The sequence below is a fragment of the Neptuniibacter sp. 1_MG-2023 genome (assembly GCF_030547185.1).
GTDB lineage: Bacteria > Pseudomonadota > Gammaproteobacteria > Pseudomonadales > Balneatricaceae > Neptuniibacter.
Genome location: NZ_JAUOQR010000012.1, coordinates 1 through 104684, shown reverse-complemented (window position 1 = coordinate 104684; position 104684 = coordinate 1). Strand labels below are relative to the sequence as shown.

Below are 104684 nucleotides of genomic sequence, written 5' to 3'. Positions count from 1 at the left end.
AGAGTAGGTCATCGCCAAGCATTTATTTAGAGAAACCCCGGTTACTACGTAGCCGGGGTTTTTTGCGTCTGGGGCTTGGGGTTCAGGCCTTTGGACGTACCGCTACCTTTTAGCGGTTGCGTTATTGACGGCTAAGAGGAGTGTTATCTTGGTTTCTGTTATTCTTGTTGTACGCGAGTTTATTTATAATGTGACTAATAAATAATGGTGCTTAAGCATTCTGGTTTTTGTTTAAGTCTGGTCATTGTATTTGCCTATCCTAAGTGGTTTCTGTTTTATGTCTGAAGAATATATCTATCTTTTAATAATTTTATTATCAGTTATCTGCTTGTTTTTAATTGTGTTTATTAGACATAAATATCAGCAGATTAAGGCAGCTCAATCTGCGGTAAAAGAACAGGAGGAAAAGGTTGCCGAGCGATATGAGGAGCAGCGTGCTTATCTTATTGAGAGCATAAAGATACTTGCTAGGGCGTATGGGAATGATGAGCGGTTAACCTGCACAGAGGCATGTATGCGGCTATGTGCTCTGTTATCTTCATTATCACCTCCACTTTTAGAGAAACCTGAGTTAGTAGTGATTAGGGAGGTTCACCGTAAAACGGAACATATACCGATTAAAGACAAATGGAAAGCACTGTCAAAACAAGAGCGTTGGGGTTTTAGTAAAGAGATGGCTAAGGTGGAAGCGGAGCATGAGAGTGATCTCTTACTGGCTGTTGAGTATCTTGTTAATTATGACTTTAATTTAATCGTTAACTGATTGTGATAGAGTTTATTCTTGTTTTTTTTATTAGTCTGTTGGTCTTATTAGGTGTAGCACTGGCGCTTGCATTTGGTAAAGCGCCGACATACAGGCCCAGTCGGCAAGAAATTTTAAGCCTGCTTGTGGATGTAATGGAGAAAAGTGCTTCTACTGAGCGTTGGGAAATGTTTCTCTCTTTACCTATTAATCATGACCCTGAGCTAGAAAACGTAAGGAAAGAGTGTTTGTTGCTTGTTTTTAATAGAGAGGGTGAACTAACAGAAGGCATCAATGGAGCATTATTGAATAAAGCTACGATGGCTGAGCTTAGGGCTATCGCCGCCCGTTTGAACCGTATTGTAAAAGCTGAGCCTATATCTAAACTGTTTTAATGACTTGGCTCCTCATGTTTAATAATGCGCTTAATTTGCCATAAAGCTTTCCATATATCTCTATATTTATTCTTATGCAAAGCATCATGTAATCTATGGCCTGCTGCTTCCAATTCCGGTATTTCATATAGTCCTGCAAGGCCTAACAGTTGATGGCAGTGGCTCTTCATTAATTTCAAATTATTGCTTTGGAATCCAGACATTAGTCTTTCTATTTGTTTGTTTAGTTCCTCTGTTAGAAGCGCATTATCTATATTGTATTTTTCTAATTCTAAGGACTTTTCCGCAGGTGTTGTAGGCTGGGGTGGTAAGCTCTTAGAGGCAAGGAATTTTTCGATGGTGTGACAGAGTTCATGATCATTAATAGGTTTGAGTAATACATGGTTAACACCCGCATTCATTAATTTCTGGTGTTCGCTAGTAATGACGTTTGCTGTCAGCGCGACAATAGGGACGGTGTTATTGACTAAACGTATCTGTCTTGTTGCTTCTATGCCATCCATGACCGGCATATGTACATCCATTAATATGAGGTCAGGATTGTATTTTGTTGTTTGCTGAATAGCTTGCTCACCGGTTATGGCTTCAATTACATTGACCTTTGATTGCTCTAATATTTTACGTACAAGCAAACGGTTAAAGTCATTATCTTCAGCAACCAATATAGTGCACTCATCTTGGACGCATAGTTCTTGGTTTTTCTCTTGCTCTAGTAATTTATGTGGTTCAGGGAAGAGCGCATTCAGTAGTAGCTGGGTTCTCGGGGGCTTTCTAAGTTGTATCACTTTATGTGAGAGTGAAAGCGGGAGTGGATGACCACAGAGCAGTATTAACCTGCCATTAAAAGACTGTAGCAATGTTTGGATATTATCTAGACTCGCTTTTGAGACTTCTTTTGTATTTAGTCCCCAAATAATAGTGTCTTTATCCGATAGGTTGCGCAGTTTAAGAAGCTCTTCCTCACAAGTCACTTCTGTTATATCGGCATTTAATTGAGCGAGTTGTTGTTGAACTCCGCGTCTTACTAATGGCATTCTGTCGAAAAGTATAACTCTGCCTAGTTGATATGCGGGTGCATCTTGTTGATGAGGGCTGATCGTGAATGGGATAGTTAACCGGATGCTGGTACCTTTGCCCTCTTGGCTAGATAGCGTGATGTTACCTTTCATTAATTCCGTGAGTCGTTTTGAGATGACTAAGCCAAGACCAGACCCACCAAAACGTCTTGTAATAGATGTATCTGCCTGGCTAAAAGCTTGAAATAAACCATCAATACAATCGTTAGGTATGCCTACCCCGGTATCTTCAACTGTTATTTTAAGCTCTGTTTTAATGGTGTTGTTTTTGTTTTGCTCGACATGAATACATATATAGCCGCTGTCCGTGAATTTGACCGCGTTACTGACAAGGTTCGATATGATTTGTTTTAGTCTTACTGGATCGCCGATAAGGAGTTTGGGTGTTTCTGGAGCTATATCAATGACGAGTTCAAGCCCTTTTTCATGGGCTGCTGCTGTTTGCATCTCTAAGACGTCAAGTATGCACGCTTCGAAATCAAAGGCTATTTGCTCTAGCTCTACGGCATTGGATTCTAGTTTGGAGTAATCCAGTATATCGTCAATTATTGATAGTAATAAACTGGATGTTAAGTTGATAATTCGAGTGTATTCTTTTTGCTCTAGGCTCAATTCGGTTTGATCTAGTAGACGCGCAAAGCCTGATACGGAAGTGAGCGGGGTTCGTAGCTCGTGACTCATACGGGCTAAAAATTCATCTTTAGCAATGTTTGCGCTGTCTGCATTTTTGCGTGCTTTATCTAGAGCTTGGTTTTGTTTTTCAAGGTGCACTAAGGTGGAACGTAGTCTTTTTGTTGCTTTATCAACCCTACTTTCTAAGGTTTGATTGGATTCCTGTACTCTTTGTGCAAGCCTGTTTATACCTTGTGCTAGGGAGCGTAGCTCCCCTGTGCTGGATAAGCTTGCTCGTGTTTCAAGGTGGCCGTGTTGTAACATTTCTATAACATGGGTAAGGCCGAGAATTGGGTTGGTTATACGCTGCCCAAATCGAGAAGCTATAAATACAGTGACTAATAAACCGATAAACGCCAGAATAATTCCTTTAATTAAAATTTCTAGCTGCCTTGCTTGTGTCGGTTTTTCGGACAGAATAATCACAACCCAGCCGATAAATTCGGGTTCTTGCTCTTCAATAAGAAAATCGGGTGTGTCAATTATATCAACCCCTGTCGCCACAACAGGGTGTAGGAAGTAGACTTGATTGTCTTTACGTAAGGGGTAACCGGCATTTTTATTTAACTGTGCGCCTTGTTTATTGCCTCTAACTAATGTTTCAAATGTAGGGGTAAGAAACACTATATCATCAACTTCATTGGTTTTAGTCGCAGATCTAATTAAGCCCTGTAATATTTCAGTGTTACCAACTAATAACCCAAATTCTGCAGATGTTGCCATCATCTGAGCCATTGTTTGGCCTTTATCAATCAAAGCACTTTGTGCGTCATCTAAGCGGGTATTGATGAAGTACCCCCCTAGTAAAAGGGTGATCATAGTTAACGGCAGAAGTGTGATAATTAAAACACGCTGCCTTATACCGAATGAATACCTTCTCATTTCTCAAGCTCTATCAATTGCTTGGTGAGTTCTTCTTCTGATGGGATCGTTAAGTGCAATGATTTCGCTGCTGTTGGATTGGTGGATACATGGAAATAGTGAGGATATGCGGGCTTTGGCAAGATACTTTTGTTGGCATTGTTATTAACTAACTCAGCGGTTTGTTTGCCTAAGTCTGCAGGTGATGAATACACAGCGGCTAAGGCCCCAGCTTCGACATATTTTTTGGAAAAGCCAATTAGAGGTACGTGTTGCTTAAAAGATATATATAAAATCCATTTCGCGGTTGTTCTATTAAAAACTGATTTATCAGGGAGCGATAAAAAGATATCAGCGCTTTTTATTAGTGGTTGTAATTTGTGTATGGGGTTATCTGTTTCTTGCAACGTTTCATATTTTAGTTCTAGCTGGTGCAAGTTGGTGGCTGCTTTTAGTAGGTCCAAGTCATTAGCTGAGTGAGGACCTAAAGCGGTTGCAATAGATTTAGCATCAGGGGTAATCAGTTTGGCTAAGGCTAATTGTCGAGAGTAGGGTTGGTCTAAGTATACGGCTGTAACCGTCCCCTTTTTTATCCGTGGGTGGTTTTTGTATTTGAGTAGTAGTGAATTGTAGGTTTGTCTTGGGATAAAGCTAATAATGAGATTCTTGTTGTCAGGAACCAGCTGAAATAGCTTATCACCGGCGTTTGCGCCTAATGCGATTACTTGTTGATAATTTTTATGGTCATAATTATTCAGTGAGAGCTCGCGTGCTGTAATCACTTTAGATGGGCTTTTTAGTTCAGATACTAGAGTATCAGCCACATCTTGATAGCTGGGAAGTTGCCGGCTTAGAACGATTAAATTATCGGCATTTGAGCAAGGGATAAAAAAAACACAAGACAAAACAAAGCCTATCAGTGGCGTGAACCATTGATGAAAGATGGGCTTTTGAGTATATCTATGGTTCATCTACAGTCCGTTGTAGTAAATAAAAAGTTATTAAAAGTCTAATTGAAGCTGGATATAGGCTCTGCGGTCAAAAATATTATATTCGTAAAAATCCTCATAAGGATCATCGAAAAGGTTTTGAACAATGAGACGTGTGTTTAACACGGCGTTTTTTAATCTAAATGAATCACTAAGTATTAAATCAGTTCGGCGATATTGCTCTCTGTGACTACCTTCAAGCCAATTTACTTTAGACATGTAGTATTGGGCCGCACTAATGGATAAGGTGTTAGTCGCTTTCCACTCCGTAAGTAGGGCTGCGGTATGCATCGGGGTTCTATCATCTAAAGAGTCTATATCTCTGCCGTAACCGCGGTCACGTTCTCCTTTTGTATTAATATAGCTATAGTTTGTTAGCACTGAGAAGTTGGGGTGAGGCTGGAGTTTGAATTGAAACTCTGCACCTATGTTTTTCCACTTTGCTGAGTTAGTTAACATTCGATAGCCATCATCAACGTCATCCACTCCTAATGCATTTATATAGTAGCTGTTAAATGCGTTATCGATCTTTTCAGTGAATACACGTATGTCTAAGAAGCTGCCGGTTTCTTTCCATTGATGGAAGTAGCCTAGTTCATAGGAAGTTAATTCTTCTGGCTCTAAATCAGGGTTGGGAATAGCAACTAGATCATAATACCCCCCACTATTATTAAGTAAGGCCGACAGGCCATTTTTTTCCAGTAAGGAGGGGGTTCTATAGGCTTTGGTGGCAGAGACACGTATGGTCGAACTGGGTGTTAGAGAATAATTTGCGGCAAGTCTGGGTGAAAAATGCGCAGCCGCAATGCTTGTTGATTCAAACATGCCTCCAGCGTTAAAGGCGAGTTGTTGAAGTGGTTTCCATTGTACATTGCCAAACAGACGCCATTTATCTTCGGTAACCGTTCCTTGATTCACGAGGAGTGTGTCACTTTTTGCTGATTCGTTTCTGTAGCCTAAGCCCCAAATAGTGGAAATATTAGAATTTGGATTGTAACGGTGCTCGAGCTCTAAGTCATAAAGGTGCATCGTGCCATGTTCTGAGCCTAGAGGTTGTATAGACGCCAATCCAAGCCCATCCGCAATTGCATCTGCAAAAGGGTATAAGTTGGTAGGGATTTGTTGGTAAAAGATTAAGGCATCACCTGAAGAAGTGAACTCTTCATTTAGGTCTAAATAGTTATGAGTGAAGCTGAGTCCTAGCTCATTTTCAGCGTCTAGAATATGATTCCAGCGTATATGTTGGAAGTTAGACTCATGTTCACGTGGTGAAAAGTTATTATCTATATTGTCGGCTTGGCCTAAATAAATAAACCCGCTACTAACACCCATATTGAAATCTATAGTATCTGCAAAAGAGGGGGTGTATGTGCCTGATAAATTAACGACACGATTGAGGAAACCATCGTCATAAATATTGTAGCCATCGTTTTCTTCAAAATGAGTCGATAGCCTATATGCGATGGAATCAGAGGTTTCACTGTGCGAAAAACCGTATTGTTGACTGTTTAGTGCACCTTGGGTTGTGCTTAGCTTGTTGTTTTGATCTGATATTGGGCTCTTAGTTACTATATTAATCGCACCTAAAAAAGCATTAGAGCCATAAGCTGGGGCATTAGAGCCACGAACGACTTCAATATAATCTATATCTTGCACGGTTATACCGATGGTTTCCCAAGCAACAGTAGATAGCAGTGGTAGATAGACAGAATGCCCATTGATCATCACTTCCATTCGGCCTGGATGGTCATCAGACATGCCGTGATAGGTTGCAGCAGAGCGGTTAGCGGTTACATTGTAACTTTGCATACCTGGTACCATGCGCAGCACATCAGTAATCTTCAGTGCACCCATCGCACGTATATCTTTTTGCGACAATATAGTAATGGAGGCGGGAGCTTCAGTTAGTTTTTGAGTTTGTCTTGTTGCAGAAAAAACTTGCGGGATATCAATGAAGATATCCTCTTCTGTAAATTCAGGAAGTGGAGTGTTTTCTTTGGCCTCAGCTCCAGCTACTAAAATGAAAACAGGTAGTATAATGCTGAGTAGGTTTTTTACTGTCCACGTTTGAGTCATTGTTATTTTCTTTTGTCCCATAGAAGCCGTTATCAGGCACTCGATGTTTCATGGTGCCTAAATGCCTGTTTTGTTTTTATATTTTTCGGCCGACATAAATAATAATTATACCCATGATGATCGCTTCAAAGATAAAACCGTTGTTTTCTAGTATCCAAGCCATATATCTAATGTCTTTGCGAAGCCTGTAGTCAGGACATATTACCGTATAATCTATCTGAGAGTAACTTCTTGAAAGTATAAGGTAGATAGGGGGTGTTTTCACTGTATTGAGTGTTATTGATGCGTTGGGAATCTAGAACTCTCTGTTTTGAACATTCCCCGTCAATGACGACTAGATAGCAATCTATATCGTCGTTAAATCGATATAAGGTTAGCGCACATTAGGCAATAATGAGCCTTTGTTTGCCTGTAAAGTATACAGACGTTGCTGTTTAGCTCACAGGTAATGCAAAGGCAAAAGAAGGCTAATCTAAGGATAATAAAGTTTGCAGCTTATCAGCAGTTGATCTCATATTGTCGATGTTTTTACGCATGGCGGCGAGACTCGTACGGGCATCAGGTGCATGTACTGCTAAACCGGCAATAACATTGTTACGTTGATCGAAAATTGGCACCGCTAATGCTACTAATCCGACAATATCTTCACCAATGTTCTCTGCATATCCCTGCTTTTTTATCTTATGACATTCGGCAAGTAGTAATTCGGGGTCGGTAATAGTTTTGGGTGTATAGGCCTCTAATGTCATATTCTGTAGAGTTGCGTTGAGTATCGATTCAGGAAGGTAAGCCAAGAGTAATTTACCAATAGCTGTGCAGTGAGACTTGACGCGACTCCCGGGATTGAGCTGTACCCGCAGAGGCCAGTCACATTCGACACGATCAATATAAATCACTTCATTTTGTTCGAGAATGCCAATGTTAACGGTTTCTTGGAAAGTGTCGCCCAGTTCTTTGAGCACCGCATGGGTTGAAAGTGATTGATTTAACGATACGATGGTCGAGATACCTAGTTGTCGCATACGGTGGCCTAAACGAAACTTTTCGGGGTGAACATCTCGCTCTAATAAACCTAAACCTTCTAGTTGTTTGATAATACGGTGAACAGATTGTTTTGGCAGGTTTACATCGCTCACGACGTCAGCTAAACGAAGGGGTTTTCTATGTTGCCCAAAACACTCTAATACAGTAAACGCACGGTCAATAGCAGAGCTCAAGTGAATACCCTCTTTATAGACATAACTTATAACAGATGAATAATAAATTGAATTAGCTGACCTGTTGCCAGTAACCCAGATATTAACATTAAAACTAAAGTGCAAAAACGGAATTGTGTTGCATTTAAACGGTTGAATAATTTCTGCCCAATATACATTCCACTAAACATGGCAATACAAAGCACGGCTAATGTTTTGATATTAAGCAAGAGTGCGGGCACTTGAGTTAACATGGGAATGAGGGCCAAGGTGCCAGCAAAAAGAAAAAACACAGACATAATTTGTCTTTTTTGACGTTTTTCTAAGGTTGTATCGGCATGGAGTACCGCTAATATAGGGGGGCCAGAAACGCCTGCTAAGCCATGCATAAAGCCGGAAATAAAACCAACGGTTACCCATTGTTTAACTGATAAAGTGGCATTAAAGGACACGCCTTTTGCGATTAAAAATAAAGCGCAAAAGATACACAGTGTCACTATAAGCTGAACCGCAATCGGGGGCGTGATGATTAAAAAAGCGACCCCTGGTAATAAACCAGTTAATGAAAAGAGTAAAAGCTTCATAGCATAATCCCACTCTTTCTTCGTCAGGTTAGAAAATGCAATGGGTATAGCGCTAGCTGTTTGAAACAACATAGTTATAGCAACTGCGCTAACGGGTTCTAAAAAAAACGACAAAATAGGTATTGCAATCAGTGCGAATCCAAATCCCGTTGCCGTTCTGACGACTGAGGCAAGAAAGATAGTCGCGGCTAATAGAATGACCAGACTGTCAAACATGTTGATCTTTCGTTTCTGCTTGCGTCGCAGTAATACACGGAAGGAGCTGTGCAGCGGCGGCTAACAATTGCTGGTCTTGGCCTCTTTTGGCAATGAGCTGTACGTTTGTTGGGAAGCCTTGCTCAAAACCAATAGGTAAGTTAATTGCAGGCATACCGAGTAGCGTCCAAAGCCGTTGGGTATCACGGGAACCTGTACCATCGCCTAACTTGGGAGGTAGGCCGGTTACCGACGGGAACACAATAATGTCATGATCGTTTAGCCACGTATCAACTAGCGTTTCCATCTGTGTCCGTGCCTTTAAACTTTGTTGATAGGCTTGTTTTGTAATGCCTTTTCCTTTTGTTAAAAAGCTTTGCAGGTATTCGCTAGTATCCTTGTTATTGAGCAGCGTATCTCCCCAATGCTGATACATTTCGTAGCATAAAATAGAGTGGGTCACTTGTTCCTCTTGTGAAGTAATGGATTGGTCAAGGGAGACTTCGCAGTACTCTATAGCTTGGCTTTTTAGTTGTTTTTTGATGTGTGTTATACGTGCTTGCCAGGCATATTCATCGTCCATAGCAAACCAAGGTTTTAAAAGTAGCACTTTAAAGGGCAGTGCTTTTTTGTCGGTGAATGTGTTGGGGTAAAGCTGATTCAGAGTGGTAGTTAAACGATCTAGTGAGTCGGCAAAATAACCGAGATGATCAAGGGTCGTACTAAGGTTGAGAACGCCAGTTAATGAACCAATACTCTTGCTGGGCTTAAAACCAACGGCACCACAGTAAGCCGCTGGGCGGATAATAGAACCAATGGTTTGCGTACCTAAAGCGAAGGGGACTAGTCCCGCGCCTACGGCTGCTGCTGAGCCACTGGATGAGCCGCCGGGTGTATGGCCACTGTGCCATGGGTTAACGGTACTGGTTTCTTTGGCGATGGCCATTTCAGTTGAACGGGTAATACCAACTAATTGTGCACCGAGTTGCTGTAGTTGTTGCACAATGTCAGCATCGTGCATGGGGACGCGTCCGGTAAATGCCTGACAACCTAAGTTACACACATAGCCTTGCGCGTCGATAACTTCTTTTACCGCAAAGCACATACCTTTTAAGGGTAATGTGGAGAGCGCATTATGAGTGGGTGCTTCACTTAATGCGACAGGTTGGGTTTCGATGGTTGAAAATGCATCGATAGAAGATGACTGGATTCGGTTAATAGCCGCTTGAGTGTACTGTTTAATACCTATTTCTGAATCATTGTTTACTTCTAATGGTTGGCAAGTCGCAGATGACGCATCATTCGGATTAAATAAATGATTATTAGTATGTGACATAGTGAATTAATCCGCCGTAAGTGATTTTGGTTTAGCACCGTAATTTTTAGCTATTTCGTCGGTGAGTTGACTTAAAATTTGAGCTTCTAACTCTCTAAACTCTAATGACTTTTTATCTCGCGGATACGGCAGCTTAATCTCAATATCTAATTTTATTTTTCCCGGACGGTTAGTGATAACTACAATACGGTTAGCTAGAACTAAGGCTTCTTGGACTGAGTGGGTAATTAAGACGACGGTTTTTTCGTATTCTTTCCATATAGCTAATAGCTCGTCTTGCAGCATGCTTCGTGTTAATGCATCTAGCGCGCCAAAGGGCTCATCCATTAAAATAATAGAGGGGTTAGTGCAAAATACGCGAGCTAAAGCGACGCGCTGCTTCATGCCGCCCGATAACGCCATAATGCTGGCATTGGCAAATTCCTGTAGACCGACTAATTCTAAAAAAGAGTGAACAATTTTTTTGCGCTCTTCGGCAGGAACTTGCATTTGTTTTAAGCCGAACTCAACATTTTCACTCACGCTCAACCAAGGGAAAAGCGCATATTGCTGGAAGACCATGCCGCGATCGATACTGGGTTGGGTGATTTTCTCGCCGTCAACCCAAACACTGCCAGCGGTTGCGCTTTCAAAGCCTGCAATAATATTGAGTAGGGTGCTTTTACCGCAGCCTGATGGGCCGATAACCGCAACAAACTCGCCTGCTTTAATATCTAAGTTAACGGGTTTTAGTGCCTCTATACCTTCACCTTCGGCGTTATAAAACATTTTGCTAACATTCTGAATTAAAATGCCTTTACTGCTGCTTTTTTGTGCGATTTGATTGTTACTCATGACTGCCCCCAGTTTACTTTTTTACCAATGAGTCGAAAGATTGAATCGATAAGTACACCTAAGACACCAATCACGACCATGCCTGCAAGGACTAAATCTGAGCGCAAAATTTCCATACCATCCGAAATCAAAAAGCCTAAGCCGTTTTGTGCGGCAACCAGTTCAGCGGCAATAATAGCGGCCCAACCTGTGCCAAATGCGATACGCATACCTACTAAAATGGTTGGCATCGCTGCGGGTAAAATAACCTTGATAAATAACTTAAACGAACTATCGCAGCCTAATATTTTCCCTGCTCGGATCATGACCGGGTCGACTGCTTTTACGCCTGATACGGTGTTCAGTAACATAGGGAAAAAGGTCGCAACAAAAATGATAAATATTTTTCCTGATTCGCCAATACCAAACCATAAAATGGCTAATGGGATCCAAGCTAACGGAGATATAGGTCGAAAGAGCTCGACGACTGGGTCAAATACTTTTTCAAAGCGTGCGTTGGTACCTTGTATAAGGCCAAGAGGAATAGCGATGAGTGCAGCTAAACACCAAGCGGATACCACACGCGATAAACTAGCGCTGATATGAATAAACAGTTCACCCGACTGAATCAGCTCCCATAAGGTATTAGCTGTTTTAAAAGGGCTGGGTAAAATCGCCGGGCTAGGTTGTAGCAGGAAAACGACTATTTGCCATACAGTAATAATAGCTAAGCCCGCGATGAAGTAGGGTAAAGCACCCTGTAATGGTTTAATGCGTTTGAGCATGGATCTTCTCCGTAAATGAATGTGCTGGCGAGAGGTCTCTAGTTACACCGTGGCGTAACCGGAGACCTAGATTGGCCATTACTTCATCGCATTCTTTGCAAAGGTTTCATTGAATTTTGGAGTATCATTTGCTTCTAAAATACCGGCGTCTTGTAAGAACGTAGTAAATTTTTCAACGGTTGATGCATCAGGGCTGATGTCTGTGCTGTAAACTGATATCTGCTGATTAATAGAAAACGAGATGACGTCTTTCGGGAAACCAATCTCTTTTTGCCAGTAGTCTATAGCGGTTTCGGGCTCGCTTTTGATCAACTCAATGGCTTGGACTATAGAGCTCATCAAGTCTTGTACTAACTCGGGGTTATTGTCGATAAAGTCTGTGCGGCCGTAAAAACCATTACCAATGTAATGATCTGATTTTAAAGGTAATATTTCTTCTGCTTTAATTAGTACTTTAGCTTCACCTGAAGCCAGAGCTTTTGATACATGCAGATCCCAAGTGATACCTGCATCTACATCCTTTTGTGTCACCAGTTGACCGACATTAGACCCTTTGGTTTTGAATAGCTCTATATCGTTAATGTCTAAGCCAGCATCGCTGAGTGCCTTGATCAAAAGAGGGAACTGCTGTGAACCCTTACCAGGGTAAGCTACTTTTTTACCTTTTAGGTCGGCAACGCTAGTAATGGTAGAATCTGAAGGAACAAGGATGGCTGTTTGCTCAAGAATGGTAATTGCCAACAATTGTGCAGGCAATCTCGCTGAGGCAATAATCGCTGGCCCCATACCGGCAGAAGCTAAGTCAATTGCGCCAGTCGCAAGTGCTTGGTTTTCAGGCGCACCATACGAAAAGCTATGAAACACAAAATTCACGTCATACTTTTCTTCGATAGGTTGTAAGTAGCCTGCAGCTTTAGCGATATAAATTGGTTGGGTAGCGGGTTGAACGCCAATGTTTACGTCGGTAGTGGCTTGAGCAACTGTTGAAGCGAATAGACTAGCAGCAACAAGTAACCCTCGGTTGTGTCTGATCATGTTTAACAACTTCATGGTAACCTCATTTTTTGGGACGTAGTGTCACTTTTTATGAATGCACGCTTTAGGCCAGTTTATATAAAAATAAATTTACTCCTTTTTTATCATTGGCTTACGTCATTGCTGGTTGTTTTTTGATCCCTTGTTTTTCGGCGTTTCTGCTTGTTGATCGGGCGGTTGTGCTCAAAAGAGCACTTTAAAAGAGCGTAGGTGCACCCTATTCGAGCTTGGATCTCATGGGGAACCACAGAAAAGAGCAAGGTAGCTGAGTGGCAAGGGTGTGTAGTTTCAGTGGCTAGACGTATACGTTTTTGAAAAGAGGGGATTGCGAACAGGTTAAACCCTTCGCTTTAAATATCTGAAAAGCAAAATTTAGATACAAAAAAGCCTCGTCATAACGTGGCTTGTAAGCAATGCCGCCAGCGGCCGGACTCGAACCGGCACGTCCTTGCGGACAAGGAATTTTGAAAGCGACTAATTGTTTGATAATAGCTGTTTTTTAGTTATATATAGTGGCAGTTTGATTAGCCTCTGAATTGCAAAGTATCGGAGTTGATAGCATTTATTGTATGACGATACACTTCGATATGGCGAAGATTTAGCCCACTAAATGAGTGGCCATTGCTTCCGTATTTTCCGCTTGAAGTGGTCAGTATTTCTTTACCCAGCCGTATCTATCTGGGTCGACTCTGAGTAAGTGTGCTTTCATTTTACCTCTACTAGCTTTGTCTGCTCGCATGAAGATGCTTCTGAGGTCGCTATCAATTGCCTTGGTGTTGGCACCTCTTTCTTCTGCCTTTGTATACCATTCCTGACCCAGCATGAGATTTCCCGTTTCCATGTGTACAGCTCCAAGAAGAGTGCAAGGTCGATAATCTTTATTCACTAGTTGGTGGGCTTGTTCGCCTAAAGTAATGGCTTCCGCTTTCATCCCTATATCTCGTTTAACGCCGCCGAGGGTAGTTAATAATGCAGCCTTGAGCTTAGGCATTTTTTGCTCGTGGATATTTATTGTATCGAATAATTGATCTGCTGACTTTGCATCATTAGATTTTCTATAGTGACTGCTAGCATTTACCAGCATCCACAAGTCCTGAGTCTTCTTGTATTGATTTGTGTAGAACTTTGCTTCGAGACTATGGAATCTAGATCGCAGTTCATCTGTGTAGTATTCATCGCCGTCAGTCGTTAACCATACAATATCCTTCTCGGATAGGCGCTGACCGTTATCTGCTCGTTTGAGGATATTCATCAATATCGGGAAATCCTCTTGTTCGATAAACCAGTCAAGGCCATACTTCGCCCTCAGATTTTGATTCTTTACCTTCGCAATGTGCTTCGGGTCTTTCTCGCGAGCGATGCGTGTGGCTTTAGCCGCTTCCTGTGTTTTTTTAATTTTCTCTTTTCTTTCTATCTCTAGTTGGCGTTGTTTTTCTTCATCAGCCTGCCTCTGTAGCTCTGCTGCTTGCTTACGCTCAGTCTGCTCATTAGTGGCTTTTGCTCGGAATTCTTCATAGCTCAGTAGGCCAGAAGCTAACTGATGGAGAGAGTGAAGCTCCTGATTGTCCAGATAGTTTAATGCTGACTTTGTAATAGATTGCTTTTTGTACAGTTGGGTGATGATGGTGTTTAGCCTTGTGGCTGGTATAAGCGCACTGGGGATGTCAGATACGTAGAAGCGATTAGCAATATCCTGTTGTGTTTGAGTTGTCATCCTTGGTGCGTCCTATGCACTGATCACGTAGTAAATCGTGAAGAATTAATCAGGAAAAATAAAAAACCGATCTTACTTTATCGTAAAAGTAATTGTAAAACAGTCTGTTGATGCATGGTGGAACTTTCCTATAGGGGAGTAACACCTACGGCACCTACTTATTTTTACCTTAAGTTTCATGGCCTTCTACAATATCGCAGCAACGTTTATATAGGCCATTAATGATGTCATGCTTTGCTTGACTGAATCCAACTACGGCTTCGAGCATATTCTGATTATCCCTGACCCATTCCCACCAAAAACAACAGTCATCCAATTTGGTAGAAATTCAAGCTTTTGATCAGGCTGGATTTTATTGACGTTCTTTAAAGGCTCCATGGATTTGAGGATTACGGGCCTGTCCGGGTTAATAGATACAGGAATTTGCTTTGGGGCGAGAGGAATAGCAGTGGTATCAGCAGAAGATGATACGCCGAGCTCAGATTTCATGAGTGAATAGAGTTCTTGATAGTCTTGATCTACTAATAGGCCTTCTTTTTGAAATAGCCTTCTATTCGCATCCTGCAGCTATAACAATAATGTTGTAGACCAAACAAGTATTTCTTGAAGCAGCGAAGAAACTTGCGGAGCAGGGGAAAGGGAGTCAGATATTGATTCAACGGCATTTTGTGCGTTTAGGACTGCTGGATGTTCCGCTTCAAAAGTAGTCCAAGGGGGTACAAAATTTAACCTAGCCTGTGTGATTTAATTCTACTTTTCTAATCTCATTGGTAACTGTATTGATTAACTTCAATTTGCAGCTCCTTTGCTGTTCCGCGTAATCCTTTTAATTAGGAATCTAATATATTCAACTATCCAGCATGATAGCTTGGCTTATATCGATAGAATACTTTCCTAGAGGTATAACACACCTATCCAAGTAAATACCTATTCAAGATGCATTATAGCCTCGTTAAGACCAGAAAGAACAACAAGTAAGGTATGCTCGATTGATATATCTGATAATGACGCTTGTCAGCATAATCAACACTTAGTTAGTCGAAACGATTGAATTTAATAGGGGGGGGCATTTATGGTGGGCAGAATCCGCACAGGGAATTTTCCTGTTATGGACTGAGGGAGAGTTTTAGACACAAAAAAAGCGGTCATCTTTCGATTCCGCTTCTCTATCAGAGCCTTTATAATGCAAAGGTTATTTCTTGTTCCTCAAATATCTGAGGGGAATGGTACCAGCGGCCGGACTCGAACCGGCACGTCCTTGCGGACAAGGGATTTTGAATCCCTCATGTCTACCAATTTCATCACGCTGGCACTAAGGAGAGGCGTATTATAGAAATCTGAGCGCTTTCGTCAATCAATACCGACGAAAAACTGAAAAAAAGTCTTCTTTCCGTTACAATCCGCGCCCTCTGGTTACATTTTAAACTTTATTGTGAAGAATTCTCCGCATGCAGGTAAAAGATTTTTATTTTGAGCTTCCTGAAGAGCTTATTGCAAGCTTTCCGCTAAAGGAACGCAGCGCTAGCCGGTTATTATCTTTAAATGGTGATAGTGGCGAGCTGAAGCACGGTGAGTTTCGAGACGTGCTGCAATTTATACAACCTGGGGATCTGATGGTCTTTAATGATACTCGTGTTATCCCCGCGCGCTTATTTGGCCAGAAAGCTTCAGGTGGACGTGTTGAGGTGCTTGTTGAACGGGTTTTAGATAGTAAGCGTGCACTTACTCATATTCGATCTAGCCGTTCGCCTAAGCCCGGCTCTCATTTGATACTTGATGGTGGTATTGAAGCCGAGATGGTTGCTCGACATGAAAACCTGTTTGAACTTCGGTTTTTGGTTGATGGCAACATTATTGATCTGTTGGAAGAGCATGGACATATGCCTTTGCCTCCCTATATGAAACGGGAAGATCAACTATCAGATAGGGAGCGTTACCAAACGGTTTATAACCGGAAGCCCGGAGCGGTTGCTGCACCTACCGCCGGTTTGCATTTTGATGATCAGCTATTGGCTGATTTGGAGGCTAAAGGTGTTAAGCAGGCTTTCGTGACGTTGCACGTTGGTGCGGGAACTTTTCAGCCGGTCAAAGTAGATAACATTGATGAGCATGTTATGCACTCTGAATATATTGAAGTGAGTGCAGAGGTTTGTGAATTAGTGCGAGAAACAAGGGCCAATGGTGGGCGTGTTATCGCAGTGGGTACAACCAGTGTACGTAGTTTAGAAAGTGCTAGCCAAAAAGGTGAGATTGAACCTTTCTTTGGAGACAGTGATATTTTTATCTTTCCGGGGTACGAGTTCAAATCAGTTGATGCAATGATCACTAACTTCCATCTTTCTGAATCGACCTTATTGATGTTAGTGAGTGCTTTCTCTGGTTATGAACATATTAAAAAGGCTTACCAAGAGGCGGTTGAGCAGCGCTACCGTTTCTTTAGTTATGGGGACGCTATGTATTTAACACGACAATCAGATTCGCAATCAGAACTGCAAAGTTAAGAGGTAATGATGACTAGACAATGTTTTATGCAGTTTGAAAAGATTGCTGAAGATGGAAAAGCGCGACGCGCCCGTTTACAGTTTCCCCGCGGAACTATTGAAACTCCTGCATTTATGCCAGTGGGTACTTATGGCACGGTAAAAGGTATGGCACCGAGGGATATTGAGGCAACAGGTGCCCAGATCATTCTAGGTAATACTTTCCATCTTATGCTTCGTCCTGGAACCGAGATTATTAAACAGCATGGCGATCTGCATGACTTTATGCAGTGGAAAGGGCCAATTTTGACTGACTCTGGCGGTTTTCAGGTCTTTAGTTTAGGTAAAATGCGAAAAATTACTGAAGAAGGTGTTACTTTTCAGTCTCCTGTCAATGGCTCAAAAGTTTTTATGGGGCCGGAAGAATCCATGCAGGTACAGCGTGATTTGGGTTCCGATATCGTTATGATATTTGACGAGTGTACGCCTTATCCTGCTACTGAATTGGAAGCCGCAGAATCAATGCGTCTCTCTATGCGTTGGGCTAAACGTTCAAAAGATGCCCATGGTGATAGCCCTTCCGCGTTGTTTGGTATTGTGCAAGGCGGTATGTATCCTAATTTACGTGACGAGTCCCTGAAGGGATTGGAAGAGATCGATTTTGATGGTTACGCTATTGGTGGTCTTTCTGTAGGTGAACCTAAAGGCGAGATGGTTAAAGTACTTGATCATCTTGCGCATAAAATGCCGGCTAACAAGCCCCGTTATTTGATGGGGGTAGGCAAGCCTGAAGATATAGTTGAAGCAGTGCGTCGCGGTGTCGATATGTTTGATTGTGTGATGCCTACGCGTAATGCGCGTAATGGCTTTCTATTCACTGATACCGGCGTAGTTAAAATAAGAAACTCAGTTCACAAAACAGATACAGGCCCCTTAGATCCTACTTGTGATTGCTATACTTGCCAAAATTTTAGTCGAGCTTATCTGCACCATTTAGATAAGTGTAAAGAAATATTAGGTGCTCAACTCAATACTATCCACAACCTGCATTATTATCAGGTACTTATGGCTGGATTGCGTCAGGCCATTGAACAAGGTAAATTGAGCGACTTTGTGGATGAATTTTATAGCAAGCGAGGCCTTGAAACTCCTCAGCTTGACTCCATATAGATTTAATAGTTTATAACGATAATATTTATATTTTACTTTTTAGGAGTAACGAATGAGCTTCTTTATCTCTCCAGCTTTTGCTGAAGGTGCTGCCGGTGCCCCAATGGAATCTGGTATGTTCAATATTTTGTTTTTAGTGGGCTTTGGTCTTATTTTTTACTTCTTTATGTGGCGCCCACAGGCTAAGCGTGCAAAAGAGCATAAAGAGCTATTGAACGGCATTAGCAAAGGTGACGAAGTGATCACTGCAGGTGGCGTCTTGGGCAAAGTAGTTAATTTGAATGATGACTATGTTGTTCTTGAAGTATGTGAAGGCACGGAATTAACGTTCCAGAAATCACATGTATCAGCGGCTCTGCCAAAAGGCACTCTTAAGAGCATTTAAGCTAATTCACAGGCACCGCTACCTAAATAGGTCGCGGTGTTTCTGTTTCTAATTGGGAAAGGGCACCCATGCTCAATCGATACCCCCTCTGGAAAAATCTTCTTATTCTATTTGTTTTGGTTTTTGGCGGTTTATATGCAGCGCCTAACCTATACCCGGATGACTATGCAGTACAGTTGACCGGTAGTAGAGATGTTTTCCAAGTTGATCAGGTTTTATTAGATAAAGTTACAGCTTCGCTTGAAAGTGAAGGTGTTGCTTTTAAATCTTCAGAACTTAGCAAAAATGCTGGTTTGATTCGTTTTGCAACGGGTGATGATCAGTTAAAGGCTAAGGACATTATCAGCAAGACAGTTGGTGATGATTATATTGTCGCTTTGAATTTGGCACCTACAACCCCCGATTGGCTAACATCTATGGGCGCAGGCCCAATGAAGTTGGGCTTGGATCTTCGTGGCGGTGTGCACTTTTTACTTGAAGTCGATTTACCTAAAGCTGTCGCTCAAAAGCTTGAGAATTATGCGTCTGAGATTAAAGGCCGTTTGCGTGAAGAGAAGCTTCGTTATCGCAAGATGGATAGCTTAGATGATGGTGGATTAGCTGTTAAATTTACGTCTGCTGAGTATCGCGATAACTCAATCGATTTATTGCGCAAGGAATATCCTGAATTTGTTGTTTCAGGTGAAGACCGTGATGGTGATTTTTACACGGTCATTAATCTGACAGAACAAGCTGTACGTGATATTGAAACTTATGCGATTAAGCAGAACTTAACAACACTTCGTAATCGTGTGAATGAGCTGGGCGTAGCGGAACCATTAGTTCAGCGTCAAGGCCGAAACCGTATTGTTGTTCAGCTTCCAGGTATTCAAGATACCGCAGCGGCGAAACGAATTATTGGTAAAACAGCGACGTTGGAATTTCGTCTAGAGGCGAAAGGCGGGGCAAGTTCTGCGCGTACAGAAGTGTATGAGTTTAGAAGTGACCTTGGCCGTAAAGCAACACTTGAAAAAGATATCATCATTAAAGGTGATAATGTTGCTAATGCGCAGTCGTCATTTGATGAAAATGGTCAGCCTCAAGTTAATATTACGTTGGATTCTAAAGGTGGTGAGCTTATGGCTCGTACCACTAAAAATGCAGTTCAACGGCGTATGGCTGTTTTATTCGTTGAGGATAAAGAGCGTACGGTTTATAAAAGTATTGAGGGTGAGCAGGTTGCTGAAACTGTTCGCTATCAAGAGAAAGGGATTATCTCTTTAGCGACGATTCAATCTGTACTGGGTAATCAGTTCAGAATCACGGGGCTTGATGGCGCTGGTGAGTCTTCTGAATTGGCGTTACTACTTCGAGCGGGTGCGCTTGCTGCGCCTATCTACTTTGTAGAGGAGCGTACAGTCGGACCTAGTTTGGGTGCGCAGAATATTGAAATGGGTGTGATGTCGGTGCAGATCGGTTTAGCGCTTGTGCTTATCTTTATGCTTATCTACTACCGAGTGTTTGGTTTACTGGCTAATATCGCTTTGGCGTTTAACTTGGTCTTATTGATTGCCATTATGTCGATGTTATCGGCAACACTGACGCTACCAGGTATTGCAGGTATTGTGCTTACAGTCGGTATGGCGGTGGATGCCAACGTGTTGATTTTTGCACGTATCAAAGAGGAGCTCGCAAACGGTTTACCACCTCAATCTGCAATTAGTTCTGGGTTTGGTCGAGCGTTTACGACTATCTTGGATGCCAATATCACCACACTACTTGCTGCGGTTATCTTATTTGCGATGGGCACAGGGCCAGTTAAAGGTTTTGCGATCACTCTGTCTGTGGGTATTTTAACCTCTATGTTTACAGCCATTTTTGTTACCCGTGCTTTGGTTAACCTTACTTATGGCAATCGTCAGCTCACTAAGCTGTCTATTTGAGGGTCTGATGATGTCTACATATAAAATATATAACTTCATGGGGCTGCGTAAAGTAGCCGTGTTTTTCTCCATTGCCATGCTGGTTGTGTCTATTGGCGCTTTAGCCGTAAATGGTCTTAAGTTTGGCTTGGACTTTACCGGCGGTAGTTTGGTTGAAATTGGTTATGAGCAGCCAGCGGATCTGAACAAAATACGTGATCAGTTAAAAGTAGTTGGTTACAACGATGCGGTTGTACAAACCTTTGGTTCACCTACCGATATACTGATTCGTTTGGGGCAGGATCATGATCCTAAACTGGGCGATAAAGTACTTGCGGCACTGCAAGATGGCGAAACGCAAACGCTAACATTACGTCGTAATGAATTTGTTGGCGCTCAGGTAGGTGAAGAGCTGCGTGAACAAGGTGGTTTAGGCATGTTGCTTGCCTTGTTTATGATCATGGTTTATGTGGCTTTTCGTTTCCAGCTTAAGTTTTCTATCGGTGCTGTTGCTGCATTAGCGCATGACGTATTGATTGTTTTGGGTTTCTTTGCCCTGTTTAAACTTGATTTTGACTTAACCGTACTGGCTGCGATTCTAGCGGTTATCGGTTATTCGCTTAACGATACTATTGTTGTCTCTGACCGCATTCGTGAAAACTTCCGCAAGATGCGTAAGGAAAGTGCAGTTGAGATAATGAATGCATCGTTGAGTCAGACGCTTGGACGTACAGTGGTGACCTCATTGACCACCTTGCTGGTGCTTGTTGCATTGGCGGTGTTTGGTGGTGAGATGATACATGGGTTTGCTGTTGCCCTACTGGTTGGTGTATTTGTGGGTACTTATTCATCTATTTATGTCGCAGCCAATGTGCTGATGGCTATGAATGTATGTAAAGAGGATCTCATGCCGCCGGAGGAGAAAGAGCAGGAGATTGATGATCGTCCTTAATCCTTTCAAAAAGCCGGCAAAAACGCCGGCTTTTTTATTTCTTCTGCTATCTTATATCCATGTTTTTGGCTTTTTATAAGGCATGGTATGCTTTCACTGATTAAGGCCTTTTTGATTATATTTGCTTTGAGAACTCTATGAGTAACGATTGGACTAAGAATGACCCCCAGGCCGCATTAGAAGCGGAAAAATATAGTAACCCCGTACCTAGTCGGGATTTTATGTTGCAGTTTATGCAAGAGAGAGGTGCGCCCGTAGGTCACGCTCAGTTGTGTGATGAGATGGGGGTTAAGGACGAGGAAAGTCGTGACGCAGTATTCTTTCGTTTAAAGGCGATGTGTCGAGATGGACAGTTGATGACCAATCGGCGCAATGAATTTGCCTTGATGGATAAAATGTCTTTTATCAAAGGGCGCGTGATTGGTCATAGAGATGGCTTTGGCTTTGTGAAACCTGAAGATGGCAGTGATGATCTGAAGTTGAGTCCTCGACAGATGCGTCAAGTCTTCGATGGGGATCAGGTCCTAGTTCAAGAAACCAATGTGGACTTCAAAGGGCGGCGCGAAGGCAAAATTATTGAGGTTATAGCGCGTAATACTCGAAAATTAGTTGGACGTTTCAGTGGGCAAGAGGGATTTGGTTATCTGCGTCCAGAGAATCAGCGTATTACTCAAGAGATAATGATTGTACCTGATCCTGAAAATCCAGCTGTTTATAAAGATGGACAGTTGGTTGTGGCTGAGCTGATCAGTCAGCCGGGGAAAAGAGATCTCCCTAAAGCTCGTGTAGTGGAGGTGTTAGGTGATCATCTTGCTCCGGGTATGGAGATTACGGTTGCCATTCATAATTATGAGATCCCAAATGAGTGGACAGATCTTGTTCGCCAAGAAATTGGTGAGCTCTCTGCTGAAGTTGAAGAAAGTGCAAAATTAAATAGAGTTGATTTGCGTGACCTACCTTTAGTCACCATTGATGGTGAAGACGCTAAAGATTTTGATGATGCGGTTTATGCAGAGAAGAAAGCATCCGGTGGTTGGCGTTTATGGGTCGCAATCGCAGATGTTTCTTGGTATGTGAAGCCAGGGACAGAGTTAGATAAGGAAGCATTCCAGCGAGCAAATTCAACGTATTTTCCTGAATTTGTTGTGCCTATGTTACCTGAACTACTTTCCAACGGTCTATGCTCGCTTAATCCTGCGGTAGACCGTTTGGCTATGGTTTGTGAGATGACCATAAGTGAGAAAGGTGTTCTGTCGGGTTATAAATTTTATGAAGCGGTTATCTGTTCTCATGCGCGTTTGACCTACACGAAAGTTGGCAAAATGCTTATGGAACCCGATGATGGTGAATCTAAGCAGTTACGAGCAGAGTACGCCAATGTAGTACCACATCTTGAAGATCTCTATAGTCTTTATTTTGCTTTGCGTAGAGCGCGTGATATTCGAGGGGCGATTGATTTCGAGACCATTGAAACTCGAATGATCTTTGGTGAGAACCGTAAGATAGAGGAGATTATCCCTGTTCATCGTAATGATGCCCATAAGCTCATTGAAGAGTGTATGTTATGCGCAAATGTGGCTACGGCACGCTTCTTAAGTAAATTGGATATCCCGGCTATCTATCGTGTGCATGAAGGCCCTAAAGAGAAAAAACTAGAGAACCTTAGGGCATATTTAGGCGAGTTAGGGCTTAATTTGGCAGGCGGAGATAAGCCAGAGCCTAAACATTACCAAGAGCTAGCAGAATGGATTGAAGAGCGGCCAGATCGACATTTAATCCAAACAATGATGCTGCGCTCAATGAGGCAAGCTGTTTATAGTCCAGATAATCAAGGACACTTCGGTTTAGCTTATCCAGCTTACACACACTTTACCTCGCCTATTCGTCGTTATCCTGACCTGCTTGTACATCGTTTGATTCGATCGGCTATTCATTCAAATAAAGAAGATAGCTCTATTCGAAGACCTGAAGGTTTTACTCCTAACCCTGAATTTGTTTGTTCTTATAGCATGGAGCAATTATTGGAGTTAGGTGAACACTGCTCTATGACTGAGCGTCGTTCAGATGATGCGACACGTGATGTAGTGGCATGGTTGAAATGTGAGTACATGCAGGAGCATGTTGGTGATGAGTATGAAGGCGTTATCGCCGCCGTTACGGGTTTCGGTGTATTTGTAGAGTTAGATGATTTATTTGTTGAAGGGCTTGTGCATATTACTGCCCTTCCGGGTGATTATTATGTGTTTGACCAAGCTAAACAGCGTTTAGTGGGTGAGCGAACACGTAAAACCTTTAAGCTGGGGGACCGCTTGAGAGTGAAAGTAGTTCGTGTTGATCTTGATGAACGCAAGATCGATTTTGAGCTTGCTCAGCAGCAGAGAGAAAAGAAAAAGACAACGAGAGAGTTGTTGGCAGAAGGCAAAATTGGCGAACCTAATAGTAAAGCCAAACTACCAGGTAATCGGCAAGAATGGGGTAACCGTCCCATGAAAAGTGGTGATGATAAATCGCACCCTCGAAAAGGTTCACAACGTGAAGCGTTGGCAAAGTCGCGTAGACAAAGTGCCTCAACCTCGACCGATGAAAATAAGCCTAAGCGGCGTATCACTGCGAATAAAGGTAAGCCTTCAGCTAAGAATGCTTTATCGCCAGCAGAGCAAGAATTAATGGCGTTTAATGCTGGTGGCAAAGGGCAGAGTAAGAAAGCTAAAAAGAGAAAAGTGACTGCAAAGCCCAAGTTGAAAGGTAAGCAAAAAGGGCTCAAGGTTAAGAAGTAAAAAAAGATCGATAAGTATTAATGATGAAATATGCCCTGCATAAGGGCTTTGTTATAATCAGCACCAATATGAGTTTCCACTGGAACCGCTTTTGATGAAAGAGATTATTCTGCTTAATATCTCGGGTGACGATAAGCCCGGGGTTACCTCTGCTATTACCAATATACTTGCTCAATTTCAGATCAATATTTTAGATATTGGTCAGGCGGTTATTCACGATACGCTTTCTTTAGGTATTTTAATTGAAGTGCCAAAGGCCGCGGAGTCATCTCCGTTGTTAAGAGATATTCTCTTTAAAGCGCATGAGCTTAATATGAATATCCGTTTTCAGCCAGTTGATGAGCATAATTATGAGGCCTGGGTTGCGGGCCAAGGTAAGTCACGTCATATCATCACCTTGTTGTCACGTAAGCTAAGTTCGGTTCAAATTGCGCGGGTCACCGAAATTGCGGCGCTCCATAGTTTGAATATCGATAATATTAGTCGTTTGTCCGGGCGTATTAGTTTAAGTGATAGCTGTGAGCAAACTAAAGCCTGTGTCGAATTTTCAGTGCGTGGTGCGCCTGCCGATGCAGCGAAATTAAGATCAGAATTTTTGACAGCGGCGAGCGATCTTGATGTGGATATCGCCTTTCAAGAGGATAATATCTATCGCCGTAACCGTCGTTTAGTTGTGTTTGATATGGACTCTACGCTGATCGAAGCTGAAGTGATTGATGAGCTAGCCAAAGAAGCAGGTGTCGGTGATCAAGTCGCTGAAATTACTGAAGCGGCAATGCGTGGAGAGATTGATTTTAATGAAAGCTTCCGCCGTCGTATGGCGCTTTTAAAGGGGCTGGATGTTTCAGTGCTGGAGCGTATTGCTGAGCGGTTACCGATGACTGAAGGGGCTGAGGAATTGGTCTCTAACTTGAAGGCGTTAGGTTTTAAAACGGCGATCTTGTCGGGCGGCTTTACCTATTTTGCATCCCGTTTACAGGATAAGCTGGGCTTTGACTATGTTTATGCGAATGAGCTTGATATTGATGAAGCGGGTAAAGTAACCGGCGAAGTTAAAGGCGTGATTGTGAATGGTGAGCGTAAAGCTGAACTGCTGCGTGAGATCGCGCAGAAAGAGGGGATTCGCCTAGAGCAGACTATTGCGGTTGGTGATGGAGCGAATGATCTGCCAATGCTCTCTATCGCAGGCCTAGGTATAGCTTTTCGTGCTAAGCCTCTAGTTCGAGAAAGCGCAAAGCAAGCAATTTCTACCTTAGGCTTAGATGGTATTCTGTACCTTATTGGTTTCCGTGACCGAGATACGTTGCAAGAGTAAGCGGTATATGGATTAAAAAAACAGCCCTATCAAGGGCTGTTTTTGTATATGGATGCTCTTAGTTTAACGAGTTATTGTTCGGCGAAAAAATCATAGTCCATTTTTTCTTTCGGGGGCTGTAAATAATTTCCCTGTACATAGTCAACACCGGCTTTCCATAGGGAGGCCATTGTTTTGGTATCTTCTACTTGTGGCGCAATAGATATCTTATCAAGACTGCCTAGCTGCTGGATTAGGCTATAGAACTGCTCATCGAGTTCCGGTGTGTTGTTTAGGTCTTGTGTATAAGATGCGTCAAGTTTGACGAAATCAGAGTGCACCATAGAGAGTATATCGTTGGCATTGAGTGCGTTGCCAAAATGCTTAATACAGACTCTGCAATGAATTTTTTGTAGTTTTTCAGTAAAAGCTTGTGCTTGGCGAGGTGAAATAGCTATATCTGATTCACTGATCTGGAAAACTAATCGTTCGGCTGGAATCTTATTTTTTCTAAGTACACCGGATAGCCAAGTAAGTAATTTTGTATCACTTAATACGTGTGCGGATATATTGATAAATAGTGTGTTTTTGATTTCTTGGTTAAGTGATCTCTTCAGCTGGATAAGGCTGTGTTCAATAACCCAGCGATCAACCTTTATTGATGCTTCGGAATCTTCAACAGTGGCCATAAAATCACAAGGTGCCAGCATGTTTTTCTCATCATCTAGTAGGCGGAGTAATACTTCATAGTACTGCTCCTTGTGGTCATCAGAGGTGAGATTCACTATAGGTTGGTAGAGTAACCTGAAATTCTTTTGGTCGATTAAAGTGCGAATATTTTCGTATTCATCATCTTTTTCTTCAATAATGGCAGCTTGAGGGATATGTAGTTTAACGCCATTCCCATTGCCTTTTTCTTTTCTAAGATCAGCAATCGCCATTTTTGCGCGATTTAAAAGTTCATCTTGAGGAGGGGTGCTGTCGTTAATAACGGTTATGCCTATAGAACAAGTTGATTGAACCTCCATGCCCGATATAGTTGAGCACGTTTTTGCGATGCATTGGCATAACTTTTCAGCAAAGGCTTCGGCTTTTTCTACATGCGGGTCTTTAAAGATGATTACAAAGGCGTTCTCTTCTGGATGTGTTAGTAAATGAGCTTTATTAACCTTTTTGTGCAGAAGGGCTGAAATATCTCGTATGAGCTGATCGCTTCCTTCATGGCCGCGTTTTTCTTTAATTTGTGCGAGCTGATCAAGCTCTATGTAGAGTAAAGAGCAATCATTGCCACCTCGTTGCGCTCTTTGGGTTATCTGTTCGAGCTGCTTATGGAGATGGTGTTTGTTAAAGAGCCCAGAGATATAGTCTAAATCTTCGTTTAATAGTCCGCCTACATGGTGATCATCGACTCGGAATAGGACTCTAATGAGCTGCTTCTGGTTACGCTCTATAATGGAGAGTTCCATGTTTGCAGTGAACTCTGTGCGGTCGCTTCTCTGAACGCTGAGCTGTAACTCTGATTCGTTCAGATGTTGCGCATCCATTTTGCTTAATTGTTCTGTGAATTTTTTCCGATCTTCAAAATTGAGGAAATCGACCAGAGGTTTGCCTTCCACTTGTTCATTGCTTTCAAAGCCCAAGAGGTCAAGAAAGCTTTCATTAATACAAACAAGCGAGCCTTGGTCGCAGCAGGCAATAGCGTTTTTCGAGCTAAGCATTAGTTGCTGAGCACGTTTTTCGGCTTCAGCTAAGGATGCTTCGGCTGCCCTTAAACGGCGACGGTTATCTAAGTGATCTAGTTCACGTCTGATGTTGATCAGAACTAATTCTTTTTCATCTAAAGGCACGACGGCTTGGATATGGTTTTTTAAGCCTTGTAGCAGTAGGTGGCTATCAGAACTGGGAATAATCTGTATGACGGGAATATCTTTATCTAAACGCTTCAAATGGCTTATGGCTTGTTTAGAGGTGAATTCACCACGATCTATAGTGCATAAAATTAGGTCCCAAGATCGCTCGCTAAGGGCGCTGAGGAACTCTGTTTCATTATTTACCTGTTTGCCGCGTGGGGATATTCTAGATGTTCGTAGCAGCGTTATAAGTGGCGCGGTCTCTTCGGCAGATAAGCCTAAGAACAGAAGTTGTACATTTCTTCTCAGGCGCTGTTTGCGGGGCTGATTGTTTTCATATTTATTCAACAACGTGCTGTCGTCAACTTCAATAACCTGAGACATGTATGTGCGAACTCCAGAATTTAATTCCTTTAAAATCTACTGCTCATTAATAATATGAGTAGTGTTAAATATATCCGGTTTATTGGTTGTTGTCAGGTTTCTAAAGAAGATTGGATAATCAAATTATGGAGGGTGTTTAGAAGGGGATAAGAAATGGCTGGGGTAGGAGGATTCGAACCTCCGCATGCTGGTATCAGAAACCAGTGCCTTACCGCTTGGCGATACCCCAACAAGGATAGAATACACAGCTTTATCTTCAGAGGTTTCAATCTATAAGGATTTAAAACCAAAGCGATTTATATGCTGAGAAAGTCTATATGTAGAAGATGGTAGTTTTAAACTAACCTAAGGTTTAAGCAGGACTAAAGTTACATAGTTTAACTAATCTTGGTTAATGCCACTTTGATTAACATGAATAGCTAATGCTTAAATAGTGGCTGGGGTAGGAGGATTCGAACCTCCGCATGACGAGATCAAAACCCGTTGCCTTACCGCTTGGCTATACCCCAGCATTATCTGAAACATGGTGGCAATAGCGGGACTCGAACCTGCGACCCTCGCATTATGAATGCGATGCTCTAACCAACTGAGCTATATTGCCAACGCTTCAGAGGCGCGCATTATTCGCTTTTTCGGTTTATCTGTCAATAGGTTATCTAGGAAAAAATCAGAAAAAAATGAATAAAAAAAACCGACAATGAGTGTCGGCTTTTTTTGGTGAATTTTTGTTCAGACGTTGAAGCGGAAATGGACAACATCGCCATCTTGAACAATATAGTCTTTACCTTCTAGGCGCCATTTCCCTGCGTCTTTTGCGCCGTTTTCGCCATTGAACTCAATAAAGTGCTCATAGCTAACAACTTCGGCGCGGATAAAGCCTTTTTCAAAGTCGGTATGGATAACACCCGCTGCTTGCGGTGCTGTTGCGCCTACTTTGACAGTCCAAGCGCGAACCTCTTTTACGCCTGCGGTAAAGTAGGTTTGTAGGCCTAGTAGGTTGTAGCCTTCGCGGATAACACGATCTAATCCAGGCTCTTCCATACCCAGGTCTTCAAGAAACTCGTTGCGTTCTTCGTCATCTAATTCTGAAATTTCAGCTTCGAGTTTGTTGCAGACAACCACAACGCCCGCTTGTTCTGTCGCGGCTAACTCTCGGACTTTGTCTAGATGAGGATTATTTTCAAAACCATCTTCATCAACATTGGCTATATACATTGTTGGTTTGACGGTTAGCATATGGAAAGTCTTTGCGATGGCCATCTCATCGTCATTCAGACCTAAAGCTCGAACAGGTAGGCCCTCTTCTAGATGCGGAATCAAGCGTTCTAGAATGGCTTTTTGTGCGACAGCCTCTTTATCGCCGCCTTTAGCTGCCTTTTGTATACGTTGTAGTTGTTTCTCTGCAGAGTCTAAATCAGCTAAAGCGAGCTCAAGGTTGATAATTTCTATGTCAGCTAGGGGATCGATGCGGTTGGCGACATGGATAACATTGTCGTCTTCAAAGCAGCGAACAACATGTGCAATGGCATCGGTTTCACGGATGTTAGCTAAAAACTTATTACCTAGACCTTCGCCTTTTGATGCACCTGCTACGAGTCCTGCAATATCCACAAATTCCATGGTTGTTGGTAGAACGCGCTCAGGATCAACGATTGCCGCTAATTTATCTAAACGAGGATCGGGCATTGCCACGGTACCGGCGTTTGGCTCGATAGTGCAAAATGGGAAATTCTCGGCGGCAATACCGTTTTTGGTTAGCGCATTAAAAAGTGTAGATTTGCCTACGTTAGGCAGGCCAACAATACCGCATTTAAAACCCATGATTGATTCCTGTTAGTTGAAACTAGCTGGCTGAAAAGCTATGTAACTGGTTCATTGCTTTGGCCCAGTCGCCGGTAATGGCTAACTCCAAATGACGTTCTGCTTCATCTATTGCTGTTAGAGTTGCATCGCGTTCTTTTGCTGGAGCTTTATTTAATACAAACCCACTTACTTGGCTGCTATGACCGGGATGGCCTATTCCAATACGTAAGCGGTAGAAATTCTTATTATTGCCAAGTTTACTAATAATATCTCGTAAACCATTATGTCCACCATGTCCGCCGCCTAATTTAAAGCGAGCAATGCCTGGGGGCAGGTCAAGTTCGTCATGCGCGACTAAAATTGATTCAGGTGGGATTTTAAAAAAGTTTGCTAATGCTGAAACGGATTGGCCGCTCAAATTCATAAAGGTTGTAGGTACAAGTAAATGTACAATTGAACCATTAATATTAGCTTTAGCGTAAAGCCCATGATATTTCTTTTCGGGCTTTAGGGGGGTGAGATGTCGAGCAGCAAGCTGCTCGACAAACTCTGCACCAGCATTGTGACGAGTTTGTGCATATTTATCGCCAGGATTACCTAGGCCAACAATTAGCTGAATCTTGTCTTTCATGCTAGTGCATTGTTACCGGTAAATTACTTGTTGCCGCGAGGCGCGTAAATGTAACCGATACCTTGATCATGATCACCGCCACGACGAAGAGATACGATCTCAACACCTGCAGGCAAAGTGATGTCTGATAAGTGAAGTACTTTGTCTGTTTCGCAATCAGATAGGTCAACTACCAAGCTTTCTGGTAGATCTGTTGCTAGGCAAATAATTTCAACTGTGTTTTTCTCAGATGCAAATTTGCAAGCAGCTTTAGATGCAGGTGATTTTTCAAAGTTGACAAATTCAACAGGAACAGTGATTTTGATCGCGCTGGATTTAGTTACACGCTGAAAGTCAGCATGTAGTACAACAGGTTTAGCAGGGTGACGCTGTAGATCTTTTAGGATCACTTGCTCATCTTTGCCATCTAGTTTTAGTGTAACAATAGATGAGTAGAAAGCATCGTCTGCTAGTAGCTTAATTAGCTCGTTATTTGGCATTGCGATGGCTGTTGGCTTTTTGCGCTTATCACCACCGTAAACAATACCAGGAACAAGACCTGTGCGACGTAGGCGGCGGCTCGCACCTTTCCCTTCATCTTCACGTGCTACTGCATTTACTTCAAAGTTAGACATTTTAATACCTTTAAATAAACAAACTGCAAAACCTTGCGACCAAGTTTTGCAGTATTTGGCCCTTATGGGCAATATGCTCGCCGCTTCGTGGCGAGCGCTGTATCAGCGATTGTTGTAAGTGTTACCTTAGCGGAACATTGCGCTGATAGATTCTTCGTTACAAACACGGCGAACGGCTTCTGCAAGCAGTGGCGCGAGTGTTAGCTGGCGAATTTTATTGCAGCCAGCGGCTGCTTCAGAAAGAGGGATTGTGTCAGTGACAACAAATTCATCTAAATCTGAGTTGGTGATATTGCTAACAGCAGGACCGGAAAGAACTGCGTGAGTCGCGTAAGCAACTACGCGTGCTGCACCGTTTGCTTTCAGCGCTTTAGCTGCTTTACACAGCGTGCCTGCGGTATCGCACATGTCATCGACAAGTACGCAGGTACGGCCTTCAACATCACCTATAATATTCATAACTTGTGATTCATTTGCACGCTCACGACGTTTGTCGATAATGGCAAGATCACAATCAAGTTGTTTAGCAACCGCTCTGGCGCGTACTACACCGCCTACGTCTGGCGAAACAACCATTATATTGTCGTATTCTTGGTCAACGATATCATCTAGTAGTACAGGTGAACCGTAAACGTTATCCACAGGAACACTAAAGAATCCCTGAATCTGGTCTGCATGGAGATCAACCGTAAGAACGCGGTCGATACCAATAGCATCCATCATGTCTGCAACCACTTTCGCTGTGATAGGTACACGAGCAGAGCGGGGGCGACGATCTTGGCGGGCGTAACCAAAGTAAGGTACAACCGCTGTAATACGTGAAGCTGATGCCCGGCGAAGAGCATCCGCAAGTACAATCAGTTCCATTAGATTGTCGTTCGTTGGCGCGCAGGTAGATTGTATAATGAAAACATCTTTACCACGGACGTTTTCTTGAATCTCAACGCTTACTTCGCCATCACTAAAACGACCAACATTTGCTTTACCCATAGGGATATCAAGGCGATCAACTACTTTTCGCGCAAGTTCCGGGTTAGCATTGCCGGTGAAGACCATCATCTTGGACACGGCGTGCACCTTTTCGATTGTAATTTGTTCGGAATCTATAGATTGGGAACCGTTCATAGGCTTTTTTGGCTGGGGTAGGAGGATTCGAACCTCCGCATACTGGTATCAGAAACCAGTGCCTTACCGCTTGGCGATACCCCAACATTTTCCTCTTGGAGGACCGGCCTCCCATTGAAAGAGGCGCAGATTATCTAGGATTGGCTTTTTAATGTCAAACCTTAGAGGCGCTTAGAGGTTAATATTCCTTATCGTTTTACTTTGGATCTTATTGTTTGATCCAGCTATTAATGATGACCGTTATTTTTAGATCATTTCTGGATAGGCTTAGCTTGTTCGGCAGCGCGGGATTTAGGTTGTTATAGCGTAGATACTGAATCTCCCATCCGTCCTGCTGTAGTGCTTTAAGACGGTTGTCTTCAAGGTGATGAGTATAAGGTTTTTCTGGTGAAGGTAAGCCACGTATCCACCAGTAAATATCGCTGATAGGCAGATCCCAACCTAGTTTCTCATATAATATTTGTTCTGGGTTGGCTCCCCTGTATTGTTTGTCACCAGATACGTTAACGGTAACAGCCCCAGGTTTTCCTTCGATTGAGGCTCCTCCTTGTCCCCAAGGGCCATGTATATCAATTTGGTAAGTTTGCGCTATCTGTAGCCATTTGAGGCTGGCTGTTTGATTGTCGTCAGCTGTGCGAATGCCAACTTTACCGCTTAGTTCCCAGTTTAAATATTGTTTCAAAAGGGTTTGATGCTCATCCCAAGATAGGTTGGGAGAGAGTGGTTGAGTTTTTTGTAAACTACAACCGGCTAAATATAAGCAGCAGAAGGCAAAGAATAAGTTTTTATACATATAGATTTTGATATCTGTCAGTTAGACAATGCAAATTATTGAGTGCCAATAGCTTGCATTGCTTCATCTAAAAAGGGATTGTCTGGGTTCTCTTTATGGGCAGACTCGAGCAGCGTTTTGGCTTTGTCTTTTTGATCGGTTGCCCAGTAAACTTGAATGAGATGGCTAGATACTTCAGGGTCTGAATATAACGCGTGAGCTTTTTCCAGATAAGGTAGCGCTTCTTGTGAACGCCCCATCTTATGTAATACCCAGCCCATAGAATCTAAAATAGCGGGGTCTTCGGGTTCTAGATTTAGCGCGGTTTGAATTAATTGATGTGCTTCTGTAAATCGATCGGTATGTAATAGTAGAGTATAGCCAAGCGCATTGAGTGCGGTCGCATTATCGGGGTCTAGGGCGAGTACTTGACGTAAATCCTTCTCCGCTTGTGGAAAGTCGGTTGATTCAATCATCATCGCACGTGTGTAGAGTAGCGTGGTGTTGTTCGGCGTTAGGCTCAAGGCATCTTCAATTAAGGTAAATGCTTCATCGCTATAGTTGTGGAGGTTTAGCCATTCGGCTTCTATGGTAAATATTTGAGTTGCTTGGCTAGGTAGTGAAGCACGTGCATCCTTAAGAATTTGTTGGACTTGTGCCTTATTTTGGTCGCTTTCTAGTAGCGCGACTGCTCGTGTTAATGCCTGTAAAACATTGGGGCCTTCTTTTACCGAAATATAGTGCTCAATCGCCTGTTTGTTATTCTTTTGAGCTTGTGCGATATGGCCCAGATAAAAGTGAGGAGAGCTATCGTTCTCTTCGATAATTAAAAGGTGTTTAAACGCTTTTTGTGCAGTTGTTAATTGTTCATTTTCAAGTAAAAGAAGCGCTAAATAATAGGTGAGCTGTTTATCTTTAATATTGTCATCTAAAAGTGATTCGGCTTGTTGAGTGGCTTCTTGGATATGGTTGGTCTGGAATAATAGCTGTGTATAGAGAATGTTAAGTTGTTTGTTTTCGGGTTGCTGCTCAAAGGCTGACTTGATCATTGTAAGTGCGCCGTCTAGATCTTTTTCTAAGCGCAGTAGTTCAGCTTTCTGTATTAATGCTTCAGGGTTTTCCGGGTTGATATCTAGTGCTTGATTAAATGAAGCAAGGGCCCGTTCTGTTTGGTTTGATGCTTTGTAAAGTAAAGCTAAAGTGAGTGCTAAATCAGAGCGAGGTTTGTGGCTCTTTTTATATGCTTCGAGCATTGAGATGTAGCCGCTGCTCGTTTGGCTGTTTATGTTTTCACTTTGGTTACGAATTAGCGCTAACGTGCGGAGAGCGTCGTAGTCTAATGCTTTTTGAATTAATGGGAGAGCGTCTTCGTATTTGCCTTCATGTAACAGCATAGAGGCTTCTATTTGGTATGGTTCTGGGTTTTCTGGTGAGATCTCACGCCATAGACGCGCACTGCTAAGAATTTTATCGCTATCTCTTAGGTACTGAGCAATACGTGTTGCTCGCTCTGCCACTGCTGGATCGCGAGTTTTTTGGGCTTGTACTGAATAGTTATCTAACGCAATTGGGAATAATCGTCGCTGCCCTGCAATTTCGGCAAGTAGAAGATCGTAAAGTGATTCCTGATTAAATTCCCCAGGAACGTAGGTTGCAGGTTCTGATGCTAATGTTTGCTTAGGTGCTGGATTGCTCTGGCAGCCTTGCAGAATAAGCAATGAGAAAGTAATAAATATAAAAGATCTATTCATTGAAAAATGCACTTAATGTCTAGGCCATCACTATGATTGTTTGATCACTATAGTTGAATCAGTAACTGCTTGTCAGCTACTTGAAGCGGTTTTACTTAGTATTAATACGCTATTTCTGACAATAAGTTCCTATAAATGTTCAGTGGTGTTTTAACCTTTGGGGCAAAGCGTTGTATCATAGCGCGCTTATTGGGGTTAGTTACCATTAGCCTGTTGTAACTGTGTATATATGGCTGTGGGTAGTAGTGGCGGAAAAAATGGCTTTATTAGCATTAGGCATCAATCATAAAACAGCACCGGTTGAGGTGCGTGAACGCGTTGCGTTTGCGCCTGAGCTATTATCGGATGCGATGCTGGCTGCTCGGGATTTTGCAAGCCTTAAAGAGATCGCTATTCTTTCAACTTGTAATCGCACTGAGTTGTATTGCTCTGCTGGTATAGAGGGAAGTCGAGCTTTATTAGAATGGCTGGGTGAATATCACAATCTTGATTCTAATGAGCTGCAGAAGTGCTCTTATGCACTCTGGGATGAAGAGGCCGCACGGCATATGATGAGAGTCGCCAGTGGGTTGGATTCTTTAGTGTTGGGTGAACCTCAAATATTGGGCCAATTGAAATCAGCTTATAGTCTTTCCCAAGAGCATGGTCATGTAGGTGCGGAACTTGGACGCTTGTTTCAACAAACGTTCTCTATTGCTAAACAAGTGCGTACTGATACAGCGATAGGTGAAAATCCCGTTTCCGTTGCTTATGCTGCTGTGAGCTTGGCGCAGCATATCTTTGCAAATCTAAATGATAGTAAAGCTTTGTTGATCGGTGCCGGAGAAACGATAGAGCTGGTGGCTCGTCACCTTTCTCAGGCGGGCGTGAAAGATATTACTGTTGCTAACCGCACCTTAAGCCGTGCCTTATCTTTAGCTGAAGAGTTTGATGGTCAGGCCATTTTACTTGGTGATATACCTGATGCCTTGGCTGAAGCGGATATAGTTATTTCGTCAACTGCGAGTCAGTTGCCTATCTTAGGTAAAGGCGCGGTTGAGGCTGCTCTTAAGCGGCGTAAACATCGACCTATCTTTATGGTTGATATTGCGGTTCCGAGAGATATTGAAACTCAAGTTTCGGAATTGGACGATGTATATTTATATACAGTCGATGATTTAAAAGAGGTTATCGAAGAAAATCAGCGTAGCCGTGAGAATGCGGCTCGCCAAGCTGAAGAGATTGTTGAAAGTGGCGCTCATGAGTTTATGCGTCAACTTCGCTCTTTAGAGGCTGTTGATCTATTAACTGCTTTTCGGAGTCAAGCGGAAGCAGTGCGTGATCAGGAATTAGAAAAAGCGCTTAAGCAACTAGCGAACGGGAAGCCGGCTGACGAAATATTGCAGATGTTAGCGCGCGGATTAACAAATAAGTTGCTCCATCATCCGACGATTCAGATGCGTAAAGCAAGTGCTGAAGGTCGTACCGATCTATTGGATCTTGTGCAGGAGCTGCATCAGATCGGTGATCCATTTAAAAACGAGAAATAATGAAAGAATCAATCGTAAGTAAGCTCGAAAAACTCAGCGATCGTTATGAAGAGCTTGCGGCTTTGCTGTCCGATGCTGAAGTTATTACTGATCAAAATAAATTTCGCGATTACTCTAAAGAGTATTCGGAGCTTGAGCCTGTGGTTCAGGGGTTTGCTGCTTATAATCAAGCCGTAGAAGATATGGGTGAAGCGGAAGCTATGATGAATGATAGCGACCCGGATATGCGTGAGATGGGGAAAGAGGAATACCCAGAGGTTAAAGCACGCATTGAAAAGTTAGAGTCTGAGCTAGAAGTACTGTTACTGCCAAAAGATCCAAACGATTCGCGTAACGTGTTTTTAGAGGTGCGAGCAGGAACCGGTGGTGACGAGGCCGCTATTTTTGCGGGTGACCTTTTTCGTATGTACTCCCGTTTTGCTGAAGTGCAAGGTTGGCGCGTTGAGGTTGTAAGTGTCAATGAGGGAGATCATGGTGGTTATAAAGAGGTTATATCGCGGATTGTTGGCACCGATGTTTATTCTAAATTGAAATTTGAATCAGGCGCGCATCGTGTGCAGAGGGTTCCTGAAACTGAATCTCAAGGTCGTGTGCATACCTCAGCTTGTACCGTTGCAGTGATGCCTGAAATGGATGAATCTGCAGAGATTGAGATCAATAAAGGTGATCTCCGTGTGGACACCTTCCGAGCCTCAGGTGCGGGTGGTCAGCACGTCAACAAAACGGACTCTGCTATACGTTTAACACATATACCGACGGGTGTAGTGGTTGAGTGTCAGGAGGAGCGTTCGCAGCATAAGAACCGTGCAAAAGCGATGTCATTATTGGCATCTCGCTTACAGGCCGCTGAAGATGAGCGTAACGCGGCAGAGATGGCGAGTACGCGTAAAGGTCTAGTGGGTAGCGGAGATCGTTCTGAACGTATCCGTACCTATAATTACCCACAAGGTCGCGTAACGGATCATCGTATTAATCTCACACTTTATAAGTTACAAGAGATTATCGGTGGTGAGTTACAGCATGTAGTTGAGCCTTTGCTGCAAGAGTATCAAGCCGAGCAGCTCGGCGCTCTGTCAGAGGAAAGTTAAATGTTAAGGGCCGTTATGGCCCTTTTCTTTATCTTAGTTTAAAAAATGTGGTTTTATGCAGATCCAACAAGCACTTGCGCTGTATTCACAATTAGAAGATAAATCAGAATCCGCAGCGTTGGATATTGAATTGATGCTCTGTTCTTTGTTAAGCAAGCCCCGTAGTTATCTTTTCACTTGGCCAGAAAAAGAGCTACCTCAAACGATCACTGCTCAGCTAGAAGTAATGATTCAGCGCCGTTGTGATGGCGAGCCGGTGGCCCATATTTTAGGCGCGCGAGGATTTTGGGATTTTGATCTTGAAGTTTCTCCTCATACATTAATTCCGCGTCCTGACACTGAGATATTAGTTGAGCAGGTATTGGCGCTTGATCTTCCTTCTTCTGCCCGTGTTGCTGATTTAGGCACAGGGACGGGGGCTATTGCATTGGCTTTAGCTTGGGAGCGACCTGAGTGGACAATTGTAGCATCGGACTATGTGGCGGAGGCGGTGGCGCTTGCTGAACGAAATAGGGATAAGCTTAAGCTGCATAATGTGAGCTTACTGCAGGGTAGCTGGTTTGAGCCCCATTCAGGGCAATATGATCTGATTGTTAGTAATCCCCCTTATATAGACCCTAATGACCCTCATTTGATGCAAGGTGATGTGCGTTTTGAGCCTTTGTCGGCACTCATTGCTGATAAAAAGGGGATGGCTGATATTGAGTTGATTAGCGATCAAGCGCGTGACTTTCTTTGTGACGGTGGTTTTTTGTTGTTTGAGCATGGTTATGATCAAGGGGAAAACTGCCGAGCGCTTCTGAATGGTTTAGGTTATGAAAAAGTGGAAACTCTTCGTGACTATGGCAATAATGAACGCGTAACTTTAGGGCAGTGGATAAAGTGCTGATACCTATAAATAAAAGCATTGTTGGAGAGCTCTAATGCTGAGTGATGAGCAGCTATTACGTTACAGTCGTCAAATAATGTTGCCTGATGTGGATATTAATGGTCAGGAAACATGGTTGAATTCAACGGTTTTGATTGTCGGTCTAGGTGGGTTGGGTAGTCCTGTTGCTATGTATCTTGCTGCCGCGGGTGTAGGGGAACTGGTTCTGCTTGATGATGATGAGGTTGAACTTTCTAATTTACAGCGCCAAGTTATTCATAACAGTAAACGGATTGGTCAGGCTAAAGTAGATTCTGCTCGTAATACGATCGCCTCTTTGAATCCTGATGTTCGAGTGAAGACCATCTACGAGCGTCTTGATGAAAGCGCGCTTCAGCGTTTAATCGCTACGGTTGATCTAGTGGTCGACTGTACTGACAATTTTACTACGCGTTTTGCTATTAATCGTGCATGCTTTCGACATAAAAAGCCGCTTGTTTCTGGAGCAGCTATCCGTATGGAAGGGCAAGTTGCTGTCTATGATCCTCTCAAGTTGGAATCACCTTGTTATCAATGCCTTTATACTGAGGGAAGTGATGAGGCGTTAACCTGCTCAGAGTCTGGTGTGCTATCACCCTTAGTAGGGATTATTGGTTCTATTCAGGCAATGGAGGCCTTGAAAGTACTTGCCTCTGTGGGTGAAAGTTTAGCGGGGCGTTTGATGTTGCTGGATGCGAAATCAATGGAATGGCGAACGCTGAAATTACGGAAAGATCCGCATTGTTCGGTGTGCTCTCCGGCAGCGATGGCGACTCATGAACCTCATCACCGTGGATAATGCTAGGCTGGCTTAAATTTTATTAGAGAAACATCCTCCTGATCTGTAGATCTTCGGCGCACTTATTAGCATATGTAAGTGTCTCCTCGTCAATCTCATCCATATCCACCTGTTTAGGTAGTACAGCCCCTGAATTAATTAGGAAGTGTATTAAGGGGCGGTCGCCCATTTTTAATGCTTTTATTACTATGGACTCTTTAATTTCGGCACCGTGCTGAATTAAGAGACTTATATGAAGCATTAGCTGTGTAGGTTGGCTGTACTCAAAACAAGCCGCTAATAGTTGATCCCTATCTTCGTTATTACCTGCGCTTAGAAGTGCGGTAAGGAGGCGAAGGCTAGCTTCTTGCTTAATGGATAATATGCCGAAAGGGTGATCATTAACGGTTTTTCCTGTTGCTGATGCGCCCTGTTCAAGTATTAATGTCAGAAGATGGGGGCGTTGTTGAATAATGCAGGCTTCAACTAATCCTGGTGTTGTATCTGATGATAATTTATCAATATCACTCGGTTTTATCTTTCTTAAATACTTGAGTAGTTTCTCCTTATCATCAGCCAAAATAGCTTTGTAAGCGTTAGCAAGTGGATCTGCTTTAAAGAGATGGCGCACGTAGATACCCTGTCTATTCCGATTAAGTCGCTTTAAATAATGGCGATTACTCTTAGGAGATAGATCCCCGCACTGAGAGTGAGTACGGACCCTAAGGTGGTCATTAAAATAATATTAGCGGCGAGTTCAGCATTACCGCCCATACTTTTCGCCATAACGAAACTGGCAGCGGCTGTAGGACATCCGAACAGTACCATCATCATTGCTAAATCTTGACCTTTAAAGCCATAAAGCCAAGCGGCGATTGTTAGTACTAAAGGGATAAAGACTAGCTTGCTGAGCGTGGCCCAAGTTGCTTGCGATGATGTGTTCCTTAAACTAGCCAAGTTAAGTGACCCGCCTATAGCTAGTAATGCCAGTGGTAGCGTTAAATTAGCGAAATAGCGTCCCGTATTTTGGGCAATTTCAGGTAGTTTGAAGCCAAAATAAGAGAAAGGTAGGGCAAGCAGTACAGCAATGATTAATGGATTCTTTATTATTTCATAAAGGGTGCTGCCTATATTAGAGGCACCGCTTCTTTGGGCGGGAATCGTCAAAGCTACAATGGATAATACGTTATACATAGGGATGACTAAGGCCAATAGCAAAGACGCTTGCGCTAGCCCTGAATCAGAAAAAAGGTTGTAACTTACCGCGAGGCCGATAATTCCATAGTTGCTACGGAATGCGCCTTGAATAAATACCCCTAAGTCCTCTGGTCGCTTAATCCAATATTTCCCTATAGCCCAGAGAGCGATAAAGGATATAAAAGTGCTAATTAGCACAAAACCAAGCTGTTGAGGATTGAAGACGGCTTGGAAATCAGTCCGAGAGATAGACATAAATACGAGGGTTGGTAGGGTGATTACAAATACCAGTTTTGAGGCTGTGTGGATAAAACCCTCATCAATCACCTTCAAGCGTTTGAGCAAATAACCAAGAAAGACGATAAAGAAAATTGGTGCAACTATATTGGCAGTAAAGCTAAGTGAGTGAAGATAAAGTTCCACTTTGGGCTACCCTATAAGTAAAAAGTGCCGCTATTTTAGCATAGGTGTTTAATGCTAAGGGATAGATGATGCTTATTTATCTAAGAGTCGTAGCATTGCCTCTATTCATTGCTTGTTATGTGTTTTTTCGGGTAATCAAACAGGGATAAGCTTGCGCAACCTTCTGCTAGCTCATGCCAGTTCTTGATACTTAAGTGTAGATGCATAACAGCCGCGGTGGGGAATTTAGTGACGCTCTCTTGGCGTAAGATCGATGCTAAGTGTTCGAGTCCAGGGTTATGGCCTACAAGCATAATGTGCTTATATGATTCGGGCATGTTTTGTAATACAAGCAAGAGTGTTTCTGCGGATGATTCGTAAAGCTCTGGAATCTCAAGTATTTGGTTTTGTGGTATAGCGAGTCGGCTGCAGATCGCTTTTGCCGTTGAGAGGGTTCGTGTAGCGCCGCTACTAAGAAGCGTATCCGGTGTTAATTGGTAATCGGCTAAGCGTTCAACCATTGCAGGGAGATCTCGCTTTCCTCTTTTATTAAGTGGACGCTCAAAATCAGTTAATTCAGGATGCTTCCAGCTGGATTTTGCATGGCGCACCAACGTGAGCTTTTTCATTTGAGGTACCCAACGATTAAATAGGAATTGGCTGTATAAAGATTAATTGATATTTGTGTAAATGCGAGTCATCAAATATTTATTTTGCTGCCTGATGCAATAAGAATTGTTTTAATACCATCCTGAAAACAGGGGTGATATAGCGTTTTCTAGCCTAAAGGTAGAACAAAGCGTGTGTTCTTATCTCGGTTCTATTAGGTTTTGTACAATGCTTTATCATTCCCTGTTTTCTGGTTTTAGGTGTGATATGGCTTGTTTACCTTCTGCACAATAGCGCTGCACACGCGTTATATAGATAAACTTAATCATTCACACCTAAGTGGATGGACTGTAGGTCGCGCTCAACTTGTGTTTTTTGTTGCCTGTTCAGGTTGTGGATATTCTGATCGGCTTAAAACATTTTTCATTAAAGAGCGCATCTGTGTCATCGAGCGACTACCGGGGTGTTCAAGATGCATTGGTTTGTCTTGAAAAAGCCTAGCATCCATTAAGCTTAGGTTGTCATCGATAAGCGGGATAAATTCCATTTGATCTAAAATATCAGTTTGGAGATCGGCCCCTGGTGCTATTTCGGTCAAGAGTAGGCCGTTTTTTGTGAGTTTGAATACAGCTCTCTCTGTGATGAATGTTACTTGTTGTTGGCATTCCATAGCGTAGTTACCATTGAATGTGATCTGCTGTACGTTCTTCTTGAATTTTTTTAGGGTGCCGTTAGTAGTAATTTTTAACGTGCCATTGATCACTTCTAGTTGTTGTTTGCCTGAGGTGAATGTACCTAAAAAATAAACATCCTGTGTATTTTGCGTTATGTTTATAAACCCGCCAGCGCCCGCTAGTTTTGTGCCAAAGCGGCTGACGTTTACATGTCCTTCTGGGCAGGTCTCAGCGAGGCCTAAGAAAGCCTGATCCAATCCACCGCCATCGTAAAAATCAAATTGAGCCGGCTGATCAATAATGGCTTGGGCGTTGCTGACCGCACCAAAGCTTAATCCACTTGCGGGTTGGCCGCCAATGCCGCCTGGCTCTACTGTTAAAGTGAAATCATCACCCTTATTTTCTTCAGCGGCTACAGTGGCGATCATCTCAGGCATGCCTATACCTAGGTTTACAATCGAATTCTTTTTTAATTCCACCAAGGCTCGGCGTGCAATGATTTTGCGGGCATCGAGAGAGGTTTTGCCTGATTGTTGGGCTGTGTTTCGTACTTGCCCTGAATACGCTGGGTTAAAGGGTTCAGCGAATGTTTGTGGGTGGTCTTCGGGTGTGGAAAGAATAATGTGGTCTACTAAGATGCCAGGGATACGGACGCGGTCGGGAGTCAGCAGGTGTTCGTCTGTTATTTGTTCTATTTGCACTAAGACGATTCCGCCGCAATTTTTTACCGCTTGGGCGATGGCTAAGGAATCGAGGGGGAGTGCTTCCCGTTCCATTGATATATTGCCATTTCTATCTGCAGTTGTTCCGCGAAGTAGTGCAATATTCAGGGGAAAGTGTTTGTAAAGCAGGCACTCTTGGCCGTTTATATCGAGTAGTTGAACAAGATCTTCTGTGGAGCGTGAATTTATTTTTCCGCCTTCAATTCTTGGATCCACAAAAGTATGTAAGCCGACTGTAGTGAGGGTTCCCGGCTTACCTGCAGCTATATCTCGAAACATATGGCAGATAACCCCTTGAGGCAAATTGTAGGCTTCAATTTGATTATCTATGGCCAGTTTGCCAAGCGTTGGAGCTAGTCCCCAGTGTCCGCCTATAACACGTTTCACCATGCCTTGATGGCCAAAATGGTTTAATCCGCGATGTTTAGTGTCACCTTGCCCTGCTGCATAGAATAAGTTGAGATTATTAGGTTCGCCCTCTTCTAGGAAGCGCTTTTCAATGGCGGTAGCTAAGGTTTCTGCGAATCCAATGCCGATAAATCCGCCTGTAACAATCATGTCATTGGATTGAATTAGTTCTGCCGCTCGTGATGCGGTAATGAGCTTGCTTGGACGTTGACTCATGGAGGACCTAATTGTCTATTATTATTTTTAGTATTACAGATGTAGCAAATGGATGGCCAATGTTTTAAACATGTTTGTAAACAAGGGGTTGCTTTTTTTGTGGGGTGAGAAATAACTAGATATGTCTTAAATGTTAGACGTTTGTTTTTTTTGGGTGTATTAATTATTGGACGCTTTGTTTAAGTGTAAGTATAAACTTGCCCTTGATATGCCAAGCATTTTCGCTGCGGCGGTTTTGTTTCCGTTACAGCTTTGAATGGCTTGTTTTATTGCGTCTATTTCTGTTTGTGCTCTTTTGCTTTTTAAATCGGTTGCTGTTGGTTGGTTTGATGTAGTGTGGGGTAAATCGTCTAATGCGCCTAGATCGTTGGCTTCTATGAATTCTCCTTCGGCCATCACGCAGCCGCGTTCAATTCTGTTTCTTAGTTCTCGAATATTTCCAGGCCAGTGATAGCTTTTAAGCCACTCATAGGCTGCTGGTGAAAGGGATAGTTCTGGTAGCTGTGATTGATGTTGGATCTGCTGCAACATATGTTGAGAGAGTTCTGGGATATCTTCTCGTCGCTCCCTTAAAGGTGGCAAATTTATGGGGAGTACATTGAGTCGGTAGTACAGATCTTCTCGGAACAGGCCCTTTTCTACTAGTTCTCGAAGATCTTTTGCTGTGGCTGCAATGATCCTGACGTCTACTTTTTCTAAGCGGTTGGAGCCTAAGGCCTCAACTTCTCTTTCTTGTAGTACTCGGAGTAGTTTTGCTTGCATAGCTAATGGCATTTCGGCTATTTCATCAAGAAAAAGTGTGCCACCATCGGCCAGTTGTACTTTGCCTATACGTCCTTTGCTATTGGCGCCAGTGTACGCACCTGGGGCGCTGCCAAATAATTCCGCTTCGGCTAGGGCTTCAGGTAATGCTCCCATGTTAATGCCCACGAAAGGGGCGCTTCTTCTGGTTGATGCGTGATGGATGCCTTGGGCTAATAATTCCTTACCCGTGCCGGTTTCGCCAAGAAGAAGGAGGGTTGTGTCTAATTGTGCGGCTCGAAGCGCTTGGCGTCGTAATAATTCTGTCGGTTGGGAGCGGCCAAGCATGTCGTCTAATGCATATCGACTAGGTCTTAGGATCTTTTCATCTTCAAATTTGCGGCGTAAGCGGGCAAATTTATCAAACAGAGGTTGTAAGCTTTCTAAGTCATCATAAAAAACAAAGCCGATCGCACCTATAGTTTGCTGATTTTCGTTTTTAATGGGTAAACGGGTGACAACGCACCAGCGATGCTTTATCTGCATAAGGTCAACAAAACTAGGTTTGCCGCTTTTTATAACGCGAGGGAGTTGGGTAGTAGGGAGGAGTTGCTCTACATGACAGCCAGTTGGGTCGACGTCGGGGGCTATATCTATAAGCTCTTTATATGCATTGCTCATCCATAGGATGTTGCAATTTTCATCTACTGCTATAGAGCCTTGGCATAAGCTCGATAGTAGATCTAATAGATTGTGATTATTGTCTTGATCTATCAGTTCGCGCAGAGAGTCCATAAGTACCGCAGTTTTATCCTGTTACTAGTTAGGATAAAACTACGCGTAGAGGCGCTCGCTGCCAAGTTATTTAGTAAAAAAATAACTCTTATGCAGCGTTTTTCTTATTCTGCTTTTGGCGTCGAGAAATGGAGCCTTTAAGTACGGTCTCCCATTCGCCTGCTGTACTCATTAGTAGAGAGCCGCATTCGCCACATTTACAGATTTGTGAATGGCCAAGGTCGCTGACGGTTTTTAATGAAGGGTGTTCTTTCCCTGTTTTTACTAGCTCAAAACAAAGTACACAATCAGTATTCACGCTTTATTCTCCTTCCCTGTATTAGGCATGAGAGGCTGCTTTGAAAGTATTTATCGGACAGCCTATCAAAATCTTTAGAATAAAATCTATAAAAAACAGAAAGTTTTTGATAAAACTTGGTGTTGTTTGTAGAGTTGTTTCATAACTGATTGATAATCATGGTTTTTATATTTTATCTGATGCACCATCCATAACGCTGCCACCTGAACCATTTTTGGCTAATTCGCCAATCTCTTTATCGATAAAGAACAATCCTTTGCCATCTTCGCCGATAATCTTGATTTTATCTAAAATGCCATTGAAGAGTTTCTCTTCTTCATGCTGTTCTGCGACATACCATTGGAGAAAGCTGAAGGTTGAGTAATCGTGGTGAGTAAAAGCGGTGTGGGCTAATTCATTGATCTTTCCAGTAATGAAGCACTCATGCTCATATACTTTTTCAAAGAGATCTTTAATTGAATTGTATTCCGCATCGGGTGCATCTATAGCACCTATCATTGCTGTTGCGCCGGTTTCATTCACATAAGTGAATAAACGTTTCATGTGTGACATCTCTTCGTCAGCATGTTTGTATAAGAATGCGGAACAACCCTCAAAGCCTTTAGATTCAGCCCATGCCCCCATCTGTAGGTAGAGGTTTGAAGAGAAAAACTCTAAGTTTATCTGCTCGTTAAGTTTTTCAAGCATTGCAGGGCTTAGCATAATAATTGGATCCTTTTAAAATAATCTTTAGCGGATTTTAAATCATTTCAGGTTTGCATAACCACTTTTTGGCGTTAGCAGAGCGTGCGCACTTTTTGCATAGATAGCAGCTGGAGCGAGTATAGCTTGCAAGTGTCTTGAACTGCTCTTCTATATCTGCCTTTTTTAATTTACATAAGGTTTTTGGTTTTGACATAGAGAACTCGGCAAGTTTTTTGTTAATGATAATCAATCTCAAACGCTATGTGAAACAATAATTGCCGAATATGGCTAAGTCTAGATAAAAACATTCTATGACCGTGAAATAGCTGGATCGACCTTAGAGCCTGAGTTTAGGCGTTAAAAAGAAGAGCGGACGCAGAGCAACGTGTTTTTAGGGCCTTTTTTGTGCTTCGCTTGATAGGTGTAGCTGATAAATTAGTTTTGAATGACGCTAGTCAATATAAGCCTTCCATTGCATTATGGTTATGATAGATGTGTAGATGGGTTTGCTATAGTGACCTATATTGTTAGTGATAATGGGAAAGAATGTTATTGCTGTGTTTGCGTTAAAGGTAGATGCTTTTTAGCTATTAAAACTCCCGACAAAAAAATAATAACTGGGCTTTAGATGAGCAAAATAACGTTTTCTTACAGTGTGGTCTTTGGTTGCTTTTTAGCATTATCTCAATGTGTATTAGCTGATCGTCTTGTTCAGTCTGCGATACAGCAGGCGGCTCCTGAAAAATCCCTTTTACTTACTATTTCACGTGCTGGTAAACGCTTGGTTGCTGGGGGTGAGCAAGGGGTGATTATCTATTCGGGAGATCGTGCGTTAACTTGGAAGCAAGCGGAAGTTCCTACCAGCACTTTAATTACAAGCTTGAACTTTTTTGATAAACAAACAGGCTGGGCTGTAGGGCATGATGGTGTCATTTTAGGGACTAAAGATGGTGGCCTGTCTTGGCAAAAGAGATTAGATGGTGCTGTGATTAATCAGTTAAGGGTAGATGCGCTTGAGACTGAATTTAATTATCAAAACAGTTTGGGCGCTGTTGATGCTGATTTATTAGAAAATCTTGGTTACCAGCTGGATGATGCAAAAATAGCTGTTGAAGAGGGTCCTAGTTCTCCACTACTTGATATTATCTTTTTAGACTCGCTAACGGGTTATGCGGTAGGTGCGTATGGGCTTTTTCTTAAAACAAATGATGGTGGTTTAAGTTGGGTTTACGAAGGGTATAAATTACCTAATCCAGACAGTTTGCATTTGAATAGAGTAATCCAAACGCAAGCGGGGCATTTGTTGATCTTAGGTGAGGCTGGGCTGTTGATTGAGAGTCTTGATAATGGGGGGAGCTGGCATAAAGTTGAGTTGCCTTACCAAGGTTCCCTTTTCTCAGCAGTTGAGGCAGATAGTCTTTATCTAATGGGGTTGAGAGGTACTGTGCTTAAGCGTACTCGAGATGAATTGGGCAGCACTGTTTGGAATAAAATTGATATAGGCTCAACTGCAACAATTAATGACGCAATAGTGGTTGATGATATTGCCTATCTTGTTGGGCAGGGGGGGGCTTTATTACAAAAGCAGGGAGAGGCTTTTGTGCCTTTCCAAAAACGTGGTCTTAGGAGTTATAGTGCTGTCGAGTCTGTAGGGCAGTATCTTATTGTAGTCGGCGAAGGTGGTGTTTCTCGAATTGATTTGAACGGAGGGACTGACTAATGAAAAGGTTGTCCTCAATACTGCTCTGGCCGATTAATACCAGTGAAAAACTAGCTGAGCGGGTACTTTTTAGTTATCGGAAATTGCTTTTAGTCGGTTTTTTGATTGCCACTTTATTCTTTACTTGGCAGGCCTCACAGATTCGTCCTGATGCTAGTTTTGTGAAAATGATCCCTGCTCAACATCCGTTTGTTGAAAACTATATGCGCTATAAAGATGATTTAGCGGGTTTAGGTAATAGTATTCGTGTTGTTGTTGCAGCAAAAAATGGCGATATATTTAGTGCTGAATTTCAGTCAACTCTCAAAAGTGTGACTGATGAGCTGTTTTTTATTCCTGGGGTTGATCGTTCCGCATTAAAGTCTATTTGGACACCTAATGTACGCTGGACTGAAGTGACTGAAGATGGTTTTGTTGGTGGTCCAGTAATACCTGCCAAATATGATGGTTCAAAAGAAAGTTTAGAGCTCGTACGCACCAATATTCTTCGCTCAGGTCAGGTGGGAATATTAGTAGGTAATGATTTTCGCTCAGCTATGGTGCAGGTGCCTCTTTTTGATAAAGATCCAGAGACAGGGGAGAAGCTTGATTATAAAGAGTTTTCCGCTCTGTTAGAAAAGCTGGTTAGAGATAAATATAGTTCTGAAAATATCAGTATTCATATCACCGGATTTGCGAAAATTGTTGGTGACCTGATTGATGGTGCGGTTGAGGTGGCTCTATTTTTTGCGATCGCTTTTGTGGTCACTATGGTGCTGCTCTATCTCTATTCCGGCAGTGTAATGGGTACGATTATTCCTTTAATCTGTTCTCTTGCAGCGGTCATATGGCAGTTAGGTGTATTGAATCTCCTTGGTTATGGAATCGACCCTTATTCGATGTTAGTGCCATTTTTGGTGTTTGCTATTGCGGTCAGCCATGGCGTTCAAATTGTAAATACAATCACACTAGAGTCTGCTACGAATGGGGCTGATAAGCTTCAAGCGGCAAAGCATGCTTTTAAAACAATCTATATTCCTGGGTTAACGGCGCTGATTTCAGATGGTATCGGCTTTATTACGTTGATGGTAATCGAGATCCAAGTTATTCAAGACCTGGCTGTAGCTGCATCTATTGGTGTTGCCGTTATTATTTTAACCAATTTAATGCTGCTCCCTTTGTTAATGAGTTATTTTGGGGTGGGTCGTAACGCTATAACTAAAGCCAAAAAAGGAATAGAGAAAAAGGATTCCCATTGGCACTTGTTAAGTGTCTTCGCTACTCAAAAAGGAGCTATAGTCGCTGTTGTGATTGCTATCTGTCTCGCGGTTTTAGGTATTTATGGGAGTAAAGGGTTACAGATTGGCGATTTGGATGTGGGTGCCCCAGAGTTGCGAGAGGATTCTCGTTATAACTTAGATAATAGTTTTATTACCGCTAATTACTCTACTTCGAGTGACGTGTTTGTTGTGATGGTTTCTACGCCAAAAGAACATTGTAGTCGCTATGAAACGTTGGCTTTAGTCGATCGTTTCCAATTTTACTTACGGAATGTTTCTGGGGTGCAATCCAGTATTTCGCTGGTGGATGTATCGGAACGTGTAACGGCAGGTTTGAATGAGGGGAGTCTGAAATGGCGTTCGGTAATACGTAATCAGTACGTGATTAATGCCTCTCTCTCTTATGTTCCAGCGGGACTGATGAACAGTAGCTGCTCTTTATTACCGGTTATTATTTTCCTTGATGATCATAAAGCAGAAACATTAAAAGCGGTGACAGTTGCTGTCGATGGTTTTGTTGCTCAATACGAGACAGATACAATCAAGTTTAATATGGCGGCAGGCAAAGCAGGCTTTGAGGCCGCAACAAACGAAGTGATTGAAATGGCCCAGTATGAGATGCTGATCTGGGTTTATTCTGTGGTGAGCTTCCTGTGCTTATTGACCTTTAGATCGCTTCGTACGGTAGTCTGCATCATCGCGCCCTTGATATTAACCTCAATCCTATGTCAGGCGTTGATGGCTAAATTAGGTATTGGCGTAAAAGTCGCTACATTACCGGTGATCGCTTTAGGTGTTGGTATAGGTGTGGATTATGGTATCTATATTTATTCAAAAATGCAGACCTATCTGCAGAAAGGTCATAGCTTGGCTGAGGCCTATCTTGAAACTTTACAAAGTACGGGTAAGTCTGTCGCATTTACTGGATTGACGTTGGCAATAGGGGTTGTTCTTTGGACTTTCTCGCCTATTAAGTTTCAAGCGGATATGGGGGTTCTACTTACCTTTATGTTTATCTGGAATATGTTGGGTGCGTTGATATTGTTACCCGCAATTGCGCGCTTGTTACATCCAAAAATCAATGAATAGAGTGCTGGCGCTTAGGTAGGCCTGTTGGTTTGTCGCAGTATTAAAGTAGGTGAGAGTGGTGGTAATGACTTTTATCTACTTTAATGCGTTCAGCATTTTTTGCATTTTTGCACCTTGTCCTAAGGTTTTCTTCTCCTTAACGAGCTTTAATTTATAGTCGCCAGCTAGATCCATTGTGCGGTTGTTAGTTGTTTTTATCTCTAATAATAAAGCGCGTAGTTGAGATTTAATGGCATCATCGGCTTCTGCTGTCATTATTTTTTCTATAGTGGCTGTGTGTATCTTTTGTAAGTCGGTTAACTCGTCCCATCTTCCTTCTTGCGCTAATACCTCCATATTGGTGGATTGTTCTAGTGCTTCTTCTGCGAGCTTTATTAAAGGGTTCATGCTTTTCTCCAAAAAATACTAATGATCAGTTTGAAGGTGCCGATAACAAAAATCAACGAGGCATTGGGCTACTTGGAAAAATGCTTAGGAAAAAAGTAAATGTTTTTTCTAAAGGGTTTTTGTCAATGGTCGATAACCTACACAAGCTTGGATTTTCAGTCTTTTTAAAGTTGGAAATTCAAAAAGAAAATATTTTTATTACGGTCGGTCAAACTCGGCTGAGTATGAGGAGAATAAACTCATGTCAATGGTAATTAATTCAAACATCATGTCGCTGAATGCTCAGCGTAACCTAACGCTTTCACAGAATGATCAGAACCAGGCAATGGAGCGTTTATCTAGTGGTAAACGTATCAACTCTGCGGCAGATGATGCAGCGGGCTTGGCAATCTCTAACCGCATGACTTCACAGGTTCGTGGTTTGGATCAAGCGGTACGAAATGCAAACGATGGTATCTCTCTAATTCAGACGGCTGAGGGTGCGTTGGATGAAACAACTAACATCCTACAGCGTATGCGTGAACTATCTATCCAGTCTGCCAACGGTACTTACGATGATGGTAACCGTGCAACATTGGATGCTGAGGTTCAGCAGTTGATTGCTGAGATCGATCGTATCTCTGAAACAACTAAATTCAACGGCCTTAATATTCTTGACGGCACTTTAGGTGAGGTTGAGCTACAAGCCGGTGCTGATGCCAATGAAACTATCGCGCTAAACATTGGTGCGACAGATACTCAATCTTTAGGTAATGGTACGGGTGCATCTATTATTGGTGCAACAGATTCGGGCAATGACCTATTGACTCAGTTGCAGACATTTGACGGCACAGAGACAATGTCTATTAACGGTATTGATATCGGCGATTTGTCTGCTGAAACTGTTCTGCAGGATGCTATTGATACAGTTAACTCCAACGTTGCCGGCGTGACAGTTGGTACATTGGCTGAAGCTACAGCGACAACATCGGGTGACGGTATCGTTGCTTCAGGTGAATACATTCAGTTTGCAGTAACTATGGCGAATGGCGATGTGCAGACGTTCCAGGTATCTGAGACGGGTTCTCTTCAGGAGTTGGCTGATAAAGCTAACGAAGTATCTAACGGTCTTATTCAGGCAGAGATTAATGATGATGGCTACCTGACTGTATCTGTAGAGGGTGCTGATAATGTTGCGCTTTCTGCAAGTGGTGCTACGTTAAATGATGCCATTGGTACATTTACGAATGCAACGTTTGAAGCTGCGCTTACCATCTCTGACGATTCTGGCGATGCTGTAACCATTGAATATAATGATGCAGCTCATGCTGATGTTGTTGGTTTAGATACTCGTTTAGAAGCGGGTACTGTAACAGGCTATCAAGCTCAAGCGCAGGGCGATGTTGATGCGGGTCAGGTTACTATAAATGGCGTAACGCTTGGTGAGTACGATTCAACTGTTGATTATGACGGTAACAGCACTGCTGGTGAAGAAAGTGATTTGGTTGCTTGGTTGAACTCTTACACAGATGAAACAGGTGTGACAGCGTCTCTAGATGGTGCTAATGGCGTAACTGATGCTTTAAAACTTACCTCCGTTGATGGTGGTGATATCTCTATCTCATACAAAGATGGTGATGAAGCTGCGATGGAGACTATCTTTGGTCTAAATGAAACCAATGCTGCAGCAGGTGCTGGTGGTAGCGTAGCAAGTATCGATATTTCGACTGCTAGTGGTGCACAGGAAGCTATAGATATTATTGACTCTGCACTTGAGCAGATTAACTCCACTCGAGGTGATTTGGGTGCGGTTAATAACCGTCTAGACTTTACAGTGAATAACTTGTCAAACGTATCTGAAAACGTTTCGGCTGCCCGTTCACGTATCGAAGATGCTGACTTTGCTTCAGAATCTGCAGCCCTATCAAGAGCTCAGGTACTACAGCAGGCAGGTACAGCAATGTTGGCTCAGGCTAACGCTGCACCACAGCAAGTACTATCTCTACTTCAGTAAATACTAGCTATACTATTAAGCTAAGTGCCTAGTAGAGTGTTGATCCCCCTGAGTCTATAACGATGATGGGGGAATTTTCACAAGGTTAAATAAGAGGATTGAGTTATGGGTATTGAATCGATGGGGGCAGCTGCTAATGTCATTCAGCCGTCACAGCAGACTCAACAAACCGTAAGTCAGGTTAAGCCTCAGCCTGTTGAAGCACCGCAGAAAAACGAGCAGTTTCAACAGACCCAAGAGGTTTCAGCAGAGAAGTTAGATGCTGCTATTGATCGTCTTAATGAGATGATGGAAAGTGGCCAGCGCTCGTTGAGTTTTTCGGTTGATAAAGCTTCAGAGCAGGTTGTTGTGGAAGTGCGTGATTTAACAACTGATAAAGTAATACGTCAGATTCCAAATGAAGAGGCGCTAGCATTTGCCGAATCATTGGATCGGATGATAGGATTCCTTTTTGATAAGAAAGCCTAACCTTTAAAGTCTTTCTTCCACCCACTTAAAAACCAGAGGCAAAAACCATGAGTGATAGCATTATTAGCTCACTGGGAGCCGGTTCTGGTATCAACACCTCCAGCATTGTTTCCCAGCTCGTAGACATTGAGAAGGCTCCTAGAGAGGAGCGTTTAAATGATACCGAAGAGAAACTGGAAGCTCAGATATCAGCATACGGAACCTTACAAAGTAGCTTGTCTGAGTTGCAAACAGTGCTTGATCCCCTTGCAGATAACGACACTTTTAATGCGCGTACGGTGTCATTCCCTGATACTGATGTGATTACACCTAATTCAGTAGACCCAGGTGCGCAAACGGGTACCTATCAAATAGAGGTTGTTGAAGTTGCTCAAGCCCAGTCTTTAGCGACAGGAGCATACTCTGATAAAGATCAAGCCTTGAATGAGGCAGGTACGCTGACTATTAGTTTTGGTACTTGGACTTATGATGAAGACGTTGATCCGGGAGCTGATGCTGATTCTGATCAGGATCCTTATTCCTTTGCGACTAATGACGAGCGGGCAGCGTTAAATATTACGGTCGAAGCTGGAGACTCTTTACAGGATATAGCCGATAAAATTAATGCTGAAGATGCGGATGTTCAAGCATCAGTTTTATTGGTTGATGGCCAGTACCAGTTGTTATTAACCGCCCCTTCCGGTGCAGATAATGCGTTGAGAGTGAGCAGTGATGATGCCACTAAAGGTGATGCAACAGGTTTAAGTGTTTTTGAATTTAATGAAACAGAATCGTCTCAAGTTATCGAAACGCAGCAAGCGAAAGATGCAGAGCTAAAAGTTAACGGCCTTACCGTCTTTCGTGAGACAAATGAAATTGATGATGTTATTCAGGGGTTTAGCTTTTCGTTAAATAAAGCTGAACCTGGTAGTAGCTTTACCTTTACTGTTAGTGAAGATACATCCATAGCCGAGCAAGCGATAAGAGATTTTGTTGAAGCTTATAATCTCTTTTATGAAACAGCGCAGAATTTAACGGGTTATAGTACGGATGAGGATAACCAGACAGTCAAAGGTGATCTAGCCACTGACGGTACAGCCAAAGCAATGCTTAACCAGATTAGATCTACGATCGGATCTTTAGTGCCAGGTATTGATGATGGTTTTACCGCGCTAACAAATGTAGGAATACGTACTGAGTTAGATGGAACGCTGTCTATTGATGAAGATGATTTCAGTCGAGCAATGGATGAAAATTTTGCATTAGTTGAGACTTTATTTGCGACTAATACAGGATCATCTAGTGATGAAGTATCAGTTTCAGTGGGGAGTTATGCGACAGGTACTGTTCCGGGTAATTATGATGTTGTTATAACCACGAATCCAGAAAAAGCATCGGTGAGCGCTAATGCGATGGCTGATGGTGGTGCTATTGGTTTTGATAGTGCTACTGATACCGTTGCTATAGCTGACGCCACTTTGTTAGACCTATCCTTTAAGGTGACTGTGGACGGGGTTGAGTCTGACACGATTACGCTGACAGGTAGTTATACAACTGCAGATGAAATTCGTGCAGACCTGCAGTCATTAATTAATGGCGATAGTAATATTAGCGGAGCTAATGTTGCTGTAGATGTGACTTATGATGAAGCCACAGATCAATTTGCTTTTACATCCAGAAGTTATGGCGTAGCCTCGAGTGTTGCTTTTGATACGGCTGATTTTGGTGCAGATATCGCTGAGCTGGGTTTTATTACACAGTCAGATAATGGTGTTGATGTAGTGGGTACCATTGATGGGGAAGCGGGTTTCGGCTCTGGTAATATTTTATTGCCAGCCATCGATTCTGATCCTTATGGCCTGAACTTTACCATAGGTGAAAATGCAGTCGCCGCAGGCACTGCTACTGTTGATTTCTCTCGTGGGTTTGCTGGTGAACTTGATAAACTTATTGCTAGTTTTCTTTCTTCATCAGGTAGTATTCAGCTTCGTGAAGACAATATTAATCAAGCGTTAGAAGATGTTGCTGATGATCGTGTTGAGCTAGAGCGTAAGATGGAAACATTTGAGTTGCGTTTGTCTGCACAGTTTTTAGCGATGGAGCAAATTGTTAGCAGCTTTCAAAGCACCGGTAGTCAGTTAGACGGTTTACTTGAACAGTTGCCATTTACATCTACGAGTAGTTAACACAGCGTTTATAGTTAGACATGAGTTTAGAATATTTTATTGGATAGGTATGTTTTATGAGCGTCAATTTAAACGCCCTAAAAGAGTATAAAAGTGTAGATCTTAGGGCGACTGTAGAAACAGCGAGTCCACATAAGCTTATTTCGATGTTATTAGAAGGGGCGTTGACCTCTTTGGCCAAAGCTAAAGGCTCTATCGAACGTAAACAGATTGAAGAAAGAACTGAACACTTAAACAAAGCTTCAGATATTATCGTCGGTTTAAAAGGTGCGTTAGATTTAGAAAAGGGCGGCGAAGTGGCGGCTAATCTGGACGAACTTTATAATTACATGATACGTCAACTAATAGTGGCTAATCGTGAAAATAATGCTGATAAAGTTCAGGAAGTGATGGGGCTTATTTTGGAGATAAGGCAGGGCTGGTCGAGTATGCCGGTAGAGCTTCAGAACGATTAGTTTTTAGTTTGTTAAATTATGTGTAGTAGTTGCCTGTGAATCAGAAAAATGATCTTGTAAAAAAGGCTCTCGCTCTTGGGATTTCAAGTTATCAGAACTCTAATTTTCCACAGGCTAAAGCACTATTTCAAAAAGTACTTCAGCTCGATGATAGTAATTTCTATGCATTGCACTTCTTCGGGATTATTCTTCTTCAAGAGCAGAATTACAAAATAGCGCAGCTTTTATTGGCAAAGGCTCTTGGTTTGAAACCAAAGGATGCCGAAGTTAATCATCACTTAGGTTTAGCATTTAAAGGCCTAGGTGATGCAAATAAAGCGAGTCAGTGTTTTATCAAAGCGGTAAAGTTGCAGCCCTCTTTAGCTGTAGCGCATCTAGGTTATGCGGATGCGCTTTCTGAATTAGGGCGATATAAGGATGCAATAGCGGCTTATAAAACGGCCTTAAAGCACGATTCAACGCTGATTAAGGCCCATAATAATTTGGGGAGTGTCTATCGTAAACGTTCAGAACTTTTAAAAGCTATTCCCTGTTATCAAGCCGCCTATGATCTAGATCCTTCCCGCCTAGATATTTTTAGTAATATATTAATGTGTATGGCGTCCGAACCCTCTGTGTCTTCAGAGGAATACCTTATTAAAGCCCAAGTTTATGGTAAAGCTGCGCGCGCAAAAGCAGAACCTTATACAGAGTGGCCGTTATTAGAAAAGATAGATAAGCCGAAAATTAGAGTAGGGCTTGTTTCTGGTGACTTAAGGAAACATTCTGTTGCTTATTTTTTGAAGAGTTGGATCGATAAACTTGATAACAGTAAAGTCGAGTTACTTGCCTATAGCAACTATTCCGACGAAGATGAAGTCACTGAAGAGCTAAAGCCCTGTTTTACTAAGTGGAGTAAAATTGCTCACCGATCAGATAGCGATATCGCACAGACGATTTATGATGATCGGGTCAATATACTAATTGACTTGTCAGGGCATACTGCGCATAACCGATTACCTTTGTTTGCTTGGAAGGCTGCACCTATTCAAATCTCGTGGATGGGTTTTTTTGCAAGCACTGGGGTCGCTGAGATCGATTATTTCATTGGTGATCAATGGAATTTCCCTGATTCTATTAAACCCTTTTATGTTGAGGCGCCTTGGCACTTAAATATATCAGGTTGCTTCTTTCCGCCAGATACTGATGTGTCTGTAGGGGATCTGCCCGCGCTTAAAAATGGGTATATAACGTTTGGCTGCTTACATAAGATTACCAAGCTGAACGATGACGTTGTTGCGCTCTGGTCGACAATTCTTAATGAGAATGTCTCTGCAAGGTTATTGATTAAAGATACTGCTTTTTGTGATGCAGCGACTACGAGAAGTATTAAAGATCGGTTTGCTTTACTTGGGGTTGATCCGGAGAGGATTGACTGCGAAATGGGAGAAGCAAGGGAGCTATACTTTGATACGTACAAGCGTATTGATATAGGTTTGGACCCTTTCCCATTTAATGGGGGAACGGTTAATTTAGAATCGCTGTGGATGGGTGTGCCTTATATCTCTTTACTGGGTAGTGATCGTATCTCTCGACGGGGGGCAGCAGTTTTATATAAGGCAGGCTTGGATCAGTTTGTTGCAGAGAATGAAGGTGAATATATTGAGATTGCCAATAAAGTTTGTGCAGATATTCATGCCTTATCAGAGGTGCGTAAAGGGTTAAGGGAGCAGGTTAGTGAATCACGGTTATACAATGGTTCCTTAATGGCACAAGATTTAGAAAGTGCTTTTAGTGATATGTGGTTCCGTTATATTGAAAAAGTATGACTCGCCTCTGAGGGCTCATCGCATGTAGTGTGTCGCCATCACCACATTAATTGTCATGTTCATGTCGATAGAAATTTCGTTTAGCATCCATACTTTTTAACGTGCCTGCCGAGCGCTGAGCAGGAATATCTTGTCTTTCTTGTTGCTCAAGCATATTAATCCTTTGCGATGAAATCGTGTCTAAATATTCTAGGCTGTTTATCGGTGTATAGTTAAGTTCTTTCATCTCGAAATAGCATATTTTCTCCACAAGTGAGATCTCATTTGACGTGAGTTCGTCTGTATACTTCGCACTGTTATTCGTTATTATGGGGCGCGACAGGTTGGACCAGCTTTCCTGTATTTGTGCATTGAGACGGGTTGTTTCGTCATTATTGAATTTGAGCATAGATGGTTGGAATTGGTGCCCTAAAAATGACAAGGTTGCAGATAAAGCTTCTTCGGGGTTGTCTATTAAATTTTCATATTTGATAAGAAATGCTTTATTTACTTTACGTAGTATATGGTAGTTACTTAGAAATCTTTGTTGGTCATAGGACCATTGTTTGGCGCCAACAATAATGCCCCCGGGATGGCTTTTATTTTTTTTCCACGATAATGCCATGTCTCTTGGGTCTCTGGTTTGGTAAATAAATTTAGCCTCTGGGAAGTTTATTAGCAGAAAAGGCAGAAATTCGTATAGATGGTTCTCTTTAATGAAAATGTTGTCTTTTCCGTCTTCAGATGCTTCCTCAATGAAAATATTTTTGAGTAAAGAAACAATGTCCCCGCAGGGTGCTAGCCCTTTCAGTTCTGACTTTTTGAACTCCTTTTTCCAAATCGAGAAGCCCGCAGATAGCAGTATATGAATGTCGTCTATTAGGGCATACCAGTTGCGTTGATTTGATAAATCGCCATATCTAAATAAGTTCCGAGCAACGGGGTTGATTAGGTGCTTAGTTGAAGGGCCGCAGATCTCTGAGTGAGCATTCAGTAGTTTGGTAATTAAATTGCTACCTGAGCGTTCGGAGCACATTAAAAATGTGAAAGACATATGCTTACCTGTACGGATAACGGAGTTGCTTTGATTGTATTATGGAGCGTCTTCAATAAACTATATTTAGTTGGTTTGAATGCTATGTTAAAAATCTTTCTAATCGTGTGTCTTTAAGGTTACTTTGGATTTTCTCAGATATTTCTTTGGGGAGCTCTTGTTTCCATGCATCATCAGATTGTTGTGCTTTGTAGACGGAGTAGGGGTCTACATTGTATTGGCCTGTGCTTTCGTTTAGAAATCTTATAGTTTGATCTGTGTAGCTTAAGTCTAGAAAGTTAAATAGTAATTTTGTTTCTTGGGTTGGGTTGGCTAAATAAGCTGAATATGTAATCAAATGGACCCTGTCTGGGTACGCTTTTTTTAAGTCGAGGAATAAGGTGCTGGCTTCTTTCCATTTTTCAAATCCATTGTATTCTTCCGGCTTATTTTGATTTTTCTTCGTAGCATATTGCCATTCATTAAGCATATTCCAGTTAAGGTCTGCCCTGAATTCTTTTGGCGCCTTCAACCATGAATTTATCACTGATAATGGGTTTCTGATGATGGTGACGAGCTTCAGATCATGCTTTTTTGCCATAAGGTTGGCTAGTATGTTGTGATACCGAACCTCCTTATAAGCGATATGTGTTATCTGCTCCTTTTGGAATACTGGCAATATCCCTTTATGTCTTTGTTCTAGCTGGCCTGTAAAGTTATCGTTGCAAGACTTTAATCTCGTGAAAAAGCTGTCAATATCTCCCTGAGTTGATGCAGGTGTTAAGAAGTCTTTGTGAGCGTATGAAAATAGCGGTTGATAGCGGTATAGGGTGTTAGGTGAGCTGTTGATTATTTCCCCAATCCACGTGGTGCCAGACCTCGGAGCTCCATGTATCGCAACAGTAATCAACGTATCTGTATTGTTGCTCAAAGTGTCATCCTTATTCTACCGTGAAATGCTGAAACAGTGTTTTTGTCTCATCTATCGTATTGAACATTAAAGCATCAATGATCGAAAGAGAAGGGATGAAATCATGATGAAACTGAGAATAGTGACACGCTAGACTACGTATAAAATGAAGATCAATACCTTGGTTTTTAAAATCTCCCTTGCTGTATAACTCTTTTCCACCAGGGGCGTTTAGATAAGATGTGTAGCCTAGGTCTTTTGTTATTTTGATTAGGCGTTCTGCTTTGTCCATGCCTTGTGTATGAGGCGAGATGTCTGAGGATCTTTTATATGTAATGTCGTGATTTAGGTATTGGTAAATTAATTGAATTGCATTGATTGCAACGGAGGCTATTGATTCGTTTTGAGTGTGTTTGAGTGAGGCGTCAATGAGCTCCATAACTTGAGTGAAGTGTGGGGCTTTTTGATAGGAGTGAGTTAATTTTGCGTAAAACTTCTTTTTCCAACGTGTATCCATGCAAGTCAGAGTATCCTTAATTAAAACATTCTGGCTGGCTTGTTGAATGGGTAGAGTGAACAGGCTAGGTTCTTGCTGGAGCAGAATCCTATTTCTGTTAATCCAGCCTTTTTTTATGTAACTCACATCATCATAAAAAATGAATAGCTCACTAGCTTCGATTAAGTGAAAGTAGCCTAGATAAGGAAAAATATATGGCTGCATTATGGCGACATGGCCGTGCTTCTTCATTTTTCGCCTGTTTCGTTAGTGGTTATTATCTAGGTTATCTATTGAGTGAGTATTAATTGTGTGGTTAATGATTTCACAGATATGCTTAATCTCTTTTGTCGTTAGCCCATTATAAATGGGAAGGCACAGTATTCTAGTAGAGATGTCTTGAGATATGGGGCATCTGTTTGATGGGTTGAGATGTTCTACTGTATCTAAACTGGGGTGAAAGTAGCGTTTGGCTTCTATGTTATGTGACTTTAGGGTTTTTAAAGTCGATAAAAGTGTCGCTTCTGAATCAAGCAGAATAGGCACGTATGCACTGTTATTGGTTATATTTAATTTGATCACCGAAGGGGTGTTTTTGAGCTCGTCTTGATAAACCGCAGTTATGTTATTTCTCTCTTTTATGATGTCTGAAATATCATTTAAAATGGAGAGGCCTACGGCGGCTTCGAACTCGTTCATTTTTGCATTGATACCGAGCCTGCAAGGTTCTTTATTATCGTTAAATCCGAAGTTTATGATCTCTTTTGCTTTGGCTAAGTCTGATTTATGTTTGAAGCGTATCATGGCCCCTTCGACGGTATGAAACAGCTTGGTTGCGTGGAAACTTATAATGCTGGCATCGCCGTACTGAACTATATTTCTACCTTTGTACTTAATGCCAAACGCATGGGACGCATCGTAGATTGTTTTTAACGCGTATTTCTCTGCTATTTCGTTAATTTCTTCTATTGGACAAGCATTTCCAAAAACGTGAACAGGGACAATAAATTGGGTGTTCTTATTTATTTTTTCTGCAATCGAATTGGCAGATAAACACCAGTCGGTGGGGTTTATATCGGTAAATATCGGTGTGATCCCCTCCCACTTTAATGCGTTACTTGTGGCGATAAAGGTGAACGGTGTAGTGATCGCCTCAATGGGGCTCGTTTTATCATCTACCGGGTTTATGAGCGTTTGATAGGCTATCTGCAGTGCTAAAGTACCGTTAGCAACCAGCAGGATATGGTCCGATTCAAAGAGTTCTTCTAGACGTTGGGTTAGCTCGTTAACAAGCGGACCATTATTGGTTAACCAGCCGGAGTCATAGATACGATCTATATATTTATCTAATATTTGTCTGTTTGGAAGGTAAGGTCTAGTTGAAGGTATCGACATCTAACATACTCAATAAATATTCACCGTAATGGCTTTTACAAAGGGGCTTGCTAATTCTTCGAATGTCCTCTTCGTTTAACCAACCGTTTCTATAGGCAATTTCTTCTAGGCAGGCTATTTTATAGCCTTGCCTTTTTTCTATTGTTTCTACAAATTGCGCGGCTTCTAGTAAACTGCCATGAGTGCCGGTGTCCAGCCAAGCAAATCCTCGTCCGAGTAACTCAACTTTTAATGCCCCTCTATCGAGATAGGCCTGATTAATAGATGTTATCTCAAGCTCACCTCGCTCTGAAGGTTTTACTTCTTTTGCAATATTTATAACATCATTGTCATAGAAATAGAGCCCTGTGACGATAAAGTTAGATTTAGGCTTTTTGGGTTTTTCTTCAATGGAGATTGCATTGCGGTTTTTATCAAGCTCCACAACCCCAAAGGGTTTTGGGTCTTTGACTTGATAGCCAAAGATTGTTGCTCCTGATGTTCTGGCTGCTGCGCTTCGTAGTTTAGGAGAGAAACCGTAACCATAAAAAAAGTTATCTCCAAGGGCTAGGCATACGCTGTCTTTACCAATGAAGTTTTCGCCAATAATAAAAGCTTGTGCTAGGCCTTCAGGTTTAGGCTGAATTGCGTAACTGAGTCTTATGCCGAAGTCTTTTCCATCCCCTAAGAGTCGTTTAAAACTATCGTTATCTTCGGGGGTCGTAATGATTAAAATATCTTGTATCCCGCTGAGCATGAGTACTGATAGCGGGTAATAGATCATCGGCTTGTCATATATGGGTAGGAGTTGTTTGGTGATGGCTCGGGTGATGGGATATAAGCGAGTTCCTGAGCCGCCAGCAAGAATGATACCTTTCATAATTTGGCTCTCTTAGTCATTATTATTTTTGTTATCTATGGTGGATGCTTTGTTGTTATTGTACCAATCGCTGTTGTTTAAGTACCAGTGTACAGTTTCTCTTAGACCGTCACTAAAAGAATGGTCGGGTTTCCAGTTTAGCTGTGAATAGGCTTTATCTGAATTTATAGCGTATCTTTTATCGTGCCCAGCTCTATCTGTGACATAAGTTATAAGGGAGTGATAGGGTGTATTGTTGGTTGGGCAGAGCTCTTCGAGTAGATCGCAGACTGTATTTACCACCTCTATATTCTTTTTTTCTTCTTGGCCACCGATATTATAGGTTTCTCCAATATCGCTTTGTTTGATTACTTGGAGTAAGGCTTTTGCGTGATCATCTACATAGATCCAGTCACGGATTTGATCGCCTGTTCCATATATAGGTATTTTCTTGCCTTGTAGAGCGTTAAGGATGGTTAAAGGAATTAGTTTTTCAGGGAATTGAAAAGGCCCATAATTATTTGAGCAATGGGATATAAGAGTCGGTAATCCGTAAGTGCGTTGCCATGCTTTAACTAAGTGGTCAGAGCTTGCTTTTGATGCTGAATATGGGGAGCTAGGATTGTAGTTGCTCTCTTCTGTAAAGGGGGGATCGGTGGGTAATAAATCACCAAAGACTTCATCCGTTGATACATGATGGAATCTGAAAGTTGATTTACGTTCTGAAGTAAGTGTTGTCCAATAGTGGCGGCATGTTTCCAACAGTGTGTAAGTGCCGACTATATTGGTTTGAATGAAAGCGTTTGGTCCGGATATTGATCTATCTACATGGGACTCTGCGGCTAGATGCATTACTGCGTCAGGTTGGTATTTGGTGAATATATTGCTGATAGCTGTAGCATCACATATATCTTGTTGTTCAAAGTGATAGCGTTCGTTTTGTAAAAATGAGTTATGTGCAGTTATATTGGCAGCATAGGTTAGCTTGTCTATATTTATGACAGTATCGTTAGTGTGTTTTAGTAGGCGGCGGATAACTGCAGAGCCAATAAATCCTGCTCCTCCTGTAATTATGAATCTCATCTTATTCCTGCTTTCTGTATGAGCTTATAGGGAATTACTTTATCTTATTGAAGTTATAGTAGAAACGTTAATTTTTTTGGATTCACTGATTTTATAAAATAGGGTTTTGTTGCAAGGGGGTATTCTCATGTGCGTCAAAATATAGGCGTATATTTTTGTTTCCTTAGATTTTGTCAGATAATTGACATTCTGTGCTGTGGTTGCCACTATTGGTTCTACTCAAATCAGGTAGAGATAAGCAGGAATGACTGCGCAGCCAAAACTATTAATTATTGATGATGATCTAAGTCGCAGAGAGTTGATCTCCGCTGCGCTTTCCTTCTTAGGTCGGCCTTTCAAATTTTATGGCTTTGTTGATTGGTTGCAGTCAGATGAGCAGACGCTCAAAGGTGATAAAGTCTCTTTAGTGTTGCTTGGACAAAGTGAATTACCTATATCCCTTGAAAAACTGCTACGCAATTTACAGCAAAAAACACCTGATGCTGCTGTTGTTACTTTAGATGAATGGTCTGAAGTTGCTGAGCTGCCTGATGATCTGAAAAGTGGTGTGACAGGGCAGTTAACTGTGCCCTTTAGTTATCAAGAGTTACTCGATCAATTACATAAAGCTCAACTTTATTCTCGGCCGCCTCAGGGGGCAGGGGATGCGAATAATCCTCCTTCAGAGCTGTTTTCAAGTTTAGTCGGTAGTAGTCGGCCTATGAGGCTGGTGCGACAGGCTATGTCTCAAGTAACGGGACGTGATGTCAATGTCTTAATTACAGGAGAGTCGGGTACTGGTAAAGAGGTGGTTGCTCGGAACCTGCATGATTATTCTGTACGTAAAAATGGCCCATTCGTGCCGATTAACTGTGGAGCTATTCCTGCAGATTTGCTTGAAAGTGAGTTGTTTGGTCACGAACGGGGAGCTTTTACGGGTGCGGTTTCTAGTCGTTCAGGTCGTTTTGAGCTGGCTCAAGGGGGGACGCTTTTTCTTGATGAAGTAGGTGATATGCCTTTATCTATGCAGGTAAAACTATTACGTGTGCTTCAAGAGCGAAAGTTTGAGCGTATCGGTGGCACTAAAACACTTGAAGCGGATATACGTGTTATCGCCGCAACGCATAAAAACCTTGAAGAGATGATTGAAGAAGGGACCTTTAGAGAGGATCTTTATTATCGCCTCAATGTTTTCCCAATTGAGATGCCGCCATTACGAGAGCGAACCGAAGATATTCCTCTGTTACTGGATGAATTATTGGGCCGATTAAAAAAACAAGGTTTTGACTCTGTCAGATTTCAAATGAGCGCTCTAGAGTCCTTAAAGGCCCATCCTTGGCCTGGTAATGTGAGAGAGCTGTCCAATCTTGCTGAGCGGCTAGCAATTCTTTTTCCTAATGGCGTTGTTGGTGTTTCTGAGTTGCCGGCCCGTTTTCAGCATGTTGAAGAACCTGATCCAGCGCGTTATGTGAATTCGGAAGAGCTGTTGGAATCATCCTCTGTTACTGGCGCTATAGCTTCTGCCACTCATTTAGACCATCTGCCTGAAGAAGGGCTGGATCTTAAGGCTCATTTAGAAGCTATTGAGCGGAGCTTAATTAAGCAATCATTGGCAGTACATGATGGTGTTGTTGCTAGAGCCGCTGAGTTGTTAAAAATTAGGCGAACGACCTTAGTAGAAAAAATGCGTAAATATGGGATGCAACGTAAGTAATATGAATGATATCGAACGCTATAAAGCCCGTATTACGGAATTAGAAGCTGCCTTAAGTCAGGCGCAAGAATCTCTAGTAAATGAATCTCTTCAACGTCAAAAAAATGAAGATAAAAATATTGGGCTTAGTGACCGCTTTCAAAATTTACTGTCGATTTTGCCGGCTGGTGTTGTCCTTATTAATGGCGCAGGTAAAGTGGCTGAAGCCAACCCTGCAGCGGAAAATTTTTTGGGTACCCCTTTGATCGGGCAGTTGTGGTTTGACATTATTAACCGCAGTTTTGCACCTCGTGGCGATGATGGCCATGAAGTTTCTTTAAAAGATGGTCGCCGTGTAAGTTTGATGACCCGTGCGATGGATAGTGAGCCGGGCCAGTTAGTGTTACTGACAGACCAAACCGAAACACGGTTGTTACAAGGACGTGTTTCCCATTATCAACGGTTATCTGAAATGGGTCGTATGATGGCCTCATTGGCGCATCAGATTCGGACGCCGCTATCCGCTGCGTTACTGTATGTTGATCACCTAATGCGCCCAGATCTTTTGGTTGAACAGCGACAGAAGTTTGCACGTAAAGCTAAATCTCGCTTAACCAACCTTGAGCAGCAAGTGCGAGATATGCTGATTTTTGCACGGGGAGAGATGCGGTTGGATGATCTGATCTCTTCTTCCGCATTTATGCGGGAGTTAGAGGATATGCTCGACCTTCCTCTAGTCAGCTATGATGCTGATTGTGATTGTATCAATGATGTCCCTAACTATGAGTTTCAATGTAATAAAGATGCACTATTAGGTGTATGTATTAACTTGGTTGAAAACGCGCTGCAGGCAAGTGGTAAAGGGTGCGAATTAACTATACGTTTTACGGATGACGCGGGCCGCATAGCCCTGCAGATTATTGATCAAGGGCAAGGTATGGCGCCGGAGCAGGTAAAGCGTGCGCTAGAGCCTTTTTATACAACTAAGTCCCATGGTACAGGGTTGGGTTTAGCTGTGGCTCAGGTGGTTGCTCATGCTCATCATGGTGAATTTTTAATACGCTCCACTCTGGGGGAGGGCACTGTTGCTACTATAGTATTGCCGTGCCTATCAACCAAATAACTCTAAGCTTGAGCGATATACAATATGCCTAATAAGATAATGATTGTTGAAGATGACAATGAGTTACGAGAAGCGCTTTGCGATACGTTAGAGCTAGCGGGTTTCTCTTATATTGAGGCGCCTGATGCTGAAGAGGCCTTAGCGTTACTCGCCAAACATCAGGTCGATATGGTTGTTACTGATGTGAATATGCCCGGTATGGATGGTCATCAGCTTTTAGATGAGATTCGGAAGTTGTATCCAGGGCTACCTGTTATGTTAATCACTGCATTTGGCCAAGTGAGCAAAGCGGTTGAGGCGATTAAGGCAGGTGCTGTTGATTATTTAATGAAACCTTTTGATTCTGAAGCCCTTATTTCTGCGGTACGTCGTTTTGCCTCGGGTGCTGTTGTAGCACCAGAAGCACAACAGCCCATTGCCGAAGAGAGTAGTAGTAAGCAATTACTTCAATTGGCGAGACGGGTGGCAGCTTCAGATTCTACAGTGCTTATCTCTGGTGAATCAGGAACGGGTAAAGAGGTTTTAGCCCAATATATTCATAACCACTCTTCACGAGCGGATAAACCGTTTATTGCCATCAATTGCGCAGCTATCCCTGAAAATATGTTGGAAGCTACGCTATTTGGGCATGAAAAAGGGGCGTTCACTGGAGCATATACCAGCTCTCCCGGTAAGTTTGAACAAGCTGATGGGGGGACTTTGCTGTTAGATGAAGTGTCGGAAATGGATTTAGGTTTACAGGCAAAACTGTTGCGCGTTTTGCAGGAGCAAGAAGTTGAGCGTATAGGTGGGCGTAAAGTGATATCACTCAATGTCCGTGTGATTGCTACGACTAACCGCAAGCTTGAAACTTATGTTTCTGAGGGTAAGTTTCGAGAAGATCTTTATTACCGTTTAAATGTGTTTCCTCTTCAATGGCGACCCTTGAGAGAGCGGCCAGCGGATATAGTGCCTTTAGCAGAGCTTTTATTTAGCAAGTATTGTCAAAAGATGCAGCGTTCCCCTGTTGGTTTGTCCTCTGAAGTTGTTAATGCGCTAGTTGAGCATACTTGGCCGGGGAATGTTAGGGAGTTAGATAATGTGGTTCAGCGTGCTTTGATTTTGCAAGGGGGGGCTGAGATTCGAATGGCTGATCTTATGCTTAATCCTGCTGACATTCCCCAGGCGGAAATATCGGAAGTAGAGACCGAATTAGATGATGAAGATTTGGTGGGTCAGTTGGGCGAAGGTATGCGCCAACATGAATTCCAGTTAATTATCGATGCGTTGAAAGCAACTCATGGAAGCCGCAAGGATGCCGCTGAAAATTTAGGGATAAGTCCCCGAACGTTGCGTTATAAATTAGCAAAAATGCGTGAGCTAGGCTTAGATTTGGATAAATTGCTCGGTCGTTGAAGAATTGAGTGATAATAAAAAAGTCCTTATAAATTAGTAGGTTGCTGGTTTGCTGAGACTAAGGTCTTAGCTCGGATATACCAAGGTCTAATTCAGGGTATTGCTCTCCCTTCTGTATAAACCTAGGACAGATATTTAACCTCGTTTGCGTCTGATAATAAAAAAATACCAAAAACATAGACGATCTGAGGGTATTTGATAATTACAACAATCAAGCTAAGGGCATCACGATGAGTGAAAAAATATATCCAGTTCGTCCGGAGATAGCGGCACAGGCGCACATTGATAATGATAAATATCTAGCAATGTACGATCAGTCTGTGAATGATCCAGACACATTCTGGGGTGAAGCAGGTAAACGCCTAGATTGGTTCAAACCATATACTAAAGTTAAAAACACATCTTTTGATCCACATAATGTTGATATCCGTTGGTTCGAAGATGGTACGTTAAATGCCTCATACAACTGCCTTGATCGTCATCTAGAAACTCGCGGTGATCAGGTTGCTATCATTTGGGAAGGAGATGACCCAAGTGAGTCTGAGAATATTACTTACCGTCAACTACATGAACGTGTTTGTAAGTTCTCAAATGCGCTTAAAGCGCGTGGCGTTAAAAAAGGCGATGTTGTAACTCTTTACATGCCAATGATCCCTGAAGCTGCTGTTGCGATGCTGGCATGTACACGTATTGGTGCAGTGCATTCAATCGTATTTGGTGGTTTCTCGCCGGAAGCATTAGCTGCGCGTATCGAAGGTGCAGATTCCAAAGTCGTTGTTACTTCAAACTACTCCCTACGTGCAGGTAAATCTGTACCGCTTAAAGCTAATGTTGATAAAGCGTTAGAGCATGAAGCAGCGAAAGAACGTGTTGAGAGCGTAATCGTTGTTAACCGTGTTGATAAAGACGTTGCTTGGAATGACAAGGTTGATGTTTGGTATGAAGATCTTGTAGCCGATGCTTCTGCAGATTGCGCTCCTGAAGAGATGGAAGCGGAAGCGCCAATGTTTATCCTTTACACATCCGGTTCAACGGGTGCGCCAAAAGGTCTTGAGCATACAACCGGCGGCTACATGGTTTACGCGTCTATGACGCATGAGTATGCCTTTGATTATAAAGAAGGTGACATCTACTGGTGTACTGCTGATGTAGGTTGGGTTACAGGTCACAGTTATATCGTGTATGGACCGCTTGCTAACGGCGGCACGTCCTTGATGTTTGAAGGTGTTCCAAGCTACCCAGATAACAGCCGCTTTGGTCGTGTTATTGAAAAACATAAAGTTAATCAATTCTACACTGCGCCAACCGCGATTCGTGCCTTGATGCAGCAAGGTGAAGATGTTCTAGGTGATTCCGACCTATCTTCACTACGTATCTTAGGTTCAGTAGGTGAACCGATTAACCCTGAGGCGTGGGAATGGTATTACCGTGTTATTGGTCAGAGCCGTTGCCCAATTGTTGATACGTGGTGGCAGACAGAAACAGGTGGCATGATGATCTTGCCTCTACCTGGTGCTACTGCTGCTAAACCAGGCGCTGCTTCACGTCCATTCTTTGGTGTTCAGCCAGCGTTGCTTGATGCGGATGGTAATGAGCTAGAAGGTGCTACAGATGGCAACCTAGTTATTAAAGACTCATGGCCTGGTCAGAGTCGTTCTATCTGGGGTGATCATGAGCGCTTTATCCAGACTTACTTCTCTACCTACAAAGGCTATTACACTACAGGTGATGGTGCGCGTCGTGATGAAGATGGATATTACTGGATCACAGGTCGTGTAGATGACGTAATTAACGTTTCTGGTCACCGTATGGGTACCGCTGAGGTTGAGTCAGCACTTGTTGCGCATCCTGCTGTAGCTGAAGCCGCTGTAGTAGGTTACCCGCATGAAGTTAAGGGTCAGGGTATCTACGTATACGTGACGCTACAGTCCGGCTACGAGCAATCAGATGAGCTACTGAAAGAACTGCGTATGCATGTTCGCTCTGAGATTGGTCCAATTGCTTCGCCTGACTTGATTCAATTTGCACCAGGCATGCCGAAAACGCGTTCTGGTAAAATCATGCGCCGTATCTTACGTAAGATTGCTGAAGATGATTTTGATGCATTAGGTGATACCTCAACACTGGCTGATCCGTCGGTTGTAGATGATCTCATCAATAACCGAATGAACCGTGCTAAGTAATATTTTTTAATATTTAGTCTAAAAAACTCTCGTAGGACTCGGAATATCCGAGACTTACGGGAGTTTTTTGTTCTATAGTAGTAGTTAAATCACTGGAAAACCGTTCCATTTACGGTCGGCGTTCGAGTAACAGTTTCTTAAGGGGGAATTGAACGCATGCAGTTAGCTCAAAAAATTATTATTGCAGATGATCATCCACTATTTCGCGCGGCTTTGAAGCAGGCGGTTGCTCAGGCACTGCCCGGCGTCGAGACGATAGAAGCAGATTCTCTACCGGCTGTTCAGGAGGCTGTTGACCAGCATTCTGATGCTGATCTTGTTTTGCTTGATATTCACATGCCAGGTACTAATGGATTCTCAGGTTTAGTTTTTCTTCGTGGTCAAAATCCAGGTATACCTGTGGTTGTAGTTTCCGGAAGCGAGCAGCCTCATATTATGAAGCGTGCAATTGATTATGGTGCTTCTGGTTTTATTCCAAAATCTTCTTCTTTAGAAACAATAGCGGATGCGATTGTTGCGGTACTAAAAGGGGAGGAATGGTTGCCACAGGAGGTTGCAGATAATCTTCCTGATGTAAGTGAAGATGATCAGAAGTTTGCAGTCGCTTTAGCGGCCTTAACGCCGCAGCAATTTCGCGTCTTGACTATGTTGACTGAGGGGCTGCTAAACAAGCAGATTGCTTATGAATTAAATGTTTCAGAAGCAACCATCAAAGCGCATGTAACTGCTATCTTACGTAAATTGGGCGTTCATAGTCGTACACAGGCGGTAATCGCAGCACAACGTTTGGGTGTAGAACCGCCTAAAACTGATTTAGAGTAACTTGTAGCTCGTTGATTTTAATAAGGCGCTTGATGCGCCTTTTTTCATGTCTATAGCACAGGGGGATGTGCTTTAGCTGGCCCGTGCGGTTGCGATGGTTTTGTTAATGATGGCCCTTAGTGCAGCAGGCTTAATCGGTTTTGTGAGTAGTTGAGCGCCATTAGCGGCTATCTCCTCTTTTACTGCTTCGGTGCGGTCTGCGGTAATGATAATGGCCGGTACTTTTTTGTTGAGCAGTGGTTGAATATCTTCCAGCGCCATAATACCGGTTAGTGTTTCTGAAAGATGATAATCTGCCAGAATTATTTCGGGTTGGAAGCCCGCGTTAATCTGTTTTATCGCATCCGCTGTTGATAGTGCTGTATTAACCTCGCATTCCCAACCATTAAGTAAAGCTGACATCCCTTCAAGAATTTTAGGTTCATTATCGATCACTAATGCCTTAATTCCTTTGAGCCCTTTACTGTGAATCCAGCCGCGTTTTTCAGGTTTAGGTTTGATAGCTTTTGCTGGATCACCTAAAGGTATTTCAATACTAAATACGGTGCCTTTGGTTGGCCATGAGCGAACATTCAGGCTGTGTCCTAGCATGTTGGCAATACGCTCGGTGATGGCTAGTCCTAGTCCTAGACCTTGTACTTGGGAGTGTCTTGGGTTGTCTATTCGCTTGAACTCTTCAAATACCTCGTTGAGTTTGTCTTCAGCTATGCCGACACCGGTATCCCATACTTCAACTCTCAGCATGTTATTGTCTCTGCGACAACCCAGCAGAATTTTTCCCTCTTGTGTGTAACGGATAGCGTTGGATAGGAAGTTTTGAATTACACGGCGTAAAAGTTGTTGGTCGGAACGAACAATCTTGTTACATGGGACGAAACGAAACCTTAGCCCTTTTTTCTTTGCAACGGCTGTAAATTCTGTATTCAGCGCGTTAAACATATCGCTTAGGCAGAAGTCACTAATTGAAGGAATTAATGCACCGGCATCTAATTTAGATATATCGAGTAAAGCGGTAATTAGCTCTTCTGCCGCAGTTAAAGAACCATTTAGATTATCTACCAGCTGACTTGTTTCCTCGCTATGGCTCTGTTGGGCCAGTGCGGAAGTAAATAGACGTGCCGCATTTAAAGGCTGTAATAGGTCATGACTGGCTGAAGCTAAGAAACGTGTCTTGCCTATATTGGCATCATCCGCGTCCGATTTGGCCTGACGTAGCTCATCTTCCATTAGTGAGCGGATTGTATTTTCTTTACGTAGTTCTTTGTTGACTACAGAAAGGGCGTGCGTTCGCTCTCTCACTCTCTGTTCTAGGGTTTCGTTAGTCTCTTTAAGGGCTATTTCTGCTTTACGTCGCTCTGTAATATCTTGATATAAAGAGAAGTAACCTAGTACATCGCCGTAATCACCTATATGTGGAATGTATTTTACTTCTGCGTATCGCTTGCTTCCGTCGGAAGTCGGTAAGGTCGTTTCAAAACGCTGCTGTTTACCTTTTAGTGCTTCGGTAATGTAAGGGCTTCTAAGCTCATATTCTGCTTCAGACATGATTTTATAGCAGGGTTTTCCTGAGATTGAGTTTCGATCTAAGTGGAAGGTCTCTGCATAAGCCTTATTGACAAAAAGATAGCGTCGTTCTGGATCAAGGTATGCAATAAGTACAGGTACATTGTCCGTGTAGATGCGAATATTTTGTTCGCTTTCCCTTAACGCTTCTTCTACATGTTTGTAAGTGGTGATGTCCATGTAGGTGTTAACGTAGCCGCCGTTAGGCATTGGGTTGCCGCGGACTTCTAAGACTGTGCCATTGGGGCGAAAACGCTCGTAACTGTGGCGTTGGCTTGATTTAAGTAAGGATAAACGCTTTTTGACCTGTTCCTCGTTATTACCGGGGCCGTATTCTCCTTTGGTTGCATTAAAACGAAATACTTCTTCAATTGGGCGCCCAACGCAGATAAGGCCTTCCGGATAATCGAACATCTCTACATAAACTCGATTCCATGCTACAAGCCTCATTTGCTGATCGACTACGCTAATACCTAAGCTGATATTCTCAATAGTCGATTGCAGAAGTGAGCGGTTGAACCGGAGTGCTTGAGAGGCTTCATCAACGATAGTTACAACATCGCCAATGTGCATGTCTTTTCCACGCAAGGTGGACGCTAAGACTATGCGTGAAGATGAAGCACCAATCACGCCCGCCAGTAATCGTTCGGTAAATTGGATTAATTCAGGCGTGGCTTTATCATCAGATAAAGGTGGGTCTTCATCCCGTTGTAGAGCAAAGCCCGTAAACGCATGTTGGGTGCGGCTGATCCCTAGAAAACGCTCTGTCAGCATTTGTAAATCACCAACAGTGACTTGCCCGTACTGTCTTGAGCTTTCGGTTAGATCCTTGTTGTATACGTCAACAAATGCGCTTGCTTGTATACGGTCCACAAGTCGTGGAGTTGCGTAGCGAGAGATCAGAATATAAAGACTCGTATTAACGAATAGAGACCAGAATACTCCATGGGATAAAACATCTAGGCTATCGAGGTTAAATAGATGGGTTGGGGAAAGCCAAGTAATATTAAATATCCCGTTATTTAGGTATTCAGGCCCCAGTAGTCCAGCTTCACTAAAAGAGGGAAGTACAAGGGTGTAAAGCCATAGTATAAATCCGCCAATTAGACCGGCAATAACCCCATTACGAGACCCTGATTTCCAGTAAATTCCGCCAATAATCGCTGGTAGGAATTGTGCTGCTGCTACAAATGCAAGTAAGCCGAAAGACGCTAGAGGGGATTGGTCGCCTAAAATTCGATAGTAAAAATAGGCCAAGATCATTAGGCATAAAATGGTGATACGTCGGACACGAAGTAAAAGGGAGCCGATATCCTTGTTATCCGAGAGTCTGAGCCATGAAATTCGAAATAAAAGCGGCATGATAATGTCGTTACATACCATTGTGGCTAAGGTAATACTCGCTACGATAACCATACTGGTGGCCGCGGATAATCCCCCAATAAACGCGAAGGTCGCAAGTTGTTTGTAATCCGCAGCTAAGGGGAGCATAAGTACAAAAGTATCTGCATCAACGTTTGTACCTTCAAAATAGAGCACACCTGCTGTAGAGATGGGTAAAACGAAAGCCGATAGTAAAATCAAATAGACAGGAAATAACCAGCGAGCCAGTTTTAAATGTCCAGCATTTGTATTTTCTACTATGGTGACATGAAATTGACGGGGCAAGCAGATAACGGCCGCGCAGGCGAGAAGTGTCTCTGTTAAAAAACTGCCTTCAAGGAGTGATGTTGTGTAATTGTTATTGTTGTTTAACTGTAAGGCGATATTGTAAGCAAGGTTGCCAAAACCATCAAAAACTTCAAAGGTTACGAAAATACCCACGGCTATAAATGCTGCGAGTTTTACAATGGATTCGAAAGCTACGGCGAGTACTAAGCCTTCATGGTGTTCGGTCGCATCAATCTGCCGCGTACCAAAAAGTATAGCGAAAATTGCCATGACTATGGCCACAAAGAGTGCGGTATCACTCCCTTTGCTTATTACCTCTTCTGTTCCAGGTGTTAAGGCGTTGTAGCTAATCGCTACAGCTTTAAGCTGCATGGCGATATAGGGCATAGTGCCGGTAACGGCAATAATGGTTACTAGTACAGCTAAGGCTTGGCTTTTTCCGTAGCGAGATGAGATGAAATCCGAGATGGTTGTAATATTTTGTTGTTTGCTGATCAGCACCATCTTCTCAATTAATTGCCAGCCAAAAATAAATACGATAATTGGTCCCAGATAAGTGGCTAAAAACTCCCATCCGTTAGTGCTTGCTCTGCCTACTGCTCCATAAAAGGTCCAAGAGGAACAGTAGACAGCAAGGGAGAGTGAGTAGATGATTGGTCTACTGGCTGCCCGAGGATTTTTTTGAGCATTTTTGTCACCGTAGTAAGCGATGGCAAAAAGCAAGCCTAGGTAGGCAAGCGATATAAGAATTATCGACCAACCTGAAAGCATAAACACAATTCCTCGGTGAGATTATCAGGTAGTTAGTTTACTAGTTTTTAGCAGGAACCCAATATTTACCTGATTTTTGCAGAATAACGAATAGATATGTATCTAAATGACTAATACTTTTGTATAGGTGTTTGTTGTTAATAGGTTTTTTGGTTATGCCCTAGACTCTACGGAAAACGGCTAATCAGAGGGAGATTGGTAGGCATAAGGATATAACGAGTCGACTAAAGTTTAGCTTTGTTTGGCGACGGTGTCTGATAGTCTCTACCTGTCTTAAATTTTCACCAATTTTTCAATAACAAAAATAAGGATGGTGTTATGTCAATTAGTAATGAGCAGGCGCAAGCCTACTGGCGCGAAAATTTGCGCATCATTATGACTCACCTTGCGATCTGGTTTGTAGTTTCCTACGGCTGCGCAATCCTGTTCGTTGAACAGCTTAACGAGATTCCGTTTTTCGGCTTCCCATTAGGTTTTTGGTTCGGCCAGCAGGGGTCAATCTTCGTATTCGTCATCTTGATCTGGACTTATGTGTTCAGTATGAACAAGCTTGACGAGAAGTATGACGTTCACGAATAACAATAATAATTTCAATTAGGACGGCATTGCTATGAGTCTCGACGTTTTAACTTTTCTCTTTGTAGGTGGCTCCTTTGCGCTATATATCGGTATTGCGATATGGGCGCGCGCAGGATCAACCAAAGAATTCTACGTGGCAGGCGGTGGTGTACCACCAATTGCAAACGGTATGGCGACAGCGGCTGACTGGATGTCTGCAGCTTCGTTTATCTCTCTAGCCGGTTTGGTTTCCTTTATCGGTCGTGATGGTTCAGCTTATTTAATGGGTTGGACTGGTGGTTATGTATTGTTAGCACTGCTGTTAGCACCTTACCTACGTAAGTTTGGTAAGTTCACAGTACCTGACTTTATCGGTGACCGTTATTACTCGCAAACTGCGCGTGTAATTGCAGTGGCTTGTACAATTGTAATCTCTTTCACCTATGTTGCTGGTCAGATGCGTGGTGTTGGTATCGTGTTCTCTCGTTACCTACACGTTGATATCAACACAGGTGTTATTATCGGTATGGCGATTGTATTCTTCTACGCTGTACTCGGTGGTATGAAAGGTATTACTTATACTCAGGTTGCACAGTACTGCGTACTTATTCTTGCGTTTACTGTACCTGCATTGTTCCTATCTGCTCAGGTTACGGGTCATATCCTTCCACAGATCGGTTTAGGTGCTACATTAGATAGTGGTATGTCTGTACTAGCGACGTTGGATCAGCTTTCAGTTGATTTAGGCTTTAGTCAGTATACTAGCGGTAAGAAATCTACGATTGATATCTTCTGCTTAACAGTTGCTCTAATGTGCGGTACTGCAGGTCTTCCTCATGTAATCGTACGTTTCTTCACTGTACCTCGTGTTAAAGATGCACGTATCTCTGCAGGTTATGCATTGATCTTCATTGCGCTTCTTTATACTGCGATTCCTGGTGTGGCTGGTTTTGGTCGTGTAAACCTTATCCAAACACTGAATGGCGCTGATGGTTCTGGTGCTTCTTATGAAGCTCTAAAAACCGAAGCTAAATGGTTCCAGCAGTGGGAAAATACAGGTCTTATCGGTTGGAATGACCGTAACGGCGATGGCAAAGTTCAGTATGCTGCTGGTGATGCATTTAATGGCGCTAAAGGTAAGCCTGCGTTCCTTGAAGATCGTGGCGAATATGGTCAGCGTCTAGCAACTAACGCTAAAGATGATGCTGAGTTTGATGCAAATAAACAGCCGTTTGCTAACGAAGTATATGTCGACCGAGACATTATGGTGTTGGCTAACCCTGATATTGCGCAGCTTCCTAACTGGGTAATTGCGTTAGTAGCAGCGGGTGCGGTTGCAGCGGCACTATCTACTGCAGCGGGCTTGTTGTTGGTAATTTCAACAGCGATCTCCCATGACTTGATGAAGAAAACTATCAATCCGAATATCAGCGATAAGCAGGAGCTTCTTTATGCTCGTCTAGCTGCGATTGTTGCGATTTGTATTGCCGGTTACTTCGGTATTAACCCTCCAGGCTTTGTGGCTCAGGTTGTTGCCTTAGCGTTTGGTTTGGCGTGTGCGTCTGTATTCCCTGCAATTATCATGGGTATTTTCTGGACTCGTCATAACTCACAAGGTGCGATTGCCGGTATGCTTGTAGGTCTTGTATCTACAATGTGTTACATGTACTACTTCGCATTCGGTAGTGGTACGCCTGATCAGTACTTCTTAGGTATCTCTCCAGGTGGCTTCGGTACTGTTGGTGCGGTTCTGCATATCATTGTTGGCTTCGTAGTATCTAGTATGACTGCGGCACCACCAAAAGAAATCCAGGAGATTGTAGCTGATCTACGTATTCCACGTGGCGCTACTGAGGCTCATGATCATTAAGATCGAGTAATCACCTTACGGAAGGGGCGCCCAGCGTAAAGTTGGAGCGCCCTTTTTTGTGAACATTGCATAAGGATTATAGAGATGCCTGATTCTTTCAAAATGACAAACCTTCCGTTTAGTTTGTTGGATGAAAAAGAGGAACACATACTGCGTTCGAGCCTTGATATAGGTTACTACCAAAAGGGCGAGGTAATTATGGCTGCCGGGGAGGAGCCTGAAGGTGTGTTTATTATTTTGAAAGGAAGGGTGGGTGAAAGCGAAGTTATAGAGGAGGGGGAGACAAGCCGTGAGCAGATCTTTGTTTATTACACGAATGAAGATTATTTCGGGGGTTGGTCTGCAATCCGAGGTAAGGCTATTCATAACTTTATCGCTGAAGAAGAAACAATATGTCATGTTTTGCCGACTAAAACCTTATTAGATTTAATGTCTACGAATAGCCTGTTTGCAGACTATTTTCAGCAAAACCTGTCCGCTAAAACTGAAATTGTTCAGCAGCATGGCAAAGATCAAGATATGGCCGAATTTATGTTGGCTAAAGTATCCGATGGGTTGATTAGGGAGCCATTGGTTATAGTGGAAGGGACTTCTATACGTGAAGCAACCTTGATTATGCGAGAGCATAAATCGGATTGCTTATTGGTTAGACGAGGAAGTCGATATGGCATGGTTACCGGAACTGACTTGCTTGATGCGGTTATCGTTAATGAGATGTCGATGGATACGGATCTAGCGGAGATAGCAAGTTACCGCTTAATCACAGTTGAGCCAGATGACTATCTGTTCAATGCGTTGATTATCATGACTCAACAGCGCATTGAACGTGTTGTGGTTATGCAGGGAGCTGAGATGAGTGGGATAGTAGAGCTCACGGATGTGTTGAGCTATTTTTCGAGTCATTCTCATGTGATTGGTTTGCGGATTGAGAGAGCGCAAACGGTTGAAGATCTAAGAGAGGCTGCTCAGGGCTTAGATGATTTAATTAAGGCTTTAGTCTCCCATGGTGTTAAGACTCGATTTGCCATGGATCTCTTGGCTGCAATGAATGGCCGGATTATTGCTAAATTATTCAATATTATCATTCCTTCTGATATGCAGCCCCATGTTTGCCTTTTAGTGATGGGCTCGGAAGGGCGTGGTGAGCAAATCATGAAAACAGATCAAGATAATGCTGTTATTTATCGAGATGGTTTGGTTTGGCCGGAGATGCAGGCGACCTTAAATCGATTTAGTGAGACTTTGATCGGATTTGGTTTTCCTCCGTGCCCAGGTAATATTATGGTATCAAATCCCGCTTGGGTTCGTTCATTGGGTGAGTGGACTCAGATGTTGAGGGAGTGGGCTGAAAAGTGCGACTGTGAGTCGCAGATGAACTTGGCTATCGCTATAGATGCTAAACCTGTAGCGGGTAACCCTGCTATATTTAAAGCGAGTCGTAACTGGTTTATGCGTCATTTACGTAATAATGATGTGTTTTTCTCTCATTTTGCAAAAGCATCCTTAGAGTTTGATACGCCGTTAACCTTCTTTGGTAACTTAAAAGATAAAGGGCACTTAGATATTAAGAAGGGTGGGATATTTCCTGTTGTTCATGGTATTCGAACGATTGCGCTTGAGTATCGTATTAAGGCGACAAATACATTTGAACGAATTGAGGCGTTGGTCGAGCAGGATCAGTTACAGAAAAAACATGGTAGTGAACTAGCAGAAGCGCTAAGTCTGTTTATTAGTTTAAGGTTAAGGCAGCAAATTAAACGCATAGAGTGCAGTGAAAGTGGGCATGATCAAACACCTAACTTAATTGAATTGCAGTCGTTAGATAAAATGGAGCGTGATCTGTTGCGAGATGCTTTGCATATTGTAAAAGGGTTTAAGAAGCATCTTGAGCTTAGATATCACCTCGGGGGTTAGTTGATGATAATACCCAGAGCGGTTAGAAGAATAAAAGAGAAATATGATCACAAAGCGGGTCCGTTCGCCCATCTTTTTGAATCCTATAGTGGCGACGAGATTGTTTCGCTTGATTGTGAAACCACTAATTTAGATGTGAAACAAGGCGAAATTGTATCTATAGGTGCGGTTAAGATTAGAGGTCGAAAAGTACTCGCGAGTGAGCGGTTAGATATTAAATTAAAGCCACCCAAGTCTTTGAGTGGCGATTCTATTAAAATTCATAAAATTCGTGAGAGCGATTTAGCGGAAGGTATAGAGATTGAAGATGCCTTGCAGCAGGTGCTTGAATTTGTCGGTAATCGTCCGATTTTAGGCTATTACGTGAATTATGATATTCGGATGTTAGATAAATTTATCAGGCCGCTATATGGCTTTGGTTTGCCGAATAAAGCGGTGGAGCTTTCGCACGTCTACCACGATATCATCAAGTGGAAGTCTGTCGGTGGTAATGTCGATTTACGGTTTGATACTATATCGAAAAAGTTAGATATCCCCATGTTGGAGCGGCATACTGCTATAGGTGATGCTTTGACCGTAGCTTTGATGTATGTGCGTCTAAAATACGGCGATCCGCCAGAAGCGCATTATTAATCGATAATACGTCAAAAGATTAGCGGGCCTTATGGCCCGTTTTTTGCTTTATTTCTACCGTATGTACTCATTTATAGTTTTAATAGACAAAATAATGACATTATTTTGTTATCCTCTATTGATGAAGTGCTAAGTGTGATTATAATGTCAATAAATTGCCGCTTGGTGTTGGTATGGTAGAAAGAGCAGATATAAATAGCGTTCTTATGCAAATGCGGACTATTAAAGCGCAGGTCCAAGCCACTTCTTCTGATGTGGCGCATATTGCGCCAGAAGGTTTGAAGGAAAATGGTGTTGTAGGACGAACGTCGTTTGGGGATATCTTAAAAAATGCCGTTGATGGTGTTCATGATACTCAGGTGAATGCCAAAAAGTTGGCGGTTGCATACGAGCAAGGTGATTCGAGTATCGATTTACCGCAAGTAATGATTGCGGCCGAGAAGGCGTCTATATCTTTTCAAGCTATGACCCAAGTACGTAATCGCTTGGTTTCAGCTTATGAAGATATTATGAATATGCCGATCTAATAAAAAATAGAAATTCAAGGTGAGTGGCTGTGGCTGGTGGTTCTGAAACGTTAAGTGGAAACCCAATGCAAGGCTTTAATAAGCTAGGCATTGTACGTCAACTCGGTTTGATGGTTGGGTTGGCTGCCAGTGTCGCTATAGGCTTTGCTGTTGTTCTGTGGTCTCAAAAGCCTGAACAGCGAGTTCTCTTTAGTAATCTCTCTTTTTCTGATGCGAATCAGATTATCGAACAACTTCGTTTATACAATGTGCCCTATAATTTTGATGCGGATGGTCGGGCTATACTGGTGCCTGATGAATATGTTCATCAAGCACGTTTAAAGCTAGCGGCTGAAGGTTTTACTGCGGATAAAACTGTTGGCTTCGAAATAATGGATAAAGAGCAAAGCCTCGGTACCAGTCAGTTTATGGAAACGACAAGGTATAGACGAGGTTTGGAGGGTGAACTGGCGCGCACAATCGCTAGTATGACGGCCGTTCGAAATGCTCGGGTGCATTTAGCTATACCTAAAGATACGGTGTTTATTCGTGACACTCGTAAGCCTACAGCCTCAGTTTTCTTAGAACTTTTTTCTGGTCGAGCTCTCGAACGGGATCAAGTTGCATCAATTGCTAATTTAGTTGCTTCAAGTATTCCTGCTCTTAATGTTAAAGATGTAACAGTGGTTGATCAGCAGGGCCGTTTGCTGAATATGCGCGACAAAGACGTTAATGTCGTTTTAGCAGCGAAGCAACTTGAATATACACGAAGCTTAGAAGGAACGTTGCTCAATAGGGTTAATAGTATTCTACAGCCTGTTGTGGGGGCTGGGCGCTTCCGTGCCGAAGTGTCTGCTGATGTGGATTTCACGGCCGTTGAGCAAACGGATGAACTTTATAATCCGGATCTGCCAGCGTTGCGTAGTGAGCAAACGATGGATGAATCTCGTGTCAGCGGAAGCGCACCTGTTGGAGTGCCTGGTGCATTATCTAATCAGCCGCCGGGGCCAAGTAGTGTTCCTGAACAAGTAGGGTCAGGTGACAGCGCTGCGGCGGAAGGTGGATCTCCAGGTTCTGCTCGTAAGCAGGCGACTCGAAACTATGAATTGGATAGAACGATCAGTTATACCAAGCATCAACAAGGGCGTGTTAGACGTCTAACTGTAGCGGTTGTGGTAGATGATCTGTCTAGCGTGGATCCCACAAGCGGTGATGCGATCAGAGCGCCTTGGGATCAGAATGAATTAGAACGCTTACGTATACTTGTCCAAGATGCTGTAGGTTTTTCTGCCTTGCGTGGTGATAGTGTTAATGTTGTGAATACTCCCTTTGTCGCTGAAGAACCTATAGTGACAGAGGATATTCCGATCTGGAAGCAAGATTGGATCTGGGATATCGCTAAGCAAGCAATGGCTGTTATTTTTGTTCTGGTCTTAGTTTTTGGGATTTTAAGACCGATTTTACGTAACTTGGCGACAGCCGGTACTGCTGGTCATGTGGCTGGTCTAGGTGCTGCTGGTGATGTGAGTGCTGAGTTGGCTGGGTTAGATGGCGCTGACTTTTCGTCTGATTCTGTGACCTTTGGCAGTGATGATGAATTACTACCTACCCCCAATGAAAGTTTTGATTATCAGTTAAATGCTATTCGTAGTATGGTGGCCGAAGATCCTGCGAGAGTAGCGCAGGCAGTTAAACAATGGGTAGGTGATAATGAGTGACGGAGCAGATCAGGGGGGGCGTGAAATTGATAAGGCCGCCATCCTGCTGATTAGCTTGGGTGAAACTGACGCTGCAGAGATTCTCAAACATATGGGCCCTAAAGAGGTTCAAATGATTGGGGAGGCGATGGCACAGTTAAATAATGTTCCTCAAACAAAAGTAGAATCGGTTGTAGGTGACTTTATGGGATTGGTTAGCGACCAAACCGGTATAGGCATTAATAACGATATCTATATTCGCTCTATGCTTAATCAGGCGTTAGGTGAAGAAAAAGCTAAAACTCTCCTCGATCGTATTCTTATGAGCACCAATACGTCTGGCCTTGATACGTTGCGCTGGATGGAGCCTCGACAAATCGCAGAAATTATTCGTTATGAACATCCGCAGATTCAGGCGGTGGTTGTTGCTTATCTTGAGCCTGATGTGGCGGCGGGTGTTTTAGGGTGTTTCGATGAAAAACAACGCCTTGATATTCTTATGCGTGTTGCTGCTTTGGATCGTATTCAGCCGCAAGCGTTACAGGAGTTGAATGATATATTGGAGCGTCAATTTGCTGGCGCAGGCGGTGCGAGCACTGCTACCTTGGGCGGCGTAAAATCAGCTGCGAATATCATGAACTTTATTGACTCTAATATGGAAGTGGAGTTGATGGAGAGCATTAAGGAATCGGATGAATATTTAGCGTCTAGCATCTCTGATCTAATGTTTGTTTTCGATAATCTACTTGATGTTGAAGATATGGGTATTCAAGCTATCTTGCGTGAAGTGTCAACGGATGTGTTAGTGATTGCACTAAAAGGCGCAGATGTAGCCTTGCAAGAAAAAATCTTTAGAAATATGTCTAAGCGTGCTGCCGAATTGCTGAAGGATGACCTTGAAGCGAAAGGTCCTGTGCGGGTTAGTGATGTTGAAGGTGCACAGAAAGAGGTGCTTACCATTGCACGCAGACTTGCCGATGATGGTGAAATTATCCTTGGCGGTGGTGGTGAGGCGATGGTGTAATTGATATATGTCTAACGAAACTAAGGCGTATAAACGTATTAGGGCTGAAGATGTGCGTGATGCCCAAAGCTGGACTTTACCTCAAATGGGAAAGTCTTCTACGACCGCTACTGCGCTTCAGCATAAAACGATTGCCGAAGTTACTGTTGTTGATGAAGTTATTGCTGCAGAAAAGATTACTGTCGCTGAACTTGAAGCTATTCGAGAAACCGCACGTATTGAAGGTCTTGCAGCGGGTTTGGAGGAAGGGCGTAGTCAAGGTCAAGAGGAAGGACATGCTGCAGGTTTAGTTGCGGGACGAGAAATTGGTTACAAAGAGGGTTTTCAGCAGGGTGAGTCAGAGGTCGCAAGGCTTCAAACAATGCTTAAAGATCTGTTGTCTGAATTACAAACCCCACTGGACGAATCGACCGCAGCTATCGAAGAAGAGTTAGTGAAACTTGTTGTTTTATTAGCTGAAAAAACAGTAGGTGCTGAGCTGTTAACAAGAAAGGATTTGCTTCTATCTTCTATTCGAGAAGGCTTACAGCAGTTGCCTGAACCCATAACGACAGTGCTTCTCAAAGTAAGTGCAGATGATTCTGAGTTTATTGAGGAATCACTACTTCTACCAGGGGCATCTCTTGTGGTTGAGGTTTCTCCTGATATTGCAGCTGGTGGCTTTCGTCTTGAAACTGAAAGTACTTTGATTCAAGATGAGGTTGAAGCGCGTTTTTCCGAAGTTGTAGAGCAATTCTATAACAATCTAAAACATGAAGCCGCTGGCGATCATGAGTAAGCTCCTAGAAAAACTATCCCGTTATTCTCAATACCGAATAGATCCTCCTTGCCCGCGTGTAGAGGGTCGCATCACGCGTATGATCGGCTTGACGATTGAGGCTGTCGGTATTAAGTGTGCTGTGGGGGCATGCTGTTTTATTGAGTTATCCAAAACAAATAAAGTTGAGGCTGAGGTGGTGGGGTTTTCTGGAGACCGCATCTATTTAATGCCTTTATATCCAATCGATGGATTACAGTCTGGAACACGAGTTATAGCCTCTTCTGAGTCCGGAAAAGTCCCTGTCGGAATGAACCTTCTTGGTCGAATCTTAAACGGTGTTGGTAAGCCTATAGATGGTAAAGGGCCTTTGCAGCCTGAAGCTGAAACGGATTTAGCTGGAGAGATTATTAATCCTCTTATGCGAGAGCCAATAAAACAGCCTCTTGATGTAGGTATCCGCACAATTAATGGTTTGTTGACGGTCGGGCGTGGTCAGCGAATGGGTCTATTTGCTGGTAGTGGTGTCGGTAAATCGGTATTGCTGGGGATGATGACGCGCTTTACTGAAGCGGAAATTATTGTTGTAGGTCTGATCGGTGAGCGAGGACGGGAGGTTAAAGAGTTTATTGAGCATAGTTTAGGTGAGGAGGGTTTAAAGCGTTCGGTTGTGGTTGCTTCACCTGCAGATGATTCGCCTCTTATGAGGCTTCGGGCTTCACAATTATCGACACGTATAGCTGAGTATTTTCGCGATCAAGGGAAAAATGTACTTTTGCTAATGGATTCTCTAACCCGTTATGCTCAAGCTCAACGTGAAATAGCGCTGGCCGTTGGTGAGCCACCTGCAACTAAAGGGTACCCGCCCTCTGTTTTTGCTAAAATTCCTAAACTGGTTGAGCGAGCAGGTAATGGTGAAGAGGGTAGTGGTTCTATTACTGCGTTTTATACGGTATTGACTGAAGGGGATGATCAGCAAGATCCTGTAGCTGATTCGGCACGTGCGATTTTGGATGGGCATATTGTTCTATCGCGTCGTTTGGCTGAACAAGGACATTATCCTGCAATCGATATTGAGGCCTCAATTAGTCGTGCGATGCCGCAGATTGTTGAAGCGGATCATCTAAAAATGGCAATGCGGTTTAAGCAGCTATACTCTAAGTATCATCAAAATGAAGACCTTATTAATGTAGGGGCTTATGTTAAGGGAAGTGATCCTGATACTGATTTTGTGATAGAAAATTTACCTTCAATTAGCGCTTATCTGTGTCAGGGTATGAATGAATCCTTCGCGCTAAAAGAATCTATGCAGCAGATGTTTATGGTTATCTCTACACCTCCACAAGCGGAGTTAAACCAGCAAATACGTCGCCCAGCAAATAATGGCTTGCAGAAATGAGTAAACGTTCAAAGCGATTACAGTTGGTTCTTGATCTTGCCGAGAGAAAAAAGAAACAGGCGGATCAGTTTCTTGCGGCTAGTCGTCAGCGAGTTGAGCAAGATAAGAGAACTATGGGGCAGTTGGATCAATATTTAGCTGAATACCATCAAAATTATCTAGGGGTCAATGCGGAAGGCTGTACCGGTGCGCAATTGCATGCACAGCAAGCTTTTATGCAGAAGATACAAGATGCCAAAGATACTCAGACCAATGCCATGGCTCAGAACTTAAAAGAACTTGAGGCAGTTGAACAGCATTGGAAAACTTCATACGCACGTATGAAGGGTATGCAAAAACTGACGGATAAGGCGCTCGAAACTGAAATGCAAGCAGAGGAAAAGGCTTTGCAAAAGCAGATAGATGAGCGTGCTCAAGTAATGAAAAACTCCTTCCTGTAATCTTGGCCCTTTTTTTGCTTTTGTTGTACTAGGCAAATTCATAGGAGCCTAGAATGAGCGAGCAAATATCAATGCCTGCAGGTAGTGGGCTATTAACTTTAAATCTATCAGTATCGTCATCAAGTGGCTCTTCGCTAGCTCCTGGTGGTGCTTTGTTTAGTGGTTTTGGCTCAGTGCTGAGTCAATTGCCTGAACAAGGAGCTGGGCTTGCCAGCGGCGCTTTTTTGCCGCAATCGGGTGCTAGTTTGCCGCAAGTCAGCGATGATGGCTTGCTTCCGGACATTACCATGGAGCAGAAAATGCTCTATATCGCACAGATGTTAGAGCAACAGTATGGAGAGGGTGCTGAGCTTCCTCCAGAGATTACAGCAGAGCTTGCTCAAGCTTTGAAAGAATTCGCAGAGCAGCGCACGACATTATCAAACGAAGGTGAGGTGGCAGAGGTTGAGTCATCTGATGTAGAGGTAGGGGATGATTTAGCGGTTGCTGGTGTTGTTGGTCCTCCTATACTTTTATCTGATCTTGAAGAGAGTATGAGTAATGGCGCTCTGTATGATGCGCTTAAAGCTAAATTTAATGAATTCTCTTCAGGCGCTGCTGCGTTATCTGATGATGCAGAAATTTCTGATGACGCTGTTCGGCAAAATGGGCGAATTGCTGGCTTGGTCGATAATGTTGTTAATGCCGATGGATTGAAAGATTTATCTGAGGTTGTGAATCAACGTTCTGCTGATCAGCTTGCGCTTATTAATGCCAATAGAGATGAGCGTGCTGCATTGTTTCAAGCGCAGGTCGCGGCGGATGATTCTTCTTCCGACATGGCCGCTGCTGCTCAATTACGCGCTTCAGATGAAATGAATAAAGCGGCTGCTTCTTCTGTAGTTGCACAGAATTTAGCTCTTAAATCGAATAATGAAAGAGCATCCGGTACTGTGCTGTCTCAGCCTGTTGACGATGGGGTCGATAGTACACTTGATCCTAGTTTAAAAAGAGATAACTCTGCTGTAGGTCGTGTTTCTGAGCGAGCTGATCTGTTGAGTGCTAACTATCAAAAAGAGATGGCCGCTGATTTGGCGGCAAAAGCAGAGGTGGCTGCAAAACCTATATCTGGAAAAGAGCTTCCTGAAAAATTTGAGTCTGCGTTGGAGCTGTCAAAACAGCTGTTGCAGAAAGTTACGTCTAACGAGAAAGTGTCTGATAGTAGCTTTAATCAGCGTATGGAAACGCTTGTATTGGCTCAAACTCAACAGGCGTCAGGAGTTAATCAGCCGACACAGGCTCAAAAGGTGGTTTCTGATGCTCAAAACCTTATGATGCCGCAACAAGTTCAGATCAATACACCCGCATGGAAAAATGCATTGGGTGAGCGCGCCATTATGGTTTCGACACAGAATTTAAATGTAGCTAATATTCAGTTAGATCCTCCAGAACTTGGCGCTTTGAGTATCAAAGTGCATATAAATCAAGACCAAGTCAGTCTTAGTTTTACCTCGCCTCATGCGCATGTTCGTGATGCTGTGGAACAGAGTTTGCCAAGGCTCCGTGAGATGTTTGCTGAGCAAGGTTTATCTTTGCAGGATTCATCTGTGGCCGATCAATCTGCGGATCAGCAACGTAGAGAACAGTTTGCTGAGCAGGGTGAAAAAGGTGCTTCAGGAAGCTCATATATGGAAACAGGGGAAGCGGGTGGTGAAGAGTCACTTTCTCAAGTGGAGTCTAAACCGATGTCGTTGGTTGATTACTATGCTTAGATCGCTTTTGTTGATGATTGTTAAATAGATAGGTGACCTGTAAATTGTCGTAGAATATTTTTGAAATCAGGTTGTTAGTTTGTTGTTTCTTATTTGATAGGTGTATTTGGTGATTAATATACCTACTTATTTTCTTTTTCTTATAATGGCGCTTCGGCTTCTTGTTCGATGTTTACTATAAAAACAGTAGTTTTTGTGGTTCTTGATCTTCAGCCTTAAAATCAGTGTGTTATATTAGGCTTAATTCTATTTTTACCATGCGGCTATCGTAAAGCACTTGCCGTGATGTTGCTGAGGATCTATACATGGCTGAAGAGCAGGGACCGAGTACAGAAGAGGGCGATCCAAAAAAATCGTCTAAGTTAAAATTAATTATTATCGTTGTACTTGCGCTCATTATTGGTGGCGGTGGAGCTACTGCAGCATTTCTTTTTCTAGGTGGAGATGATTCGACTGAAGAGGCAGCGTCAGCGGAGCCGGTTAAGGCTGAAGCTATTTATACTAAGGTGAGAACTATGGGGGGTAAGCCGATGTTTGTCGTTACTCTCCAGTCAGACGATCAGCGTTCGCATTATATGCAGCTTTATGTAGAGGCGAAAACTCGCGATCAAAAAGTTGCTGATGCGTTGACCCTTCATATGCCATTGATTGTTTCTAGACTAAATAACTTATTTAGTGCGCAAGATTTTCGAGTTTTACAGTCATTGGAAGGTAAACGAGCTTTGCAAAATGATGCCACTGAATTAGTGTGTGAGATTATGCAAGACAAAATAGGTAAGCCCGGTGTTGAAGCTATTCTCTTTACTAATATGGTTATGCAGTAATGCGATTGTATTTGGTTGAGGAACCTTGCTAGATGTCAGTCAAAGACCTGCTTTCACAAGATGAAATCGACGCTCTTTTACATGGGGTGGACGATGGTGATGTTGAAACTTCTGAAGATATTGAGGTTGAGGACGGAGAAGTTCGTCCTTATGATCTAGCCAGTCATGAACGTATTGTTCGTGGCAGAATGCCTACACTTGAAATGGTTAACGAGCGTTTTGCGCGTTACACCCGATTAAGTCTTTTTAACCTGTTGCGCCGTGCTGCTGATGTTACTGTTGGTGGTGTGCAGGTTATGAAATATGGCGATTATATTCATACGCTATATGTTCCTACCAGTATGAACCTTGTACGGGTTTCCCCTCTTCGTGGCACCGCACTCTTTATTATGGATGCTAAGCTGGTTTTTAAGCTGGTGGATAACTTTTTTGGTGGAGATGGGCGTCACGCAAAAATAGAGGGGCGAGAGTTTACACCTACAGAAACCCGCCTTATTCATAAAGCATTGGAACAGTTCTTTTTGGATCTAGAGGAGGCATGGCGTCCAGTTAAAGAGCTAAGTTTTGAGCATTTAGGCCATGAGATGAATCCAGCAATGGCTAATGTTATCAACCCCACTGAGGTGGTGGTTGTCAGTACTTTTCAGGTCGATCTTGAAGGAGGATCAGGTGAGTTTCATGTGGCAATGCCTTACTCCATGCTTGAGCCGATCAGGGATCTGCTCGTATCTGGATTCCAGAATAACGAAGATGAAAAAGATGAGCGCTGGCAAATCGCGTTACAGAGAGATATTTTGATGGCGCAGCTTCCACTAGATATGGTGGTGGCGCAGCAGGATATGACATTGCGTGATGTGTTGGAGTTAGAGGCGGGTGATGTAATACCTATAGAGTTGCCATCTACGTTTGAGTTAAAGGCTAACAAGGTGCCCGTATATCGTTGTACTATGGGAGTTGCTCGGGGTAACTTGGCTGTAAAAATTGTTGATCAGATAGTACGCCCTAAATAAACGGCAGATAAGATTATTAGAGAGCAAAATAGATGAGTGATGAAACTGAAGATCAGCAAGCACTAGCTGATGAATGGGCTGCAGCAATGGAAGAGCAGGTCACTGATGAGGGTGGAGGCGCGGTTGATCCTGATGAGTTGTTAGCTGCAACGGGTGCTGTTGGAACATCGGTTGAGCTTGATGAATTACAGGATGAAGGGACACCAGTATCTGATCCAAAATTAGATGTCATCCTTGATATTCCTGTGACTTTGTCAATGGAAGTAGGTCAGACAGATATACCTATTAGTAATTTATTGCAGCTAAATCAGGGCTCTGTTATCGAGCTTGACCGAGTTGCTGGTGAGCCATTAGATGTGATGGTCAACGGGACTTTAATTGCACATGGTGAGGTTGTTGTAGTGAATGATCGCTATGGTATCAGGCTTACGGATGTTATTAGTCCACAAGAACGTATTAAGCGGCTGAAATAGCGGGATATGCGTCCAATACTTTTCTTAGCGTTCCTGATGCTATCGAACTCGGTTTTTGCAGGGGCGACAGCATCCTCAGCAAATACTTCTATGCCGAGTTCTATACCTCCAGCGTTTAAAGAGCCTTTCTCTGGGGAGGCTTTGATCCAGCTTGTAGTAGGCTTGTGCGTTGTCGTTGCAATCATATTTATATTGTCTTGGGTATTAAAACGTTTCTCTGGCATATCTTCTATGACAAAAAATATGCGTGTCGTCGGCGTCTTGCCGTTGAGTGCGCGTGAGAAAGCAGTTCTAGTTAAGGTTGGTCAGCAACATCTACTGCTAGGTGTTGCGCCTGGGCGAGTGTCCCGTCTACATGCTTTTGAGCCAGGTGAGATTGAGGAAGCGAATGATAAGAAAGCAGACAGCTTTTCTAATCGGTTAGCTGAGGTTGTGAAACAGCGTCGAGCTTCTGAAGAGAAGAGCGGAGATAGAGATGAATAAGCTGTTTTCAGTTCTTCTCTTTGTTGCTTTAGGGGCGACTGCATTTACAGTGGAAGCTGCGGACGTTGGTATACCCGCACTCACATTGACGACGGGTGAAAACGGCGAAACAAACTACAGCGTAACGCTGCAAGTGCTTGCGTTGATGACTATGCTGACGTTCTTGCCAGCTATGCTCATCATGATGACTTCATTTGCACGAATCATCATTGTTTTTTCCATCTTGCGTCAAGCGTTAGGGTTGCAACAAACGCCATCGAACCAGATTATGGTAGGTATGGCTATGTTTCTCACGCTTTTTATTATGACGCCCGTTTTGGATAAAGTGTATGTGGAAGCTGTGCAGCCTTATGCAAATGAAGAGCTGCCAATGTTAGAAGCGTTTCAGAAAGCGAGTGTTCCTTTTCGTGACTTTATGATGCTGCAAACACGAGAAAGTGATCTGGGTCTTTTTATGAAGATCTCAGCAACTCCTGAGGTTGCTAGTGCGGACGAGATTCCATTTACTGTTCTGGTGCCTGCGTTTGTTACGAGCGAATTGAAAACGGCTTTTCAGATAGGGTTTATGTTGTTTATTCCTTTTCTGGTTATAGATCTTGTAGTGGCGAGTGTCTTAATGGCGATGGGTATGATGATGTTGTCGCCTGTCATTATTTCACTTCCTTTCAAGATAATGTTATTTGTTCTTATAGATGGTTGGGCGCTGGTAATTGGTACTTTGGCGGCGAGTTTTGGAATTTAAAAGTGTAGAATCGGGACGTCGTCTATGACTCCAGAGGTTGTACTTAGTATATTTGGTGAGGCTTTTTGGCTAATTGTTCTTTTAGTCTCGGTGATTATTGTGCCGAGTTTGATTATTGGTTTAATTGTTTCAACCTTTCAGGCTGCCACACAGATTAACGAGCAGACCTTGAGCTTTCTTCCTCGTTTATTGATGACGATCCTTGTCATTATGTGGGCGGGGCCTTGGATCCTGAATACCTTGATGGAGCACTTTTCAGGATTGATCAAAAATATTCCTTATCTTATAGGTTAGCCCTTTGTTCGAGCTCAGTGTTCTACAGGTTGAACAATGGATCTCGGCTTTCTTTATGCCTTTTTTCCGTATAGCGTCATTTTTTATGGCTGTGCCTTTGCTGGGTAGTCAGTTAATTAATGCTCGTGTTCGATTAATGCTTGCTCTGGCTGTCTCTATTGTTGTTGCACCTTTATTGCCTGATATGCCCCCTCTTGATAGCTTGAGTGTGAATACCTACCTTGTTATTGGTCAGCAGATTTTAGTTGGTGCAATGCTGGGATTTCTGTTTCAGGTTTTTTATCAGGTTTTTGTGCTAGGTGGGCAGATTATCGCTATGCAGATGGGTTTAGGTTTCGCATCTATGACGGACCCTACTAACGGTATTTCTGTGGTTATGTTGGGGCAGTTCTACCTGACATTGATTATGATGATATTTATCTCGCTCAATGGTCATTTAGTGATGATTGAGATTATTGTGCGAAGTTTTGATGTAGTGCCTGTCAGTCTTTCTGCGTTAGATCGTGAAAGTTACTGGAAAGTGGCGATGGCGGGTAGTTGGATGTTTTCTGCTGCAATGCTTATGGCGCTTCCAGCTGTTACTGCATTGTTAGTGGTTAATATGGCGTTCGGTATTATGTCTAGGGCCGCTCCCCAGCTTAATATCCTAGCGGTTGGTTTCCCTTTTACTATGGTGCTTGGATTGTTTATCAATTGGGTTAACTTGGGAGGGTTTCTCGATCAATATATGCGAATCTCTAGTTTTGTATTAGATTATATTGAGCATTTGTTTCTGTAGGGGGTCTTATGGCAGAAGATTCAGGTCAAGAGAAAACCGAAGACCCCACCCCCAAGCGAATACGTGAAGCCCGGGAAAAAGGCGATGTTCCGCGATCTAAGGAGCTCGCAACAACCTTGGTCTTGATGGCTGCTGTTTTCTCAGTCATTATTTTTGGCTCCCAGCTTGCTGAGCATATGCTTGGCATGATGGAGAGTAATTTTGTGCTTGATAGACAAGCTATTTTTGATCCGAATAAAATGCTTGCGCACTTTGATCTGTCGGTGTGGGATGCATTGCTGGGTTTGGCAGGTGTTTTTTTCTCTCTTCTTGTTGCCTCTATTGTTGGTCCTATCGCTTTAGGTGGATGGAATTTTAGCGCTGATTCTATTGCGCCTAAAGGTAGTCGCATTGACCCGTTGGCGGGTATTAAGCGAATGTTTTCCCTGAAGTCTTTAGTCGAGTTATTTAAAGCTATAGCAAAATTCTCTTTGGTGGGTGGGTTTGCCATTCTTATTCTTTGGAATATAAGGGGGGAACTTTTGGCTCTAGCTACGTTCGAGCCTAGGCCTGCAATAGACTCTGCGTTAGAGATTATTATCTGGGTGTTTATGGCATTGAGCGCGGTGTTGATATTGGTTGCAATGGTTGATGTACCTTATCAGCTCTATGAATACACCGAGAAAATGAAAATGACCTTGCAAGAGGTTAAAGATGAATTGAAAAATACTGAGGGGAAGCCTGAAGTTAAGGGGCGTATCCGTCAGTTGCAGAGAGAGATTGCGCAGAGGCAGATGATGAGCGCAGTTCCAGAAGCCGATGTAGTGATCACTAACCCTACTCATTATGCGGTTGCATTGAAGTATGAGGGAGATGATAGGGCGGCGCCGATCATGGTTGCTAAAGGGGTGGATTTTGTTGCGCTGAAAATTAGAGAGGTGGCTGAGGCAAATGATGTACCTATACTATCTGCTCCGCCCTTAGCGCGTGCTATCTATAACTCTACTGAAATTAATGATGAAATCCCTTCAGGGTTGTATATGGCTGTGGCTCAAGTGTTGGCTTATGTGTTTCAGCTTAAGCGTTTTAAAAGTCGAGAAGCTGAACGGCCTACAGAGGTCAAGGTGGATGAATTACCTATTCCTGATGAGTTTAAAGACGATCTATAAATGGCTCGAAAATTGCATTTTCTTGCCATTGTGTAATTATTCGTCAAAAAAACAGCGTATTTTTTTGTTTGTCTGTGTAAGTATGTGCTGTATTGGTCGAATGATACTTTTAAATGATGTTTTTTTGACGGTTTGGGGTTTGGGTGGATAAAGCGGTAATTCTCGATAATGTTCGCGGATTAAGTAAAGGCAATATAGGTGTGCCTTTGCTGCTGCTTGTTATCTTGGCGATGGTGACATTGCCTGTTCCGCCTTTTTTATTAGATGTGTTGTTCACGTTTAATATTGCTCTTTCTATTGTTGTTCTTTTGGTTTGTGTCTATTCAGACCGCCCTCTCGATTTTGCTATTTTTCCGACCATTATTCTGATTGCAACATTGATGCGCCTCTCCTTGAACGTAGCCTCAACCCGTGTGGTTCTCTTGGCTGGCCATGAGGGTGGTGATGCTGCCGGTAAGGTGATTGAAGCCTTTGGTGAGGTGGTTGTCGGCGGTAACTATGTAGTTGGTTTTGTTGTCTTCCTTATTCTGATCATTATCAACTTTGTTGTGGTGACTAAAGGTGCCGGACGTATATCAGAGGTAAGTGCTCGATTTACGTTGGATGCAATGCCCGGCAAACAGATGGCCATAGATGCGGACCTTAATGCTGGCCTTATTGGGCAAGAAGAGGCGCGAGCTCGCCGTCAAGATGTGACTCAAGAAGCTGATTTTTATGGTTCTATGGATGGTGCTTCAAAATTTGTTCGTGGCGATGCTGTAGCGGGTATTTTGATTTTGGTCATCAACTTGCTGGGCGGTTTGGGCATCGGCATGCTGCAGCATGATTTAGACTTTGAAACCGCTATGCGTTTCTATTCCCTATTAACCATCGGTGATGGGTTGGTTGCGCAGATACCGTCGTTATTACTATCTACCGCCGCGGCGATCATGGTTACCCGTCAAAATGTATCCCATGATATGGGGAAGCAAGTTATTTCCCAAATGTTTGCTTCGCCAAAGGCGTTGGCTGTCTCTGCTGGAATTATGACTATTATGGGGATTATTCCAGGTATGCCTCATGTGGCTTTCCTATCATTAGCAGCGGCTTCTGGAGGGGGTGCATGGTGGATTATTCAGAAAGAGAAACAGAAGGTATCTGATGAAGCTGTGTTGGCGAAAGAGCAGGCCGAATTGCCAAAAGAAGACGATTCTGAGAAGAAAGATCTAGACTGGGATGATGTGATGCCGGTTGATATGATCGGTCTTGAAGTGGGTTACCGTTTGATTCCTATGGTCGACAAAATGCAGGGTGGGCAGCTGCTGAGTCGTATTAAGGGGGTGCGTAAAAAGCTATCTCAAGACTTAGGTTTTTTGGTTCCCTCTGTTCATATTCGCGATAACCTTGACCTTTTACCGGGTGCGTATCGTATTACCTTAATGGGTGTTGTAGTGGGTGAGTCTGAAGTTTATCCAGATAGAGAGCTTGCGATAAACCCAGGTCAGGTCTTTGGTAAGTTGCAGGGTGTTGAGGTTAAAGATCCTGCTTTTGGGCTTGATGCGATCTGGATTGAGCAGTCTCAAAAAGAACAGGCTCAGTCTCTAGGTTATACGGTTGTCGATGCGTCTACAGTGGTTGCTACGCATTTGAATCAATTGCTTCAAGTGCATGCGCATGAGTTGTTGGGCCATGAAGAAGTGCAGCAGCTTCTTGATATGTTGACCAAAACTTCCCCTAAGCTGGTGGAAGAGCTGGTTCCGGGCAAGCTCTCTTTCAGTGTGCTATTGAAGGTATTGCAGAACTTGTTAATGGAACAGGTGCCTTTAAAAGATTTCCGAACGATTGCGGAATCACTGGCTGATGCCGTGAGTCGAACTCAAGATCCACTCGGATTAACAGCGGCTGTCCGAATTTCGTTAGCGCGCTTAATTGTTCAGAATATTAATGGTTCAGAGCCTGAATTACCTGTTATTACCTTGGCTCCACAGTTGGAACAGTTGTTATTGAATTCTGTGCAGCAAGGGCAAGATAATGGTTTAGTTTTGGAACCGGGTATGGCTGAGCGATTACAATCGTCTTTATCTGAAACGGCTACACAGCAAGAGATGATGGGGCGTCCTTCAGTACTTTTGGTTGCAGCGCCTGTTAGGCCGTTAATGTCTAAGTTTGTTCGTTATGGTGAGCATCAGATCCATGTGCTCTCCTATCAGGAAATTCCTGAAAATAAAAAGGTCACTATCGTTGCGACGGTGGGAGGTGAAGTTAATGGTTAAGTATATTTTAGCTGAGCCTTATTTGGCCGATAAGGAATTGATATGAAAGTGAAACGTTACTTCGCACCAGATATGCGACAGGCCATGCGTAGGGTTCGGGATGAAATCGGTCCTGATGCCGTCATTGTATCGAACCATCGCGTTGCGGGTGGTGTTGAGGTTGTTGCTGCCCATGAAAACGATTATGAAGCGGCACAGCAAGAGTTTTCTCGTAAGAAGAAAATAGAGCAGAAGCGCCAAAGCCAAATTGACGTTTTAACTCATGGTCAAAAAGGGGATCTTGCAAGTGAATTGCAAAAGGCCCGAATGCAAATCGCTGAAGCTGAGATGGGGGGTGGTCAAAATTATGACACATCTGGCAAAGTTAATCGGCAGCTTGATAATGATGATGATGAACTGCGCGCAATCTTAGCGTCACTTAAAGAGAGGCAGAAGCAGAAAGCGGATGCAGCTCACCGAAATTTCATGACGGGTTCGGTGCTTGATGACGCCGATCTTGGTCTCGATCTGCGTGAAGAGCTATCAATCTCTCAGCCTGAAGAGGAGATGGGAAGTAGCTTAATTAGATCAATGCAGAATGAAATTGAACAGCTCAAAAACCTATTAAGTCAGCAGGCTTTATCGGCAACAAATGTTAATTCTAGTTTTTCCAAGCCCCCATTGCAGCGAAAGTTGGAGATGTTGGGCGTTAGTGAAAAATTATCAGCCCATCTTTTAGGTTCTATGGAAGTGGGGCTGCCGCCTAATAAAGCATGGAAAAATGCTTTGTCTCGCTTATCGGATTCTATTCCTGTGCTTGGTGAAGATTTTATTGAGCGTGGTGGTATGGTTGCATTTGTAGGACCTACAGGTGTAGGTAAAACAACCACTATAGGTAAGCTGGCGGCGCGTTATGTATTGAAGTATGGCAGTTCAAGCTTAGCCTTAGTGACAACTGATACCTTCCGTATAGCAGCCCATGAACAGTTGCGGACATTTGGGCGTATCTTGGATGTCCCTGTCAGGGTTGTTGATGCAGCGAATAGCTTAGATGATGTTCTGCACTCTCTGAAAAATAAACGTCTCGTACTTATTGATACGGCGGGGCTGAATGCGCAAGAGCCGCATAGCGAGGCGCAGTTGGAGATGCTTGAAAGTGTAACTTTGCGTCTAAAAAAACTATTAGTCGTTTCTTGTAGTAGTCAGCGCCGAGTCGTCGAACAAGCTTTTAATGTTTATAAAAGTCTTGGGTTGAATGGTTGTGTCTTAAGCAAAATGGATGAGTCAGGTAGTTTGGGTGAGGCGATCTCGCTAATTGTGGAAAAACGCCTGCCTGTGACTTATGTCACTGATGGGCAGCGCATACCTGATGATATCGATATTGCCCAAAAACATGAGCTTGTAAGTCGAGCTGTGATTACGGCGCAAAGAGCAATTGAAGCTGAAAAAAATGCGGTCGCGTTAGACTCAGCGTATAAAATGGGTTAGTGGTGAAATAATGATTGATCAACATAGGCCCGTTAAAGTAATTGCTGTGACTGGCGGGAAGGGAGGCGTTGGTAAAACAAACGTTTCTGTTAACTTGGCGATGGCATTAAGTGATTTAGGGCACCGTACTGTTTTAATGGACGCTGATTTAGGATTGGCGAATGTTGATGTGTTGCTTGGTTTGCGCCCGAAAAAAAATATTGCAGATGTTTTAAGTGGTGAGTGTGGGCTAAAAGAGGTCATGCTGGATGTCTGTGAAAATTTAAAAATTGTACCTGCTTGTTCTGGTACGCAGGAGATGACAGCGCTCTCTCCTCATGAACATGCAGAGTTAATCCATGCTTTTAATGAGGTTTCTGATGATATTGATGCGTTAATCATTGACACCGCGGCAGGTATTTCGGATTCTGTGGTTAGTTTTGTTAAAGCCGCTCAGGAAGTGCTGGTTGTTGTATGTGATGAACCTACGTCAATTACAGATGCCTATGCTTTAATTAAACTGTTAAATCGTGATTATAAAATGACGCGCTTTCGTGTCCTTGCCAATATGGTAAGAACGGACAATGAAGGTAGAAATATGTTTGGTAAGTTATTAACAGTTACTGATCGGTTTCTTGATGTCACGCTTCAATATGTGGGTTCAATCCCTTATGATGAAAATGTTCGTAAAGCGGTGCAACGCCAAGTCGCTGTTTTAAAAGCTTTTCCAAAGAGCAAAGTATCCTTGGCATATCGTCAATTAGCGAATAAAGTAAATGGGTGGCCAGTTCAGACTGTGCCCCGAGGTCATTTAGAGTTTTTTGTTGAGCGGCTTGTACAAGGAGCTCGCCCATCGGATTGATAAAGAGGCAGTATGTACAACCAGCTGCAATTACAATCGAGTGATGAGTTAATTCAGCAGTATGCGCCGCTAGTTAAACGTATCGCCCATCACTTACTGGCTCGATTGCCAGCCACAGTGTTGCTCGATGACTTAATTCAAGCGGGTATGATTGGCCTGCTTGAGGCGGCCAAACGATACGATGCTGCAAAAGGTGCTAGCTTTGAAACTTATGCAGGGATTCGCATTCGTGGCTCTATTATTGATGAGGTGCGCCGTGGCGATTGGACTCCGCGGTCAGTACACCGAAATAGTCGGCGAGTGACTGAGGCAATTCAGCAAATAGAATCACGGACAGGTCGAGATGCGAGTGATGCTTCAGTAGCAAAAGAACTGGGGATCTCTGTGGATGAATACCACAATCTGTTAAAAGATACCCTTGATAGCCGTTTGTTTAGCTTTGAAGAGATGATTAATCCTCAGCATGAAGGGCCAGGTGAATCATTTGCCAATGATGACCCTGGGCCAAATCAGCATTTCGAGCGAGAATCATTTTTAAAAGCACTAAGTGGCGCTATAAATAATTTGCCGGAACGGGAAAAATTAGTATTAGCGCTCTATTATGATGAAGAGCTTAATTTAAAAGAGATTGGTCAAATTTTAGGGGTTAGTGAATCTAGGGTAAGCCAGATTCATAGTCAGGCAGCACTAAGATTGCGGTCGCGATTAAGCGAATGGCAATAATAGGTTGCTAAGACTCAACGTAATTGCGGTAATTTAGTGTAGACTCAATGGGTTGCGCAGAGTTAATTGGAGGCTGGTCTTGAATAAAGACATGAAGATTCTTGTAGTGGATGATTTCTCCACAATGAGACGAATTATAAAAAACTTATTACGTGACTTGGGCATGACAAATGTTCTTGAAGCGGATGATGGGCAGACTGCTTTGCCAATTCTGAAGCAAGGCGGTATTGATTTCTTAGTGACTGACTGGAATATGCCAGGCATGACTGGGATTGATCTCTTGAAAGAGGTTCGTTCTGATCCTAATTTGGCCGCAATGCCAGTATTAATGGTTACTGCTGAAGCTAAAAAAGAGCAAATCATTGCTGCCGCTCAGGCTGGGGTGAATGGTTATGTCGTTAAACCGTTCACTGCTGCGGTACTTAAGGCAAAGATTGACAAAATCTTTGAGCGCCTGAGTTAAATAATAAAAGGTCAGTTTTAAATGATTTCAGAAACAGGCAATGGCTTAAGTCACTTTGAAATGGAATTGCAGTTGAAGGCGCAGGAACTTGTTTCTGTTCTCAACGAAGGTAAATTACCTGATGCGATGGAGATTATTCGCGAACTTCATGAGTTTCGTCACCAGACGTTTTTTAGTGAAGTAGGGCATCTTACGAGAGGGCTGCATGAAGCCATTAAATCGTTCTCAAGTGAGTTAGGACGAAGCCTCAATATTGATGGAACTCCTCAAGCTGAGACTGATGCTGCTGAACGTTTAAACTATGTCATTGAAGTAACCGAAAAAAATGCTCACGAGACAATGGATCGTGTTGATAAAGCTTTAGTACTGGTTGATAAATTAGATAAACAGAGTGAACGGTTTAAAGATTTACTGCTTTTGGTTGGTCAGTTAGAAAAAGAACATGATTCGCTTAAGGGTGTTTATGACCGAACATGTGCGGTAAAGGAAGAGTCAGAACAAACCATTAGTACCTTGCGTGAAGAACTAACAGATATTGTTGTATCTCAGAGCTATCAAGATATTACCGGCCAACTAATTCGCCGAGTCATTAATCTCGTTACAAATGTTGAAGACCATCTCGTCGCGTTGATGGGAATGGCTGCTCAAGTTGAAAGAATATCGGGCGTTGATATGTCCATAGAGTCTGACGATAAGCAGACTAATAATAAGAATCCTATTCAGGCTGAAGGGCCGCAAATCAGGAAAGAACATGCTGATGTTGTCAGTGACCAAGATGAAGTCGATGATTTGTTATCCAGTCTGGGTTTTTAAGAGGAGCGCCATATGAGTTTGGAAGTGGATCAGGAAATTCTTGAAGACTTTCTTGTCGAAGCAGGAGAAATCCTTGAGCAGTTATCCGAACAGTTAGTCGACCTGGAACAGCGTCCAGACGATAGTGATCTGCTCAATGCAATTTTTCGAGGATTCCATACAGTAAAAGGTGGCGCAGGCTTTTTGCAATTAGAGCCTATGGTCGATTGTTGCCATAACGCAGAAAACCTATTTGATATGCTGCGCAATGGTGACATTAAAGTCACTTCTGAACTTATGGATGTTGTGCTCCAAGCTTTAGATAGTGTCAATGTTATGTTTGAAGCTGTGCGTAATGGCGAGGTGCTCGAACAAGCTAATCCACAACTGATCCAAGCTCTAGTAGCGTTTACTAAGGGTGAAGCCCCAAAACCTGTTGCCGCTGAAACTGTCCCAGCTCCAGCTCCAGCTCCAGCTCCAGCCCCAGCCCCAGCCCCAGCCCCAGTTCCGGCATCGAGTGCGCCTAATTCACAGGATCCAACAATTGATGAATTTGATATGCTGTTGGATGATCTTGGTGACTTGCCTGAGGTCGCTCCGGAGGTTAATGAAGCGCCTGTAGATGATGGCCTTATTACCGATGATGAATTTGATGCCTTGTTGGATGAATTACATGGTCCAGGTAAAGGGCCGGATGCAGCGGTAGCAACTAAAGAGCCGCCTGCTGTTGATGATTCTGCGGATCCTGAGCTAATTACAGACGATGAATTTGAAGCTTTATTAGATGAGCTACAAGCACAAGGTAAAGGTGCTTTTGTGGAAGCGCCTGCTGTTGAAGCAGTACATGAACCCGCTCCCGCTCCTACTCCAGCGCCGGCCGCTGTTGTAGCGCCAGCCCCTGTTGCTGCTGTAGCGCCTACTCCAACGCCAGTGGCTGAAAAGAAAGAAAGCGCCGTTTCCGCCGTTGTTAAAGCGGCTCACCAACAAGCCAAACCTCAGCCAGAAAGTAATGTGCGTGTAGATACGCGCTTACTTGATAAAATTATGAACATGGTAGGTGAGCTGGTACTTGTCAGGAATCGACTGGTCCGTTTAGGGGTTACCCGCGAAGATGAAGAGATGGCAAAAGCACTCGGCACTTTAGATATGGTAACCGCTGATCTGCAAATGTCGGTGATGAAAACGCGAATGCAGCCGGTGAAAAAAGTATTTGGCCGTTTTCCGCGTTTAATTCGAGACCTATCTCGAAATTTAAAGAAAGAGATTCGCCTTGAGCTACGGGGTGAAGAGACAGACTTAGATAAAAATTTGGTTGAAGCCTTGGCTGATCCGCTTATTCACTTAGTGCGTAATGCGGTTGACCATGGTATCGAAGCGCCTGATGTCAGGGCTGCTGCAGGTAAAGATCGTGAAGGTCATGTGCTTCTATCTGCAGAGCAGGAAGGCGATCACATTCTGTTGATAATACAGGATGATGGTGCCGGAATGGATGCAGAGAAGCTACGAGAGCTCGCTATTGAGCGCGGTATGATGGATGCTGAAGCTGCTCGCAGGCTGACTGAACAGGAATGTTTTAACCTGATATTTGCGGCAGGTTTCTCAACTAAGAAAGAGATTTCTGATGTGTCTGGCCGTGGTGTCGGCATGGATGTAGTTAAAACTAAGATTACCCAGCTGAATGGTACATTGAGTATTGATTCAGTGATCGGTCAAGGTTCACGTATAGCGATTCAGGTTCCTTTAACATTAGCTATTATGCCAACCTTAATGGTTATCTTAGAGGAGCAAGCCTTTGCTCTGCCTCTTGTAAATGTAAATGAAATATTCAATCTTGATTTAACAAAAACAAACGTAGTTGATGGGCAGCAAGTAATTATCGTGCGCGATCAAGCGTTACCGCTTTTCCATCTAAAACGTTGGTTGATTGATGGCCTGCAAAGTGCTGACCTTCCTGAGCAAGGGCATGTGGTTATTGTAACTGTAGGTACGCAACGAGTGGGTTTTGTTGTTGATCAGTTGGTTGGTCAAGAAGAGGTCGTGATCAAGCCATTAGGTACTATTCTACATGGCACTCCAGGACTTTCTGGTGCGACAATTACAGGTGATGGCCGGATTGCATTGATTATTGATATCCCCAACTTGCTTAAACATTACGCTTCTTAATAACTTCGATAGGAGCGTGATTTATGCCAGTTAAGGTGCTGATTGTTGATGATTCCGGTTTTTTTAGACATCGTATCAGCGATCTACTTTCTGGGGATTGTCGAATAGAGGTTGTAGGCACCGCAAAAAATGGTAAGGAGGCTATAGAGCAAGCTAAGGCCCTGCGCCCTAACCTTATTACTATGGACGTTGAAATGCCCCAAATGAATGGTATTGAAGCTGTTCGGGTCATAATGCGTGAATGCCCTACAAATATCTTGATGCTCTCATCATTAACATCTGAGGGAGCACGAGTCACTATACAAGCGCTTGAGGCAGGGGCACTTGATTACCTTTCTAAGGATATGCGTGCATGGATGGCGCATTCCGGCTCTTTAGAGAAGCAACTGCGTGACAAGGTTGTGGCGTTAGGACGTTCTCGGCATGCAGGGTTGCGGAATCGTTTTTCTGATCCAAGTGCTAGCTCATCTAGAGTGTTTAAGTCAGAACCAGTATCGACACTCAAGACATCGCTGGATGTTACTTCGCCTAGATCACCGACTTCCAGTAATCGTTTTGCATCTAATAGCGCTCAAGCTGGGAAGACAAAAGAGACCGCGAAGACAGCCCCTCGTCCATCTCAAAGCGCTTATGGTAAAAAGGCCGTGCCTGATTGTAGAGTCGTTGTTATAGGCTCATCGACTGGAGGGCCCGCTGCACTACAGCAAATTTTGACACAGATTCCTGCTAACTTCCCCCATCCTATTTTACTGGTTCAGCATATGCCGAAAGCGTTTACATCAGTGTTTGCTACGCGCTTAGATCAACAGTGTGATATTGCAGTGAAAGAAGCGGAAGATGGCGACTTTTTGAAGCCGGGTAGAGCATTGCTTGCACCGGGCGGGTGTCAGATGATTATTGATCCACGCAGTAGTGATAAAATTAAGATCATGCCAGGTGATGATAGACTGACCTATAAGCCAAGTGTGGATGTTACTTATGCGTCCGTGGCAAAAAGTTTTGGTAAAAAAGTGTTAGCGATCATATTAACAGGCATGGGAGCGGATGGTTGTGATGGCGCAAGAATGCTAAGGCAGCAAGGTGCAACAATTTGGGCTCAAAATAAAGAAAGTTGCACTATCTATGGAATGCCTCAGGCAGTTATTAATGCGGGACTGGCCGATGCTGTTTTTGATCTCACTGAATTAGTTTCTATTCTCGGTAGTAAAAGGCCTTAATCTATGGACTTAACTGCAATACTTGGTGTCTTAATAGCCCTAGCTGCGGTACTTGGGGGTAATCTTCTTGAAGGTGGGCAGTTACAGGAATTACTGAACGTGCCCGCGGCGGTGATTGTTATTGGTGGGACGTTCGCTGCGGCTATTATCCAGTCACCGGGTCAAGATGTTGCAAGAGCATTCAGGCTTGTTGGTTGGGCGTTTGGGCGTAATAAACAAGATCTCAGTCAGAATGTTGATAAAATCGTTAGCTGGTGTGTTATTGCTAGGCGAAAAGGTTTATTAGCTTTAGAGGCTGAAGCAGATAAAGAAAAAGATTCTTTTATAAAAGTAGGTTTGCTTTTGCTTGCTGATGGTAAAGGCCCAGACATTCTCCGTAGTACCTTAGAGGTTGAGCTTGTTACTTTAGAGCAACGAGACCTTCAGGGGGCAAAAGTGATTGAAAGTATGGGCGGCTATGCACCGACATTAGGTATTATTGGTGCAGTGCTTGGGTTAATTCATGTGATGAGTAATCTCTCAGATCCAGCTGCATTAGGTGCAGGTATAGCTACTGCGTTCGTTGCTACAATATACGGTATAGGTATTGCGAACTTATTTTTGATCCCTGTCGCCAATAAAATTAAAAGTTTAGTGCTAATGCGTTACCAGCATCAAGAGATGATTTTGGATGGGTTGATGTCTATAGCAGAAGGACAGAACCCCAAGGCAATTCAACAGCGTTTACAAGGGTATTTAGGTTAGATGCCACGTCGACAAAAAATAGACAGCGGCCCAAGAAATGACCGATGGGTTATTTCTTATGCGGACTTTATTACCCTACTGTTTGCTTTTTTTGTCGTCATGTACGCTATCTCTTCAGTCAATGAAGAAAAGTATAAACACTTAACGGAAGCGCTTTCTGGCGTGTTTGTTGGTCTGAATCAAGGTGAAGAGGTCAATAAAACAACGACTGAAGGGAGTAGTAATAGTGGGTTTGGTGTTTTTACGGGTGGGAAAACAGATGTTGATGCGCCAGAAGTAACGATTTCAGTACCGGATCAAGAAGAAACGAATGCTTTAAAGGCGTTACAAGAGGAGATGGAAGTTGATTTTTCCTCATTGATTGATGATGGACAGATTAAAATTACAGGTAATGATCTTTGGCTTTCAATTGAATTGAGGTCAAATTACTTATTTCCCTCTGGTGGCGCATTACCTAATGCTGCAGCAGATGAATTATTAGATAAAATAGCGGAAATGCTGAAAGGTAGAGAAAATCCTATCCATGTGGAAGGGTTTACGGATAACCAAAAAATATCTACAGACGCATTTCCGTCAAATTGGGAACTCTCTGCTGCACGTGCAGCCGCTGTCGTCCGGTTGCTTGCGTATTTTGGTGTAGAACCTGAACGTATGGCCGCTGTAGGTTATGGTGAATTTCAGCCGGCTTACAGCAACAGAACAGCGGAAGGGCAAAGATTAAATCGCCGAGTGCTGATTGTTGTATCTCGAGATGAAAAAGTGCGGAGAACAGTCTCTTCATTTGGTAGTCAGCAAGTAAGTGCTGATGCTGTATCAACTGTTTTCGCTAATCCAGATAAAAAAGAGCTCCCAGTTATCGAGCAAATTGAAACCGGTGATGGCGAGGTCTTGTTCCGACGAGCAGAGCCTGATTCTTCACAGCAGGAAGAAAGATAAATGCATGTATGGTCTGTAGCCAATCAAAAAGGTGGGGTCGGTAAAACGACGACGGTTGTGACAGTAGCTGGGCTACTGGCCGAGGTCGGTTATCGCGTTTTATTAGTCGATCTGGACCCTCATGGTTCTTTAACAAGTTATTTCGGCTATGACCCAGATGAGTTGGAGTATAGTGTTTATGACCTGTTTGCGACCAAGAATAAAATTAATCGTGAAGGGGTTAAACGTTTATTGTTGAAAAGTAGCCATGAACGTATTGATCTGATTCCAGCGTCCACTGCTATGGCGACTCTAGAAAGGAAAGCTATAGGCGAGCAAGGTATGGGGCTGCAGGTCGCAAAAGCTTTGGCTCAAGTTCGTGATAGTTATGATTATGTGTTGATTGATAGCCCGCCGGTTTTAGGCGTGTTGATGGTTAATGCTTTGGCTGCATGTCAGCATTTATTGGTTCCTGTGCAGACAGAGTTTTTAGCGTTAAAAGGCTTAGAACGTATGGTGCGTACTATTAGTATGATTAATAGAGCCCGTAGTAAAAATAAGAAACTATCATTTACGATCATTCCAACTTTTTATGATCGCCGTACCCAGGCCTCTGTTAGTAGTTTGCGTGAATTGCATAATAAATACCCGAATGAAATCTCCAATGCAGTCATACCAGTAGATACCAAGTTCCGTAATGCTAGTATCCGAGGACTTGTTCCCTCTGTTATGGATTCAAGCAGCCGAGGGGTTCATTCATATGCACGATTATTGCGTTCGTTGCTTGAGCGTCAAAAGCAGGAGGTTCTATGAGTAAGTCCAAAAAGAACCTAGAAACGTTGGATGAAGTTCAAGGTGTTCAGAAATTAGTTTTTGATTATTTAGAGTCTCTTCTGTCGGATCCCGATGCAGGTATAGATACTGAAGCAGAGATTGCGGCCATAAATAGACAGATGGCGGCTGAAGAAAAAGAAAAGAATCAAGTTTCTGAGAGTATCGAAGAAACAGATGTTGTGATCGAAATGGTAGCTAAGGACAATACTGTAGAGCCAGAGCCAGAGCCAGAGCCAGAGCCAGAGCCAGAGCCAGAGCCAGAGCCAGAGCCAGAGCCAGAGCCAGAGC

88 protein-coding genes and 5 tRNA genes are annotated in these 104684 nt (G+C 43.0%); 56 read left to right on the top strand and 37 right to left on the bottom strand.

All coding sequences use genetic code 11. The features are described 5' to 3' along the window. Nucleotides 1–277: 277 nt before the first annotated feature. The gene (locus Q4492_RS13290; protein ID WP_303418788.1) at nt 278–763 is read left to right on the top strand and encodes a DUF2489 domain-containing protein; all 486 of its coding nucleotides are present in this window, start codon (nt 278–280) and stop codon (nt 761–763) included. 2 nt (nt 764–765) lie between these two features. Next, nucleotides 766–1137: a hypothetical protein gene (locus Q4492_RS13285; protein WP_303418786.1), complete on the top strand. Its 372-nt coding sequence runs from the start codon at nt 766–768 to the stop codon at nt 1135–1137. Here the strand turns inward: Q4492_RS13285 and Q4492_RS13280 are convergent. From Q4492_RS13280 to Q4492_RS13230, 11 genes are all read right to left on the bottom strand, one after another. Further along, nucleotides 1134–3767 (bottom strand): ATP-binding protein, encoded by a 2634-nt coding sequence (locus Q4492_RS13280; protein WP_303418783.1) that lies wholly within the window; start codon nt 3765–3767, stop codon nt 1134–1136. The two genes, Q4492_RS13285 and Q4492_RS13280, sit on opposite strands and share 4 nt — an antisense overlap. Next, the gene (locus tag Q4492_RS13275; RefSeq protein ID WP_303418780.1) at nt 3764–4717 is read right to left on the bottom strand and encodes an ABC transporter substrate-binding protein; all 954 of its coding nucleotides are present in this window, start codon (nt 4715–4717) and stop codon (nt 3764–3766) included. Before Q4492_RS13275 ends, Q4492_RS13280 begins: the two co-directional genes overlap by 4 nt. Before the next feature lie 30 nt (nt 4718–4747). Beyond that, entirely contained in the window at nt 4748–6811 is a 2064-nt protein-coding gene (locus Q4492_RS13270; RefSeq protein ID WP_303418779.1) for a TonB-dependent siderophore receptor, read from the bottom strand. 467 nt (nt 6812–7278) lie between these two features. Next, the gene (locus Q4492_RS13265; RefSeq protein WP_303418776.1) at nt 7279–8028 is read right to left on the bottom strand and encodes an IclR family transcriptional regulator; all 750 of its coding nucleotides are present in this window, start codon (nt 8026–8028) and stop codon (nt 7279–7281) included. Between the two features lie 26 nt (nt 8029–8054). Next, on the bottom strand, nt 8055–8807 hold the full coding sequence (locus tag Q4492_RS13260) for a sulfite exporter TauE/SafE family protein (RefSeq protein ID WP_303418774.1): 753 nt from the start codon (nt 8805–8807) through the stop codon (nt 8055–8057). Next, a complete protein-coding gene (locus Q4492_RS13255; RefSeq protein ID WP_303418771.1) occupies nt 8800–10122 on the bottom strand; it encodes an amidase in 1323 nt (440 codons plus the stop codon). Before Q4492_RS13255 ends, Q4492_RS13260 begins: the two co-directional genes overlap by 8 nt. Before the next feature lie 6 nt (nt 10123–10128). Next, entirely contained in the window at nt 10129–10956 is an 828-nt protein-coding gene (locus tag Q4492_RS13250; protein WP_303418768.1) for an ABC transporter ATP-binding protein, read from the bottom strand. Beyond that, nucleotides 10953–11720, bottom strand: coding sequence for an ABC transporter permease (locus Q4492_RS13245; protein WP_303418766.1), 768 nt, complete (start codon nt 11718–11720; stop codon nt 10953–10955). Before Q4492_RS13245 ends, Q4492_RS13250 begins: the two co-directional genes overlap by 4 nt. 78 nt (nt 11721–11798) lie before the next feature. Further along, complete coding sequence (locus Q4492_RS13240; protein ID WP_303418763.1) at nt 11799–12770, bottom strand: ABC transporter substrate-binding protein; 972 nt, start codon at nt 12768–12770, stop codon at nt 11799–11801. A gap of 634 nt (nt 12771–13404) precedes the next feature. Beyond that, nucleotides 13405–14469, bottom strand: coding sequence for a hypothetical protein (locus Q4492_RS13235; RefSeq protein ID WP_303418760.1), 1065 nt, complete (start codon nt 14467–14469; stop codon nt 13405–13407). Between the two features lie 1224 nt (nt 14470–15693). Further along, a tRNA-Leu gene (locus Q4492_RS13230) sits at nt 15694–15780 on the bottom strand. A 137-nt stretch (nt 15781–15917) separates the two neighbouring features. Between Q4492_RS13230 and queA the strand changes: the two genes are divergently transcribed. From queA to serB, 7 genes are all read left to right on the top strand, one after another. Next, nucleotides 15918–16970: a tRNA preQ1(34) S-adenosylmethionine ribosyltransferase-isomerase QueA gene (queA, locus tag Q4492_RS13225; RefSeq protein ID WP_303418757.1), complete on the top strand. Its 1053-nt coding sequence runs from the start codon at nt 15918–15920 to the stop codon at nt 16968–16970. 9 nt (nt 16971–16979) lie between these two features. Continuing rightward, a complete protein-coding gene (gene tgt, locus Q4492_RS13220; RefSeq protein WP_303418756.1) occupies nt 16980–18119 on the top strand; it encodes a tRNA guanosine(34) transglycosylase Tgt in 1140 nt (379 codons plus the stop codon). A 52-nt stretch (nt 18120–18171) separates the two neighbouring features. Continuing rightward, on the top strand, nt 18172–18504 hold the full coding sequence (gene yajC, locus Q4492_RS13215) for a preprotein translocase subunit YajC (protein WP_067866595.1): 333 nt from the start codon (nt 18172–18174) through the stop codon (nt 18502–18504). 68 nt (nt 18505–18572) lie between these two features. Next, complete coding sequence (secD, locus tag Q4492_RS13210) at nt 18573–20426, top strand: protein translocase subunit SecD (RefSeq protein ID WP_303418752.1); 1854 nt, start codon at nt 18573–18575, stop codon at nt 20424–20426. Nucleotides 20427–20436: 10 nt separating this feature from the next. Then, nucleotides 20437–21357 (top strand): protein translocase subunit SecF, encoded by a 921-nt coding sequence (gene secF / locus Q4492_RS13205; RefSeq protein ID WP_303418749.1) that lies wholly within the window; start codon nt 20437–20439, stop codon nt 21355–21357. Between the two features lie 137 nt (nt 21358–21494). Then, nucleotides 21495–24134, top strand: a complete 2640-nt coding sequence (rnr, locus tag Q4492_RS13200; protein WP_303418747.1) for a ribonuclease R — start codon at nt 21495–21497, stop codon at nt 24132–24134. 94 nt (nt 24135–24228) lie between these two features. Beyond that, a complete protein-coding gene (serB, locus tag Q4492_RS13195; protein ID WP_303418744.1) occupies nt 24229–25449 on the top strand; it encodes a phosphoserine phosphatase SerB in 1221 nt (406 codons plus the stop codon). 71 nt (nt 25450–25520) lie between these two features. Here serB and Q4492_RS13190 read toward each other — a convergent pair whose 3' ends face one another. The 11 genes from Q4492_RS13190 to Q4492_RS13140 all read right to left on the bottom strand — a co-directional run bounded on the left by Q4492_RS13190 (nt 25521) and on the right by Q4492_RS13140 (nt 34358). Next, nucleotides 25521–27662 (bottom strand): EAL domain-containing protein, encoded by a 2142-nt coding sequence (locus Q4492_RS13190; protein WP_303418741.1) that lies wholly within the window; start codon nt 27660–27662, stop codon nt 25521–25523. Nucleotides 27663–27816: 154 nt separating this feature from the next. Then, nucleotides 27817–27891, bottom strand: a tRNA-Gln gene (locus tag Q4492_RS13185). 205 nt (nt 27892–28096) lie between these two features. Continuing rightward, a tRNA-Gln gene (locus Q4492_RS13180) sits at nt 28097–28171 on the bottom strand. A 15-nt stretch (nt 28172–28186) separates the two neighbouring features. After that, nucleotides 28187–28263 (bottom strand) — tRNA-Met (locus Q4492_RS13175). A gap of 128 nt (nt 28264–28391) precedes the next feature. Further along, a complete protein-coding gene (gene ychF, locus Q4492_RS13170; protein ID WP_303418738.1) occupies nt 28392–29483 on the bottom strand; it encodes a redox-regulated ATPase YchF in 1092 nt (363 codons plus the stop codon). Nucleotides 29484–29505: 22 nt separating this feature from the next. Continuing rightward, nucleotides 29506–30096: an aminoacyl-tRNA hydrolase gene (pth, locus tag Q4492_RS13165; RefSeq protein ID WP_067866581.1), complete on the bottom strand. Its 591-nt coding sequence runs from the start codon at nt 30094–30096 to the stop codon at nt 29506–29508. 23 nt (nt 30097–30119) lie between these two features. Then, nucleotides 30120–30710 (bottom strand): 50S ribosomal protein L25/general stress protein Ctc, encoded by a 591-nt coding sequence (locus Q4492_RS13160; RefSeq protein WP_303418734.1) that lies wholly within the window; start codon nt 30708–30710, stop codon nt 30120–30122. A gap of 126 nt (nt 30711–30836) precedes the next feature. After that, nucleotides 30837–31778: a ribose-phosphate pyrophosphokinase gene (locus tag Q4492_RS13155; RefSeq protein WP_067984270.1), complete on the bottom strand. Its 942-nt coding sequence runs from the start codon at nt 31776–31778 to the stop codon at nt 30837–30839. Nucleotides 31779–31844: 66 nt separating this feature from the next. Continuing rightward, nucleotides 31845–31919, bottom strand: a tRNA-Gln gene (locus tag Q4492_RS13150). A gap of 124 nt (nt 31920–32043) precedes the next feature. Then, nucleotides 32044–32628 carry a lipoprotein insertase outer membrane protein LolB gene (gene lolB, locus Q4492_RS13145; RefSeq protein ID WP_303418728.1) on the bottom strand — a complete coding sequence of 195 codons (585 nt, stop codon included), beginning with the start codon at nt 32626–32628 and terminating at the stop codon, nt 32044–32046. Nucleotides 32629–32663: 35 nt separating this feature from the next. Further along, nucleotides 32664–34358 (bottom strand): tetratricopeptide repeat protein, encoded by a 1695-nt coding sequence (locus tag Q4492_RS13140; RefSeq protein ID WP_303418725.1) that lies wholly within the window; start codon nt 34356–34358, stop codon nt 32664–32666. A gap of 257 nt (nt 34359–34615) precedes the next feature. Here Q4492_RS13140 and hemA point away from each other — a divergent pair, with 257 nt between their 5' ends. From hemA to Q4492_RS13120, 4 genes are read left to right on the top strand one after another with little or no spacing between them, the layout of a single operon-like run. After that, nucleotides 34616–35887: a glutamyl-tRNA reductase gene (hemA, locus tag Q4492_RS13135; RefSeq protein ID WP_303418722.1), complete on the top strand. Its 1272-nt coding sequence runs from the start codon at nt 34616–34618 to the stop codon at nt 35885–35887. Further along, nucleotides 35887–36975, top strand: a complete 1089-nt coding sequence (gene prfA / locus Q4492_RS13130) for a peptide chain release factor 1 (RefSeq protein ID WP_303418719.1) — start codon at nt 35887–35889, stop codon at nt 36973–36975. Before hemA ends, prfA begins: the two co-directional genes overlap by 1 nt. A gap of 55 nt (nt 36976–37030) precedes the next feature. Further along, on the top strand, nt 37031–37864 hold the full coding sequence (prmC, locus tag Q4492_RS13125) for a peptide chain release factor N(5)-glutamine methyltransferase (protein WP_303418716.1): 834 nt from the start codon (nt 37031–37033) through the stop codon (nt 37862–37864). A gap of 34 nt (nt 37865–37898) precedes the next feature. After that, nucleotides 37899–38681: a molybdopterin-synthase adenylyltransferase MoeB gene (locus Q4492_RS13120; RefSeq protein ID WP_303418712.1), complete on the top strand. Its 783-nt coding sequence runs from the start codon at nt 37899–37901 to the stop codon at nt 38679–38681. A gap of 22 nt (nt 38682–38703) precedes the next feature. Here the strand turns inward: Q4492_RS13120 and Q4492_RS13115 are convergent, their stop codons facing one another. From Q4492_RS13115 to ftnA, 7 genes are all read right to left on the bottom strand, one after another. Beyond that, on the bottom strand, nt 38704–39291 hold the full coding sequence (locus Q4492_RS13115; RefSeq protein WP_303418710.1) for a hypothetical protein: 588 nt from the start codon (nt 39289–39291) through the stop codon (nt 38704–38706). Between the two features lie 32 nt (nt 39292–39323). After that, nucleotides 39324–40280: an AEC family transporter gene (locus tag Q4492_RS13110; RefSeq protein ID WP_303418707.1), complete on the bottom strand. Its 957-nt coding sequence runs from the start codon at nt 40278–40280 to the stop codon at nt 39324–39326. A 101-nt stretch (nt 40281–40381) separates the two neighbouring features. Then, complete coding sequence (locus tag Q4492_RS13105; RefSeq protein WP_303418704.1) at nt 40382–40888, bottom strand: histidine phosphatase family protein; 507 nt, start codon at nt 40886–40888, stop codon at nt 40382–40384. Between the two features lie 341 nt (nt 40889–41229). Then, nucleotides 41230–42888 (bottom strand): acyl CoA:acetate/3-ketoacid CoA transferase, encoded by a 1659-nt coding sequence (locus tag Q4492_RS13100; protein ID WP_303418702.1) that lies wholly within the window; start codon nt 42886–42888, stop codon nt 41230–41232. Nucleotides 42889–43047: 159 nt separating this feature from the next. Next, nucleotides 43048–44424: a sigma-54-dependent Fis family transcriptional regulator gene (locus tag Q4492_RS13095; protein ID WP_303418699.1), complete on the bottom strand. Its 1377-nt coding sequence runs from the start codon at nt 44422–44424 to the stop codon at nt 43048–43050. A gap of 88 nt (nt 44425–44512) precedes the next feature. Continuing rightward, nucleotides 44513–44722 (bottom strand): hypothetical protein, encoded by a 210-nt coding sequence (locus Q4492_RS13090; protein WP_303418696.1) that lies wholly within the window; start codon nt 44720–44722, stop codon nt 44513–44515. 165 nt (nt 44723–44887) lie between these two features. Further along, nucleotides 44888–45424, bottom strand: a complete 537-nt coding sequence (ftnA, locus tag Q4492_RS13085) for a non-heme ferritin (protein WP_303418693.1) — start codon at nt 45422–45424, stop codon at nt 44888–44890. 610 nt (nt 45425–46034) lie between these two features. Here ftnA and Q4492_RS13080 point away from each other — a divergent pair. Both Q4492_RS13080 and Q4492_RS13075 read left to right on the top strand, forming a co-directional pair. Further along, nucleotides 46035–47126 (top strand): YCF48-related protein, encoded by a 1092-nt coding sequence (locus Q4492_RS13080; protein ID WP_303418690.1) that lies wholly within the window; start codon nt 46035–46037, stop codon nt 47124–47126. Beyond that, nucleotides 47126–49474, top strand: coding sequence for an RND family transporter (locus tag Q4492_RS13075; protein ID WP_303418688.1), 2349 nt, complete (start codon nt 47126–47128; stop codon nt 49472–49474). The genes Q4492_RS13080 and Q4492_RS13075 overlap by 1 nt, the downstream gene beginning before the upstream one ends. A 75-nt stretch (nt 49475–49549) precedes the next feature. On the opposite strand, the gene Q4492_RS13070 is transcribed toward Q4492_RS13075, so the two are convergent. Beyond that, a complete protein-coding gene (locus Q4492_RS13070) occupies nt 49550–49861 on the bottom strand; it encodes a hypothetical protein (protein ID WP_303418686.1) in 312 nt (103 codons plus the stop codon). A 241-nt stretch (nt 49862–50102) separates the two neighbouring features. On the opposite strand from Q4492_RS13070, the gene Q4492_RS13065 reads away from it, so the two are divergent. From Q4492_RS13065 to Q4492_RS13045, 5 genes are all read left to right on the top strand, one after another. Further along, on the top strand, nt 50103–51854 hold the full coding sequence (locus tag Q4492_RS13065) for a flagellin (protein ID WP_303418684.1): 1752 nt from the start codon (nt 50103–50105) through the stop codon (nt 51852–51854). Between the two features lie 105 nt (nt 51855–51959). Continuing rightward, entirely contained in the window at nt 51960–52322 is a 363-nt protein-coding gene (locus tag Q4492_RS13060) for a flagellar protein FlaG (protein ID WP_303418682.1), read from the top strand. A gap of 47 nt (nt 52323–52369) precedes the next feature. Next, on the top strand, nt 52370–54487 hold the full coding sequence (fliD, locus tag Q4492_RS13055; RefSeq protein WP_303418681.1) for a flagellar filament capping protein FliD: 2118 nt from the start codon (nt 52370–52372) through the stop codon (nt 54485–54487). A gap of 56 nt (nt 54488–54543) precedes the next feature. Continuing rightward, complete coding sequence (gene fliS / locus Q4492_RS13050; RefSeq protein ID WP_303418679.1) at nt 54544–54942, top strand: flagellar export chaperone FliS; 399 nt, start codon at nt 54544–54546, stop codon at nt 54940–54942. 35 nt (nt 54943–54977) lie between these two features. Next, nucleotides 54978–56750 (top strand): tetratricopeptide repeat protein, encoded by a 1773-nt coding sequence (locus Q4492_RS13045; protein ID WP_303418677.1) that lies wholly within the window; start codon nt 54978–54980, stop codon nt 56748–56750. A 46-nt stretch (nt 56751–56796) separates the two neighbouring features. On the opposite strand, the gene Q4492_RS13040 is transcribed toward Q4492_RS13045, so the two are convergent. From Q4492_RS13040 to rfbB, 6 genes are all read right to left on the bottom strand, one after another. Next, a complete protein-coding gene (locus Q4492_RS13040) occupies nt 56797–57783 on the bottom strand; it encodes a sulfotransferase (RefSeq protein WP_303418675.1) in 987 nt (328 codons plus the stop codon). Nucleotides 57784–57865: 82 nt separating this feature from the next. Then, a complete protein-coding gene (locus Q4492_RS13035) occupies nt 57866–58693 on the bottom strand; it encodes a sulfotransferase domain-containing protein (RefSeq protein WP_303418673.1) in 828 nt (275 codons plus the stop codon). A gap of 10 nt (nt 58694–58703) precedes the next feature. Beyond that, nucleotides 58704–59420, bottom strand: a complete 717-nt coding sequence (locus Q4492_RS13030) for a WbqC family protein (RefSeq protein WP_303418671.1) — start codon at nt 59418–59420, stop codon at nt 58704–58706. A 15-nt stretch (nt 59421–59435) separates the two neighbouring features. Further along, nucleotides 59436–60563, bottom strand: coding sequence for a DegT/DnrJ/EryC1/StrS aminotransferase family protein (locus Q4492_RS13025; RefSeq protein ID WP_303418669.1), 1128 nt, complete (start codon nt 60561–60563; stop codon nt 59436–59438). Next, nucleotides 60544–61422: a glucose-1-phosphate thymidylyltransferase RfbA gene (gene rfbA / locus Q4492_RS13020; RefSeq protein WP_067866523.1), complete on the bottom strand. Its 879-nt coding sequence runs from the start codon at nt 61420–61422 to the stop codon at nt 60544–60546. The genes Q4492_RS13025 and rfbA overlap by 20 nt, the downstream gene beginning before the upstream one ends. A 12-nt stretch (nt 61423–61434) precedes the next feature. Continuing rightward, nucleotides 61435–62484, bottom strand: coding sequence for a dTDP-glucose 4,6-dehydratase (rfbB, locus tag Q4492_RS13015; protein WP_303418665.1), 1050 nt, complete (start codon nt 62482–62484; stop codon nt 61435–61437). A gap of 244 nt (nt 62485–62728) precedes the next feature. Here rfbB and Q4492_RS13010 point away from each other — a divergent pair, with 244 nt between their 5' ends. From Q4492_RS13010 to Q4492_RS12990, 5 genes are all read left to right on the top strand, one after another. Further along, nucleotides 62729–64177: a sigma-54 dependent transcriptional regulator gene (locus Q4492_RS13010; RefSeq protein ID WP_303418662.1), complete on the top strand. Its 1449-nt coding sequence runs from the start codon at nt 62729–62731 to the stop codon at nt 64175–64177. 1 nt (nt 64178) lies between these two features. Beyond that, complete coding sequence (locus Q4492_RS13005; RefSeq protein ID WP_303418660.1) at nt 64179–65279, top strand: PAS domain-containing sensor histidine kinase; 1101 nt, start codon at nt 64179–64181, stop codon at nt 65277–65279. 24 nt (nt 65280–65303) lie between these two features. Further along, complete coding sequence (locus Q4492_RS13000; protein ID WP_303418656.1) at nt 65304–66674, top strand: sigma-54 dependent transcriptional regulator; 1371 nt, start codon at nt 65304–65306, stop codon at nt 66672–66674. A gap of 230 nt (nt 66675–66904) precedes the next feature. Further along, nucleotides 66905–68857 carry an acetate--CoA ligase gene (acs, locus tag Q4492_RS12995; RefSeq protein ID WP_303418654.1) on the top strand — a complete coding sequence of 651 codons (1953 nt, stop codon included), beginning with the start codon at nt 66905–66907 and terminating at the stop codon, nt 68855–68857. 156 nt (nt 68858–69013) lie between these two features. Further along, nucleotides 69014–69679, top strand: coding sequence for a response regulator transcription factor (locus Q4492_RS12990; RefSeq protein ID WP_067866510.1), 666 nt, complete (start codon nt 69014–69016; stop codon nt 69677–69679). A 72-nt stretch (nt 69680–69751) separates the two neighbouring features. On the opposite strand, the gene Q4492_RS12985 is transcribed toward Q4492_RS12990, so the two are convergent. After that, the gene (locus tag Q4492_RS12985; RefSeq protein WP_303418648.1) at nt 69752–73684 is read right to left on the bottom strand and encodes a NahK/ErcS family hybrid sensor histidine kinase/response regulator; all 3933 of its coding nucleotides are present in this window, start codon (nt 73682–73684) and stop codon (nt 69752–69754) included. Between the two features lie 318 nt (nt 73685–74002). Between Q4492_RS12985 and Q4492_RS12980 the strand changes: the two genes are divergently transcribed. The 31 genes from Q4492_RS12980 to Q4492_RS12830 form a co-directional block, all read left to right on the top strand. Then, nucleotides 74003–74263 carry a DUF4212 domain-containing protein gene (locus Q4492_RS12980; protein ID WP_067866506.1) on the top strand — a complete coding sequence of 87 codons (261 nt, stop codon included), beginning with the start codon at nt 74003–74005 and terminating at the stop codon, nt 74261–74263. 31 nt (nt 74264–74294) lie between these two features. Further along, nucleotides 74295–76112: a sodium:solute symporter family protein gene (locus Q4492_RS12975; protein ID WP_303418644.1), complete on the top strand. Its 1818-nt coding sequence runs from the start codon at nt 74295–74297 to the stop codon at nt 76110–76112. Between the two features lie 84 nt (nt 76113–76196). Then, nucleotides 76197–78026 carry a putative nucleotidyltransferase substrate binding domain-containing protein gene (locus Q4492_RS12970; protein WP_303418641.1) on the top strand — a complete coding sequence of 610 codons (1830 nt, stop codon included), beginning with the start codon at nt 76197–76199 and terminating at the stop codon, nt 78024–78026. 3 nt (nt 78027–78029) lie between these two features. Then, nucleotides 78030–78659, top strand: coding sequence for a 3'-5' exonuclease (locus Q4492_RS12965; protein ID WP_303418638.1), 630 nt, complete (start codon nt 78030–78032; stop codon nt 78657–78659). Nucleotides 78660–78832: 173 nt separating this feature from the next. After that, nucleotides 78833–79186: a flagellar hook-basal body complex protein FliE gene (gene fliE, locus Q4492_RS12960; protein ID WP_303418636.1), complete on the top strand. Its 354-nt coding sequence runs from the start codon at nt 78833–78835 to the stop codon at nt 79184–79186. Between the two features lie 65 nt (nt 79187–79251). Continuing rightward, on the top strand, nt 79252–80883 hold the full coding sequence (gene fliF / locus Q4492_RS12955) for a flagellar basal-body MS-ring/collar protein FliF (RefSeq protein WP_303418790.1): 1632 nt from the start codon (nt 79252–79254) through the stop codon (nt 80881–80883). Further along, nucleotides 80876–81886, top strand: a complete 1011-nt coding sequence (gene fliG, locus Q4492_RS12950) for a flagellar motor switch protein FliG (RefSeq protein WP_303418633.1) — start codon at nt 80876–80878, stop codon at nt 81884–81886. Before fliF ends, fliG begins: the two co-directional genes overlap by 8 nt. 7 nt (nt 81887–81893) lie before the next feature. Next, nucleotides 81894–82664 carry a FliH/SctL family protein gene (locus Q4492_RS12945; RefSeq protein WP_303418630.1) on the top strand — a complete coding sequence of 257 codons (771 nt, stop codon included), beginning with the start codon at nt 81894–81896 and terminating at the stop codon, nt 82662–82664. Further along, on the top strand, nt 82657–84042 hold the full coding sequence (fliI, locus tag Q4492_RS12940) for a flagellar protein export ATPase FliI (RefSeq protein WP_303418629.1): 1386 nt from the start codon (nt 82657–82659) through the stop codon (nt 84040–84042). The genes Q4492_RS12945 and fliI overlap by 8 nt, the downstream gene beginning before the upstream one ends. Then, nucleotides 84039–84482, top strand: coding sequence for a flagellar export protein FliJ (gene fliJ / locus Q4492_RS12935; RefSeq protein WP_303418627.1), 444 nt, complete (start codon nt 84039–84041; stop codon nt 84480–84482). The genes fliI and fliJ overlap by 4 nt, the downstream gene beginning before the upstream one ends. 53 nt (nt 84483–84535) lie before the next feature. After that, complete coding sequence (locus Q4492_RS12930; protein ID WP_303418625.1) at nt 84536–86233, top strand: flagellar hook-length control protein FliK; 1698 nt, start codon at nt 84536–84538, stop codon at nt 86231–86233. A 305-nt stretch (nt 86234–86538) separates the two neighbouring features. After that, nucleotides 86539–87057: a flagellar basal body-associated FliL family protein gene (locus Q4492_RS12925; protein WP_303418623.1), complete on the top strand. Its 519-nt coding sequence runs from the start codon at nt 86539–86541 to the stop codon at nt 87055–87057. Nucleotides 87058–87089: 32 nt separating this feature from the next. Next, nucleotides 87090–88067 (top strand): flagellar motor switch protein FliM, encoded by a 978-nt coding sequence (gene fliM / locus Q4492_RS12920; RefSeq protein WP_303418620.1) that lies wholly within the window; start codon nt 87090–87092, stop codon nt 88065–88067. 32 nt (nt 88068–88099) lie between these two features. Then, entirely contained in the window at nt 88100–88540 is a 441-nt protein-coding gene (fliN, locus tag Q4492_RS12915) for a flagellar motor switch protein FliN (RefSeq protein WP_303418617.1), read from the top strand. Between the two features lie 90 nt (nt 88541–88630). After that, nucleotides 88631–89023 (top strand): flagellar biosynthetic protein FliO, encoded by a 393-nt coding sequence (gene fliO / locus Q4492_RS12910; RefSeq protein ID WP_303418615.1) that lies wholly within the window; start codon nt 88631–88633, stop codon nt 89021–89023. Further along, entirely contained in the window at nt 89016–89765 is a 750-nt protein-coding gene (gene fliP / locus Q4492_RS12905; RefSeq protein ID WP_303418611.1) for a flagellar type III secretion system pore protein FliP, read from the top strand. Before fliO ends, fliP begins: the two co-directional genes overlap by 8 nt. A gap of 24 nt (nt 89766–89789) precedes the next feature. Continuing rightward, complete coding sequence (gene fliQ, locus Q4492_RS12900; protein ID WP_303418608.1) at nt 89790–90059, top strand: flagellar biosynthesis protein FliQ; 270 nt, start codon at nt 89790–89792, stop codon at nt 90057–90059. Between the two features lie 4 nt (nt 90060–90063). Continuing rightward, nucleotides 90064–90837, top strand: a complete 774-nt coding sequence (gene fliR / locus Q4492_RS12895) for a flagellar biosynthetic protein FliR (protein WP_303418606.1) — start codon at nt 90064–90066, stop codon at nt 90835–90837. 8 nt (nt 90838–90845) lie between these two features. After that, nucleotides 90846–91985, top strand: coding sequence for a flagellar biosynthesis protein FlhB (gene flhB, locus Q4492_RS12890; protein WP_303418603.1), 1140 nt, complete (start codon nt 90846–90848; stop codon nt 91983–91985). Between the two features lie 143 nt (nt 91986–92128). Further along, entirely contained in the window at nt 92129–94237 is a 2109-nt protein-coding gene (flhA, locus tag Q4492_RS12885; protein ID WP_303418601.1) for a flagellar biosynthesis protein FlhA, read from the top strand. Between the two features lie 42 nt (nt 94238–94279). Then, nucleotides 94280–95704, top strand: a complete 1425-nt coding sequence (gene flhF, locus Q4492_RS12880; protein WP_303418598.1) for a flagellar biosynthesis protein FlhF — start codon at nt 94280–94282, stop codon at nt 95702–95704. A 10-nt stretch (nt 95705–95714) separates the two neighbouring features. Next, nucleotides 95715–96545 carry a MinD/ParA family protein gene (locus tag Q4492_RS12875; protein WP_303418596.1) on the top strand — a complete coding sequence of 277 codons (831 nt, stop codon included), beginning with the start codon at nt 95715–95717 and terminating at the stop codon, nt 96543–96545. Between the two features lie 12 nt (nt 96546–96557). Continuing rightward, nucleotides 96558–97268 carry an RNA polymerase sigma factor FliA gene (locus tag Q4492_RS12870; RefSeq protein ID WP_303418595.1) on the top strand — a complete coding sequence of 237 codons (711 nt, stop codon included), beginning with the start codon at nt 96558–96560 and terminating at the stop codon, nt 97266–97268. 91 nt (nt 97269–97359) lie between these two features. Continuing rightward, nucleotides 97360–97731, top strand: coding sequence for a response regulator (locus Q4492_RS12865; protein ID WP_067866463.1), 372 nt, complete (start codon nt 97360–97362; stop codon nt 97729–97731). Between the two features lie 21 nt (nt 97732–97752). Further along, the gene (locus tag Q4492_RS12860; RefSeq protein ID WP_303418591.1) at nt 97753–98544 is read left to right on the top strand and encodes a protein phosphatase CheZ; all 792 of its coding nucleotides are present in this window, start codon (nt 97753–97755) and stop codon (nt 98542–98544) included. 12 nt (nt 98545–98556) lie between these two features. Continuing rightward, the gene (locus Q4492_RS12855; protein WP_303418589.1) at nt 98557–100686 is read left to right on the top strand and encodes a chemotaxis protein CheA; all 2130 of its coding nucleotides are present in this window, start codon (nt 98557–98559) and stop codon (nt 100684–100686) included. Between the two features lie 23 nt (nt 100687–100709). Continuing rightward, nucleotides 100710–101903 carry a chemotaxis response regulator protein-glutamate methylesterase gene (locus tag Q4492_RS12850; RefSeq protein WP_303418586.1) on the top strand — a complete coding sequence of 398 codons (1194 nt, stop codon included), beginning with the start codon at nt 100710–100712 and terminating at the stop codon, nt 101901–101903. 3 nt (nt 101904–101906) lie between these two features. Next, on the top strand, nt 101907–102647 hold the full coding sequence (locus Q4492_RS12845) for a flagellar motor protein (protein ID WP_303418583.1): 741 nt from the start codon (nt 101907–101909) through the stop codon (nt 102645–102647). Next, complete coding sequence (motD, locus tag Q4492_RS12840) at nt 102648–103583, top strand: flagellar motor protein MotD (protein ID WP_303418580.1); 936 nt, start codon at nt 102648–102650, stop codon at nt 103581–103583. After that, the gene (locus Q4492_RS12835) at nt 103584–104375 is read left to right on the top strand and encodes a ParA family protein (RefSeq protein ID WP_303418578.1); all 792 of its coding nucleotides are present in this window, start codon (nt 103584–103586) and stop codon (nt 104373–104375) included. After that, the coding region (locus Q4492_RS12830) for a hypothetical protein (RefSeq protein ID WP_303418575.1) at nt 104372–104684 on the top strand (313 nt) is incomplete at its 3' end. The genes Q4492_RS12835 and Q4492_RS12830, both read left to right, overlap by 4 nt.

Excerpts from the sequence above, each read along its gene's own strand:
- Q4492_RS13290 (WP_303418788.1), top strand. The coding sequence starts at position 278 with ATGTCTGAAGAATATATCTATCTTTTAATAATTTTATTATCAGTTATC.
- Q4492_RS13280 (WP_303418783.1), bottom strand. The coding sequence starts at position 3,767 with ATGAGAAGGTATTCATTCGGTATAAGGCAGCGTGTTTTAATTATCACA.
- Q4492_RS13275 (WP_303418780.1), bottom strand. The coding sequence starts at position 4,717 with ATGAACCATAGATATACTCAAAAGCCCATCTTTCATCAATGGTTCACG.
- Q4492_RS13270 (WP_303418779.1), bottom strand. The coding sequence starts at position 6,811 with ATGACTCAAACGTGGACAGTAAAAAACCTACTCAGCATTATACTACCT.
- Q4492_RS13260 (WP_303418774.1), bottom strand. The coding sequence starts at position 8,807 with ATGTTTGACAGTCTGGTCATTCTATTAGCCGCGACTATCTTTCTTGCC.
- Q4492_RS13255 (WP_303418771.1), bottom strand. The coding sequence starts at position 10,122 with ATGTCACATACTAATAATCATTTATTTAATCCGAATGATGCGTCATCT.
- Q4492_RS13250 (WP_303418768.1), bottom strand. The coding sequence starts at position 10,956 with ATGAGTAACAATCAAATCGCACAAAAAAGCAGCAGTAAAGGCATTTTA.
- Q4492_RS13245 (WP_303418766.1), bottom strand. The coding sequence starts at position 11,720 with ATGCTCAAACGCATTAAACCATTACAGGGTGCTTTACCCTACTTCATC.
- Q4492_RS13240 (WP_303418763.1), bottom strand. The coding sequence starts at position 12,770 with ATGAAGTTGTTAAACATGATCAGACACAACCGAGGGTTACTTGTTGCT.
- Q4492_RS13235 (WP_303418760.1), bottom strand. The coding sequence starts at position 14,469 with ATGACAACTCAAACACAACAGGATATTGCTAATCGCTTCTACGTATCT.
- queA (WP_303418757.1), top strand. The coding sequence starts at position 15,918 with ATGCAGGTAAAAGATTTTTATTTTGAGCTTCCTGAAGAGCTTATTGCA.
- tgt (WP_303418756.1), top strand. The coding sequence starts at position 16,980 with ATGACTAGACAATGTTTTATGCAGTTTGAAAAGATTGCTGAAGATGGA.
- yajC (WP_067866595.1), top strand. The coding sequence starts at position 18,172 with ATGAGCTTCTTTATCTCTCCAGCTTTTGCTGAAGGTGCTGCCGGTGCC.
- secD (WP_303418752.1), top strand. The coding sequence starts at position 18,573 with ATGCTCAATCGATACCCCCTCTGGAAAAATCTTCTTATTCTATTTGTT.
- secF (WP_303418749.1), top strand. The coding sequence starts at position 20,437 with ATGTCTACATATAAAATATATAACTTCATGGGGCTGCGTAAAGTAGCC.
- rnr (WP_303418747.1), top strand. The coding sequence starts at position 21,495 with ATGAGTAACGATTGGACTAAGAATGACCCCCAGGCCGCATTAGAAGCG.
- serB (WP_303418744.1), top strand. The coding sequence starts at position 24,229 with ATGAAAGAGATTATTCTGCTTAATATCTCGGGTGACGATAAGCCCGGG.
- Q4492_RS13190 (WP_303418741.1), bottom strand. The coding sequence starts at position 27,662 with ATGTCTCAGGTTATTGAAGTTGACGACAGCACGTTGTTGAATAAATAT.
- ychF (WP_303418738.1), bottom strand. The coding sequence starts at position 29,483 with ATGGGTTTTAAATGCGGTATTGTTGGCCTGCCTAACGTAGGCAAATCT.
- pth (WP_067866581.1), bottom strand. The coding sequence starts at position 30,096 with ATGAAAGACAAGATTCAGCTAATTGTTGGCCTAGGTAATCCTGGCGAT.
- Q4492_RS13160 (WP_303418734.1), bottom strand. The coding sequence starts at position 30,710 with ATGTCTAACTTTGAAGTAAATGCAGTAGCACGTGAAGATGAAGGGAAA.
- lolB (WP_303418728.1), bottom strand. The coding sequence starts at position 32,628 with ATGTATAAAAACTTATTCTTTGCCTTCTGCTGCTTATATTTAGCCGGT.
- Q4492_RS13140 (WP_303418725.1), bottom strand. The coding sequence starts at position 34,358 with ATGAATAGATCTTTTATATTTATTACTTTCTCATTGCTTATTCTGCAA.
- hemA (WP_303418722.1), top strand. The coding sequence starts at position 34,616 with ATGGCTTTATTAGCATTAGGCATCAATCATAAAACAGCACCGGTTGAG.
- prfA (WP_303418719.1), top strand. The coding sequence starts at position 35,887 with ATGAAAGAATCAATCGTAAGTAAGCTCGAAAAACTCAGCGATCGTTAT.
- prmC (WP_303418716.1), top strand. The coding sequence starts at position 37,031 with ATGCAGATCCAACAAGCACTTGCGCTGTATTCACAATTAGAAGATAAA.
- Q4492_RS13120 (WP_303418712.1), top strand. The coding sequence starts at position 37,899 with ATGCTGAGTGATGAGCAGCTATTACGTTACAGTCGTCAAATAATGTTG.
- Q4492_RS13105 (WP_303418704.1), bottom strand. The coding sequence starts at position 40,888 with ATGAAAAAGCTCACGTTGGTGCGCCATGCAAAATCCAGCTGGAAGCAT.
- Q4492_RS13100 (WP_303418702.1), bottom strand. The coding sequence starts at position 42,888 with ATGAGTCAACGTCCAAGCAAGCTCATTACCGCATCACGAGCGGCAGAA.
- Q4492_RS13095 (WP_303418699.1), bottom strand. The coding sequence starts at position 44,424 with ATGGACTCTCTGCGCGAACTGATAGATCAAGACAATAATCACAATCTA.
- ftnA (WP_303418693.1), bottom strand. The coding sequence starts at position 45,424 with ATGCTAAGCCCTGCAATGCTTGAAAAACTTAACGAGCAGATAAACTTA.
- Q4492_RS13080 (WP_303418690.1), top strand. The coding sequence starts at position 46,035 with ATGAGCAAAATAACGTTTTCTTACAGTGTGGTCTTTGGTTGCTTTTTA.
- Q4492_RS13075 (WP_303418688.1), top strand. The coding sequence starts at position 47,126 with ATGAAAAGGTTGTCCTCAATACTGCTCTGGCCGATTAATACCAGTGAA.
- Q4492_RS13070 (WP_303418686.1), bottom strand. The coding sequence starts at position 49,861 with ATGAACCCTTTAATAAAGCTCGCAGAAGAAGCACTAGAACAATCCACC.
- Q4492_RS13065 (WP_303418684.1), top strand. The coding sequence starts at position 50,103 with ATGTCAATGGTAATTAATTCAAACATCATGTCGCTGAATGCTCAGCGT.
- Q4492_RS13060 (WP_303418682.1), top strand. The coding sequence starts at position 51,960 with ATGGGTATTGAATCGATGGGGGCAGCTGCTAATGTCATTCAGCCGTCA.
- fliD (WP_303418681.1), top strand. The coding sequence starts at position 52,370 with ATGAGTGATAGCATTATTAGCTCACTGGGAGCCGGTTCTGGTATCAAC.
- fliS (WP_303418679.1), top strand. The coding sequence starts at position 54,544 with ATGAGCGTCAATTTAAACGCCCTAAAAGAGTATAAAAGTGTAGATCTT.
- Q4492_RS13040 (WP_303418675.1), bottom strand. The coding sequence starts at position 57,783 with ATGTCTTTCACATTTTTAATGTGCTCCGAACGCTCAGGTAGCAATTTA.
- Q4492_RS13030 (WP_303418671.1), bottom strand. The coding sequence starts at position 59,420 with ATGAAGAAGCACGGCCATGTCGCCATAATGCAGCCATATATTTTTCCT.
- Q4492_RS13025 (WP_303418669.1), bottom strand. The coding sequence starts at position 60,563 with ATGTCGATACCTTCAACTAGACCTTACCTTCCAAACAGACAAATATTA.
- rfbA (WP_067866523.1), bottom strand. The coding sequence starts at position 61,422 with ATGAAAGGTATCATTCTTGCTGGCGGCTCAGGAACTCGCTTATATCCC.
- rfbB (WP_303418665.1), bottom strand. The coding sequence starts at position 62,484 with ATGAGATTCATAATTACAGGAGGAGCAGGATTTATTGGCTCTGCAGTT.
- Q4492_RS13010 (WP_303418662.1), top strand. The coding sequence starts at position 62,729 with ATGACTGCGCAGCCAAAACTATTAATTATTGATGATGATCTAAGTCGC.
- Q4492_RS13005 (WP_303418660.1), top strand. The coding sequence starts at position 64,179 with ATGAATGATATCGAACGCTATAAAGCCCGTATTACGGAATTAGAAGCT.
- Q4492_RS13000 (WP_303418656.1), top strand. The coding sequence starts at position 65,304 with ATGCCTAATAAGATAATGATTGTTGAAGATGACAATGAGTTACGAGAA.
- acs (WP_303418654.1), top strand. The coding sequence starts at position 66,905 with ATGAGTGAAAAAATATATCCAGTTCGTCCGGAGATAGCGGCACAGGCG.
- Q4492_RS12990 (WP_067866510.1), top strand. The coding sequence starts at position 69,014 with ATGCAGTTAGCTCAAAAAATTATTATTGCAGATGATCATCCACTATTT.
- Q4492_RS12985 (WP_303418648.1), bottom strand. The coding sequence starts at position 73,684 with ATGCTTTCAGGTTGGTCGATAATTCTTATATCGCTTGCCTACCTAGGC.
- Q4492_RS12980 (WP_067866506.1), top strand. The coding sequence starts at position 74,003 with ATGTCAATTAGTAATGAGCAGGCGCAAGCCTACTGGCGCGAAAATTTG.
- Q4492_RS12975 (WP_303418644.1), top strand. The coding sequence starts at position 74,295 with ATGAGTCTCGACGTTTTAACTTTTCTCTTTGTAGGTGGCTCCTTTGCG.
- Q4492_RS12970 (WP_303418641.1), top strand. The coding sequence starts at position 76,197 with ATGCCTGATTCTTTCAAAATGACAAACCTTCCGTTTAGTTTGTTGGAT.
- Q4492_RS12965 (WP_303418638.1), top strand. The coding sequence starts at position 78,030 with ATGATAATACCCAGAGCGGTTAGAAGAATAAAAGAGAAATATGATCAC.
- fliE (WP_303418636.1), top strand. The coding sequence starts at position 78,833 with ATGGTAGAAAGAGCAGATATAAATAGCGTTCTTATGCAAATGCGGACT.
- fliF (WP_303418790.1), top strand. The coding sequence starts at position 79,252 with ATGCAAGGCTTTAATAAGCTAGGCATTGTACGTCAACTCGGTTTGATG.
- fliG (WP_303418633.1), top strand. The coding sequence starts at position 80,876 with ATGAGTGACGGAGCAGATCAGGGGGGGCGTGAAATTGATAAGGCCGCC.
- Q4492_RS12945 (WP_303418630.1), top strand. The coding sequence starts at position 81,894 with ATGTCTAACGAAACTAAGGCGTATAAACGTATTAGGGCTGAAGATGTG.
- fliI (WP_303418629.1), top strand. The coding sequence starts at position 82,657 with ATGAGTAAGCTCCTAGAAAAACTATCCCGTTATTCTCAATACCGAATA.
- fliJ (WP_303418627.1), top strand. The coding sequence starts at position 84,039 with ATGAGTAAACGTTCAAAGCGATTACAGTTGGTTCTTGATCTTGCCGAG.
- Q4492_RS12930 (WP_303418625.1), top strand. The coding sequence starts at position 84,536 with ATGAGCGAGCAAATATCAATGCCTGCAGGTAGTGGGCTATTAACTTTA.
- Q4492_RS12925 (WP_303418623.1), top strand. The coding sequence starts at position 86,539 with ATGGCTGAAGAGCAGGGACCGAGTACAGAAGAGGGCGATCCAAAAAAA.
- fliM (WP_303418620.1), top strand. The coding sequence starts at position 87,090 with ATGTCAGTCAAAGACCTGCTTTCACAAGATGAAATCGACGCTCTTTTA.
- fliN (WP_303418617.1), top strand. The coding sequence starts at position 88,100 with ATGAGTGATGAAACTGAAGATCAGCAAGCACTAGCTGATGAATGGGCT.
- fliO (WP_303418615.1), top strand. The coding sequence starts at position 88,631 with ATGCCGAGTTCTATACCTCCAGCGTTTAAAGAGCCTTTCTCTGGGGAG.
- fliP (WP_303418611.1), top strand. The coding sequence starts at position 89,016 with ATGAATAAGCTGTTTTCAGTTCTTCTCTTTGTTGCTTTAGGGGCGACT.
- fliQ (WP_303418608.1), top strand. The coding sequence starts at position 89,790 with ATGACTCCAGAGGTTGTACTTAGTATATTTGGTGAGGCTTTTTGGCTA.
- flhB (WP_303418603.1), top strand. The coding sequence starts at position 90,846 with ATGGCAGAAGATTCAGGTCAAGAGAAAACCGAAGACCCCACCCCCAAG.
- flhF (WP_303418598.1), top strand. The coding sequence starts at position 94,280 with ATGAAAGTGAAACGTTACTTCGCACCAGATATGCGACAGGCCATGCGT.
- Q4492_RS12875 (WP_303418596.1), top strand. The coding sequence starts at position 95,715 with ATGATTGATCAACATAGGCCCGTTAAAGTAATTGCTGTGACTGGCGGG.
- Q4492_RS12870 (WP_303418595.1), top strand. The coding sequence starts at position 96,558 with ATGTACAACCAGCTGCAATTACAATCGAGTGATGAGTTAATTCAGCAG.
- Q4492_RS12865 (WP_067866463.1), top strand. The coding sequence starts at position 97,360 with ATGAAGATTCTTGTAGTGGATGATTTCTCCACAATGAGACGAATTATA.
- Q4492_RS12860 (WP_303418591.1), top strand. The coding sequence starts at position 97,753 with ATGATTTCAGAAACAGGCAATGGCTTAAGTCACTTTGAAATGGAATTG.
- Q4492_RS12855 (WP_303418589.1), top strand. The coding sequence starts at position 98,557 with ATGAGTTTGGAAGTGGATCAGGAAATTCTTGAAGACTTTCTTGTCGAA.
- Q4492_RS12850 (WP_303418586.1), top strand. The coding sequence starts at position 100,710 with ATGCCAGTTAAGGTGCTGATTGTTGATGATTCCGGTTTTTTTAGACAT.
- Q4492_RS12845 (WP_303418583.1), top strand. The coding sequence starts at position 101,907 with ATGGACTTAACTGCAATACTTGGTGTCTTAATAGCCCTAGCTGCGGTA.
- motD (WP_303418580.1), top strand. The coding sequence starts at position 102,648 with ATGCCACGTCGACAAAAAATAGACAGCGGCCCAAGAAATGACCGATGG.
- Q4492_RS12835 (WP_303418578.1), top strand. The coding sequence starts at position 103,584 with ATGCATGTATGGTCTGTAGCCAATCAAAAAGGTGGGGTCGGTAAAACG.